Source organism: Pseudomonas sp. FBCC-B1667 (assembly GCF_059133255.1).
In genome coordinates this window covers 1,955,241-2,070,583 of the sequence record NZ_CP101437.1, presented here as the reverse complement: position 1 = coordinate 2,070,583, position 115,343 = coordinate 1,955,241, and the positions used below count along the sequence as shown (strand labels likewise).

105 protein-coding genes, 4 tRNA genes, 2 pseudogenes and 1 riboswitch (2 of these 112 cut by a window edge) are annotated in these 115,343 nt (G+C 59.0%); of the genes and pseudogenes, 44 read left to right on the top strand and 67 right to left on the bottom strand.

The features are described from left to right. Window positions 1-1,592, top strand: the 3' portion of a protein-coding gene (locus tag NL116_RS09250; RefSeq protein WP_494376905.1) for a mechanosensitive ion channel family protein. The gene continues 565 nt to the left of window position 1, outside the view; only the last 1,592 of its 2,157 coding nucleotides appear in the window; its start codon lies off the left edge, out of view; its stop codon occupies window positions 1,590-1,592. 116 nt (window positions 1,593-1,708) lie between these two features. Here the strand turns inward: NL116_RS09250 and NL116_RS09245 are convergent, their stop codons facing one another. Further along, window positions 1,709-2,422 (bottom strand): UTRA domain-containing protein, encoded by a 714-nt coding sequence (locus tag NL116_RS09245; RefSeq protein WP_494376904.1) that lies wholly within the window; start codon window positions 2,420-2,422, stop codon window positions 1,709-1,711. Between the two features lie 359 nt (window positions 2,423-2,781). On the opposite strand from NL116_RS09245, the gene NL116_RS09240 reads away from it, so the two are divergent. The 6 genes from NL116_RS09240 (at window position 2,782) to NL116_RS09215 (ending at window position 8,130) form a co-directional block, all read left to right on the top strand. Continuing rightward, window positions 2,782-3,846, top strand: coding sequence for an ABC transporter substrate-binding protein (locus NL116_RS09240; RefSeq protein WP_494376903.1), 1,065 nt, complete (start codon window positions 2,782-2,784; stop codon window positions 3,844-3,846). 174 nt (window positions 3,847-4,020) lie between these two features. Continuing rightward, a complete protein-coding gene (locus tag NL116_RS09235) occupies window positions 4,021-4,827 on the top strand; it encodes an alkaline phosphatase family protein (RefSeq protein WP_494376902.1) in 807 nt (268 codons plus the stop codon). Then, on the top strand, window positions 4,824-5,669 hold the full coding sequence (locus NL116_RS09230) for an ABC transporter permease (protein WP_494376901.1): 846 nt from the start codon (window positions 4,824-4,826) through the stop codon (window positions 5,667-5,669). Before NL116_RS09235 ends, NL116_RS09230 begins: the two co-directional genes overlap by 4 nt. Continuing rightward, the gene (locus NL116_RS09225) at window positions 5,656-6,456 is read left to right on the top strand and encodes an ABC transporter permease (RefSeq protein ID WP_494376900.1); all 801 of its coding nucleotides are present in this window, start codon (window positions 5,656-5,658) and stop codon (window positions 6,454-6,456) included. Before NL116_RS09230 ends, NL116_RS09225 begins: the two co-directional genes overlap by 14 nt. Further along, the gene (locus tag NL116_RS09220) at window positions 6,453-7,442 is read left to right on the top strand and encodes an ABC transporter ATP-binding protein (RefSeq protein WP_494376899.1); all 990 of its coding nucleotides are present in this window, start codon (window positions 6,453-6,455) and stop codon (window positions 7,440-7,442) included. The genes NL116_RS09225 and NL116_RS09220 overlap by 4 nt, the downstream gene beginning before the upstream one ends. 34 nt (window positions 7,443-7,476) lie before the next feature. Further along, window positions 7,477-8,130 (top strand): HAD family hydrolase, encoded by a 654-nt coding sequence (locus NL116_RS09215; protein ID WP_494376898.1) that lies wholly within the window; start codon window positions 7,477-7,479, stop codon window positions 8,128-8,130. Between the two features lie 110 nt (window positions 8,131-8,240). Here NL116_RS09215 and NL116_RS09210 read toward each other — a convergent pair whose 3' ends face one another. After that, entirely contained in the window at window positions 8,241-9,203 is a 963-nt protein-coding gene (locus NL116_RS09210; RefSeq protein WP_494376897.1) for a zinc-binding dehydrogenase, read from the bottom strand. A 139-nt stretch (window positions 9,204-9,342) separates the two neighbouring features. On the opposite strand from NL116_RS09210, the gene NL116_RS09205 reads away from it, so the two are divergent. Both NL116_RS09205 and NL116_RS09200 read left to right on the top strand, forming a co-directional pair. Further along, window positions 9,343-11,424, top strand: a complete 2,082-nt coding sequence (locus tag NL116_RS09205; protein ID WP_494376896.1) for a carboxy terminal-processing peptidase — start codon at window positions 9,343-9,345, stop codon at window positions 11,422-11,424. A 146-nt stretch (window positions 11,425-11,570) separates the two neighbouring features. After that, window positions 11,571-13,361, top strand: coding sequence for a bifunctional diguanylate cyclase/phosphodiesterase (locus NL116_RS09200; protein ID WP_494376895.1), 1,791 nt, complete (start codon window positions 11,571-11,573; stop codon window positions 13,359-13,361). 54 nt (window positions 13,362-13,415) lie between these two features. Here NL116_RS09200 and NL116_RS09195 read toward each other — a convergent pair whose 3' ends face one another. From NL116_RS09195 to bamJ, 10 genes and pseudogenes are all read right to left on the bottom strand, one after another. Then, entirely contained in the window at window positions 13,416-13,739 is a 324-nt protein-coding gene (locus NL116_RS09195; protein WP_494376894.1) for a hypothetical protein, read from the bottom strand. 349 nt (window positions 13,740-14,088) lie between these two features. Continuing rightward, the gene (locus NL116_RS09190; protein ID WP_494376893.1) at window positions 14,089-14,397 is read right to left on the bottom strand and encodes a contact-dependent growth inhibition system immunity protein; all 309 of its coding nucleotides are present in this window, start codon (window positions 14,395-14,397) and stop codon (window positions 14,089-14,091) included. Further along, window positions 14,394-15,010 (bottom strand): annotated as a pseudogene (locus NL116_RS09185) (RNase A-like domain-containing protein); the annotation flags it as partial. The gene NL116_RS09190 and the pseudogene NL116_RS09185, both read right to left, overlap by 4 nt. A gap of 30 nt (window positions 15,011-15,040) precedes the next feature. Further along, window positions 15,041-15,544: a DUF2247 family protein gene (locus tag NL116_RS09180; RefSeq protein WP_494376892.1), complete on the bottom strand. Its 504-nt coding sequence runs from the start codon at window positions 15,542-15,544 to the stop codon at window positions 15,041-15,043. 6 nt (window positions 15,545-15,550) lie between these two features. Then, window positions 15,551-20,230 (bottom strand): RHS repeat-associated core domain-containing protein, encoded by a 4,680-nt coding sequence (locus NL116_RS09175; protein WP_494376891.1) that lies wholly within the window; start codon window positions 20,228-20,230, stop codon window positions 15,551-15,553. Window positions 20,231-20,470: 240 nt separating this feature from the next. After that, window positions 20,471-20,878: an SEL1-like repeat protein gene (locus tag NL116_RS09170; protein WP_494376890.1), complete on the bottom strand. Its 408-nt coding sequence runs from the start codon at window positions 20,876-20,878 to the stop codon at window positions 20,471-20,473. Further along, window positions 20,879-21,250 carry a hypothetical protein gene (locus tag NL116_RS09165; RefSeq protein WP_007898892.1) on the bottom strand — a complete coding sequence of 124 codons (372 nt, stop codon included), beginning with the start codon at window positions 21,248-21,250 and terminating at the stop codon, window positions 20,879-20,881. After that, window positions 21,247-21,588: a helix-turn-helix domain-containing protein gene (locus tag NL116_RS09160; RefSeq protein WP_140667220.1), complete on the bottom strand. Its 342-nt coding sequence runs from the start codon at window positions 21,586-21,588 to the stop codon at window positions 21,247-21,249. Before NL116_RS09160 ends, NL116_RS09165 begins: the two co-directional genes overlap by 4 nt. A 104-nt stretch (window positions 21,589-21,692) precedes the next feature. Then, window positions 21,693-22,157 carry a YkvA family protein gene (locus tag NL116_RS09155; protein WP_494376889.1) on the bottom strand — a complete coding sequence of 155 codons (465 nt, stop codon included), beginning with the start codon at window positions 22,155-22,157 and terminating at the stop codon, window positions 21,693-21,695. 294 nt (window positions 22,158-22,451) lie between these two features. After that, a complete protein-coding gene (bamJ, locus tag NL116_RS09150) occupies window positions 22,452-23,165 on the bottom strand; it encodes a BamJ family beta-barrel-assembly machinery protein (protein ID WP_494376888.1) in 714 nt (237 codons plus the stop codon). A 269-nt stretch (window positions 23,166-23,434) separates the two neighbouring features. Between bamJ and NL116_RS09145 the strand changes: the two genes are divergently transcribed. Then, the gene (locus tag NL116_RS09145) at window positions 23,435-25,243 is read left to right on the top strand and encodes a di-heme-cytochrome C peroxidase (RefSeq protein ID WP_494376887.1); all 1,809 of its coding nucleotides are present in this window, start codon (window positions 23,435-23,437) and stop codon (window positions 25,241-25,243) included. After that, window positions 25,240-26,373, top strand: coding sequence for a catalase family protein (locus NL116_RS09140; protein WP_494376886.1), 1,134 nt, complete (start codon window positions 25,240-25,242; stop codon window positions 26,371-26,373). The genes NL116_RS09145 and NL116_RS09140 overlap by 4 nt, the downstream gene beginning before the upstream one ends. Before the next feature lie 91 nt (window positions 26,374-26,464). Here the strand turns inward: NL116_RS09140 and NL116_RS09135 are convergent. The 4 genes from NL116_RS09135 to NL116_RS09120 form a co-directional block, all read right to left on the bottom strand. Continuing rightward, window positions 26,465-26,541 (bottom strand) — tRNA-Asp (locus tag NL116_RS09135). Window positions 26,542-26,556: 15 nt separating this feature from the next. Further along, window positions 26,557-26,632: transfer RNA gene (locus NL116_RS09130), tRNA-Val, on the bottom strand. Window positions 26,633-26,831: 199 nt separating this feature from the next. Then, window positions 26,832-26,908 (bottom strand) — tRNA-Asp (locus NL116_RS09125). Between the two features lie 19 nt (window positions 26,909-26,927). Further along, window positions 26,928-27,003 (bottom strand) — tRNA-Val (locus NL116_RS09120). A 161-nt stretch (window positions 27,004-27,164) separates the two neighbouring features. Here NL116_RS09120 and rdgC point away from each other — a divergent pair. The 3 genes from rdgC to sugE all read left to right on the top strand — a co-directional run bounded on the left by rdgC (window position 27,165) and on the right by sugE (window position 29,636). Beyond that, complete coding sequence (gene rdgC / locus NL116_RS09115) at window positions 27,165-28,085, top strand: recombination-associated protein RdgC (protein ID WP_007945202.1); 921 nt, start codon at window positions 27,165-27,167, stop codon at window positions 28,083-28,085. Between the two features lie 151 nt (window positions 28,086-28,236). Further along, window positions 28,237-29,202 carry a bile acid:sodium symporter family protein gene (locus NL116_RS09110; protein ID WP_494376885.1) on the top strand — a complete coding sequence of 322 codons (966 nt, stop codon included), beginning with the start codon at window positions 28,237-28,239 and terminating at the stop codon, window positions 29,200-29,202. 119 nt (window positions 29,203-29,321) lie between these two features. Then, window positions 29,322-29,636, top strand: a complete 315-nt coding sequence (gene sugE / locus NL116_RS09105; protein ID WP_027922462.1) for a quaternary ammonium compound efflux SMR transporter SugE — start codon at window positions 29,322-29,324, stop codon at window positions 29,634-29,636. 49 nt (window positions 29,637-29,685) lie between these two features. On the opposite strand, the gene NL116_RS09100 is transcribed toward sugE, so the two are convergent. The 4 genes from NL116_RS09100 to NL116_RS09085 form a co-directional block, all read right to left on the bottom strand. Then, window positions 29,686-31,560, bottom strand: a complete 1,875-nt coding sequence (locus NL116_RS09100; protein WP_494376884.1) for an MFS transporter — start codon at window positions 31,558-31,560, stop codon at window positions 29,686-29,688. 98 nt (window positions 31,561-31,658) lie between these two features. After that, entirely contained in the window at window positions 31,659-32,810 is a 1,152-nt protein-coding gene (locus NL116_RS09095; RefSeq protein ID WP_494376883.1) for a TDT family transporter, read from the bottom strand. A gap of 105 nt (window positions 32,811-32,915) precedes the next feature. Then, entirely contained in the window at window positions 32,916-33,227 is a 312-nt protein-coding gene (locus NL116_RS09090; RefSeq protein WP_140667228.1) for a cupin domain-containing protein, read from the bottom strand. Window positions 33,228-33,269: 42 nt separating this feature from the next. Then, complete coding sequence (locus NL116_RS09085; protein ID WP_494376882.1) at window positions 33,270-34,463, bottom strand: MFS transporter; 1,194 nt, start codon at window positions 34,461-34,463, stop codon at window positions 33,270-33,272. A 153-nt stretch (window positions 34,464-34,616) separates the two neighbouring features. On the opposite strand from NL116_RS09085, the gene NL116_RS09080 reads away from it, so the two are divergent. Continuing rightward, complete coding sequence (locus tag NL116_RS09080; protein WP_494376881.1) at window positions 34,617-35,153, top strand: TetR/AcrR family transcriptional regulator; 537 nt, start codon at window positions 34,617-34,619, stop codon at window positions 35,151-35,153. A gap of 240 nt (window positions 35,154-35,393) precedes the next feature. Next, window positions 35,394-38,864 carry a hybrid sensor histidine kinase/response regulator gene (locus NL116_RS09075; RefSeq protein WP_494376880.1) on the top strand — a complete coding sequence of 1,157 codons (3,471 nt, stop codon included), beginning with the start codon at window positions 35,394-35,396 and terminating at the stop codon, window positions 38,862-38,864. Window positions 38,865-38,942: 78 nt separating this feature from the next. On the opposite strand, the gene NL116_RS09070 is transcribed toward NL116_RS09075, so the two are convergent. Together NL116_RS09070 and NL116_RS09065 are read right to left on the bottom strand one after the other, a co-directional pair. Beyond that, on the bottom strand, window positions 38,943-40,307 hold the full coding sequence (locus NL116_RS09070) for a DNA recombination protein RmuC (protein WP_494378026.1): 1,365 nt from the start codon (window positions 40,305-40,307) through the stop codon (window positions 38,943-38,945). Window positions 40,308-40,482: 175 nt separating this feature from the next. After that, window positions 40,483-40,806, bottom strand: a complete 324-nt coding sequence (locus NL116_RS09065) for a sel1 repeat family protein (protein WP_494376879.1) — start codon at window positions 40,804-40,806, stop codon at window positions 40,483-40,485. Window positions 40,807-41,758: 952 nt separating this feature from the next. Here NL116_RS09065 and NL116_RS09060 point away from each other — a divergent pair. The 3 genes from NL116_RS09060 (at window position 41,759) to NL116_RS09050 (ending at window position 44,158) form a co-directional block, all read left to right on the top strand. Then, window positions 41,759-41,983, top strand: coding sequence for a hypothetical protein (locus NL116_RS09060; RefSeq protein WP_019407963.1), 225 nt, complete (start codon window positions 41,759-41,761; stop codon window positions 41,981-41,983). Window positions 41,984-42,257: 274 nt separating this feature from the next. Further along, window positions 42,258-42,740 carry a hypothetical protein gene (locus NL116_RS09055; RefSeq protein WP_494376878.1) on the top strand — a complete coding sequence of 161 codons (483 nt, stop codon included), beginning with the start codon at window positions 42,258-42,260 and terminating at the stop codon, window positions 42,738-42,740. A 146-nt stretch (window positions 42,741-42,886) separates the two neighbouring features. Then, a complete protein-coding gene (locus tag NL116_RS09050; protein WP_494376877.1) occupies window positions 42,887-44,158 on the top strand; it encodes an OmpP1/FadL family transporter in 1,272 nt (423 codons plus the stop codon). Window positions 44,159-44,245: 87 nt separating this feature from the next. On the opposite strand, the gene NL116_RS09045 is transcribed toward NL116_RS09050, so the two are convergent. From NL116_RS09045 to cobO, 13 genes are all read right to left on the bottom strand, one after another. Continuing rightward, window positions 44,246-44,794, bottom strand: a complete 549-nt coding sequence (locus tag NL116_RS09045; protein WP_494376876.1) for a glutathione peroxidase — start codon at window positions 44,792-44,794, stop codon at window positions 44,246-44,248. Window positions 44,795-44,968: 174 nt separating this feature from the next. Beyond that, window positions 44,969-46,177: an MFS transporter gene (locus NL116_RS09040; protein ID WP_494376875.1), complete on the bottom strand. Its 1,209-nt coding sequence runs from the start codon at window positions 46,175-46,177 to the stop codon at window positions 44,969-44,971. 53 nt (window positions 46,178-46,230) lie between these two features. Then, a complete protein-coding gene (locus NL116_RS09035; RefSeq protein ID WP_027922449.1) occupies window positions 46,231-46,635 on the bottom strand; it encodes a MarR family winged helix-turn-helix transcriptional regulator in 405 nt (134 codons plus the stop codon). 189 nt (window positions 46,636-46,824) lie between these two features. Continuing rightward, window positions 46,825-47,556, bottom strand: coding sequence for an adenosylcobinamide-GDP ribazoletransferase (locus NL116_RS09030; RefSeq protein WP_494376874.1), 732 nt, complete (start codon window positions 47,554-47,556; stop codon window positions 46,825-46,827). A gap of 2 nt (window positions 47,557-47,558) precedes the next feature. Continuing rightward, window positions 47,559-48,134, bottom strand: a complete 576-nt coding sequence (gene cobC, locus NL116_RS09025; RefSeq protein WP_494376873.1) for an alpha-ribazole phosphatase family protein — start codon at window positions 48,132-48,134, stop codon at window positions 47,559-47,561. Beyond that, window positions 48,131-49,186: a nicotinate-nucleotide--dimethylbenzimidazole phosphoribosyltransferase gene (gene cobT / locus NL116_RS09020; protein ID WP_494376872.1), complete on the bottom strand. Its 1,056-nt coding sequence runs from the start codon at window positions 49,184-49,186 to the stop codon at window positions 48,131-48,133. The genes cobC and cobT overlap by 4 nt, the downstream gene beginning before the upstream one ends. Further along, on the bottom strand, window positions 49,183-49,704 hold the full coding sequence (gene cobU, locus NL116_RS09015; RefSeq protein WP_494376871.1) for a bifunctional adenosylcobinamide kinase/adenosylcobinamide-phosphate guanylyltransferase: 522 nt from the start codon (window positions 49,702-49,704) through the stop codon (window positions 49,183-49,185). The genes cobT and cobU overlap by 4 nt, the downstream gene beginning before the upstream one ends. Window positions 49,705-49,845: 141 nt before the next feature. Beyond that, a complete protein-coding gene (locus tag NL116_RS09010; RefSeq protein WP_494376870.1) occupies window positions 49,846-51,297 on the bottom strand; it encodes a cobyric acid synthase in 1,452 nt (483 codons plus the stop codon). Continuing rightward, window positions 51,294-52,286, bottom strand: coding sequence for a threonine-phosphate decarboxylase CobD (gene cobD, locus NL116_RS09005; protein WP_494376869.1), 993 nt, complete (start codon window positions 52,284-52,286; stop codon window positions 51,294-51,296). The genes NL116_RS09010 and cobD overlap by 4 nt, the downstream gene beginning before the upstream one ends. Next, window positions 52,279-53,187 (bottom strand): adenosylcobinamide-phosphate synthase CbiB, encoded by a 909-nt coding sequence (cbiB, locus tag NL116_RS09000; RefSeq protein ID WP_494376868.1) that lies wholly within the window; start codon window positions 53,185-53,187, stop codon window positions 52,279-52,281. The genes cobD and cbiB overlap by 8 nt, the downstream gene beginning before the upstream one ends. Continuing rightward, the gene (gene bluB, locus NL116_RS08995; RefSeq protein ID WP_494376867.1) at window positions 53,184-53,834 is read right to left on the bottom strand and encodes a 5,6-dimethylbenzimidazole synthase; all 651 of its coding nucleotides are present in this window, start codon (window positions 53,832-53,834) and stop codon (window positions 53,184-53,186) included. Before bluB ends, cbiB begins: the two co-directional genes overlap by 4 nt. Continuing rightward, window positions 53,831-55,231 (bottom strand): cobyrinic acid a,c-diamide synthase CobB, encoded by a 1,401-nt coding sequence (locus tag NL116_RS08990; RefSeq protein ID WP_494376866.1) that lies wholly within the window; start codon window positions 55,229-55,231, stop codon window positions 53,831-53,833. Before NL116_RS08990 ends, bluB begins: the two co-directional genes overlap by 4 nt. 10 nt (window positions 55,232-55,241) lie before the next feature. Beyond that, on the bottom strand, window positions 55,242-55,853 hold the full coding sequence (cobO, locus tag NL116_RS08985; RefSeq protein WP_494376865.1) for a cob(I)yrinic acid a,c-diamide adenosyltransferase: 612 nt from the start codon (window positions 55,851-55,853) through the stop codon (window positions 55,242-55,244). 81 nt (window positions 55,854-55,934) lie between these two features. Beyond that, window positions 55,935-56,168, bottom strand: a riboswitch (cobalamin riboswitch). A gap of 154 nt (window positions 56,169-56,322) precedes the next feature. Here cobO and NL116_RS08980 point away from each other — a divergent pair. Together NL116_RS08980 and NL116_RS08975 are read left to right on the top strand one after the other, a co-directional pair. Then, window positions 56,323-56,907: a hypothetical protein gene (locus tag NL116_RS08980; RefSeq protein WP_494376864.1), complete on the top strand. Its 585-nt coding sequence runs from the start codon at window positions 56,323-56,325 to the stop codon at window positions 56,905-56,907. Between the two features lie 68 nt (window positions 56,908-56,975). Continuing rightward, on the top strand, window positions 56,976-58,289 hold the full coding sequence (locus NL116_RS08975) for a PQQ-dependent sugar dehydrogenase (protein WP_494376863.1): 1,314 nt from the start codon (window positions 56,976-56,978) through the stop codon (window positions 58,287-58,289). 24 nt (window positions 58,290-58,313) lie between these two features. Here NL116_RS08975 and NL116_RS08970 read toward each other — a convergent pair whose 3' ends face one another. The 5 genes from NL116_RS08970 to NL116_RS08950 all read right to left on the bottom strand — a co-directional run bounded on the left by NL116_RS08970 (window position 58,314) and on the right by NL116_RS08950 (window position 62,963). Then, window positions 58,314-58,850: a C40 family peptidase gene (locus NL116_RS08970; protein ID WP_027922436.1), complete on the bottom strand. Its 537-nt coding sequence runs from the start codon at window positions 58,848-58,850 to the stop codon at window positions 58,314-58,316. A gap of 165 nt (window positions 58,851-59,015) precedes the next feature. After that, complete coding sequence (locus NL116_RS08965) at window positions 59,016-59,642, bottom strand: C40 family peptidase (RefSeq protein ID WP_494376862.1); 627 nt, start codon at window positions 59,640-59,642, stop codon at window positions 59,016-59,018. A 213-nt stretch (window positions 59,643-59,855) separates the two neighbouring features. Beyond that, complete coding sequence (gene hda, locus NL116_RS08960; RefSeq protein ID WP_010456804.1) at window positions 59,856-60,560, bottom strand: DnaA regulatory inactivator Hda; 705 nt, start codon at window positions 60,558-60,560, stop codon at window positions 59,856-59,858. A gap of 229 nt (window positions 60,561-60,789) precedes the next feature. Further along, window positions 60,790-61,863 carry an AI-2E family transporter gene (locus NL116_RS08955; protein WP_494376861.1) on the bottom strand — a complete coding sequence of 358 codons (1,074 nt, stop codon included), beginning with the start codon at window positions 61,861-61,863 and terminating at the stop codon, window positions 60,790-60,792. A 38-nt stretch (window positions 61,864-61,901) separates the two neighbouring features. Beyond that, window positions 61,902-62,963, bottom strand: a complete 1,062-nt coding sequence (locus tag NL116_RS08950) for a DUF2066 domain-containing protein (protein WP_494376860.1) — start codon at window positions 62,961-62,963, stop codon at window positions 61,902-61,904. A gap of 382 nt (window positions 62,964-63,345) precedes the next feature. On the opposite strand from NL116_RS08950, the gene purM reads away from it, so the two are divergent. Genes purM through NL116_RS08935 form a run of 3 tightly spaced genes read left to right on the top strand, consistent with a single transcriptional unit; the run spans window position 63,346 to window position 65,776 of the window. Further along, the gene (gene purM, locus NL116_RS08945) at window positions 63,346-64,404 is read left to right on the top strand and encodes a phosphoribosylformylglycinamidine cyclo-ligase (protein ID WP_010456810.1); all 1,059 of its coding nucleotides are present in this window, start codon (window positions 63,346-63,348) and stop codon (window positions 64,402-64,404) included. Continuing rightward, complete coding sequence (purN, locus tag NL116_RS08940) at window positions 64,404-65,054, top strand: phosphoribosylglycinamide formyltransferase (protein WP_494376859.1); 651 nt, start codon at window positions 64,404-64,406, stop codon at window positions 65,052-65,054. The genes purM and purN overlap by 1 nt, the downstream gene beginning before the upstream one ends. 8 nt (window positions 65,055-65,062) lie before the next feature. Beyond that, entirely contained in the window at window positions 65,063-65,776 is a 714-nt protein-coding gene (locus tag NL116_RS08935) for a DUF3108 domain-containing protein (protein ID WP_494376858.1), read from the top strand. A gap of 65 nt (window positions 65,777-65,841) precedes the next feature. Here the strand turns inward: NL116_RS08935 and NL116_RS08930 are convergent, their stop codons facing one another. Beyond that, window positions 65,842-67,017 carry a trans-sulfuration enzyme family protein gene (locus NL116_RS08930; RefSeq protein ID WP_494376857.1) on the bottom strand — a complete coding sequence of 392 codons (1,176 nt, stop codon included), beginning with the start codon at window positions 67,015-67,017 and terminating at the stop codon, window positions 65,842-65,844. Beyond that, window positions 67,014-68,390 carry a pyridoxal-phosphate dependent enzyme gene (locus NL116_RS08925; RefSeq protein WP_494376856.1) on the bottom strand — a complete coding sequence of 459 codons (1,377 nt, stop codon included), beginning with the start codon at window positions 68,388-68,390 and terminating at the stop codon, window positions 67,014-67,016. The genes NL116_RS08930 and NL116_RS08925 overlap by 4 nt, the downstream gene beginning before the upstream one ends. A gap of 260 nt (window positions 68,391-68,650) precedes the next feature. Here NL116_RS08925 and NL116_RS08920 point away from each other — a divergent pair, with 260 nt between their 5' ends. Both NL116_RS08920 and NL116_RS08915 read left to right on the top strand, forming a co-directional pair. Then, window positions 68,651-69,067: an OsmC family protein gene (locus tag NL116_RS08920; RefSeq protein WP_494376855.1), complete on the top strand. Its 417-nt coding sequence runs from the start codon at window positions 68,651-68,653 to the stop codon at window positions 69,065-69,067. Window positions 69,068-69,128: 61 nt separating this feature from the next. Next, on the top strand, window positions 69,129-69,989 hold the full coding sequence (locus NL116_RS08915) for a pirin family protein (protein ID WP_494376854.1): 861 nt from the start codon (window positions 69,129-69,131) through the stop codon (window positions 69,987-69,989). A gap of 46 nt (window positions 69,990-70,035) precedes the next feature. Here NL116_RS08915 and NL116_RS08910 read toward each other — a convergent pair. The 4 genes and pseudogenes from NL116_RS08910 to NL116_RS08895 form a co-directional block, all read right to left on the bottom strand. Continuing rightward, window positions 70,036-70,378: pseudogene (locus NL116_RS08910) on the bottom strand (dienelactone hydrolase family protein); the annotation flags it as partial. Window positions 70,379-70,453: 75 nt separating this feature from the next. Then, window positions 70,454-72,358 (bottom strand): molecular chaperone HtpG, encoded by a 1,905-nt coding sequence (gene htpG / locus NL116_RS08905; RefSeq protein ID WP_494376853.1) that lies wholly within the window; start codon window positions 72,356-72,358, stop codon window positions 70,454-70,456. Between the two features lie 80 nt (window positions 72,359-72,438). Further along, window positions 72,439-72,891, bottom strand: a complete 453-nt coding sequence (locus NL116_RS08900) for a PaaI family thioesterase (protein WP_494376852.1) — start codon at window positions 72,889-72,891, stop codon at window positions 72,439-72,441. Further along, complete coding sequence (locus NL116_RS08895; protein WP_494376851.1) at window positions 72,888-73,364, bottom strand: PaaI family thioesterase; 477 nt, start codon at window positions 73,362-73,364, stop codon at window positions 72,888-72,890. Before NL116_RS08895 ends, NL116_RS08900 begins: the two co-directional genes overlap by 4 nt. 156 nt (window positions 73,365-73,520) lie before the next feature. Here NL116_RS08895 and NL116_RS08890 point away from each other — a divergent pair, with 156 nt between their 5' ends. Beyond that, complete coding sequence (locus tag NL116_RS08890) at window positions 73,521-73,754, top strand: hypothetical protein (protein ID WP_123434097.1); 234 nt, start codon at window positions 73,521-73,523, stop codon at window positions 73,752-73,754. A gap of 67 nt (window positions 73,755-73,821) precedes the next feature. Here the strand turns inward: NL116_RS08890 and NL116_RS08885 are convergent, their stop codons facing one another. The 12 genes from NL116_RS08885 to sdhC all read right to left on the bottom strand — a co-directional run bounded on the left by NL116_RS08885 (window position 73,822) and on the right by sdhC (window position 88,324). Next, window positions 73,822-74,223, bottom strand: coding sequence for an MAPEG family protein (locus NL116_RS08885; protein WP_494376850.1), 402 nt, complete (start codon window positions 74,221-74,223; stop codon window positions 73,822-73,824). Further along, window positions 74,223-74,960 (bottom strand): DUF599 domain-containing protein, encoded by a 738-nt coding sequence (locus tag NL116_RS08880; protein ID WP_494376849.1) that lies wholly within the window; start codon window positions 74,958-74,960, stop codon window positions 74,223-74,225. Before NL116_RS08880 ends, NL116_RS08885 begins: the two co-directional genes overlap by 1 nt. 241 nt (window positions 74,961-75,201) lie before the next feature. Beyond that, entirely contained in the window at window positions 75,202-76,515 is a 1,314-nt protein-coding gene (gene brnQ / locus NL116_RS08875) for a branched-chain amino acid transport system II carrier protein (RefSeq protein ID WP_494376848.1), read from the bottom strand. 444 nt (window positions 76,516-76,959) lie between these two features. Continuing rightward, a complete protein-coding gene (sucD, locus tag NL116_RS08870; protein WP_027922418.1) occupies window positions 76,960-77,841 on the bottom strand; it encodes a succinate--CoA ligase subunit alpha in 882 nt (293 codons plus the stop codon). Next, window positions 77,841-79,007, bottom strand: a complete 1,167-nt coding sequence (gene sucC, locus NL116_RS08865; protein ID WP_007898980.1) for an ADP-forming succinate--CoA ligase subunit beta — start codon at window positions 79,005-79,007, stop codon at window positions 77,841-77,843. Before sucC ends, sucD begins: the two co-directional genes overlap by 1 nt. 196 nt (window positions 79,008-79,203) lie before the next feature. After that, window positions 79,204-80,640: a dihydrolipoyl dehydrogenase gene (gene lpdA / locus NL116_RS08860; RefSeq protein WP_140670637.1), complete on the bottom strand. Its 1,437-nt coding sequence runs from the start codon at window positions 80,638-80,640 to the stop codon at window positions 79,204-79,206. 96 nt (window positions 80,641-80,736) lie between these two features. After that, window positions 80,737-81,957 (bottom strand): 2-oxoglutarate dehydrogenase complex dihydrolipoyllysine-residue succinyltransferase, encoded by a 1,221-nt coding sequence (gene odhB, locus NL116_RS08855; RefSeq protein WP_033056077.1) that lies wholly within the window; start codon window positions 81,955-81,957, stop codon window positions 80,737-80,739. A gap of 42 nt (window positions 81,958-81,999) precedes the next feature. Next, a complete protein-coding gene (locus tag NL116_RS08850; protein WP_494376847.1) occupies window positions 82,000-84,831 on the bottom strand; it encodes a 2-oxoglutarate dehydrogenase E1 component in 2,832 nt (943 codons plus the stop codon). 261 nt (window positions 84,832-85,092) lie between these two features. Further along, complete coding sequence (locus tag NL116_RS08845) at window positions 85,093-85,797, bottom strand: succinate dehydrogenase iron-sulfur subunit (RefSeq protein WP_010456852.1); 705 nt, start codon at window positions 85,795-85,797, stop codon at window positions 85,093-85,095. Between the two features lie 11 nt (window positions 85,798-85,808). After that, entirely contained in the window at window positions 85,809-87,584 is a 1,776-nt protein-coding gene (gene sdhA, locus NL116_RS08840) for a succinate dehydrogenase flavoprotein subunit (RefSeq protein WP_007945135.1), read from the bottom strand. 3 nt (window positions 87,585-87,587) lie between these two features. Continuing rightward, window positions 87,588-87,956, bottom strand: a complete 369-nt coding sequence (gene sdhD, locus NL116_RS08835) for a succinate dehydrogenase, hydrophobic membrane anchor protein (RefSeq protein ID WP_008148589.1) — start codon at window positions 87,954-87,956, stop codon at window positions 87,588-87,590. Continuing rightward, entirely contained in the window at window positions 87,950-88,324 is a 375-nt protein-coding gene (gene sdhC / locus NL116_RS08830; protein ID WP_027922413.1) for a succinate dehydrogenase, cytochrome b556 subunit, read from the bottom strand. The genes sdhD and sdhC overlap by 7 nt, the downstream gene beginning before the upstream one ends. A 363-nt stretch (window positions 88,325-88,687) precedes the next feature. Between sdhC and gltA the strand changes: the two genes are divergently transcribed. Continuing rightward, entirely contained in the window at window positions 88,688-89,977 is a 1,290-nt protein-coding gene (gene gltA, locus NL116_RS08825; RefSeq protein WP_007945132.1) for a citrate synthase, read from the top strand. 313 nt (window positions 89,978-90,290) lie between these two features. On the opposite strand, the gene NL116_RS08820 is transcribed toward gltA, so the two are convergent. From NL116_RS08820 to NL116_RS08810, 3 genes are all read right to left on the bottom strand, one after another. Next, window positions 90,291-91,949, bottom strand: a complete 1,659-nt coding sequence (locus NL116_RS08820; RefSeq protein WP_494376846.1) for a cation acetate symporter — start codon at window positions 91,947-91,949, stop codon at window positions 90,291-90,293. Further along, a complete protein-coding gene (locus NL116_RS08815; protein WP_494376845.1) occupies window positions 91,946-92,257 on the bottom strand; it encodes a DUF485 domain-containing protein in 312 nt (103 codons plus the stop codon). Before NL116_RS08815 ends, NL116_RS08820 begins: the two co-directional genes overlap by 4 nt. Window positions 92,258-92,486: 229 nt before the next feature. Then, window positions 92,487-93,338 carry a glycine betaine ABC transporter substrate-binding protein gene (locus NL116_RS08810; protein ID WP_494376844.1) on the bottom strand — a complete coding sequence of 284 codons (852 nt, stop codon included), beginning with the start codon at window positions 93,336-93,338 and terminating at the stop codon, window positions 92,487-92,489. 300 nt (window positions 93,339-93,638) lie between these two features. On the opposite strand from NL116_RS08810, the gene NL116_RS08805 reads away from it, so the two are divergent. Further along, entirely contained in the window at window positions 93,639-95,234 is a 1,596-nt protein-coding gene (locus tag NL116_RS08805; protein WP_494376843.1) for a glycoside hydrolase family 17 protein, read from the top strand. 106 nt (window positions 95,235-95,340) lie between these two features. On the opposite strand, the gene NL116_RS08800 is transcribed toward NL116_RS08805, so the two are convergent. Next, the gene (locus NL116_RS08800; RefSeq protein WP_494376842.1) at window positions 95,341-95,709 is read right to left on the bottom strand and encodes a hypothetical protein; all 369 of its coding nucleotides are present in this window, start codon (window positions 95,707-95,709) and stop codon (window positions 95,341-95,343) included. A gap of 223 nt (window positions 95,710-95,932) precedes the next feature. On the opposite strand from NL116_RS08800, the gene NL116_RS08795 reads away from it, so the two are divergent. After that, window positions 95,933-97,231, top strand: coding sequence for a serine/threonine protein kinase (locus NL116_RS08795; protein WP_494376841.1), 1,299 nt, complete (start codon window positions 95,933-95,935; stop codon window positions 97,229-97,231). Next, a complete protein-coding gene (locus tag NL116_RS08790) occupies window positions 97,224-98,012 on the top strand; it encodes an MlaA family lipoprotein (RefSeq protein WP_494376840.1) in 789 nt (262 codons plus the stop codon). Before NL116_RS08795 ends, NL116_RS08790 begins: the two co-directional genes overlap by 8 nt. 174 nt (window positions 98,013-98,186) lie before the next feature. Here NL116_RS08790 and NL116_RS08785 read toward each other — a convergent pair whose 3' ends face one another. Next, window positions 98,187-99,101, bottom strand: a complete 915-nt coding sequence (locus tag NL116_RS08785; protein WP_494376839.1) for a DUF808 domain-containing protein — start codon at window positions 99,099-99,101, stop codon at window positions 98,187-98,189. Window positions 99,102-99,236: 135 nt separating this feature from the next. Between NL116_RS08785 and NL116_RS08780 the strand changes: the two genes are divergently transcribed. Further along, on the top strand, window positions 99,237-99,845 hold the full coding sequence (locus tag NL116_RS08780) for a TetR/AcrR family transcriptional regulator (RefSeq protein ID WP_494376838.1): 609 nt from the start codon (window positions 99,237-99,239) through the stop codon (window positions 99,843-99,845). A 126-nt stretch (window positions 99,846-99,971) separates the two neighbouring features. On the opposite strand, the gene NL116_RS08775 is transcribed toward NL116_RS08780, so the two are convergent. Further along, the gene (locus NL116_RS08775) at window positions 99,972-100,430 is read right to left on the bottom strand and encodes an REP-associated tyrosine transposase (protein ID WP_494376837.1); all 459 of its coding nucleotides are present in this window, start codon (window positions 100,428-100,430) and stop codon (window positions 99,972-99,974) included. 213 nt (window positions 100,431-100,643) lie between these two features. Beyond that, window positions 100,644-101,084 (bottom strand): GlcG/HbpS family heme-binding protein, encoded by a 441-nt coding sequence (locus NL116_RS08770; protein WP_494376836.1) that lies wholly within the window; start codon window positions 101,082-101,084, stop codon window positions 100,644-100,646. Between the two features lie 268 nt (window positions 101,085-101,352). Between NL116_RS08770 and gcl the strand changes: the two genes are divergently transcribed. The 8 genes from gcl to NL116_RS08730 all read left to right on the top strand — a co-directional run bounded on the left by gcl (window position 101,353) and on the right by NL116_RS08730 (window position 110,957). Continuing rightward, window positions 101,353-103,128, top strand: coding sequence for a glyoxylate carboligase (gene gcl, locus NL116_RS08765; protein ID WP_494376835.1), 1,776 nt, complete (start codon window positions 101,353-101,355; stop codon window positions 103,126-103,128). Window positions 103,129-103,265: 137 nt separating this feature from the next. Then, window positions 103,266-104,048: a hydroxypyruvate isomerase gene (gene hyi / locus NL116_RS08760; protein WP_494376834.1), complete on the top strand. Its 783-nt coding sequence runs from the start codon at window positions 103,266-103,268 to the stop codon at window positions 104,046-104,048. Between the two features lie 156 nt (window positions 104,049-104,204). Continuing rightward, complete coding sequence (locus NL116_RS08755) at window positions 104,205-105,095, top strand: 2-hydroxy-3-oxopropionate reductase (RefSeq protein WP_494376833.1); 891 nt, start codon at window positions 104,205-104,207, stop codon at window positions 105,093-105,095. 174 nt (window positions 105,096-105,269) lie between these two features. Then, window positions 105,270-106,550, top strand: a complete 1,281-nt coding sequence (locus tag NL116_RS08750) for a glycerate kinase type-2 family protein (protein WP_494376832.1) — start codon at window positions 105,270-105,272, stop codon at window positions 106,548-106,550. Next, window positions 106,540-107,955, top strand: coding sequence for a pyruvate kinase (gene pyk, locus NL116_RS08745; RefSeq protein WP_494376831.1), 1,416 nt, complete (start codon window positions 106,540-106,542; stop codon window positions 107,953-107,955). The genes NL116_RS08750 and pyk overlap by 11 nt, the downstream gene beginning before the upstream one ends. Window positions 107,956-108,104: 149 nt before the next feature. Continuing rightward, the gene (locus NL116_RS08740; protein ID WP_494376830.1) at window positions 108,105-109,019 is read left to right on the top strand and encodes an urea transporter; all 915 of its coding nucleotides are present in this window, start codon (window positions 108,105-108,107) and stop codon (window positions 109,017-109,019) included. A 21-nt stretch (window positions 109,020-109,040) separates the two neighbouring features. After that, the gene (locus tag NL116_RS08735) at window positions 109,041-109,865 is read left to right on the top strand and encodes an ion transporter (RefSeq protein ID WP_410921314.1); all 825 of its coding nucleotides are present in this window, start codon (window positions 109,041-109,043) and stop codon (window positions 109,863-109,865) included. 93 nt (window positions 109,866-109,958) lie between these two features. Then, on the top strand, window positions 109,959-110,957 hold the full coding sequence (locus NL116_RS08730; RefSeq protein ID WP_494376829.1) for a sulfate ABC transporter substrate-binding protein: 999 nt from the start codon (window positions 109,959-109,961) through the stop codon (window positions 110,955-110,957). A 65-nt stretch (window positions 110,958-111,022) separates the two neighbouring features. Here the strand turns inward: NL116_RS08730 and NL116_RS08725 are convergent, their stop codons facing one another. Continuing rightward, window positions 111,023-111,652, bottom strand: coding sequence for a hypothetical protein (locus tag NL116_RS08725; protein WP_494376828.1), 630 nt, complete (start codon window positions 111,650-111,652; stop codon window positions 111,023-111,025). A 238-nt stretch (window positions 111,653-111,890) separates the two neighbouring features. On the opposite strand from NL116_RS08725, the gene NL116_RS08720 reads away from it, so the two are divergent. The 4 genes from NL116_RS08720 (at window position 111,891) to NL116_RS08705 (ending at window position 115,160) form a co-directional block, all read left to right on the top strand. Continuing rightward, complete coding sequence (locus NL116_RS08720; RefSeq protein ID WP_494376827.1) at window positions 111,891-113,096, top strand: MFS transporter; 1,206 nt, start codon at window positions 111,891-111,893, stop codon at window positions 113,094-113,096. Window positions 113,097-113,241: 145 nt separating this feature from the next. Beyond that, window positions 113,242-113,364 carry a hypothetical protein gene (locus NL116_RS08715; RefSeq protein ID WP_494376826.1) on the top strand — a complete coding sequence of 41 codons (123 nt, stop codon included), beginning with the start codon at window positions 113,242-113,244 and terminating at the stop codon, window positions 113,362-113,364. Window positions 113,365-113,415: 51 nt separating this feature from the next. Beyond that, complete coding sequence (locus NL116_RS08710) at window positions 113,416-114,135, top strand: SDR family oxidoreductase (protein ID WP_494376825.1); 720 nt, start codon at window positions 113,416-113,418, stop codon at window positions 114,133-114,135. Window positions 114,136-114,278: 143 nt separating this feature from the next. After that, window positions 114,279-115,160, top strand: coding sequence for a LysR family transcriptional regulator (locus tag NL116_RS08705; RefSeq protein WP_494376824.1), 882 nt, complete (start codon window positions 114,279-114,281; stop codon window positions 115,158-115,160). 54 nt (window positions 115,161-115,214) lie between these two features. Here NL116_RS08705 and NL116_RS08700 read toward each other — a convergent pair whose 3' ends face one another. Then, window positions 115,215-115,343 carry the end of a hypothetical protein gene (locus NL116_RS08700; RefSeq protein ID WP_494376823.1) on the bottom strand. 276 nt of this gene lie beyond the right edge of the window, so only the last 129 of its 405 coding nucleotides appear in the window; its start codon lies off the right edge, out of view — the gene reads right to left on this strand; it ends in the stop codon at window positions 115,215-115,217.

Sequence of the window (115,343 nt, the reverse complement as noted above, 5' to 3'; positions counted from 1 at the left end):
GCAAGCTCGGGCCCTGGCTGATCGCTCTGGTAATCACCGTCTACATGAGCTACGCCCTGCCCTCGTCGCTGGGGAAAAGCCTGGCCATGGTGCTGGCTTACGCGCTGGTGGTCGGCACCTGCTTCTCGGCGATCTGCGTGATCGCGTTCTCGCTGCTCGATGGCCCACACCGCCATCGCGCCTTGTATATCCTGCGCCACCAGGCGTTTCGGCCGTTGTGGCTGATCGGCAGCTTCGCCGCGTTTGGTGAAGCGCTGAACGATCCGCGACTGGTTGCCGGGCTTGGCAGTCACCTGGCGCACACGGCGGCGACGGCGGCCAATGTGCTGGCGGCGATTTCTACCGGGTTGTTCATCTTGCGGTTCCGCCGGCCGATCGCGCATTTGATCCGCAATCAGCCGTTGTCCCGGCGCCTGACCCGCCGCGCCCTCAGCGACACCATCGAAATTCTCGGCACCTATTGGTACGTGCCGGCACTGGTGCTGGTGGGCGTCTCGCTGTTCGCCACGTTCGTTTCAGCCGGCGACACCAGCACGGCCCTGCGACAGTCGCTGATCTGCACCGTGTTGCTGGTGTTGTGCATGGTCATCAACGGACTGGTCCGCCGTCATGCGCTTAAACCGCAGCGCGGTGTGAAGCGCCATGCGCTGTACTCGGAACGCCTGAAAAACTTCTTCTACACCCTCGCCCACTTGCTGGTGTGGCTGGCGTTCATCGAGCTCGGCCTGCGGGTCTGGGGCATGTCGTTGATCACCTTCACCGAAGGCGAAGGCCACGAGGTCAGCGTCAAACTGTTCAGCCTTGCCGGCACGCTGATTTTCGCCTGGCTGATCTGGATCCTCAGCGACACCGCCGTACACCTGGCGCTCACTCGCTCACGCAAAGGCCTGGCCAACACCCGCGCGCAGACGATGATGCCGTTGATCCGCAACGTGCTGTTCGTGACGATTTTCATCATTGCGTTGATCGTCGCGCTGGCGAACATGGGCATGAACGTCACGCCACTGCTGGCCGGTGCCGGTGTGATCGGCCTGGCCATCGGTTTCGGTGCGCAGTCGCTGGTGGCGGACTTGATCACCGGGCTGTTCATCATCATCGAAGACTCCTTGGCCATCGATGACTACGTGGACGTCGGCGGCCACCTGGGCACCGTCGAAGGATTGACCATCCGCACCGTACGCCTGCGAGACATCGACGGCATCGTCCACACGATTCCGTTCAGTGAAATCAAGAGCATCAAGAACTACTCCCGGGAATTCGGCTACGCGATCTTCCGGGTGGCGGTGCCGTCCGACATGGACATTGATAGCGCGATCAAGCTGATGCGCGAGGTGGGTCAGAAAATGCGCACCGACCCGCTGCAACGTCGCAACATCTGGTCACCGCTGGAGATCCAGGGGGTTGAGAGCTTCGAGTCCGGCAACGCGATTCTGCGCGCCCGATTCAAGACCGCACCGATCAAACAGTGGGAGGTTTCACGGGCGTTCAATTTGTCGCTGAAACGGCATCTGGATGAGGCAGGGCTGGACTTGGCGATGCCGCGCATGAGTGTTCAGGTGGCGACGGCAGCGGGTGGGCAGGCGAAGGAATAGCTTCGCCTGTCAGGCCGCCATCGCGAGCAAGCTCGCTCCCATATTGGATCTGTGTCGTACATAAATCCCCTGTGGCAGCGAGCCTGCTCGCGAAGGGTCGGCGCGTATTCAGCAGGCTAAACCACATCCACCCCGACATGAATTGCATCATGCCGCCAGAACTCTAGGTCACAATCGATCAGCCGCTCATGCTGATCATAATTGACCCTGGCAATGCGCAACCCCGGACTTCCTACCGACACCCGCAGTGCCGCTGCCGCATCCACCGACAGCGACGTCGGCACAATCTCGAACCGCACCCGCCCGTAGTGCAAATCGTAATGCCGTGCGTACAACTCGGTAATCGACTGATTCAAATCAAACTCGAGAATCCCCGGAAAATACTGTGGATTCAAATAGTGCTCCACGTACAACACCAGCCGCTCATCAATGCGCCGCGTACGGCAAATCTGGATCACGCTCGACAGCGCCGGCAGTTGCAACCAGGCACACACCGCCGCCGAGGCAGGCTGCAACCGCGCCGAAATGACCTCGGTGGACGGCACTCGTCCCTGCGCGCTGACCATCGCGTGAAAGTGACTGCGCTGCATCAGGTTATAGGCCAGGCGCGGTGGCGAAACGAACCAGCCGCGACGCTCCTCACGATAAATCTGCCCCTGCGCTTCTAACTGCAACAATGCCTCGCGCACGGTAATCCGTGTGGTCCCGAACAACTCACTGAGCTTGCGCTCCGCCGGTAGCTTGCTGCCGGGCGCCAACAGACCATGGTCGAGTTGCTCCTGCAGGACCTGACCGATGGCTGTCACCGCTTTTGTTGCCTCATCACGCATCAACGTTACCTATCTGGACTAGACCAGCACTGTTTCGGGGCAGAACCGCGCTGAAAACCGGCTCATATTTCATCCTTCAAGCGTAGGCAGTGCAGATGACTGATAGATGACAAAGCTACCCAACGGTCATTTGATCGCCCCTTCAACCCTTGCAATACATCGGCCAAGTCCCTTTGTGCCGGGCCTTTGCCGATGGTCTACGCTTACCGGGCACCTGCCAATACCGGGCAAATAATTGTGCTGCCGGGCGACGACCGACATGAAAGTGTCATCGAGCCCGCCTAAATTGGCTCAGGTATTGCTGACCTAGACCAACACAACCGCAATCGCAGCGTTGAAAACGCCCAAAGGAGCTTCGGATGAAAAAGCTTTTCCTGGCATCACTGTTAGGCTCGACCATTGCCATGTGCACCGCCGCCATGGCGGCTGATGATTTGAAAACCCTCGAAGCCGCTGCGAAAGCGGAAGGCGCAGTCAACAGCGTCGGCATGCCCGATGACTGGGCCAACTGGAAAGGCACTTGGGAAGACCTGGCAAAAACCTACGGCCTCAAGCACATCGACACCGACATGAGCTCGGCTCAGGAAATCGCCAAGTTCGCCGCTGAAAAAGACAACGCCAGCGCTGACATCGGCGACGTGGGCGCAGCCTTCGGCCCGATCGCGGTCAAGCAAGGCGTGGTGCAACCGTACAAACCGACGACGTGGGCACAGGTGCCCGACTGGGCGAAAGACAAGGACGGCAACTGGGCACTGGCCTACACCGGCACCATCGCGTTTATCGTTAACAAAAAGCTGCTGCACGGTTCGGAAGCCCCGACCAAGTGGGCTGACCTCAAGGGTGGCAAATACAAGGTGTCCATCGGCGACGTGAGCACCGCGGCCCAGGCGGCCAACGGCGTACTGGCAGCGGCCCTGGCCAATGGCGGCGACGAGAAAAACCTGCAACCGGCCCTGCTGCTGTTCGCAGACATTGCCAAACAGGGTCGCCTGTCCATGGCCAACCCGACGATTGCCACCATGGAAAAGGGTGAAATCGAGGTCGGCGTGGTCTGGGACTTCAACGGTCTGAGCTACAAGGCCAAGATGGCGAACCCGGATGATTACGTGGTGCTGATCCCGTCCGACGGTTCGGTGATTTCCGGTTACACCACCATCATCAACAAATACGCGAAGAACCCGAACGCCGCCAAGCTGACTCGCGAATACATCTTCAGCGACGCCGGCCAGATCAACCTGGCAAAAGGCAACGCACGTCCGATTCGTGCAGAGCACATCAAACTGCCAGAAGACGTGAAGGCCAAGCTGCTGCCTAACGAGCAGTACAAGAAGGTCACGCCGATCAAAGACGCCGACGCATGGGAAAAGACTTCCAAGGCCCTTCCTCAGAAGTGGAACGAAGAAGTCATCGTCAATATGCAGTAATGCGGTAGAGCAAACGCTGAAAATCTAATGTGGGAGCGGGCTTGCTCGCGAAAGCGGTGTGTCAGTCAACCTGAATGTTGAATGTGAAACCGCTTTCGCGAGCAAGCCCGCTCCCACACTGGACCGTGTGAAGTCTGAGTTTTTTGAATGCCTGTTCGCGGAGTTTTTGCCCCTATGAAGCACAACGTCATCCTTGTCGTGCTCGACGGCCTCAATTACGAGGTCGCGCGCCACACCATGGGGCACCTGCAAGCCTACGTCGGCGCAGGACGCGCGGCACTCTACAAACTGGAGTGCGAACTGCCATCCCTGTCCCGCCCTTTGTACGAATGCATTCTCACCGGGGTCCCGCCCATCGAGAGCGGCATCGTTCACAACAACGTGTCGCGCCTGTCCAATCAGCGCAGCATTTATCACTACGCCACGGACGCCGGCCTTAAAACCGCGGCGGCGGCGTATCACTGGGTCAGCGAGCTGTACAACCGTTCGCCGTTCGTGGCTGCCCGGGATCGTCACACCGACGATCAAGCCCTGCCGATCCAGCACGGTCATTTCTACTGGAACGACCACTACCCGGATTCACACCTGTTCGCCGACGCCGAAAGCCTGCGCCTGCGGCATGCACCGAATTTTCTGTTGATTCACCCGATGAACATCGACGACGCCGGGCACAAACACGGCCTCGGCACCCCGCAATACCGCAACAGTGCGCGCTCGGCTGACATCATCCTCGCCGACTACCTGCGCACCTGGCTAGACGCCGGCTATCAAGTACTGGTGACCGCCGACCACGGCATGAACAACGACCGCTCGCACAATGGCCTGCTGCCGGAGGAACGCGAAGTGCCGCTGTTTGTCCTCGGTAATGCGTTCAGTTTCGACGCCAGCGCCGAACCGAAACAGACTGAAATCTGCGGCACGGTCTGCGAATTGCTGGGCGTGGCCCACGACAAACCTGTGTGCCGGGAGCTGCTCAAGTGAATGCCAATACCCGTGGCAAGTGGCTGGCAGCCTTGTGCCTGGTACCCTTCGCGCTGTTCTTTATCGTGTTTGAAATCGCCCCGCTGGTCTGGGTGATGATCAACAGCCTGCAATCGGAAGAGTTCGGTTGGGGCATCTCCAACTTCACCAAGATCTTCAATTCGAAGTTCTACTTGCAGGCGATCCAGTACAGCCTCGAGATCAGTTTCTGGTCCAGCGTATTCGGGATCATCATCGCGGTCCTGGGCGCTTACTCCTTGCGTCGGGTCGACTCGAAACTGCGCAACTTCGTCAACGCCTTCGCCAACATGACCAGCAACTTCGCCGGCGTGCCCCTGGCTTTCGCGTTCATTATCCTGCTGGGCTTCAACGGCAGCTTCACCATCATGCTCAAGCAGGCCGGGATCATTCAGGATTTCAACCTGTACTCAAAGACCGGGCTGATCATTCTCTACACCTACTTCCAGATTCCGCTCGGCGTGTTGCTGCTTTACCCGGCCTTCGACGCCTTGCGCGAAGACTGGCGCGAGTCCGCCGAATTGCTCGGCGCCAACGGCTGGCAGTTCTGGCGGCACATCGGTTTGCCGGTGCTGACGCCAGCGTTGCTCGGTACGTTCGTGATCCTGCTGGCCAACGCTCTCGGCGCTTATGCGACGGTGTATGCGTTGACCACCGGTAACTTCAACGTCCTGCCAATCCGCATCGCGGCGATGGTGTCCGGTGATATTTCCCTCGACCCGAACCTCGCCAGCGCCCTGGCAGTGGTGCTGGTGGCGTTGATGACCCTGGTGACCCTCGTGCATCAGTTGCTGTTAAAGAGGAGCTACCATGTCTCGCGCTGAACTGGGCCCCGTCGGTGTCTACCACCGCGTCGTGGTGTACCTGCTGTTTGCCATTCTGTTGCTGCCGCTGTTCGGGACGTTGATCTACTCGATCGCCAGCAGTTGGTCGGCGACCATCCTGCCCAGCGGTTTTACCTTCAAGTGGTACATCCAGCTGTGGAGCGACCCGCGTTTTCTCAACGCGTTTGGCCAGTCGCTGCTGGTCTGCGTCGGTTCATTGATTTTGTCGGTGGTGCTGATTCTGCCGCTGTTGTTCGTGGTGCATTACCACTTCCCGAAACTCGATGCACTGATGAACATCCTGATCCTGCTGCCCTTCGCGGTGCCGCCAGTGGTGTCGTCAGTGGGGCTGTTGCAGCTCTACGGTTCGGGGCCGTTCGCGATGGTGGGTACGCCGTGGATTCTGATTGGCTGCTACTTCACCATTGCGCTGCCGTTCATGTACCGGGCAATTACCAACAACCTGCAAGCGATCAACCTGCGCGACCTGATGGACGCCGCTCAACTGCTCGGCGCCAGCACCTTTCAAGCGGCGTTCCTGGTGGTGCTGCCGAACTTGCGCAAAGGTTTGATGGTGGCGCTGCTGCTGTCGTTCTCGTTCCTGTTCGGTGAGTTCGTGTTCGCCAACATCCTCGTCGGTACCCGCTACGAAACCCTGCAGGTCTACCTCAACAACATGCGTAACAGCAGCGGCCACTTCACCAGTGCGCTGGTGATTTCCTATTTCTTCTTTGTGCTGGTTCTGACCTGGGCGGCCAATATCTTGAACAAGGACAAAAGCGAATGAGCTATGTCAGCGTCCAACATCTTCAAAAGAATTACGCGGGTACGACGGTATTCAGCGACATCAACTGCGAAATCCAGAAGGGCGAATTCGTCACCCTGCTCGGTCCTTCCGGTTGCGGTAAATCCACGCTGCTGCGCTGCATTGCCGGACTGACCTCGGTCGATGGCGGCAAGATTCTGCTGGAGGGTGTCGACCTGGTGCCAATGAGCCCGCAAAAGCGCGGCATCGGCATGGTGTTCCAGAGCTACGCCCTGTTCCCCAACATGACTGTGGAGCAGAACATCGCCTTCGGTTTGCGCATGCAAAAGGTCAACGCCGACGACAGTCACAAACGTGTCGCCGAAGTGCTGAAACTGGTGGAGCTGAACGACTTCGCCTCGCGTTATCCGCATCAGCTTTCTGGCGGCCAATGCCAGCGTGTCGCCCTCGCCCGCTCACTGGTGACCCGCCCACGTTTGCTGTTGCTGGACGAACCGCTGTCGGCCCTCGACGCGCGCATTCGCAAGCACTTGCGCGAACAGATCCGTGCGATCCAGCGCGAACTGGGCCTGACCACGATCTTCGTCACACACGATCAGGAAGAAGCGCTGACCATGTCTGACCGGATTTTCCTGATGAATCAGGGAAAGATCGTACAAAGTGGCGACGCCGAAACCCTGTACACCGCGCCAATCGATGTATTTGCCGCCGGCTTTATCGGCAACTACAACCTGCTGGACGCCGACAGCGCGTCGAAGCTGCTGCAACGGCCGATCAGCCACCGCATCGCGATTCGCCCGGAAGCCATCGAGCTGAGCCTCAACGGCCAACTCGACGCGCTCATCCGCAGCCACAGCCTGTTGGGCAACGTGATTCGCTACCGGGTCGAAGCCCGCGGCGTGGAATTGGTAGTAGATGTGCTCAACCGTTCGGCGGCCGACCTGCATCCCGATGGTCAGCGTCTGGCGCTTTCCATCGATCCGACGGCCCTCTGTGAGGTAGCCTGATGCCTTTGCTGATGTTGAAGAGAGAACTGCACTGATGGCCCTGGCAATTTTTGATCTGGACGAAACCCTGATCCACGGCGACTGCGCCACCCTCTGGAGCGAGCAAATGGGCCGCTTGCGCTGGGTCGACCCTGAGTCGTTCATGCGTCAGAACAACGAACTGATGGATGCCTACAGTCACGGCAAGCTGCGGATGGAGGACTACATGACCTTCAGTCTGGAGCCGATGATCGGCAGGACACCTGAAGAGGTCGACCATTTGGTCGGGCCGTGGGTTGAAGATTTCATCGAGCCGATCATCTTCAGCGACGCCACCAAAGCCATCGCCGCCCACCGCAAGGCCGGCGACCGGATCCTGGTGATCTCTGCGTCCGGCACGCACCTGGTGCGACCGATTGCCGAACGGCTGGGCATCGACGAGATTCTCGGTATCGAACTGGAAGTGGCGCACGGGGTATACAGCGGCCACACCGTCGGCACCCTGACTTACCGCGAAGGCAAGATCACCCGCCTGCTGGAATGGCTGGATGCAGAAGAGGAAAACCTCGAAGGCGCGAGTTTTTATTCCGACTCACGTAACGATTTGCCGTTGTTGCTGAAGGTGGATTTCCCACACGTGGTAAACCCGGACCCGGTGCTGCTTGAGCACGCCGAAAAAGCCGGCTGGCCGATCCATATCTGGAAGTAACACTCCCCTTGTGGGAGCGGGATGCTCGCGAAAGCGGATTCACATTCAACTTTTATGTTGAATGACACTCCGCATTCGCGAGCGAGCCCGCTCCCACAGGTTTTGTATTCTCAGGTCAGAGTTTCGTTGATCACCAACACCAGTTTCCCCGCCACGGTATTGGTCGCCAACTCGGCAAACGCCGCTTCGGCATCCTTGATCGGGAACGTCCTGGCCAATTGCGGGCTCAGTCGTCCCTCGGCAAACAGCGGCCAGACCTGCTGGCTCAAATCACTGAACAAATCCGCCTTGAACTGATCGTCGCGACTGCGCAAGGTCGACCCCAGAAGCTGCACGCGCTTGGCCAGTACCTGCGCCAGGTCCAGCTGCGCGTCACGCCCGCCCATCAGGCCGATCAGCACCCAACGACCATCAGGGGCCAGCAACTTCAGATTCAACGCGGCGTAGTTGCCGCCCACCGGGTCGAGGATCACATCAAACGGCCCCAGGTCATTCAAACTGTCCAGGCCGCCCTTACGCACCACTCCACCTTGCGCCCCCAGTGCTTCACAGTAAGCCAGACGCTCGGCAGAACCGACGCTGACCCAGCACGGGTTACCAAACGCCTTGCACAGCTGAATGGCGGCTGAACCAATTCCACTTGCTCCGGCGTGCAGAAGAACTTTCTCACCTGGCTTGAGCGCAGCGAGTTGAAACACATTCAGCCAGACGGTCGCATACACCTCCGGCAGCGCTGCCGCTTCGATCAGCGATAAACCTTCGGGAACCGGCAACACATGCCGTCCGTCGACAACTACCTCTTCGGCCATCCCGCCCCCGGCCAGCAAGGCGCAAACCCGATCGCCAACCTGCCAGGAAGACCCCGCGCCCACCTCGCTGATCACCCCCGAACACTCAAGACCCAGTACGTGACTGGCTCCCGGCGGTGGCGGATAGAGGCCCGCTTTCTGTAATAAATCGGCGCGATTGAGACCCGCAGCCGCTACTCGGATGCGAACTTGTCCTACATCACATGTAGGACTGGGCTCTTCAAGCCACTCCACTTGACCTTCAACGCCTTGCAATGCTTTCACAGTGCCTCCATAGTGAGTCTGGACTGAGCCCGTAGCTGTAGCGCCGGGCTTTCTTGCATTATGCGACCGGCCCTCGTGGATCCGGCGACTTCAAAGACGGCCTAATATGCGTGATCAATTGTCCCCGCGTCGAATCAGCATGAAGCATTTTTTCCCTGGCACCGCCCTAGCCCTTTTCATCGGTATCGGTCTGTTACCGATATCGACCAATACGTTTGCCGCCAATAGCTGGGACAAGCTTCAGCCTGATCGTGACGAAGTAATCGCCAGTCTGAACGTCGTCGAATTGCTCAAGCGCCATCACTACAGCAAGCCGCCGCTCGATGACGCGCGCTCCGTGATCATCTACGACAGCTACCTCAAGCTGCTGGACCCGTCGCGCAGCTATTTCATGGCCAGCGACATCGCGGAATTCGACAAGTGGAAAACCCAGTTTGACGACTTCCTCAAAAGCGGCGACCTGAATGCCGGGTTCACCATCTACAAGCGCTATCTGGACCGCGTCAAGGCGCGCCTGGACTTTGCCCTTGCCGAGCTGAACAAGGGCGTCGACAAAATCGACTTCAACACCAAGGAATCCTTGCTGATCGATCGCAAGGACGCCCCTTGGCTCAAATCCACCGCTGAACTCGACGACCTGTGGCGCAAACGCGTCAAGGACGAAGTGCTGCGGCAGAAGATCGCGGGCAAGGATTCCAAGCAGATCCAGGAAACCCTGACCAAGCGCTACAAGAACCAGTTGGCGCGCCTGGACCAAACCCGTGCGGAAGATATCTTCCAGGCGTACATCAACACCTTCGCCATGTCCTACGACCCGCATACCAACTATCTGTCGCCAGATAACGCGGAAAACTTCGACATCAACATGAGCCTGTCCCTGGAGGGCATCGGCGCCGTGTTGCAGAGCGATAACGACCAGGTCAAAGTAGTGCGCCTGGTGCCGGCAGGCCCGGCCGACAAGACCAAGCAGGTTGCCCCGGCCGACAAGATCATCGGCGTTGCCCAAGGCAACAAAGAGATGGTCGACGTGGTCGGCTGGCGCCTGGACGAAGTGGTCAAGCTGATCCGCGGTCCGAAAGGCACCGTGGTGCGCCTGGAAGTGATTCCGGCCAGCAATGCGCCAAACGACCAGACCACCAAAATCGTGCCGATCACCCGCGAAGCGGTGAAGCTCGAAGATCAGGCCGTGAAGAAGTCGATCCTCAACCTGAAACAGGACGGCAAGGACTACAAGCTCGGCGTCATCGAGATTCCAGCCTTCTACCTCGACTTCAAGGCGTTCCGTGCCGGTGATCCGGACTACAAGAGCACCACGCGTGACGTCAAGAAGCTGTTGACCGAGTTGCAGAAAGACAAGGTCGACGGCGTGGTCATCGACCTGCGCAACAACGGCGGCGGCTCCTTGCAGGAAGCCACCGAGCTGACCAGTCTGTTCATCGACAAGGGCCCGACCGTTCTCGTACGTAACGCCGATGGCCGGGTCGATGTGCTGGAAGATGAAAACCCCGGCGCGTTCTACAAAGGCCCGATGGCGTTGCTGGTCAACCGCCTGTCCGCCTCGGCGTCGGAAATTTTTGCCGGCGCCATGCAGGACTACCATCGCGCGTTGATCATCGGCGGCCAGACCTTCGGTAAAGGCACCGTGCAGACCATTCAGCCGCTGAACCATGGCGAACTGAAACTGACCCTGGCCAAGTTCTACCGGGTTTCCGGCCAGAGCACCCAGCACCAGGGTGTACTGCCGGACATCGATTACCCATCGATCATCGACACCAAGGAAATCGGCGAAAGCGCCCTGCCTGAAGCCATGCCATGGGACACCATCCATGCGGCGATCAAGCCCGCGGTAGACCCGTTCAAGCCGTACCTGACGCAGCTCAAGTCCGAGCACGATGCACGCTCGGCCAAGGATGCGGAGTTCGTGTTCATCCGCGACAAGCTGGCCCTGGCGCAGAAACTGATGGAAGAAAAAACCGTCAGCCTCAATGAAGCCGACCGTCGGGCGCAGCACACCGACATCGAAGCCAAACAGCTGGTGATGGAAAACATCCGTCGCAAAGCCAAAGGCGAAGAACCGCTCAAAGAGCTGAAGAAAGAAGACGAAGACGCCATCGCGGCCGAGCCGGACAAGACCAAGCCAGAAGACGACGCTTACCTGAGCGAGACCGGTCGGATTCTGCTGGACTACCTGAAACTCAACACCGCGGTTGCCAAGCACTAAGTGGTTACACGAAACATGATGGCAATTTAATGCTGACGCTCCCCGGAGCGTCATCAAACAGTCATCATCCTGTCGTGAAATAAGGGACTGGGAGCACCTCTGACAAGAGGCTGCTCCCAGTCCTTTTTTATCGCCCCGAGATTGCCATGACCACGACAGAACAGCTGAGTGCCTTGAGTTCCATATTGGCTCAAAGCGGTCTGCACAGCCTGTTCCAGCCGATCATCAGCCTTTCTGAACGCAGAATTCTCGGCTACGAAGCCCTTAGCCGCGGCCCCTCGAACAGCCCGCTGCACTCCCCCATCGCGCTGTTCGCCGTCGCTCGACAGGCCGGTCGGTTGAGCGAACTGGAAATCGCCTGCCGAGAAAGCGCGTGCCGACGTTTCAGCGATCAGCAACTGCCCGGCAAACTGTTCCTCAACGTCTCGCCCGAATCGCTGCTCGAAGCTGACCACCAACCGGGGCGCACCCTGCAATTGTTGCAGGACTTCGGCATTCCGCCGAGTCAGGTGGTAATCGAACTCACCGAGCAAACCCCGACCGACGACTTCCAACTACTTCAGACCGCGCTGCATCACTATCGGGCCATGGGCTTTTCGATTGCGCTGGATGACTTGGGCGCGGGTTATTCGAGCCTGCGGTTGTGGTCTGAGCTGCGTCCGGACTACGTCAAAATTGACCGGCACTTCATCGACGGCATTCATCAGGACGCACTCAAACGCGAATTCGTCGGCTCAATCCTGCAAATCGCCAAGGCTTCACGGGCGCAAGTGATTGCCGAAGGTATCGAGTTGCCAGAAGAACTCGCGGTGCTGACCGAGATGGGCGTCGACCTGGTACAAGGTTACTTGCTGTGCCGCCCGCAAGAGCATCCTCCTCGCGAAGCGCGCGCCCTGATGCCCAAACACGACAGCACTGCCGTGGCGCTAAACGACGAAGGCTGCGACCTCAGTGCCCTGCTCAACGACCAACCGGCCGTACCCCGCGACACACCGACCGCCACGGTGCTGGAAGCCTTCCGCCGCCAGGCCAACCTCAACTCGCTGGCGGTACTCGACGCGCAAGGCCAGCCGTGCGGCATCGTCCACCGGCATTCGCTGTCAGACGCGCTGCTCAAGCCCTTTGCCACCGACCTGTTCGCCCGCAAACCCATCAGCCGCTTGATGAACGACGACTTTCTCGCCGTGGAAATGAGCCAGTCACTGCAACAGGTCAGCCGACTCATCACCAGCCGCGCACGGCAACGCATCGAGGAAGACTTCATCATCACCCTCAACGGCGGTTACCTGGGATTGGGCCGAGTCATTGACGTACTCAAGCTGATTACCGAACTGAAAATCCAGCAAGCCCGCTACGCCAACCCGCTTACCCTGCTACCGGGCAACGTGCCGATCCAGCAATGCCTGACGCGCCTGCTGCAACAGGAACGGGAGTCGGTGATTTGCTACGTCGACATCGACAGCTTCAAACCCTTCAACGACATCTACGGCTACGGCCGCGGAGACGAAGTCCTGCTGTGCCTCGCGCAATGCCTGAACGACCGCGTCGACCCTTCCCGCGACTTCGTCGGCCATATCGGCGGCGACGACTTCCTGCTGGTCCTCGGTCCCGACGACTGGCGCAAACGCCTGAACCAGCTACTAGAAGACTTCCAAAGCCAGTGTCGACGCTTCTACCGCAGTGAACACCTGGAAGCCGGGTGCTTTATCGCGCCGAATCGTCAGGGGGTGCGGCAGGAGTTTGCGCTGCTGTCATTGTCGATCGGCGTGGTGCATTTGCGTCCAGAGGCCTGTGGACAACTCGATGCGAGCCAGTTGGCGGAGATGGCATCGCAGGCTAAACACCATGCGAAGAATGTGCAGGGGTATAGCGTGCATGTGATTGATAGTTTGGCGGTGCCAGAGAAAGGAGATTCATTATTCGCCGGCCACCGCTAATCTTGCTTTATGGCGAGGGGGCAAGCTCCCTCGCCATAAAAATAGCGTTAGACGCTACGCCGAAGGCATTGCTTGCAACCGCCGCCCGATCACATCCAGCACATCACAGCCATCGCGCAACGGGATGGCGCACAGCAAAGCAAAATCGCAGAGGATGAAAGATTCGCACTCGACCGAACCGCGCATCGACATGTTCTCCAGCACTTGCGTGACGACGCGGATTCGATAGTTGGCGGCGTCGTATAAAACATCGAGCGGCGCGTGGGTATCGACGAACAGCGTGGGCATGTCGGTGCAGTTGCTGGTGAGGGCCATGAAGCGGTTTTTTGGGTGGGGGATTGGTTTTTCGTAGGGTGGATCAGGATGTAGTGTTGGCATTTGAGACCTTCCGATGAAAATAGGAGCTGCCAAAAGCCTTCCTACAGGCTTGGGTGGCAGCTATACGCGGGGTAGGAATACCGAGCATCGGAAACTCGACCACGCCGAAACGTGCCCGCGCACAGCCGCCGTAACAGATGTTACGGACGTACATTGACGGCCGCAAATCAAGTTTCGAACGCTTACGCGCTACCGATGCTATGAAGGGTTCCTACACCCCACCACTGAGTTTTCAGTGATCATCAAAGGCTATCGGTTGAATTCGATTCACACCAGTTCATGGAAACCGATACGAGTTGAAGGAAAATTCCGACGGGCTTGCCCGGAAATTTCGCTGAACACCAATCGATCAAAATTGACCAAGCTGCTTGGTCAACCTGCTCGCAATGTGGCGCAACCACGCCTCTCCTGACGGCCATGCATTCCAGTAGCAGTAGTAACAACTCAATTCTTTCAATAAATACTCTTTCAGTACCAGCTCATCTTTCTTCAGATTAAGCAGTGCATTGAGTTCCTTCAGGACCACGATTAAATCGTCGACATGAGACTCGGTTAAAAAGGAGTCGAGCACCTGCTCTGCAGTTTCGTGTTCAACCAACCAATCTTGATGAAAGTACGCACCAAAAAAGTCGTGCAACTCCGAAAATTCAACATTCATAGCTCTGGAAACCCTGTCAGCAAAAAATACCTCTCAGGAAGTCGAACATCCTTTATCAATACCAACAAGACCTACGAAGCCGGCACATATTCGGTACTACCATTGGGCAAGCTGATTCCAACCGGTTCATCGAATTTATGCATGATACTCGTCTTACCCTTCGCACTTTCTAAGAATTTGTCGATTCGCTTTTTATTTTCAGCCAATGCCTAGCGACAAATGATTCCGCACTAGCTCTATCCGAGAATGTTGAGGCCGCGGGGATATTGGGCTCTGCCTCAAGTCTTTGAGCTAACTGCGACTTCGTTCTCCCTACATGCTTGGCAATAAGATGTCCCCCTTGCGCCTCAGGCGCAGCTAAACCTCCGCCTGGAACAATTTCGCTAAACGGCCCTTCAGGCTCACCGGGACAAGGCAGACATGCCACCCCCAACGGATCAACCCACCCCGTCGGATTCGGCGTGTATTGATACGGGTTCAGCCCCCCCGCCAACTTGATCGGGTCCGGCGTCAGGTATCGGCCAACGTCCGGATCATAGTACCGATGCCGGTTGTAGTGCAGACCGCTCTCGGCGTCGAAGTATTGCCCCTGAAAGCGTAAATAATGGGACAGATTTATTTACATTTTCTATATTTATCGTTGTTAGGGGAGTCTATTTTGTTGTTCAAAAAAAACTTTGTAGGTGAGAATAACCTCTTTCCAATTTTCAAATAGTTGCCCTTCAGATCCCTCTAGTCCTTCAGGAGAAGGCATATACCTAATTATAGAGGAGATCTCTACTGGATAATCGAAGTCTGCGTACAGCTCCCCCACTATTTCAAGTGGATCTTCATACTCATCTTGATGCTCAAATAGAAACGAGATCAATAAAAAAATCCAAGGCTTTGCAGGTTCTTCCGTTTTGGGTGACGGCTCTTTTTTTACCAGTGATTCAAGTAGGTTGCTTACCAAATAACTTTCTTCAAGTAGCAATGAGGCCAGATCAATAGCTTCTTGTGAGGATTCAGTAGTTAAGGCTTCGCATGCGTATTCCGAAACTCCTTTTTCATCTATAAATCCGTGCTCGAACCCATAGAGAAGTTCAGCCCAGTTTAGCCACGGGGTTTTGCTGTGTATGTATTGACCATCGAGTAATAGTTTTTTCATTAGCATCTACTTAGGTAGCCTGGATGGAGTCTGATTTGGTGCTCCAGTTACTTTTCCATCCGGAATAAATCTCTGATGAGTTAACTCTAGCTTTAAATTTACAATCCATTCATAAATACCACTTTTATTATTCACCACCCCTACCAACTGTGTGAGCGTATTATATGATCCATCACCGCCCCTTAGTGAAAAGACCCTCCCCTGAGCAGGTATCTGATCAACAACGTAGCTAGGGGCTCTGTGCATTGGATCTTCTTTCAGAGCGCTTCCTACTGGTTGAGCAGCATTTATTTCTTGTGCTGCATAGCCCGCGCGTTGTCTCTCAAAAAGAGCCACATTATGAGCTGAGTTATCCCTGAGCTCTGGAAGTGTTGGCGTTCCCTCATCAACCCTAACGCCAGCCGTATCATCCGGCGCCCCACACCCAGGCTTATTCGGTGGCGGGCAATTCCCGCTCAACCCCAACGGATCAACCCACCCCGTCGGATTCGGCGTGTATTGATACGGGTTCAGCCCGCCCGCCAACTTGATCGGGTCCGGCGTCAGGTATCGGCCAACGTCCGGATCATAGTACCGATGCCGGTTGTAGTGCAGACCGCTCTCGGCGTCGAAGTATTGCCCCTGAAAGCGTAGCGGTTGCTCAAGCTGCTCGCCCCCGCCGAACGTCTGGCGCGTGACTTTGCCGTAGGCGTTGTACTTCGCTGACCAAACAATCTCGCCACCAAAATCGGTCAACTCCTGCGGCGTGCCGAGGTGGTCGAGTTGGTAGTAGAACGGGCAAGCCTTGCGCGGGCCTTTGCCGTCCAGCATGGCGAGGGGGCGGAAGCTGCCGGGTTCGTAGACGTAGCTGCGGTAGTGTTCGCGGCTGCTTTCGGCGACGAGGTGGTCGCCTTGCCAGAAGAACTCGGTGGTGTGGCCGTCGACGGTTTTGGCGATGCGGCGGCCGAAGGCGTCGTAGCGGTAGCTGGCGGTGCGACCGTCCGGGGTGGTGACGCCGATCAGGCGGTGCTGGCAGTCGTAGCGGTAATCGGTGACGAGCTTTTGCCCGGTGCCGCGGCGTTCGCGGATCAGGTTGCCGAAGGCGTCGTAGTCGTAGTGGCGGTCGCCTTGTAGGAGCAGGCGATTGCCCAGCACTTTCGCGGCGCCGGGGCGGTCTTGCATCAACAGGTTGCCGGCCGGGTCGTGGGCGAAGGATTCCGGCGGGTTTTCGCGGGTGTGGCGCACGCGGGTCAGGCGGTTGAGCGGGTCGTAGGTGTAGTTGCGTTGGCCGTGGCGGGTGTCGGCGATGCTGTCGAGATTGCCGTTGGCGCTGTAGGCATAGTCGCGGCGATACAGCGGATGTTGGTTTTGGCTGATGGCATGGGCTTGCAGACAGCCCTGATCGTCGTAGGCAAAGTCGCTGAGCAACTGGCCTTGTTGGCGTTGTTGTTCACGACCGAAGGCAAACTGGTGGCTAGTGAGCCGCGCGCCGTTGAGGTCGATGGCCGTGAGTGCGCCACCCTTGGCGTGGTGGTAATCGAGTTTGCTGCCGTCCGGCAGGCGAAGGCGATTGAGTTGGCCGCAGGCGTCGTAGCCATAACGCAGCGTGCCCCAACCCTGATGCTCGGTGATCAGGCGATCCTGTGGGTCGTACTCGAATTCCAGCGGATGGTCGTGGCCGTCGTCGACCCCGATCAGCCGGCCGAGGCTGTCGTAGCGGTATTCGACCTTGATGCCGTCGGGCAGGGTTTTGACCCGCAGTCGCCCTGAGGAATCCCGCTCGTAAGCGGTGATCAGCTGCGAGCCGTCAGCGCCGAACTCGGTTTTCTCCAGCAGATGGCCGTTGAGGTCGTAGGCATACGCCGTGCGTTGGCCGTCGAAGCCGGTTTCCTGTCGGATCAATCCGCCGGGGGTGTAGTCCAGCCGATATTGTTCGCCGGATTCGTTTTCGATTTCCGTAAGCAACAGCTGCGCGTTGTCGTAGCGATACTTCAGCTGGGTGCCGTCGGCATTGAGGCGGCGGCTGACCAGGTGCAGGTCATCGAGGTATTCGTAGCGCGTGATGCGACCGAGTTCGTCGCGTTCGGCGGTGATTTTTCCGTAGGCGTTGTAGCGGTAGGCGCGACTGGCACCGGTAGGAAGAATCGTCTGGATCAGTCGGCCAACGGCGTCCCATTGCGACTGGGTGACCGAGCCATGTTCGTCCTGACGGGTAATCTGCCGACCCAGTGCATCGTAGGAAAAGCGCCGCACCCCGCCGTCCGGCAGCGTTTCCTCGACCCGTTGCCCCAAACCGTTCCAGACGAACACATGCCGACTGGTGTCCGGGTAGCGGATCGACAGCAGCAGACCTTTTTCGTCGTAGTGATAGTGGGTGACATGGCCATCGGGATCGGTCGCTTCGGTGACATCGCCCTGGGCATTGCGCTGATACTTCCACACCGCTTTGCCGCGATAGCGTGCGTGCAGGAAACCGTTGCGATACTCGTAGGCCGTGGGCTCATCTTCTGGCGGAATCAGCGCCACCAAGCGTCCGACTTCGTCGTAGCGGTATTCGGTGACCGTGCCGAGCGGGTCCTGCTCGGCAATCAGCCGACCCTGGTCGTCGTAGGCCTTGAGGTGTTCACCGCCATCCAGTTCGACCTTGCGCACCAGCCGCGCCCGGTCGTCGTGGACGTAAACCTCTTCGCTGCCGTCGATGTTGTGGACGGTGACGCTGCCTTGGTCATCCCAGGCATATCGCGCGTCCATCTGCGCAAACGACGCCCAGTGGCGGATGCATCGGGCGGCCTTGCCGGACCTTTCCCACGCCCAGAAGAAACTCGCCCCACCGGCCAGTTGCCGCTGGAGAATGACGTGCTGATCGTCGTAGTCGTAGCGCTCGCTTTCGCCGGCGGCGTTGGTGGCCTCGATGAGTCGACCGCGTTCGTCGTAGCGGTAACCGACCAGGGTCTGCTCGGTCAGCCAAGCTTCGTCCTGGGTTTGGGCCGGGGCGAAAACCTGATAATCGACGGCGACCAAATGACTGCGCTCATAACGCAAGCGCAGGGCGCGACCGGCGCCGTTGTCGAGGCGCTGGATGCGCTCTTGGCGGTCGCGGGTGATGCGCAGGCGATTGTCGTAGGCGTCGCTGATCGCTGTGAGTCGACCGTGGTGGAAGTGATAAAACCGTGCGTCGTCGCCGGCCTGGGCGAGGATCAGTTCTTCGGGTTCAGCGCCGAGATAAATCGCCGCGCGCGACAGGCTGTTGTGGATCTCCGGGCGTTCAGCGGTCGGCAGCGGGAATGGGGTGTGACGGTTTTCGTGGTCGATCCAGATGACGCTGTCGCCGTCGATGTCCAGTCGATGGGAAAGCGAATGGCTCCAGCCGAAACCGAGGCCGCAGTCGATCTCGGCGGCGCTGGTGCGGTAGAGCCGAGTGAAGTCGAACGGCAGGACGCCGTCCAGCGAACCGTCGGTGAGGGTCAGCAGTTCTTCGCCAGTGACCATCGACACCGGGCATTTGTTGGTGGCGGTTTTGTTGGCGGAATCGGCAGCGTCGCCGTTGGGATTTTTCGCCTGATCCGGGGCGTTGTCGTGGTGTTCGTTTTGCTTGAGCGTGGTGTTGCGTTTGGCATCCCAGCGCAACAGCACTCCACCTTTTTTCAGACCCGCCGCAACGCCGCGCGCGGCGACTGTCTTGTAGCGGTCTACATACTCCATAAAGTTATCGACGATCGTGACCATCGACTTCACGAAGCCCATCGCGGCCTGAAAAATTTGCGCACTGTACTTGGCCAGTCGCACTGTCAGCCAGGCAATACCGACGCCGACCACGCTCAGCACCAAGCCAATCAACAAGTCGATGACCAGGCCAACCACGACTTTGGAAATGGCCTCGGCAGACGTACCGGCCAGTTGCGATGGCGGCAATGCTTCGAGCCATAACATTGCGGTGCGCATCAGCAAACACAGCGCCGCCTCGTCGCTGGCCAGCAACATGGCTTTTTCCATCTTGTCTGGAGCGCTGACTGCGAGCCTTGCCAGTTCTCCTGCGCTTTCACCCAGTTTCTCGGCAAAGGCTCCAGGGTCTTTCAGAATGTCAGTGAGTTCACCGATACCATCCCAAACAGCCTGAATCGCCGCCCAACCTCCTGCGAGCAACCCATTGCCCACGGCGGCCAACGATGCCGACGCCGATTGCTGCGACCACCGCGGCTTGAACCCCTCCCACTCCTTGCGCAGCCAGCCTTCCAGCTCCGTGGTCAGGCCTTTGTAAGAATCAAAAAGCTTGTCGATCTGCTTCGGCGTAACTTCACTCTGAACATGAACCCGATAGAACTTCCCGGGTACCCCTTCGAATTGCCCTTTACCGTTCTCATCGAGCTTGACCGGTGTGATCTCGCCGCCATCCCGAGCAATCACATCAACCGAAATATTCCCCAACGGAATGTCATAAACCGATTCGAACTTGCTCTCGATCTCCAGAATCCCACTGGCCGGACACTGCGCAACACCCGAGAAAAAATCATCATCGCCGCTGCTTACTGTGGTGATGGCGTTGCCGAATCGGATGACCCGCTCCATCCCCATCAACGAAGGCAAATCAGCAACGCGACTGGCCTCGTCCGCCGCCTGGTTAAACCAGCGTTTCAGCTGTTCACGGTAGAGAGACAGGGTGTCCGGAAAACTGTCGAGTTCCTGCTCGATGCGGGCGATGTGCGCCATCAACGCACCGAACGGTATGAAGTGGAGTGGAAAATCGGGTCGAACATGAGCAATCCCTCGCGCAGAAAATGGAGCGCGCGAGACTTTGCAGGGGATCAATCAGGAAAGAAGTCAGGCAAGTAGGTGATGACTGTAGGATAAATCCGTAATTAACCACCACTGAACAACGGACAAGCAGAAACGCAAACGTGGCAGGAGGTTTCCCTCACGCCACGTTTGTTTATCAGACAATGTTGGGGGTTACTGCGTAGGACCCCGAGCCGCCAACTCTTTCAGCTTAAGCTCAGCCAACGGATGCCCGGCCTTCGCAGCCATGCCCCACCAGCGCGCAGCTTCAGCCGGATCCGGCGCTTTGCTCGGCGTTCCCGCCAGACTGATCACGCCAACCTGATACGCCGCCTTGCCATCCCCCGCCAACGCCGCCAGGCGCAGCAATCGCACACCCTCCTCGCGTGCCCCAAGGCCGACACCGCGAAAGGTCAGGATGTGGCCATAGAAGCTCTGAGCGTCGACGTCACCCAGGTTTGCCATGCGGGCGAACTGGCCTTCGAGCCAGCGCCAGCCTCGCGGCTGGCGCACAAACCATGACCAATGAAACAACCGGCGGGCCAGCCAGTAACCGGCTTGGGCCTTGAGCTTTAAAAACACTCAGGCCTCGGCCGATTCGGGGTATTCGTATTCAAACACGCGCACCACTTCCGAAGCGTGCCAGGATGCAGCAGCGACACCATCGGACGGTCCGGAGAAACGCCCCAGACGCTCGACACATTCGAAGAAGCCGGTGCGTGGCAGGCGACTCGCACCCTGGCTGATCACCAGCGAGCTGCGCAGCGGTTGCTCGGCCCTGGCATCCAGCGCAGCCAGATGTTCGAGTGCCGCTGTGAGGGTTTGCATGGCCGGCGTGGGCAGTTGCAAACGCTCCAGCAACGCTCGATAGGTCAGAAGATGGCGCTGACGTCGCGCCTGATCCAGCTCACCCAGCAACCCGTCCCAATGTTGACGACTGATGCGTACGCTCACGATTCATCCCTCCACCCTGGCACCGTCAATTCCCAGGCCAGGCTGCGGCGAATCGCAGCGTCGGGTAGACGCTCGCCACTTTCGATCAAGGCCAAATAAGACGGGCTGATGCCTACCGTGCGGGCGAGCGCCTCGATGGCGATGCCCTTCCCTTCGCGCAAACTGCGTAGTTGGTCCAGACCTGGAAGAATCTGGTCCGGTGTTGCCGTGCGATGCACTGGGGCGTCTGGCGCCGGTTGCTCGTTGATGCCTGCTGCTTTCAGTAGAGCCTGGTACTGAGCCCACGGTAAAACTGCATACTCGGGCTCGCCTTCGCGTGTGATTATCTGAATATCCATGACTTCCCCGTAGGACAACGACACTTTGCGAGTCGGCACTTTTCCCTAGAAGTGTAATCCTAACAGCGGCCAAGGTCGCGTGGGGGTATCAATAAATTGGATCCTCAGTCGCCCCGTTTTTTTTGGGGCCCCTGGAGCTGAAGTTTTTCCGGGGTATCGGGCAGGCGTTCGACCACCGTCAGCATCTCCGGCACCTGACGCTTGCGCCAGGCGCGGAAGGCATTGAGTTCGTCGTCGAGGACTTTCATCAGCCAGGCCAGTACGGCGATGTCATCGAGCATGCCGAACACTGGAATGAAATCCGGGATGGCATCCACCGGGCTGAGGAAGTACATCAGGCCGGCGACCACCGAGACCAACGCCTTCGGGCTGACGGCACGATACTCCCCACGCCAGTAGGCCAGGCACAATGCCTGCAACAAGCGCAGATCATCCTTGACCTTGCCCAGGCGATTGCCCTGGCTCGCACTTTTGCTGGCGACGGCGAACAGCAGCGTCGGCAAGCGCCCCCGCGCGAGCAAGCGCCCGGCGAGGGGCAAGAATCGAGCGAAATTCCAGGGTGCTTTCATCATTTTCTCCCACTGAAATGTTATCCACACAAATTGTGGATAACCTTGTGAACAGAGCTACTTTTCACGGCTGAAAGCCCCGTTTCATAAGGGTCCTGCTCAGATCGGGCGTTTTTTACTCACATAAAAAAACCCAAGATTTCATTGACTTGGCGGGCGGGCGCGGCTAGTACGGGCATCTTCAATGGCTATGACTCCAGCGTACAGCAACCGTTCGCTTTGTTTACCTACGCCGAACCCCGGATGCAACAACGCCCCGCATAAGCGAGGCGTTGTTGTCAAAGCAGACGCTGATTACTTGGCTGCGTCTTCTTTGGCTGGATCTTTGATCCCCAGCAGTTCCAGGTCGAATACCAGCACCGAGTTGGCTGGAATGGCCGGGCTTGGGCTTTGGGCGCCGTAAGCCAGTTCGCTAGGGATGTACAGCTTGTACTTCTCGCCAACGTGCATCAGTTGCAGGCCTTCGACCCAACCCGGGATCACGCCGCTGACCGGCAGATCGATCGGGCTTCCGCGCTCGACGGAGCTGTCGAAAACGGTACCGTTGGTCAACTTGCCGGTGTAGTGAACAGTCACTACGTCGGTCGGCTTAGGCTGCGGGCCATCGGCTTTCTTTTCCACTTCGTATTGCAAGCCCGAGGCGGTGGTCACTACGCCAGCTTTCTTGGCGTTTTCTTCGAGGAATTTCTTGCCGGCAGCGGCCGACTCTTCGCTCATTTTGGCCATACGCTCTTCCGCGCGCTTCTGCAGTGCAGCGAAGGCTTCGACCAGATCCTCGTCTTTGAGCTTCTGCTCTTTCTTGCCAACGGCATCTTCGATGCCCTGGGCTACGGCTTTGGAGTCCAGGTCGTCCATGCCTTCCTGAGCCAGGCTTTTGCCCATGTTCAGGCCAATGCCGTAGGAAGCTTTTTGCGCCGGAGTTTTCAGCTCTACACTGGTCTGCGAATCACAACCCGCGAGTACCAGGCTAACCAGGGCTACCGCCGCCGCCAACCGATGCTGTTTCATGCTATTTCCTTGTTCATGCGCCAAAAGGGCAATCGAGTAAAGCCGCGAGCTTATCAGGCGGCCACGACCAATGGCTACCGGCATGAGAGCGGGAATATTCTGATTAGTTCAGGCGTTTCAACGCATTTCAGGGTTGGCATCATGAAGCATCTGTCATCCGGCACCTACAGCGGCGGATCCCGTATCCCACAACATCTGGCGTAATGGCCACTTGCCGCACCCCGACCCCTGGGGCATAAGAGAGCCACAATTCGACAAGGATGTTTATCTTGCGCCTCTTATTTCGCCTGCTGATGCTGGTGGCTGTGCTGTTGGGACTCGGTCTGGCCGTGGTTCTGTACTACGTCGCCAACCCGAAACTGCCGACCTGGTCGCCCGCGAAACAGGTGTATTACCTGGAACAATGGAGCGCTGAAGACCGCCAGATCTATTACTTCACACCTCAGGGAACCCAGGTCAAAGGCTTGCGCTATGACTGGTTCAACGCCCTCGAACTGCCCTTCTCGCACGAACGATTCGCCTCGCCCGAATATCTCGCCCGCTTTGGTTTCCTGATCGACCCCGGTCAGAAAGCCACGCCAAACAACCCGGGGAATTTGCCCGTAGGCTTTGCCCGTCATCAAAACCCCGGCAGCCAGGACGAGTTTCTCGACATCACGTGTGCCGCTTGTCACACCGGTGAGTTGCGCTTCAACGGCCAGGCGATCCGCATTGACGGCGGCTCGGCGCAGCATGTTTTGCCCTCCAGTGTTCCTACGTTGAAAGGGGGCAGTTTCGGCCAAGCGATGGTCGCCAGTCTGACCGCGACTTACTTCAACCCATGGAAATTCGAGCGCTTCGCCCGCAGCGTGCTGGGCGAGGACTACGACGCCCGGCACCAACAATTGCGTGAGGACTTCAAAGCATCTCTCGACGCGTTTGTGAAAGTCGCGTGGAACGATGCCCATCGCGGGCTCTACCCCACCGAGGAAGGACCGGGCCGGACCGACGCCTTTGGGCGTATCGCCAACGCCACGTTCGGCGATGCGATTTCGCCTGACAACTACCGCGTGGCCAATGCCCCGGTGGATTACCCGCAATTGTGGGACATGTGGATGTTCGACTGGGTGCAGTGGAGCGGTTCGGCGCAACAACCGATGGCCCGTAACATCGGCGAGTCTCTGGGTGTGGGCGCCACATTGAGTGTCTTCGATGCCAACGGCCAACCGCTCAAAGGTGACGAGCGCTATCCGTCAAGTGTGCGATTGCGCGATCTGCACCAGATCGAAGAAACCCTGCAACGGCTCAAACCACCCGCCTGGCCTGAAGAACTACTCGGCGCTGTCGACAAGCCGTTGGCGGCGAAAGGTCGCGAGTTGTTCAGCGAAAACTGCGCCGGTTGCCATTTGCCACGCACTGTCGAAAGTGACGGGCGCTGGGTGCAACATTTGAAAATGCTGCCGGTGGATATCATTGGCACAGACCCGGGCGCCGCCAACAACATTGCCGACCATCGCTTCGACCTCTCCGCCTTGCAATGGGATCTGAAGGAACTCAAGCAACTGGATGTGCACTTGCTGCCAACACCCACTGAACCGCTGGACCTGAGCAAACTGTCATCGGCCAAGGGGCTGGCCTACATCACCGCTTTCGTCGGAAACCGCGCTTACCGGGATGCGAACATTCCTGCCGCGGAACAACCCGCAATGAATGGCTTCGGCCTGCCGATTGGCGTACGCGAACTGCGCGCCTATAAGGCAAGGCCATTGGCTGGCGTCTGGGCCACGGCGCCGTTTCTGCACAACGGTTCAGTACCGAGCATTTATCAGCTGCTCTCGCCTCAAGATGAACGCGCCTCGACCTTCTATAAAGGTACGTTCGAGTACGACCCCCAACATCTTGGTTATCGCACCGATGCCTTCACCGATGGCTTCATGTTCGACACACGCATCACCGGCAATCACAACAGCGGTCACGAATTCCGCGCCGGTCAGCGTGGCAACGGCGTGATTGGCCGCTTACTGCAACCGCAGGAACGCTGGGCGCTGCTGGAATACCTGAAGGTATTGGACGGCCCGCTGGAGGCGCAGTTGCCATGAGCAGACTCTGGATGGGCTTTGGCGCGTTTCTCGGCAAGACCCTTCTGTGGATGCTCGCCCTTGGCGTGCTCGGTTATGCGCTGGCCATGGCGTGGTTCGCCTGGCAGCACAGCGGACCTGTTTCAGCGCAAGAAGTGATACCGGATGGCGAAGCCGCCATGACGCAGGACGTCATTCAGACTGCGGTGCGCATCGTCGATCAACACCGGGAAAGCACCCGCTACCTGCGCGATGCCCATGCCAAGGCCCACGGTTGCGTGAAGGCAGAGGTTCAAGTGCTGGCGGATCTTTCCGCGGAACTGCGCCAAGGCGTGTTCAGCGAACCCGGCAAAACCTGGCAAGCGACAATGCGTCTGTCCAACGGCAACGCGTATCCGCAGTTCGACAGCATTCGAGACGCCCGGGGCATGGCGATCAAACTGTTGAATGTATCTGGCAAACAGCTGCTCGCCGATCAACAGCCTCGTGGCGAACAGGACTTTGTGATGTTCAGCCACCCGAATTTCTTCGTCAGCGATGTCGCCGAGTACCGTCAGAATGTCGCGGAACAGGCTGACGGCAAAAAACTGATGGCGTTTTTACCTGGCTGGGACCCACGGAAGTGGAAGGTTCGGCACCTGTTTATCGCTCTGGCGACACTCTCTCCCGCGCCGCAAAGCCCGGCACAGTCGACGTATTTTTCGGTTGCTCCCTACAAGTTCGGAGAAGCCAATGCCAAATTCCGAGTGATGCCGGACCCTGATAGCTGCCCAACTTACACCCTGCCCCCGCAGAACCAGAAATTGCCAAACTTCCTGCGTAATGCGCTGAACCAGCAATTATCGACCGACCGGGTGCCGGCCTGCTTCGTCCTGCAAATTCAGCGTCAGGACCCAAGCCAGTACATGCCCATTGAAGACACCAGCATCGAATGGAGTGACAACGTGGCGCCGTTCCAGACCGTGGCGCGAATCAAAGTGCCTGCGCAAGATTTCGACACGCTGGCATTGAATATCCAATGCGACAACCAGTCGTTCAACCCCTGGTTTGGTCTTGAGGCTCATCGACCGATTGGCGGCATCAACCGACTTCGCAAAGCGGTGTATGAAGCTGTGAGCGACTACCGACACAGTCGTAACGCCGAGCAATAAGCGCAATTGCCAAACGCCAGACAGCAAAAAGCCCGCATTAAGCGGGCTTTCTGTGTGGTACCTGGCGTTCAGCGTTCCAGGTGACCGAATATGGCGCAGCGGACGGGACTCGAACCCGCGACCCCCGGCGTGACAGGCCGGTATTCTAACCGACTGAACTACCGCTGCGCGTAGCGTTGAAAGTGGTGGGTGATGACGGGATCGAACCGCCGACATTCTGCTTGTAAGGCAGACGCTCTCCCAGCTGAGCTAATCACCCTTTACCTTCGTTGCGGGGCACATTATGCCACAGGTTTTCGTAAAGTGTTGATTTAATTGAATAATTTTTCAAAAAAATCCGAAAACCGGTGAATCGATGCGACCTGCAGGAACAACGGACAATCTACAGACAGAAAAAAACCCGCATGAGCGGGCTTTTCCGTGGTGACCTGGCGTTCAGCGCTCCAGGTGACCGAATATGGCGCAGCGGACGGGACTCGAACCCGCGACCCCCGGCGTGACAGGCCGGTATTCTAACCGACTGAACTACCGCTGCGCGTAACACTGAATGCGAATGGTGGGTGATGACGGGATCGAACCGCCGACATTCTGCTTGTAAGGCAGACGCTCTCCCAGCTGAGCTAATCACCCTTCACGTTCGGTGTGGCGCGCATTCTACGGAGCGACCTCACCTCTGGCAAGCACTTTTTTAAATAATTTTCTCAGGCCTTCCAAAGGCTTAGCGAAGGGTTGGCCTATGACGCCGCTAAGAGAATAATGCCCCCCTTTGTATATAAGGAGAGACTTACCCCATGTGGTTCAAAAACCTGCTTATCTATCGCCTGACCCAAGATCTGCCTGTTGATGCCGAGGCGTTGGAAACTGCACTGGCCACCAAACTGGCGCGTCCATGTGCAAGCCAGGAGTTGACCACCTACGGTTTCGTCGCGCCATTCGGTAAAGGCGAAGATGCACCGCTGGTCCATGTCAGCGGCGACTTCCTGCTGATCTCGGCGCGTAAAGAAGAACGCATCCTGCCGGGCAGCGTCGTGCGTGACGCCGTGAAGGAAAAGGTCGACGAGATCGAAGCCGAGCAAATGCGCAAGGTCTATAAGAAGGAACGCGACCAGATCAAGGATGAAATCATCCAGGCGTTCCTGCCGCGCGCCTTTATTCGTCGCTCGTCGACCTTCGCCGCCATCGCGCCGAAACAAGGCCTGATCCTGGTCAACTCGGCCAGCCCGAAACGTGCCGAAGACCTGCTGTCCACCCTGCGTGAAGTGATCGGCACCCTGCCAGTACGTCCGCTGACCGTAAAAATGTCGCCAACCGCCACCATGACCGAATGGGTCACCACCCAGAAAGCCGCGGACGACTTCTTTGTGCTGGACGAATGCGAGCTGCGTGACACCCACGAAGACGGCGGCATCGTGCGTTGCAAACGTCAGGACCTGACCAGCGAAGAAATCCAGTTGCACCTGAGCACCGGCAAAGTGGTGACTCAGCTGTCACTGGCCTGGCAAGACAAGCTGTCGTTCGTCCTCGACGACAAGATGGTGGTCAAGCGCCTGAAGTTCGAAGACCTGCTGCAAGATCAGGCCGAACAGGACGGCGGCGAAGAGGCCCTGGGTCAACTGGACGCCAGCTTCACCCTGATGATGTTGACCTTCGGCGACTTCCTGCCCGCCCTGGTTGAAGCGCTGGGTGGTGAAGAGACTCCGCAGGGGATCTAAAGGCTGGTGATTACTAATGTGGGAGCGGGCTTGCTCGCGAAGGGGGAGTGCCAGTCGACATCGATATTGACTGACACACCGCTTTCGCGAGCTAGCCCGCTCTGACATTCGCCCTGTGTGATTTATCAAAACGAACAATAAGGATCAGGCCATGCGCGCACTCGCTGCATTAAGCCGCTTTGTCGGCAACACTTTCGCTTACTGGGTACTGATTTTCGCGGTCGTGGCGTTCCTGCAACCGACGTGGTTCATCGGTCTCAAAGGCGCGATCGTGCCACTGCTGGGGCTGGTGATGTTCGGCATGGGCCTGACCCTCAAACTCGAAGACTTCGCCGAAGTCGCCCGCCATCCGTGGCGCGTGGCCCTTGGGGTGGTTGCCCATTTCGTGATCATGCCCGGTGTGGCGTGGTTGCTCTGCCAGGCGTTTCACCTGCCGCCGGAAATCGCCGTCGGCGTGATTCTGGTCGGTTGCTGCCCAAGTGGCACCTCCTCGAACGTCATGACCTGGCTGGCACGCGGCGATCTGGCCCTGTCGGTGGCCATCGCCGCCGTCACCACCCTCCTCGCCCCGCTGCTCACCCCAGCACTGATCTGGCTGCTGGCCTCGGCGTGGTTGCCGGTGTCCTTCATGGAGCTGTTCTGGTCGATTCTGCAAGTGGTGCTGTTGCCGATCATCCTGGGTGTGATTGCGCAACGCGTGCTCGGCGCCAAGGTTCGCCACGCGGTAGAAGTGTTGCCACTGATTTCGGTGGTGAGCATCGTGATCATCGTCACCGCCGTGGTCGCCGCCAGCCAGGCGAAGATTGCCGAGTCCGGTCTGCTGATCATGGCCGTGGTCATGCTGCATAACAGCTTCGGTTATCTGCTGGGCTACTTCACCGGGCGCCTGTTCAAGTTGCCGCTGGCCCAACGCAAATCGCTGGCACTGGAAGTCGGCATGCAAAACTCCGGGCTGGGGGCCGCGCTGGCCAGTGCCCATTTCTCGCCACTGGCGGCGGTGCCGAGCGCTTTGTTCAGTGTGTGGCACAACATTTCCGGGGCGCTGCTGTCGACGTATTTCCGTCGAATGAGCGAGAAAGAAGACCGGAAAATCGCTGCGCGACAGGTTGCTGAATAAGCCGAAAACTTGATCCCCGGATTAATGATGGGCACTCTATGGCGCAACGCGAGGACGACCTCGCGGCTCGATCGAGTCATTAATCTGGGGACGACCCCGTCAATCGATGGAGGTCTTTCATGTCCTGGATCATCCTGTTTTTCGCCGGCCTGTTCGAAGTCGGCTGGGCCGTTGGCCTGAAGTACACCGACGGTTTCAGCCGTCCTCTACCCACCGCGTTGACCGTTGCAGCCATGGCCATCAGCCTCGGCTTGCTCGGCCTTGCCATGAAGGAATTGCCACTGGGCACGGCCTATGCGATCTGGACGGGGGTGGGTGCGGTCGGCACGGTGATTGCCGGGATCATTTTGTTTGGTGAGTCGATGGCGTTGTTTCGGCTGGCCAGTGTGGCGCTGATCATTGCCGGGTTGGTTGGGCTCAAAGTCAGCGCTTAGACCACTACCGCTTTCGCGAGCAAGTCGAAGGAGCCGGCACAGCCACCGACTATTTAACTGTGCCGCGCAACTCGCCAACCATCGCTTGCAACGCCGCCGGCGCAGCCGCTTCAACTGGCACTGCCGGCCCAGCCACCAACGTCACCCGCGACCACAACCGGCGAAACAAGCCCTTACCCGGATCGCGGCTGAAGAAACTCCCCCACAAGCCCTGCAACGCCAGCGGAATCACCGGCACCGGAGTCTCTTCCAAAATCCGCGTCAACCCGTTCTTAAACTCATTGATCTCCCCGTCAGCCGTCAATTTTCCTTCCGGGAAGATACACACCAACTCACCATCCTTCAGATACTGCGCAATCCGCTTGAAGGCGCTTTCGTAGATTTGAATGTCTTCCTGACGCCCCGCGATCGGAATCGTCCCGGCCGTGCGAAAGATAAAGTTCAACACCGGCAGGTTGTAGATTTTGTAGTACATCACAAAGCGAATCGGCCGACGCACCGCGCCGCCAATCAGCAGCGCATCGACAAAGGACACGTGATTGCACACGAGCAGCGCCGCGCCTTCATCGGGAATCAGGTCCAGATTGCGATGCTCCACGCGGTACATGGAGTGGCTGAGCAGCCAGATCATGAAGCGCATGCTGAATTCGGGGACGATCTTGAAGATGTAGGCATTGACGCCGATGTTCAGCAACGACACCACCAGGAACAGCTGCGGAATCGACAGCTTGACCAGGCTCAACAGGATGATCGAGACAATCGCCGACACCACCATGAACAAGGCATTGAGAATGTTGTTGGCGGCAATCACCCGAGCCCGCTCGTTCTCGGCGGTGCGCGACTGGATCAGCGCATACAGCGGCACAATGTAGAAACCACCGAAGACCCCCAGGCCAAGGATGTCGATCAACACCAGCCAGGCGTGACCAAAGCCGAGAATTTCAACCCAGCCATGGCCGGTCGCGCTATCCGGAATACCGCCCGAATGCCACCACAACAGCAACCCAAACACCGTCAGACCGAACGAGCCGAACGGCACCAGGCCAATCTCGACTTTGCGTCCGGAGAGCTTTTCACAGAGCATTGAGCCGAGCGCGATCCCCACCGAGAACACCGTCAGAATCAACGTCACCACCGTTTCGTCGCCGTGCATCCACTCTTTGGCATACGCCGGGATCTGCGTCAGGTAAATCGCCCCGACAAACCAGAACCACGAGTTACCGACGATCGAACGCGATACCGCGGGCGTCTGTCCAAGACCCAGCTTCAACGTGGCCCAGGACTGGCTGAAAATGTTCCAGTTCAGGCGCATTTGCGGCGAAGCGGCCGCCGCGCGCGGAATGCTGCGGCTGGCCAGGTAACCCAGCACGGCAACGCCGATGATCGCGCTGGAGACGATAGGCGCGTAGTGACTGGACGACATCATGATCCCGGCGCCGATGGTCCCGGCGAGAATCGCCAGGAAGGTGCCCATTTCCACCAGCCCATTACCGCCAACCAGCTCTTCTTCGCGCAGGGCCTGGGGCAAGATCGAGTATTTCACCGGCCCGAACAGCGCCGAGTGGGTACCCATGGCGAACAGCGCCACCAACATCAACGACAGATGATCAAAGACGAAACCCACCGCGCCGACCGTCATGATCGCGATTTCGCCAAGTTTGATCAGCCGGATCAGACGGTCCTTGGCGAACTTCTCGCCGAACTGTCCGGCCAGCGCCGAGAACAGAAAGAACGGCAGGATGAACAGCAACGCACAGAGGTTGACGTAGATCGAGCGATCACCGTCGATGGTCAGCTTGTACAGAATGGCGAGGATCAACGACTGCTTGAAGATGTTGTCGTTGAACGCCCCGAGGGACTGCGTCACGAAAAACGGCAGAAAGCGCCGGGTGCGGAGCAAGGTGAACTGCGAGGGGTGACTCATCTTCCATGTGTCCCTGATGTTAGGTAGCGAGTGGCGTGGATACGGTTATTGGAATGCCGAACGTCGATCCAGGCCACACATTACCTAATCTTTGCAGGTTATTTCTTTAATCCTGCAATGCACGGCGAGACAAACAGTTCACCGCGCCACGCGCCTTGCAAGGTGCGCCGTGCAACGATCAGCCACATGACCGCCAGCATCGCCACCAGCACACAGCCAAAGGCACTGAAGAACGTCAGGTTCAAAGTGGTGGCCAGTTTCAACGTCGTCAGCGAGTAGACGCCCAACGGAAAGGTAAATCCCCACCAGCCGAGGTTGAACGGGATGCCGGCGCGCAGGTAACGCAAGATAATCAGCACGGCGATCAACATCCACCACAAACCGAAACCCCACAGAGCAATCCCGGCCACCAGGCCCAGGCCGTTGGCGATTTCACCGATACCCGGCAGACCATTCGCGGCGAAGATGGCCGGCGCGTCCGCTCCCAGCAGCAACATGCCCAATGCCCCGGTACCAATCGGACCCAACGCGAGCCAGCTGGAGGCGGCCATGTTTTCGTGGGGCAGTTTATGCAGCGCCATGCGCAGCAACAAGATGGTCAGAATGCTGAAGGCAACCGGCAGGGAAAACGCCCACAACACGTAACTCGTTACCAGAACCACCAGTTGCGAATGGGCGTCCGCCAAGTGCGGCGCCAGCAAGCCACCGCTGGCAGCAGCGACTTCCGCGGCCACCACCGGCAACAGCCAGACGGCGGTCATCTGGTCGATGCTGTGTTCCTGACGGGTGAACATCATGTAGGGAATCAACACACCGCACGCCAGCGACAGCGCCACGTCCAGCCACCAGAGCATTTCAGCGAAAGGAATGACGCCGTCGCCCCAGCGTGGCAGGCCGAACACCAGGAAACCGTTGATGATGGTGGCGAGGCCCATCGGAATGGTTCCGAAAAACATCGAGACCGTGGAATGGCCGAAAATTCGCCGCGCTTCATCGAAGAACAACACCCAGCGCGCCGCGTAAACGGCGGCGAACATGACAAACAGGAAGATATTGAACAGCCACAACCCTTCGGCGAATGCGCGCAAACCGGGAATGGCGAGAGGCAATTGCGCGAGTGCCAACGCGAGCACCCCGGTGCCCATGGTCGCAGCGAACCAGTTGGGCGTGAATTGACGGATCACTTCACGCGGGTGCTGCAATTGGCTGAATGGTTTAATACTGGTTGTGGCGCTGTTAGGGCATGTCATGGCGAACTCCTGTCCTCTGGTGAGGTGGAGCCCATCGTAGAACCGAATCGAATATCTATATAACGGGTAATTTCTCTATAACTTATCTGTTTTGCAGATATAGGCTTAGACACTGCCTTCCGATTCGATTACCAAAATCCTCGCCGCGCCTTGGGGATGCGCCACATGCTCGGTGCCGACGGACGCATAAAAGATATCGCCGACCTCCAGCAGTGCTGCCTTCTCGATGCCCTCTTCGCGATACCGCATCTGCACCTGCCCATCCAGCACCACGAACACTTCCTGACCATCATTGACGTGCCATTTGTAAGGCTGGTCCGTCCAGTGCAAACGGGTGGTGATGCCGTTCATGTTGGCAATGTCCAGCGCTCCCCAGGCACGCTCAGCGGTGAAGGATTTGCTGCGGATGATCTTCATGGGGCAGTCCGTCGAGATGAATGGCGAAGCCAAGGCTAGCGATCAACGCACCTTAGCGCTACAGACTTTCAACGAGCGCTGACGCAGCAAGGCTAGCAAAGCACCAATGGAGAGCACGATCAACACGGCACCGTATCCGTCTGTAGTCGCAACCAGGCCGAAGCTTCGCGTCAGGTTCCCTGCCAACAAAGAAGGCAAACAGAACGCCAGGTAACTGAGCACATAAAAGGCCGACATCAGCCCGGCACGTTCATGGGGTAAAGCCAACGACACCAGACTGCGCACGGCCCCGAGAAAACCGGCGCCGAAACCACAACCGGCGACGAGCGTGCCGAGGAAAAACAATGCCAGGCTGGCGCTGTGCACCCCCAGTAAAACCAGGACGATGCCGGTGGGCAGCAGGCTTGCTCCCAATTGCAGCGCCAGGGCGGCGGGACGATTGCGCAGGGTAAAAATCATCAGCGCCCCCGTTACCGTCAGCGCGGCGACGGTCGACCCGGCAATCAGGTTCGAAGTGGAACCCGTCGCCGTGCGCACCAGCGAAGGAGCCAGAGACGCATAAAAACCGCCGAGCGCCCACGTTGCGGTGTTGAGCGGCAATACCCGCCACAAGGTGGAGCGCGCCTGAACCGGCACATGCAGGGTCGGCCGCAGTGAAGCCCAAGCCCCCGGCTGACGCGAGACACTTTCCGGCAAACGCCAGATATACAGCGCCTGCCATGCAAACAGGATGAGCAACAGCCAATAAGTCAGGTGCAACGGCGCGGGTGCAAATTCGGCGAGCAAACCACAGCCCAACCCACCCAAAGCCATGCCAAGCAACGGTGCAACGCTGTTGATCAACGGTCCTTGCTGGCGGTCCGTGTCGAGCAGCGTGGCACTGAGCACGGCAGTCGCCATGCCGGTTGCAAACCCTTGCAGCACTCGGGCACTGATCAGCCACGCAACACTGTCAGCATTGATAAACAGCAACATCGCCAGACCATTCAACGCCGCCGCGGTGAAAATCACCGGTTTGCGCCCGAGGAAATCTGAAAGCGAACCGACCGTCAGCAGCGCCGCCAGCAGGCTGAAGGCGTAGACACCGAAGATCAGGGTCAACGTCGCTGCCGAGAAGTGCAGTTGCTCCTGATACAAGCGATACAACGGCGTCGGCGCCGTGGAAGCGGCCAGAAAACTGAGTAAAGTGATCGCCAGAAACCACAGGCTTGCACGATTTGATTGAGAACTGGACATCCGCACACTCCGCAAAAGCTAACTTTTTGCTTTTGCGGAGTGTGCTACTGGCTGGCGATTAAAGCAAATTCTTTGTGTTAAGGTCCGATGCATGGCTTTAGAGCTGGGACTTTTGTCTTTACGACGTGTCTTGGCGAGAACAGGAAACAGGTTATGACAGCCCCCACTTTACGTCCCGGCGGCCGCAGTGCCCGGGTGCAGGAATCGATTCACAAAGCCGTGCGCGAATTGCTTGAAGAGCAGGACCGCGCCACCGTGACCGTGCCGCAAATCGCCACGCGTGCGGGGGTTACGCCGTCGACTATCTATCGGCGCTGGGGTGATTTGTCGGCATTGTTGGCGGACGTCGCACTCGCCCGTATGCAGCCGGAAACCGCATCGGCCGATACCGGCAGCCTGCACGGTGATGTGCAGGCCTGGGCGGACCAATATTTGGACGAGATGAGCTCCGAACCTGGCCGCAACATGCTGCGCGACGTGCAAGCGAGTCTCAAGCCGAGCTATTGCGCGACGATCATTGGCGGGCAGTTGCAGATGATTCTGGACCGTTATCCGAATGAGCCGAAACCGAGTGTCGATCGGCTGATCAACATGGTGGCGGCGCCTATCGTGTTTCGCATCCTGTTTTCCGAGACGCCGCTGGACGTTGAAGAATTGCATCGGTTGATCGGAATTGCGCTGAGTCAGTGAGGGCCCTATCGCGAGCAAGCTCGCTTCCACGGGGAATAGGTGTTTTCAGACTGTATGCATTCCAACTCTGGGAGCGAGCTTGCCCGCGACAGGGCCGGCACAGACAACCAACATCCGCCTGACACACCGCCTGCGACACCCCGCCACGCCACGACCTTGGTCGACACTGACTAACCGGGGCGGTCGTGCGAGACTGTCTGACCGGGCGGGAGTCCCGGGTGAATTTTGTCTGGAGTTCCCATGTCGCTGTCCAGCGGGCTGATCGCCGCCGTCGCCCTGGCCTATATGGCCATCATGTTCGCCATCGCCTTCTACGGTGACCGTCGCAGCACGCCGTTGCCGCCGCGCGTGCGCGCGTGGGTGTACAGCCTGTCGCTGGCAGTCTACTGCACCAGTTGGACGTTCTTTGGCGCCGTGGGCCAGGCGGCGGAACAGCTCTGGTCGTTCCTGCCCATCTACCTCGGGCCGATCCTGTTGCTGGTGGGGGCGCCGTGGGTCCTGCAAAAAATGGTGATGATCAGCAAACAGGAAAACATCACCTCCATCGCCGACTTCATCGCCGCCCGCTACGGTAAATCCCAGTCACTGGCGATTGTGGTGGCGCTGATCTGCCTGGTCGGCGTGTTGCCCTACATTGCCTTGCAGCTCAAGGGCATCGTGCTCGGGGTGAACCTGCTGATTGGTGCGGGCGCCGACGCCATGGGGGTTCGCGCCCAGGACACCGCCTTGATTGTGTCGCTGGTGCTGGCACTGTTCACCATTGTCTTCGGTACCCGCAACCTCGATGCCACCGAACACCATCGCGGCATGGTGCTGGCTATTGCGTTTGAAGCACTGGTCAAACTGTTCGCGTTTCTCGCCGTCGGCGCCTTCGTGACCTTTGGCCTGTACGACGGTTTCGACGACCTGTTCAACCAGGCCATGCTCGCTCCGCGCCTCGAAGCATACTGGAAGGAAACCATCAACTGGCCGTCGATGGTGGTGCAGACGGGCGTAGCGATGATGGCGATCATCTGCCTGCCTCGGCAGTTCCACGTGACGGTGGTGGAGAATATTGATCCTCAGGATTTGCGCCTGGCTAAATGGGTGTTCCCGGCCTACCTGGCGCTGGCAGCGTTATTTGTCGTACCGATCGCCCTCGCCGGTCAGATGCTGCTGCCCAGTTCGGTATTGCCGGACTCGTTCGTCATCAGCCTGCCGTTGGCCCAGGCGCACCCTGCTTTGGCGTTGCTGGCGTTTATCGGCGGTGCCTCGGCAGCAACCGGCATGGTGATTGTCGCCAGCGTGGCGCTGTCGACCATGGTATCCAACGACATGCTGTTGCCATGGTTGCTGCGCCGCAACAACGCCGAGCGACCGTTCGAAGTGTTTCGCCAATGGATGCTCTCGGTTCGCCGCGTGAGCATCGTGGTAATTTTGCTCCTGGCTTACGTCAGCTATCGCCTGCTGGGCTCGACCGCCAGCCTGGCAACCATCGGTCAGATCGCCTTCGCCGCCGTGACGCAGCTGGCCCCGGCCATGCTCGGCGCACTGTACTGGAAACAGGCCAACCGTCGCGGCGTATTCGCCGGCCTCGCCGCCGGCACATTCCTTTGGTTCTACACGCTGATCCTGCCGATTGCCGCCCGCAGCCTTGGCTGGCCGCTGGAGGGCTTTCCGGGCCTCGCCTGGTTGCACAGTAACCCAATGAACCTGCCGATCACCCCGCTGACCCAAGGCGTGGTGCTGTCGCTGGCCGGTAACTTCACCTTGTTTGCCTGGGTGTCGGTGTTGTCGCGCACGCGGGTGTCGGAGCACTGGCAGGCCGGTCGCTTCATCGGCCAGGAAATCAGCGCACGCCCCAGCGCACGGTCGATGCTCGCCGTGCAGATCGATGATTTGCTGCAACTGGCCGCCCGTTTCGTCGGTGAAGAACGGGCGCGTCAGAGCTTCATTCGTTTTGCCTACCGCCAGGGCAAAGGCTTCAATCCGAACCAAAACGCCGACGGTGAATGGATCGCCCACACTGAACGCTTGCTGGCGGGTGTACTCGGTGCTTCCTCGACGCGGGCGGTGGTAAAAGCGGCCATTGAAGGTCGGGAAATGCAGCTGGAAGATGTCGTGCGCATCGCCGACGAAGCGTCGGAAGTGCTGCAGTTCAACCGCGCCCTGCTGCAAGGTGCGATCGAAAACATTACCCAGGGCATCAGCGTGGTCGACCAGTCGTTGAAACTGGTGGCCTGGAACCGGCGGTATCTGGAGCTGTTCAACTACCCGGACGGCTTGATCAGCGTCGGACGACCGATTGCCGACATCATTCGCCACAACGCCGAACGCGGCCTGTGCGGCCCCGGCGAGGCCGAAGTGCATGTCGCACGTCGCCTGCACTGGATGCGCCAAGGTCGCGCCCACACTTCTGAACGACTGTTCCCCAACGGGCGGGTGATCGAGCTGATCGGTAACCCTATGCCCGGTGGTGGTTTCGTCATGAGTTTCACCGATATCACCGCGTTCCGCGAAGCCGAACAAGCGCTGACTGAAGCCAACGAAGGCCTGGAGCAGCGGGTGGCTGAGCGCACCCACGAATTGTCGCAACTTAACGTTGCGCTCACCGAGGCCAAGGGTACCGCTGAGTCCGCCAACCAGTCGAAAACCCGGTTTCTGGCCGCCGTCAGCCATGACTTGATGCAGCCACTGAACGCCGCGCGCCTGTTCTCCGCGGCCCTCTCCCACCAGGACGATGGCTTGTCCGGTGAAGCGCAAAAGCTGGTCCATCACCTGGACAGCTCGCTTCGCTCGGCAGAGGACTTGATCAGCGACCTGCTGGACATTTCCCGCCTGGAAAACGGCAAGATCAACCCCGACCCGAAGCCCTTCGCGCTCAACGAATTGTTCGACACCCTCGGCGCCGAATTCAAGGCGCAGGCTCAGGAACAAGGGCTGGCCTTCCGGGTTCGCAGCAGCACGTTGCGGGTCGACAGCGACATCAAACTGCTGCGACGGATCCTGCAAAATTTCCTGACCAATGCGTTCCGCTACGCCAAAGGGCCGGTGTTACTGGGCGTGCGGCGGCGCAAGGATGAACTGTGCCTTGAGGTCTGGGACCGCGGGCCGGGCATTGAGCAAGACAAACTGCAGGTCATTTTCGAAGAGTTCAAACGCCTGGACAGTCACCAGACCCGCGCAGAGAAAGGCCTGGGACTGGGCCTCGCGATTGCCGATGGGCTGTGTCGCGTGTTGGGGCACACGCTGCAAGTTCGCTCCTGGCCGGGGCGCGGCAGTGTGTTCAGCGTCAGTGTGCCGCTGGCTCGAGCACAAACCGTGCTGGCACCGCAGACTGCCGAACTCAACGGACAGGTGTTGAGTGGCGCGCAGGTGCTGTGCATCGACAATGAAGACAGCATTCTGATCGGCATGAACAGCCTGCTGACGCGCTGGGGTTGCCACGTCTGGACAGCGCGTAACCGAGAGGAATGTGCCGCGCTGCTCAACGACGGTGTTCGTCCGCAACTGGCGCTGGTGGATTACCACCTGGACCATGGCGAAACCGGAACCGAGCTGATGGCGTGGTTGCGCACTCAACTGGGGGAACCGGTGCCGGGGGTGGTGATCAGCGCCGATGGCCGGCCCGAAACGGTGGCGCAGGTGCATGCGGCGGGGCTGGATTATCTGGCCAAACCGGTGAAACCGGCGGCGTTGCGGGCATTGTTGAGCCGGCATTTGCCGTTGTAGCGCGATCCTCCTGCCAGTACCAAATCTGTGGTGAGGGAGCTTGTTCCCTCGCCACAAAAGCAGTGCAGTGCTGAAAGGTTACTCCGGCAACTCGGCCAAGCCATCCACATCGGTCATCGCCCGCTCCAGCAAATCCGCTGGCAAGCTCTTGCTGGCTCGCGCGCCGAGCAACTTGAGCTGTTCGCTGCGACTGACCAGATTGCCACGGCCTTCTGTCAGCTTGTTGCGCGCAGAGCTGTAGGCTTTGTCCAGTTGCTGCAAGCGATTGCCGACTTCATCCAGGTCCTGGATGAACAATACAAACTTGTCGTACAGCCACCCGGCACGCTCGGCGATTTCCCGGGCGTTCTGGCTCTGACGCTCCTGCTTCCACAGGCTGTCGATCACCCGCAGAGTCGCCAGCAACGTGGTGGGGCTGACGATCACGATGTTGCGGTCGAACGCTTCCTGGAACAACGTCGGTTCTGCTTGCAACGCTGCGGAAAATGCCGCTTCGATTGGCACGAAAAGCAAGACGAAATCCAGGCTGTGCAAGCCGTCGAGCCGTTTGTAATCCTTGCCGGACAGGCCTTTGACGTGATTGCGCAGCGACAGCACGTGCTGCTTGATAGCGATCTGGCCGATGGCATCGTCTTCGGCCGCCACGTATTGCTGATAGGCCGTCAGGCTGACCTTCGAGTCGACCACCACCTGCTTGTCGCCCGGCAGGTAAATAATCACATCCGGCTGAAAGCGTTCACCGTCCGGACCTTTGAGCGTGACCTGGGTCTGGTACTCGCGGCCCTTCTCCAGGCCCGCGTGTTCAAGCACTCGCTCAAGAATCAGCTCGCCCCAGTTGCCTTGGGTTTTCTGCCCTTTCAAGGCGCGCGTAAGGTTGGTGGCTTCGTCGCTCAAGCGCAGGTTCAGCTGTTGCAGGCGCTCCAATTCCTTGGCCAGCGAAAAACGCTCGCGGGCTTCAGCCTGATAACTTTCCTCGACGCGTTTTTCAAAGGACTGAATGCGCTCCTTCAACGGATCGAGTAGTTGGCCCAAGCGCTGTTGGCTGGTTTCGGCGAAGCGCTGCTCACGCTCGTCGAAAATCTTGCCCGCCAGTTCGGCGAACTGAGCTCGCAGCTCGTCTCGCGAACCCTGCAGGTCACTGAGGCGTTGCTGATGGCTTTCCTGTTGCTCACGCAGCTCGGCGTTGAGTGAGGCCGCCAAAATATCCAGGCGACGCAGCTCAGCCTCTTTACCGGCGCGCTCGATGTTCCAGGCATGAGACGCATCGCGAGCGTCGTCGCGCTCGACTTGCAGCAGTTCGACTTCACGGCGCGTAGCCGCGAGGTCTGCTTGCTTGGCGGCATTGGCCTGGCTCAGGTCACCGATTTCATCGCGACAGGCGTCGAGTTGGGCATTCAGGCCGTCCTGCGCCAGCTGGGCCATGGCCAGACGTTCTTCCATCAGAGCGGCCTCGGCCTGCAAACCGCTCGCACGGCGCTGAATTTGCCAGGCCAGTATCAGCAATGGCAGGCCCGCGCCGGCCAGACCGAGTAATAGGCTGGTCAAGTCCATAACCATAGAAATACCTGTCAATGAGATAAAGCTTGAAGGTTAACCAAGGCCACCTGACTTGGACAGCTCAGTCTTCGATCAGACCCAGTTCCTGCTGGGCGCGCGCGTCCCCTGCCCGGGCGGCCTGACGCAGCAAGTCCTGACCAATGCGGCGATCACGGGCATTCCCGCATTCACGGCACATCAGTTGCCCCAGGCGACTTTGCGCAGCCACCACGCCTTCACGAGCAGGCTGTTTGAGCAAGCGCCCGGCGAAGTGCTTGATGTTGGGATTATCCCCAAGCCGCGGATTGTCCAGCAGCCATTCGGCTACACGCATCGAAAAACGCTTGGGTGGGGTAACACGTGGAGGTGTGGAGGTAGCAGAGATTGATACTGAGCGAAACTTCATAAAGCACTGCGGGACAGATCGGAAGGCGCGCAACTTTACTCTTTTTTTCTGACAGGTAAAGCCTAAAAAAACCCGGCACGCCCGTGCTAGAGCAAGCGCTCGGGACAATCCACAGAAGCTGTGGATAACTCAGTGGACAACCGCCCTTGAACTCGCGCAAAGCCCTGTGGAATGGGGCTCGCAGTCAAACTGACGATTTTTTCACCAGTAAAAAAAAGCGATGTTTTTCATTGACTTAAATTTTCAATACAGGCACCCACTGCGACCTAGGTCTGGATGACAGTGGGGTGACAGTCTGCGCAACTTATGTGCACAAGTACCTCAGTGGCGGTTATATGGGTGCCCTTTTTCGGCGCGTTTTGGCATGGCCCTCTGGGGATAAACCGGCATAACCCTTGACCCAGGCAGATCGCGCGCCGATGAGTGACAGCCACCACTGGTCGGAATGTGAGCGATTGCGGAGCGTCTTGCCCAGACTCATCGATCTTTTTTGCTAACACACTTCCATTCTCAAATTCAATCCGTTAGTATCCGCGGCGTTAGTACCAAGCTGAAAGTCAATTCTGGTCGAACAAATCCTCGCGGTCAGCCTTCCCTCAAGAGAAGCCTCCACCGACAAAACAGGATCGACCACCTCGATGGTTTCCAGGTAAACGTTGCGCCAACACTGCCTTCGAACAAAGCGAAGGGTGTTGCGAAGCTCAATTACTCTGACCGAACCAGCCTGCAAATTGATCAGGATCTTCACCCCGGGCCCAGAACCTTTGCCCTTGATGTGTTGCCTGCCCTCCTAAGTACCTACCTGCCAGCCCAAGCGCGCCATTTTTCAGCGCTTCAAACTGGCTGCTTTGTTCCAGTCGGGTTCTTCGTTCGATCAATGGTGGTCGTCGTCACTGGAACGTTTTAATTTTGCACGGTTCTTATCCGTGTCGCTTGTAGGAACACCAACACTATGTCTACTCAAATCCACACTCAGGATGCCATTCGCACCCTAACCAACGCTTTTGCACCAATGAACTGCCTGATCATGGCTGCTCGCAAAGGCTGCTTCAGTTTCACTCTGGTCAACGAACACGGCATCGCTCGTCACAGCGAACGCTTGTACCCCGATCAATACTCCAGCGCCGAGCCGCTGCAGGCCGTGATCGAGCGTACCCGCCAGGCACTGATTGCCTGAGACGCCAGCAAGACTGAAAAACCAAAAGCCCTGCTCTAACAGCAGGGCTTTTTATTACCCGATATTTCCCGTTGCGCTGCCAGTCGCTAAGCACCAACCGATATAACGGTTATAACTCGAAGCTGGAAATATTTTAAAAACAGTCCTTTACAGCGCGAATATGACACTACACTTCAACTCAAGCGGCTTGATCCGCTTCCGGCGAGCCTGATTCGATCCACCGCTGCCAAAGCCCCTTCAGGTATCGCCGCCCACTTCAGGTTTCGAGGGCTTTATGGGTATCGCTGCCAGCGAACTGTGCCGTTATGTGATTCGTCCGACCTTGATTTACCTCGGACGCCATAGCGCAACTGCCGAATCCTTGCTGCTGGGCATCGCCGCCAGTCAGTCAGCCCTTGGTTCCGCCCTGCATGACCGCCGTGGACACGGCCTGTACCGAATCGCCGAACCCCGCCACCAGGCACTCTGGGATCACTACCTGGCCCTCGACCCGGAACGGGCAAGTCTCGTCCGCGGCCTGGCCAGCCAACATGCCTTCCTCAGCGGACCGCACCTGGAATTAACCGTCAACCTGCGCTACGCCACCGCCATTGCCTGGCTGCTGATCGAAGAACAGAACACCCCCCTCCCCGCCGCCGATGATTTGTTGGGCATGGCCCGAATCTGGCGTCAGACTTTTCAGCCTCAAGGACGCCTGCGCGACTTCACCTGTGCCTGGCAAACCTGTGTTTCACCGCTGAATCAAGTCGCCTGCTGACCCACCGGTTTTACAAGATCGTGTATCTGGGCGCGAATTTGGTCGGATTGTCCTACAAAACCCCTCTAACTCAAGCCATACAGCCTATAGCGCTGGGACGAAAATGTTGGTAATTTTCGCCCCGGTGATCACCAGGAGTTCTAATAATGAAAAAAGTAATGCTCAAAACCACCCTTAGCCTCGCCGTTACCCTGGCATCCACCCAGCTCTTTGCAAGTGGCTTTGCCCTCAACGAACAAAGCATCAGCGGGATGGGGACAGGTTTTGCCGGGCGATCTTCTTCTGCCGACGACGCATCCACCATTGTTGGCAACCCTGCCGGCATGTCCCGCATCAAGCGCGAACAAGTGACCGGCGGCGTTGCATTCATCGACGCACACACTGACATCAGCAACGCCAGCTCCAGCCCGAATGGCGGTACCAATAAAGGTGACATGGTCCCTTTCATGGGCGTGCCGATGGGCTACTACGTCAAGCCAATCGACGACCACTGGGCATTCGGTATCGGTGTGTACGCACCATTCGGCCTGGTAACCGACTACGAAAACGGCTTTGCCGGTCGTTATTTCGGCAGCAAGAGCGAAGTTAAGATCGTCACCCTGCAACCGACTGTCAGCTACGCCTTCAACGACAAGGTGTCCATCGGTTTCGGCCCGACCATCAACCGCATCGACGGCACCCTGGAATCGAACCTGTCCATCACCCAGGCCGCGCCAGACGGCAAGGTCAAGATCAAGGGTGACGACACTGCGCTGGGCTACAACATCGGCGTGCTGGTTCAAGCCACCGACAGCACTCGCGTAGGCCTGACCTACCACTCGAAAGTGAAGTACAAGCTCGACGGTGACACCAAGGTCAATTACAACGTGCTGGGCCTGATCGGCCAGAACCCAAGCCAGAAATACGACGCGTCGCTGGACCTGACCACTCCTGAATCGGTGGACTTCTCGGTCACTCACCAGCTCGACGACAAGTGGACTCTTTACGCAGGCAGCACCTGGACTCGCTGGAGCCGCCTGAAAGAAATCACCGTCGAAAGCAAAGGTGTTCCAGCCGTGCTGAACGGTCAGTTCGGTACCATCACCGAAGAACAGAACTGGCACGACACCTGGGCTCACGCCATCGGCGCGTCCTACCAGCTGAACAAGGAATGGGTGCTGCGTACCGGCCTGTCCGTTGACCAGGCGCCGACCAACAACACCGACCGTTCCCCACGCATCCCGACTGGCGATCGCAAGATTTTCAGCCTGGGCGCTGGCTGGAGCCCGACCGACGACCTGACCATCGACGTAGCGTACTCGTACCTGCGCGAAGAGTCGGTCAAGGTCAACAACACCAACGACCGTGGCCAGACCTACAACGCAAAGTATGAAAACTGGGCGAACGGTTTCGGTGTCGGCGCGACCTACCGCTTCTGATATTCAAAGCGAGGCTCAACCCCTCGCCTGCTGAATAAAAAAGCCCCGCTCTCTTGTACAGAGGCGGGGCTTTTTAATGGACGCTGATCAGGGTTGGGAAGCCAGGGCTTTCTGCACCGCGGCAATAAACTCGGGATCATCGGGTTTGGTCAGACTGGAGAAATTGGCGATTACCTGGCCTTTGCGATCGACCACGTATTTATAGAAATTCCACTTCGGCGCGCTGCTCTGCGCAGCCAGGACCTTGAACAGGTGCGTGGCGTCTTCGCCTCGCACTGCCTGCGGTTCGGTCATGGTGAACGTCACGCCGTAATTCACGTAACAGACCTTGGCGGTTTCGGCGGTGTCCTTGGATTCTTGCTTGAAATCGTTGGATGGAACGCCAATCACCTCCAATCCCTGCCCTTTGAATTGCTGATTGAGCGCCTCAAGGCTCTTGAACTGAGGGGCAAAACCGCAGTGGCTCGCGGTATTGACCACCACCAGCGGTTTACCCTCAAAGCGTTGACACAGATCGATCGATTCCTTGGCCCGCAGTTTTTGCAACGAACCTTGTAGCAGTTCAGGGCACTCGGCCTGAGCCAGCCCGGTCATTGCCATCAGCAACGCGGGGGCTGCAATCCAGCGCATCAGCATGTCGGTGCATCCTTGATAAGTCGTCAAAAACGAAGTTACTCGCCCTCACCGCTCGCTAGCAAGCACCCATGCCCAACTGCATCAGCGCCAGCCCGCCCTGTTGCCAGCCCCACCACGATAATGCGAGTAGCGAGGCGCAGAGAGCCGCTACAGCGATTCGCGGCCAAAGACTGTTCATATCGCACTCATCTGTGTTTGCAGGCGCGCTACCGGCCGCTCACGCACCGGCCAGTTCAGGGCAGCGGCCAACAGGCTCAAAAGAATTGCCACTTGCCAGATCAAGTCATAGCTCCCGGTTCGGTCATACACTACCCCGCCCAACCAGCCGCCAAGAAACGAACCGAGCTGGTGAAACAGAAACACAATCCCGCCGAGCATGGACAGGTTGCGCACACCGAACAAGGTCGCCACGGTGCCGTTGGTCAGCGGCACGGTCGACAGCCACAAGAACCCCATGGCCATGCCGAACAGGTACGCGGTGGTCGTCGTGACCGGCGCCCACAGGAACAGCGTGATCACCACCGCGCGCAACAGGTATAAACAAGTGAGCAAACGCGGTTTTGACATGCGCCCGCCGAGCCAGCCGGCAGTGTAGGTACCAAAGATGTTGAACAACCCGATCAGCGCCAGCACCGTGGTGCCCACCGTTGCCGGAAGGTGCTGATCCACCAGATAAGCCGGCAAATGCACGCCGATGAACACCACCTGGAAACCGCACACGAAAAAGCCGAACGCCAACAGCCAGAACCCCGAATGGGAACAGGCTTCGCGTAGCGCTTCGGAGAGCGTTTGCTCATGGCCGAATGTCGGCAGTGGTTTGTCCTTGAGCATGCTTACCAGCGGCACGATCAACGCCACCAACAGGCCCAGCACCAACAGCGCGGCGGACCAGCCGAGCCAGCCGATCAGCCCCAACGTGCCCGGCAACATCGCGAACTGACCGAACGAACCGGCAGCACTGGCGATGCCCATGCCCATGCTGCGCTTCTCGGGCGGCACCGCTCGGCCCACAACGCCGAGGATCACCGAGAACGAAGTACCGGACAGGCCGATGCCGATCAACAGGCCGGCGCTCAGGGACAGTGTCACAGCCGAATCGGACATCCCCATGAACACCAGGCCCAGCGCATAAAAAACGCCACCGACCAGCACCACTTTCGCCGCCCCGAAGCGGTCGGCCAGTGCGCCGGTGAAGGGTTGCGCCAGGCCCCAGATCAGATTCTGCAAGGCGATGGCAAACGCAAAGGTCTCACGCCCCCAGCCGAACTCGGCACTCATCGGTGCCAGAAACAGCCCGAAGCCGTGGCGCACGCCCAATGACAATGCAAGGATCAGCGCACTCCCCACCAATACCCAACCGCACGTACGCCACATCGATGTCATTTCTTATTCTCCGGTAGCGGGTATATACCCGCTTAAGATCGGAAAAACCGGCATCAGGCCAGTTCGTCCAGCAGTCTCAACAAGGTTTCGCGTTTCTCTGCACCCAGTCGGTCAATCAATCGTTGTTGAGCCGCTTCCCAGGCCGGCAAGGCTGCTGCCAAGCGTTCAGCCCCCGCCTCGGTCAGTCGGACGATGCGATTGCGCATGTCCTCGCCCTCGACCAGCTTCACCAGCCCTTCGCCCTCCAGCACACGCAAATTGCGCCCGAGGGTGCTGCGGTCCAGGCCCATGGCTTCGGCCAGCGTTGAAATACTCGGTTGATCCAGACGCTGTAAATTACACAGCAAAGAATACTGGGCAACGTTAATCCCGAAGCCGTCGAGAGCGCCGTCGTAATGCCTGCTGACGCCACGCGCGGCGCGACGCAGATTGATGCATAAACATTGGGAGTCGAGCATGGTGCGTGTATATACCCGCGGTCGTGTTTAATCAAGTTACAGGTGGTTTTAATCAGCGGTTTGGAGTGTCAGGCAGACCGCCTTCGCGAGCAAGCCCGCTCCCTCATTTAACTGAGCGCCTCGAGGAAGAATGCGATCGAATGTGGGAGCGAGCTCGCGAAGAGGCCAGCACATCCTGCACTCAAACCATCAGGTCAACGCCAATCCTGCCAGCACCACCATCTCCAGCAACTCCAGCATCGCCCCGGCCGTATCGCCCGTCGTCCCGCCCAATCGACGCATCATCAACTGCCGCAACCACACAAAAACCACTGCCGTCAGCACCAGCGCCCAAACACCGCTGAGCCCCGCAATCAGCACACACGCCACCGCACTGATCGCCAACACCTGCTGACCCGCCATACGTGGCAGATGATCTGCCAGCGCCTGCCCCAACCCGCCCGCGCGCACATACGGCGTAGTCAGGAACAAGCCCAGCATCGCGCTGCGGCCGGTCAGCGGAACGATGATCAGGAAAAGACTGTGCTGCTGCTCGACCAACGCCAGCAACGCGGCGAATTTCAATAGCAGCACCAACACCAGCGTCACCACGGCAATCGGCCCACTGCGTGGGTCTTTCATGATCGTCAGCGTGCGCTCACGGTCGCCAAATCCGCCCAGCCACGCGTCGGCGCTATCGGCCAGACCGTCCAGGTGCAACGCGCCGCTAAGCAAGACCCAAGCGGTCAGCAGCAACGCCGCATGCAGCAACACCGGCGTGCCCAGTAATAGCCAGTTCAGTGTCCACAGAATCGCGCCGAACAGCAGCCCCACCAGCGGATAAAACAGCAGCGACCGACCCAGCTCCTGAGGCGTCGGCATGCCCGACAGACGAATCGGCAGACTGCTCAGAAATTGCAGGGCGATCCAGAACGCCAGCATGGTCAGATCGCTTCCTTGAGAATGACGCCGGGTTCGACGCGCAACCCAAACAATGAACCATGAGCGACGTCGACATTGAGCAACTGCTCACGCGGCAATCCTCGCGCTTGAGCCAGCAATAAACGCATGACGCCACCATGACTGATCAACAGAACCCGCTCGCCAGCGTGGGCAACTGACAGCCGTTCGATGGCCGCCAGTACCCGAACAGAGAAGTCCGCCACCGGTTCACCGTCCGGCGGCGTAAACGAATAGGGATCAGCCCAGAACAGCCCTAGCGCGTCGGCATCGGTGTCCATCAACGCCGCAGCGCTCTGCCCTTCCCAGGCCCCGAAGTGCAGCTCTTGCAGATCCTTGTCCAACTGCACCGGCAACCCCAGTTGCGCGCCGAGTTCTTCAGCAAACCGCGCACAACGCTGCAACGGCGAACTGACCAATCGATCCCACGGCCCCTGCTCGATCACCGCTGCGCGCATCTGCGCCCAGCCTTTTTCCGTCAGCGCATCATCGAGACTGCCACGCAACCCGCCACCGAGCTCGGTCTCGCCATGTCGCAACAGGTCCAGACGCAACGTCATGCCGGGCGGTCCGCAACCGCGGCTTCGGCGAAGGTCGCCATCTGCCCGTGAAGGTCGCAGGCCAGGCGCAACAACGGCACAGCCAACGCGGCACCGCTGCCCTCGCCCAGACGCAACCCGAGGTCCAGCAGCGGCTCAGCGCCAAGGGTTTCCAGCACATGTCGATGTCCCGGCTCAGCACCGCGATGTCCGAATAGCAGCCACGCGCGACATTCGGGATTCAAACGCACCGCCACCACTGCCGCGACGCTGCAAATGAACCCGTCGACCAGCACCGCCACGCCTTCCTGCGCACACGCCAGATAGGCACCCACCAGCGCAGCAATTTCAAAACCGCCCAGATTGAACAATGTCTGCAACGCGTCCCCGCGCTGACCACCGTGCAGCGTCAACGCGCGCTCGATGACCTGAGCCTTGTGGCTGACACCCGCTGCATCCAGGCCGGTGCCCGGGCCAGCCAGATGCACCACCGGACAATCGAGCAAGGCACAGGCCAATGCACTGGCGGCGGTGGTGTTGCCGATGCCCATTTCACCGCCGATAAATAACTGCGCCCCGACTGCGATGGCGCGCTGCACGCTGTCGCGACCGGCCTGCAGGGCAAGCTCACCCTGGACCGCCGTCATGGCCGGGCCTTTGATGAAATTCGCCGTACCAGGGCCAACGTTCACGTGACGGACACCGGGCAGATTCAAGGTCGGGGTCACCGTGCCCAGATCCACCACTTCCAGGGATGCGCCCAACTGCCGCGCCAACACGCTGATCGCCGCGCCGCCGGTGACGAAGTTGTGCAGCATTTGCCCGGTGACTTCCTGAGGAAATGCCGAAACCCCTTCAGCCACGACACCATGGTCACCGGCAAAAATCGCAATCCACAGCTGATCCAGGTTCGGCTTGACCCGCCCCTGCAACCCGGCCAATTGCACCGCCACCGACTCCAGTCGCCCGAGGGAGCCGGCCGGCTTAGTCAATTGCTGTTGACGCGCCTGCGCCTGTTCGACGGCTTGCGCATCGATCGGCTTGCACGGGTTTAGCCACCAGGATTGAGTCATAACGCAGTTCCTTTCAGAGTCAGGGGCAGGCCGGCGACGGTCAGGACGACACGTTGGCAGCGTTCGGCCAGGGCTTGATGCAGCCAACCGGCTTCATCGACATAGCGGCGAGTCAATTCGCCCAGCGGCACGACACCCATACCGGTCTCGTTGCTGACAAAAATGATTTCACCTGGCAACGAGGCCAGGCAATCCAGCAGGGCTTCGCGCTCAGTGTTGAGGCGCTCAGCGTCGTCGAGCATCAGCAGATTGGTCATCCACAGCGTCAGGCAATCCACCAGCAGGCACCGGTCGGCGCTGGCGGTTTCACGCAGGACGCGGGCGAGTTCGACCGGTTCTTCAATCAAGGCCCATTCAGCCGGACGGCGGGCGCGGTGATGGGTGACGCGGTCGTTCATTTCGCCGTCCAGCGGTTGGCTGGTGGCGATGTAGGTCACGGCCCGTTGACTGTCGATGGCAAGTTTTTCAGCCAGTCGACTTTTGCCGGAGCGGGCGCCGCCGAGGATCAGTTGGAGCATGGTCATTTACCTTTAAATGGCGGCGTTGCGACTGGCCTCATCGCGAGCAGGCTCACTCCTACAGTGGGTCGATGGCGAACAAAAAGTGTATGTTCGCTGGCGATCCACTGTAGGAGTGAGCCTGTTCGCGATGAACTCACCTCAAATCCCGCAGAGTTCACGCAGCAGCCCGGTGTCCAGATGTTTCTCCACCAGATCCGCCAACCGTTCGATATCGCGCTCGCGCAATGCGTGGTAATCGACCTCCTGCACATCCTGCAACCCCGCCCAGCGCAGCAACGCGCTGCACGCCGCCGGCGATTCAAACAAACCATGCAAATATGTGCCGAAAATCTGCCCATCGACACTTTGCGCGCCATCGCAGCGACCATCGTCCAACTGCACGGCGGCGTTTTCCAGCGCTGGCCCGGTGGTCACGCCGGCATGAATTTCGTAGCCGCTGACCGCCGCGTCTTCCAGCGCCAGACGACCGCGCACATTGCGCAACTGCTTCTCTTCTTCGAGCTGCGTTTCAAACGCCAGAACCCCTAGGCCAGCGCTAGAGCCCGGTGCGCCCTCCAGGCCCAACGGGTCGTGCACGTGCTCGCCGAGCATTTGCAAACCACCGCAAATCCCGAGCACTTTGCCGCCGTAGCGCAGATGACGACTGATCGCTGAATCCCAGCCATTGGCCCGCAGGTACGCGAGGTCGCTGCGCACGCTTTTCGAGCCTGGAAGAATTATCAGATCAGCCGGCGGGATCGCCTGGCCGGGGCCGATGAATTGCAGGTCGACTTGCGGATGCAGACGCAGCGGATCGAAATCTGTGTGGTTGCTGATGCGCGGCAGCACCGGCACCACGACTTTCAGTACCTGGTCGGCCTTGTCGGTCTGGCGCTGATCAATGCCATCCTCAGCCTCCAGATGCAGGTCCATCACGTACGGCAGGACACCGATCACTGGTTTGCCGGTGCGCTCTTCGAGCCAGTCGAGACCGGGCTGCAGCAAGGCGATGTCGCCACGAAAACGATTGATGATGAAGCCTTTGACTCGCGCCTGTTCGGTCGGCGACAGCAGCTCCAGCGTGCCCACCAGATGCGCGAAAACACCGCCGCGATTGATGTCGGCGATCAACACCACCGGGCAATCCACCGCTTCGGCAAAGCCCATGTTGGCGATGTCGCCGGCGCGCAGATTGATTTCGGCCGGCGAGCCCGCGCCTTCGACCATCACCACCGGATACGCCGCGCTCAAGCGTTCGTGAGACGCCAGCACCGCTTGCATGGCGATGGTTTTGTAGTCGTGATAGGCAACGGCGTTCATGGTCGTGACCGCGCGCCCGTGAATGATCACCTGGGCGCCGGTGTCGCTGTTGGGTTTGAGCAGCACCGGGTTCATGTCGGTGTGCGGTTCAAGGTTGGCGGCCTGGGCCTGCACGGCTTGCGCGCGACCAATCTCACCACCGTCCGCGGTCACTGCGCTGTTGAGCGCCATGTTCTGCGGCTTGAACGGCACGACGCGCACACCCTGGCGCACCACCCAGCGACACAGCGCCGTCACCAGCGTGCTTTTGCCGGCATCGGACGTGGTGCCCTGCACCATCAATGTGCTCATTGGGCTTCCTTGGCATAGGTTTCAAAGGCTTGCGTCAGGCGTGTCCAGTCGGCTTCATCGGCGGGCAGGCCAAATCGCAGGCTGCTGTTGTGGGGGAACAAGCGCAGCAAAATGCCTTGTTGGGCCATGAATTCGTGCAGTTGCTCGGCTTGATCAATGATGAGCCACTGGAACAAGGCGCATCCACCCAAAGGCTTGAACCCGAACTGCTCAAGCAGTCGCGCCAGCCGTTCGCTGGCTTCTTCACTGCGCCGGCGTTGGCGGACGTGACCTTCGGTGTCCCGAAGACAGGCCTGGCCAATTACTCGGGTCGGCCCGCTGACCGCCCACGGTCCGACTTGCTCGGCGAGCAGTTTGAGCAGCTTGCGTTCCGCCAGCACAAAGCCCAGCCGTACACCGGCCAGACCAAAAAATTTGCCGAACGAACGCAGCACGATCAAGCCGACCAGATGGGTAAACGGCGCCACACTCAACTGCGGCGTGTTATCCATGAACGCCTCGTCCACCACCAGCCATCCACCGCGCGAGGCCAGGCGCGTGTGCCAGTCGAGCAGCCGACTCGGGGTCAGGCTCAGGCCGGTCGGGTTGTTCGGGTTGACCACCACCAGCACGTCGAGGCTGTCGATAAAGAAGTCGACTTCCTGCTCCAGCACTTCGCGCACGATGTAGCCACAGCGCCGCCAGGCTTCGGCGTGCTCGGCATAACACGGCGACAGCACGCCAACCTTGCCGGCGCGGCGCAACCGCGGCAGCAACTGGATGGCCATTTGCGAACCGGCCACGGGCAGCGCTTGTGCTGCACCGTAATAGTCGCAGGCCGCCTGCTCCAGACCGTCATCGGTTTCCGGCAAGCGTGCCCAGGCGCGCAACGGGATGTCCGGGACCGGAAATGGCCAGGGCGCCAGGCCACTGGACAGGTCGAGCCAATCAGCTTCCGCGATGCCGTATTCGAGCGCCGCCTTGCGCAATCGACCACCATGCTCAAGCATAGAATTCAGCCCCCACGCAGAGAATCAGCAACCATAACCATACCCCGCGCTGAACCAATTGCCAGCCACGGTCAATAGAGTCCGCATCCGCCGGCACACCTTCACCCAATTGCGGACGCTGATGAAGTTCACCGTGATAAATAGCCGCACCGCCCAACTCCACGCCCAATGCGCCGGCACCCGCCGCCATCACCGGGCCGGCATTCGGACTGTCCCAGGTCGGGCCTTGGGTACGCCAGCATTTCAACGCCAGGCGGGTGTTACCCAGCAGCGCGTAGGTCAACGCCACCAAGCGTGCGGGAATGTAGTTAAGGACGTCATCGATCTTCGCCGCGGCCCAGCCGAAACGTTCGAAGCGTTCATTGCGATAACCCCACATCGCATCCAGCGTGTTGCTCAATCGGTAGAGCACCACACCGGGCGCGCCGGCCACCGCAAACCAGAACAGCGCGGCGAACACCGCATCGCTGCCATTCTCCAGCACCGATTCTGTAGCTGCACGGGCTACTTCGGTTTTATCCAGTTCGCTGGTCTGGCGGCTGACCAGATACCCGACACGCGTACGGGCCTCTTCCAGGTCATCACTGCGCAGCGCCTTGGCCACCGGCTCGACATGTTCACCGAGGCTGCGCATGCCGAGTGCGCAATACAACGCGAGAATCTCGACCACCCAACCGACATAAGGCGCCCAGGACAATGCCGTGGCGAGCAAGGTCAGCGGCACGACCGCAATGACCCACGCGGTAACGCCATGACTGCGCCAGCCGCGTCCACCGCCGTTGAAACGTTGCTCGATTCGCTCGGCAAAACCACCGAACGCCACCAGCGGATGCCAGCGTTTGGGTTCACCCAGCAGCGCGTCCAGCGCTACCGCGGCGACACTCAATAACGCCACGCTCATTGACTCACTCCCCAATAATTTTCATACAGCAATTCGCTAAGCGGACGCGCTTGCGCCCAGCCTTCGAGTACCAGCATCGGCGCCGGATAGAATTCCTTGACCGGCCCCAGACAAAGAACCGCCAACGGTTTGGCCCCGGCCGGCAAACCCAGCAGGTCCGCCAGCGCTTGCGGTTCGAACAGCGACACCCAGCCCATGCCAAGGCCTTCGGCGCGGGAGGCCAGCCACAGGTTCTGGATCGCGCAGGACAACGAGGCCATGTCCATTTCCGGCAAGGTGCGACGGCCGAAGATGTGGCGCTCGCGATCATCCATCAGCGCGGCGACCAGCACCTCGGCGCAGTCGTTGATGCCTTCGACCTTGAGCTTCATGAATTCGTCCGTGCGCTCGCCGAGGGCGTCGGCGGTGCGGATGCGTTCTTCTTCGACCAGTTGCTGGATCTTCCCGCGAAGGGCTCGGTCGCTGATGCGGATGAAGCGCCAGGGCTGCATCAGGCCGACACTGGGTGCCTGGTGTGCGGCTTCGAGCAGACGGCGCAACAGTTCGGGCTCGACCGTGCCGCCGCTGAAGTGACGCATGTCGCGGCGTTCGGCGATGGCGCGGTAGACCGCTGCGCGTTCGGCTTCAGAGAATGCGTTGTCGCTCATGGCCTCTTCGCGAGCAGGCTCGCTCCCACAGTGGACCGCATTTCTTCAGACAATCCACTTTCTAATGCAGGAGTGAGCCTGCTCGCGATGGCGTCCTCAAGGTCAGGCACAAACAGCGCGGCAACCGCCGATGGATTGGACGGAAAATAAAAGTGCACATAAGAAGCCGTCATCCGCCCCTCGCGATAAACCGCCTCCGCTCCCCGCCCGCCATTCGGGCTCAGGCCACGCGCAATCGGCTCAAGCTCGGTACTGGTCAGGGAATGGTGATACGTGTGGCCACGCAACGAACCTTCCGGCAATTCCACCGCTTGCAACGCCAACGCGGCCAGACGCTTTTGCATCACCGCGTCGCCCTTCAGCAGCCCCACCAGTTCGGCGCGAGTGCCTTCGACATCCGTTAATGAATCAAGCAAATACAACATGCCGCCACACTCGGCCAACAGCGGTTTACCGGCCGCATGATGCACACGGATCGCGTCGAGCATCGTGGTGTTCTGCGACAGTGCAACATGGTGCAATTCGGGATAACCACCCGGCAGATACAAACTGTCTGCCTCTGGTAATTGGCTGTCACGGATCGGTGAGAAAAACCGCAACTCGGCGCCCATGGCTCGCAATAAATCCAGACTCGCGCCATAAGTGAACGCGAACGCCTCATCACGGGCCACGGCAATTCGCACACCCGCGAGCAACGGCTCGGCAGGGATCACATCCGGGGCGGCAAATTCCACCGCTGGCGGCAGCGCCACCTCGCAACTGCTGGCCAACGCATCGGCCGCCGCATCAAGGCGTAGATCGAGGTCGTTCAACTCGCTGGCTTGAACCAGGCCCAAATGACGGCTCGGCAATTCGATCCCGGTTTCCCGGGACAACGCGCCGTACCAACGCAAGCCTTCGGTCAGGCTGCCTTCGAGCAGTTGCGCATGACGCAATGTGCCGACGCGGTTGGCCAAGACGCCGGCAAACGGCAAGTCCGGCTGATACTTCGCCAGGCCCAACGCCAACGCACCAAAGGTCTGTGCCATGGCGGTGCCGTCAATTACGGCGAGCACCGGCACCCCAAAGTGCCGCGCCAGGTCGGCGCTGGACGGCGTGCCGTCGAACAAGCCCATGACGCCTTCGATGAGGATCAAGTCGGCTTCAGCGGCGGCTTCCCACAACAGTCGACGACTTTCCTGCTCGCCGACCATCCACATGTCCAGTTGATACACCGGCGCACCGCTGGCGCGCTCGAGAATCATCGGGTCAAGAAAGTCCGGGCCGCATTTGAACACGCGAACGTTGCGCCCCTGATTGCGATGCAAACGGGCCAGCGCGGCGGTGACGGTAGTCTTGCCCTGACCGGAGGCCGGCGCGGCAATCAGTACTGCCGGGCAGTGACGACTGTTTTTCATAACGTAGTATTCACAGCTCGACGCCTTTTTGCGCTTTGATCCCGGCCTGGAATGCGTGCTTGATCACGCCCATGTCGGTGACAGTGTCGGCGAGTTCGATCATTTCCGGCCTGGCGCCGCGACCGGTCACTACCACGTGCTGCATCGGCGGACGCGCCTGCAAATCACTGAGCACCTGATCGAGGTCGAGGTAGCCGTGCTTGAGTGCGATGTTCAGTTCATCCAGCACCACCAGACCGATGGACGGATCGCTGAGCAATTCACGGGACACCGCCCAAGCGGCTTCGGCGGCGGCAATGTCACGCTGGCGGTCCTGGGTTTCCCAGGTGAAGCCCTCGCCCATGACGTGGAAACGCACTTGCTCCGGGAAGCGACGGAAGAACAGCTCTTCGCCGGTGCTGTTACGGCCCTTGATGAACTGCACCACACCGCACTGCATGCCGTGGCCCATTGAGCGGGCGAGCATGCCGAACGCCGAACTGCTTTTGCCTTTGCCGTTGCCGGTCAGCACCAGCAACAAGCCGCACTCGTTCGGGGAATTGGCAATGCGTTCGTCGATCACGGCTTTTTTGCGCAGCATGCGCGCCAAATGGCGTTCGTCACGATCTGGGGTATCGGTCATAGGGAGCTCTCCGTTGAGGCTGGATAACGGCGGGCGGGGCACAAGAATAGACGGCAAGAAGCCTGGCATCGCCCACCGTGATGCCGTTGGATGAATCAGGCCGGTCTCCGGGCTCATGAGCGGCGTTGGCCGGACTGCGCGCCTTCCCATGTCGACAACAGACACAGTGGCTCAAGGCGCAGTTTTCACTCATTTACCGTTGCGGGGGCAGCGCCGGGATCGTGACGCTTCGTCGCTTGACGATGGTCACTCACCGGCTTCCCTGTTTCACTCTGTCGGCCACTGCCACAGAGCACCTGAAACAAGCCGCGAAGGTTAGAGGGTTGGGGGTGGAGCGTCAAATAAAGACAAAGCCCCGGCGAGCGATATACTGCCGCCGCTCGATTTACTGACGCCAACTTGCACCGCACGGCCAGCAGTGATATCAAAGAGCCACAAACCCAACAACACAATTACAAGGGTGAGCAACATGCAAGGCATGATTATCAGCAATCCGAAGCTGGAATTCCTGCGACCGGTGCTGGAACGCTGGTTTGACTGTATCGACCGCTACAACTCGGTTCGCGGCGATAACGAAGCGCCTTACTGGCATGACGAAAAGGCTAACCTCGGCCTGCTCAATGCCGCTGCGTGGATGGCGGAAATGGTCACACTGCAAGCCACAACGACACGCAAACAGCACGAAGAAGGCGAGCGCAACGCCCGCGCTGACCTGTTTATCGCCACCGCCGAAGAGCGTGCTTATTTTCAGGCCACTCAACGCTGGCCCAAGGTCAACAGCCTGAACCTGACGCAGGCACTGCAAGACATCACCAGCGACGCCAAACGCATCAGCTACGCCAGCGACCTGAAACTCGGCTGCCTGTTCGTGGCTCCGCAAAAAGCCCAGCAGAGCGCTACCCCTGAAGAACTTCAGGACATGGTCGACGACCTGCAAAAGGAACACTGCTGCGCCGTCGCCTGGTATTTCCCTTACGCCTACCGCAAGTTGCGCAATGAAGCCGGCAACTATCACCCCGGTATCGCGGTGTTGCTCAAGGAAGCTCGCGGCTGATCCATTGAACCATCGCTGCGTATATCTTCTCTATGATTTAAGACACCGCCTTCATAGGGAAGACCCGCATGCGCAAGCCCCCGCTCATACTCGTCATCGTGCTCGCCGGAGGGCTTGCCGCCTGTGGTGAAACCTCCAGCCTGCAAGTCTCCGACGGCACCGGTCCGTCACCCAAGCTGCCCGAACCGAATAAAACCCTGATCCCTACGGTGAACATCGCCCCGGCGATCGGCTGGCCGGCCGGCGCGAAACCCACCGCGGCTGCCGGCACCCAAGTGGCGGCCTTCGCTGAAGGCCTTGATCACCCTCGCTGGCTCTACGTACTGCCCAACGGTGATTTGCTGGTGGCCGAAACCAACGCGCCGCCCAAGCCCGATGACGCCAAAGGCATTCGTGGCTGGGTTATGAAGAAAACCATGAGCCGCGCCGGCGCCGGCGTGCCCAGCCCGAATCGCATCACACTACTGCGAGACAAGGACCACGACGGCATCGCCGAAACCCGTACGGTGTTCCTGGAAAATCTCAATTCGCCGTTCGGCATGACGCTGGTCGGCAATGACCTGTACGTGGCCGACACCGACCGCTTGCTGCGTTTTCACTATGAAAACGGTGATACCGCGATCAAATCGCCACCGATCAAAGTGGTCGATCTGCCGGGGGGCACGCTGAATCATCACTGGACCAAAAACGTCATCGCCAGCAAGGACGGCAGCAAGCTGTACGTCACAGTGGGCTCAAACAGCAACGCCGGTGAAAACGGTCTGGACAAGGAAGAAGGCCGCGCGGCGATCTGGGAAGTGGACCGCGCCACCGGTAATCACCGGATATTTGCCTCAGGGATTCGCAATCCCAACGGCCTGGCTTGGGAGCCTCAAAGCGGCGCGCTGTGGACGGCTGTCAATGAGCGGGACGAAATCGGCAGCGACCTGGTGCCGGACTACATCACGTCGGTCAAGGACGGGGCGTTCTACGGTTGGCCCTTCAGCTATTACGGCCAGCACGTCGACATTCGGGTTGAACCGCAAAACCCGGATCTGGTGGCCAAGGCCATTGCGCCGGACTATGCGGTCGGCCCGCACACCGCTTCGTTGGGCCTCACGTTCGCTGAAGGCAACACCTTGCCCGCGCAGTTCAAGGAAGGGGCGTTCATCGGCCAGCACGGCTCATGGAACCGAAACCCGCACAGCGGTTACAAAGTGATTTTCGTACCCTTCACGGGCGGCAAACCGACCGGGCAACCGGTGGATGTGCTGACTGGATTCCTCAATAAAGACGAGGACGCCATGGGCCGGCCGGTGGGCGTGGTGATCGATCAGCAAGGTGGCTTGCTGGTGGCGGATGATGTCGGCAATAAAGTCTGGCGCGTGTCCGCAACCAAATAACCGCAACCCCCTGTAGAAGTGTGACTAGGGATTGCGCGCCAGGTGCTCAGGCTGCAGAACGCGCTTGGCGCTCAGGTACGCTTTCTGCCAGTACGCCTTGGACAGGCTGTCGAGCTTCACCGTGCCGCCCGTGGCGGGCGCGTGAACGAAGCGTCCTTCGCCGACGTAAATCCCGGCATGGCTGACTTGCGAGCCGCCATTGGTGGCGAAGAAAATCAGGTCACCGGTCTGCAAACCTTCCTTGCCTACATTGGCCGCTTGCATGCTGATCATTTCGCGTGTGGTGCGCGGCAGGGAAATGCCGGCAGCATCCCGGTAGACGTAGCCGATCAGGCCACTGCAATCGAACCCTGAGTCAGGTGTATTGCCGCCCCAGCGGTAAGGCGTGCCCACAAGCCCCAACGCACGAAACAGCACCTCTTCGGCCTCGGGGGAGAATGCTTGAGAAGAACCAAAGACGATGGGAGCACGAACAACCGGCGCAGGAGGCGGTGTGCGGCTGGCGCAGGCGCTGAGCAGCGCTGCGAAGAACATAAGTGCGAGGCGGGCCGACATCGTCATAAGCAGAACATCCTGATCTGGCTGCGGCTATTTCTGCCGGGGAGACAGAAAAGAAAACCGCCTGCGTTGGACGCAGGCGGTTTGCCATCAATATTAGATCAGGATTCTAGCGGCTACGCGGCAAACTTCAAGTAAGACTTTAACTTCGCCTTACAAACTGTACGTTTACTTGCGAGCGGTGACCACGGTCGGGGCCATCGCGAGGGCGCGCTTGGCCTCGATGAAGGTCTTGTTCCAGTAGCTATCGCCCAGGCTATCGACCCGGACACCACCACTTTTGCGGCTACTGGAGTGGATGAACTGGTTGTCACCCAGGTAGATCCCGGCGTGACTGACGCGACCGCGACGACCGTTGGTGGCGAAGAACAGCAGATCACCGGGCTTCAGCGCGCTGCGAGCGACCAGAGGTGCGTTCACGTTGATCATTTCGCGAGTGGAGCGCGGCAGGTTCATGCCCGCTTCTTCACGGAACAGGTAGCCGATGAAACCACTGCAATCGAAACCGGCTTCAGAGGTGCCGCCGAACCGGTAACGGGTACCGATCAGGGACATGCCACGTTCGAGAATGCTGTCGGCCAGAACCGGAAGCTGGTACGACTTGCCGTCGGCAAAGTCAGCCAGTTCTTTATCGGTGGCCAGCTCTTCCTGGAAAAGAACGGAAGAGGATTGCGCGGTAACTGAATTTTTAACCTGCTGCTGTTGCTCTTGCTGGGACACTGGAGAGTGAGCAGCGCAACCGAACAACAGGGTGACGAGTGCGAGAGGCACGAGGGGTGCGAAGCGCTTTAGCATGGGCACGACCGTGGCTGATAGTTGTAAAGAAGTAGAGACTATGCCCGCTATCATCCTCATTTGCAAATTCAATCGAACTTTATGTGACTTATCGGTTTCTCGTTAACATCTAAGCGCTTAAGCCCCTTTTAAACGCTTACGCAGCCTGCAACCTTGTAGGAAAGCGCAGTTTCTGGCGCCTGAAATACGCCGAAACCCCGCCAGGCCTTGGCTTCACCAGCCTAGCGTTTCTTTCAGGAAGGGGATGGTCAGCTTGCGCTGAGCTTGAAGAGAGGCCTGATCGAGACGTTCCAGCAGCTCAAACAGCGCGCTCATACTGCGAGTACCGCGAGTCAAAATAAAATGCCCGACTTCATCGGTCAGGTGCAGACCACGACGCGAAGCACGCAATTGCAAGGCACGCAATTTGTCTTCGTCGGAGAGCGGACGCATTTGAAAGATCAGGGCCAGGGTCAAGCGCGACTTCAAGTCCGCCAGCTTCACCGGCAGTTCGCGCGGCGAGGTCGACGCGGCGATCAGCAGGCGCCGCCCGCTATCGCGCAGGCGATTGAACAGATGGAACAGCGCCTCTTCCCAATCCGCCCGGCCGGCAACCGCCTGCAAATCATCCAGGCAGACCAGTTCGTATTGTTCGAGGTTATCAAGAATCGAGATACCGCGATCCAGCAGTTCGGCCAATGGCAGATACACTGCTGGCTCCCCCAACTGCTCGAAGCGCAGGCAGGCCGCCTGCAATAAGTGCGTACGCCCTACCCCGTCCTTGCCCCAGAGATAAATCAGGCTTTCAGTCCACCCAGCGTCGGCTTCGCATAGCCGCTCGACATAGCCGAGTGCAGCGGCATTGGCGCCTGGGTAGTAATTGATAAAGGTAGCGTCATCACGCAGACGCACACCTAGGGGCAGCTGAATCGGTTTCATGCTGACTGAACAGTTCCAAAGGAACCGTTAGTGGCCTCTGTGTAAAGTTTGCGAAGTTTATACCCGTGACGCTGGCCGCACAATGCGACAGACCACAAGCAAATCAAAGGTTTGCGTTAACGCACTGGTTTTATGACAGTTTTGTTGGCGGTGCATGTGACAGCCACGCGAGGAACGCCAGCCAACCCGGCGATGATCCGGGTTGGCCGCGACGACCGCTCAACAGCCCTTACAGCTGCGGCTCGTCCTCGCCGCTGTACATCTCAGAATCTTTATACAAATCATGTACATGGCGCACCAGCACCATAATCACCGCCGCCACTGGCAACGCCAGCAAAATACCGGTGAAACCGAACAGCTCGCCGCCCGCCAGAATGGCGAAAATCACTGCCACCGGGTGCAGACCGATTCGGTCCCCGACCAACAATGGCGTCAACACCATACCTTCCAGTGCCTGCCCGACCATGAACACCGCGACAATGCCCAACATCGGATAAAGGTCACCATGGAACTGGAACAGACCGGCGATCAACGCCGCACCAATCCCGATGACAAAACCCATGTACGGCACGATCGCGGCCAAACCGGCGATCAGACCGATCAATAGCCCCAACTCCAGCCCCACCAGCATCAGGCCAGACGCGTAGATCACGCCCAGCGCCACCATCACCAGCAATTGACCACGCACAAACGCACCGAGCACTTCATGACATTCACCGGCGAGCTCGACCACGCGCTCTTCGCGATCACGTGGCAGCAGGCTGCGAATCTTCGCCACCATCAGGTCCCAGTCCCGCAGCAGGTAAAAACTCACCACCGGGATCAACACCAGATTGGCCAGCCAGCCAATCAACGCAAGACCGGACGCCGTGGCCTGACTTAACACTACACCGACAATGTCGGTGGTCTGGCCCACGTGCTCGCTGATCGCGGCCTTGAGCTTGTCGAACTTCCAGAAGCCCTCCGACAAACCGAATTTTGACTGCGCCCACGGCAATGCCGTGTGCTGTAACCAGTCGAGCATTTGCGGTGCCAGCTCATACAAGCGAAACAACTGCCGGGCCAACAACGGCACCAACACCAGCAGCAGCGTGGTGAAAATCAGGGTGAACAACGCGAACACCGCCACCACGCCCCATGTCCTTGAAAGCCCGAGTTTCTCCAGCCGATCCACCAGAGGATCGAACAGATAGGCCAGCAGCAGCGCCACCAGAAATGGCGTCAGGATAGGATGCAGCAGCCAGACAAACGCGCAGAGCAGAACCACTCCACCCAACCAGAACCAACGGCGCGTATCGGCCATGTACCACTCCATATGCATCTATATAAAGAAAGAAAACCTTACCAGCGGAATCGCAACTGCGGCGTCGGTGCCGCGGCCGGTGCTGCAGCAGGCGCCGAACCTTGCCCAACCGGCTGAACCGGGGCGACGGGCGCCGTGCCTTCACCGGCCGGCACTTCCTGCAACCTGGCCAGGGACAACTGCGAGCGCAGCTGCTCGGCGCTCCCATTCACCCTGTAAAGGATGCGATCACCGTCAACACGTTGCAGGCGCGCGCCAAACGGGTCGAGCAAGCGCCCCAGCGCCGCGTAGCGTTCCAGGTTCATGCCCTGCACTTCCAGCAATTGCTCGCCCGAAGCCCCTGCCTTGACGACAAACCGCGGCGCCAGTCGCTCGCTGACCGCGAGCATCACCGCATCGGCCACCGCAGCCTGATCCGCGCCTTGCACGCTGCCGGCTTCCTTCTTGTCGCCCAGCCACAAATTCCACTTCGCCTGCCACTGGCCACCCTCCTCCTTGGCATGCACCGCGAGCAAGGCGTCAGCGTTGTAACGTTCCGAGGCATTGTGCAGTGGCGTCGCATCCACACCTTCAAGCGTCGGCGCTGTCGCCACCAACTGCTCACTCAAATCCGCCAGCGGCAAACGCAACGGCAAACCACGATGCTGCGCCGCACGCCGCAATGGCGCAGCACTGGCCTGGCCATCGCCCACCAGGTTCGAACCTTCGGTGGAGTCGTTCAGCCACCAGCCGAGGATCGAAGGCCGATTCGCGCCCCACAACGACAGCCCCGCACGGCGCAACGTCTGCTCGGTGGTGGCCGGATCGAAATCGACCTTCAACACTTCCGGCGGCCCGGCATCAAAGCCGTATTGACTGATGATCTGCTGGGGATCCTTGCGCAACGCCGCCAATCCCGGGCTCTGCGCTGCCTTTGGATCGCCGGTCAGGCGCAGCACCAGCGTGTCCAGCGCGCGCTGGGTCGCCTGGTCACGCTCCTCGGTCGACTGACTGGTGACAGGCTCGCGCACCTGATAAAGACCTTTGACGTTCTCGGCATGGCTCGCGAGGCTGAAAAGGGAAAAACAGCTCAGATACAAAAATTTAGAAAGAAAACGCATGGAAGATTCCTGACGACAAGAGCGGCTGGAACAGACCGCATGAAGACGCTCGAACAGGGCTGTGACCACATCCCTGTGCAAAACATTCACACGGCCGCGATAAGTTTTCGCGCTGTCATAACGATAGACGGTTAATCGGGATACCTTATACAGCCATGCCACACGGCGCTAACACGCTCAATCTCAATTTTTTTTATAGGATATGCCCCTGCTGTCGGCCTGAGGATGGCCGCTGCCCCTCAAGCCTGATAAAATCGCGCGCCTTCGCAGACCGGCAACAGCCGGGCGGCTCGAATTTCGCGTGAGGCAATCGCCCGCGTCGAATTCGGCGTCCCCGCTGGACTCGGTCGTTACCCCTGAATCCCCCCTAAAGGCCTGGATCATGAGCAAGCAACCCTCCCTGAGCTACAAGGACGCCGGTGTAGACATCGACGCCGGTGAAGCATTGGTCGAACGCATCAAGAGCGTCGCCAAGCGCACTGCGCGCCCGGAAGTCATGGGCGGCCTGGGCGGTTTCGGCGCCCTCTGCGAAATCCCGGCTGGCTACAAGCAGCCTGTGCTGGTTTCCGGCACCGACGGCGTGGGCACCAAGCTGCGCCTGGCGCTGAACCTGAACAAGCACGACAGCATCGGCATCGACCTGGTGGCCATGTGCGTGAATGACCTGGTGGTCTGCGGTGCCGAGCCGCTGTTCTTCCTCGACTACTACGCCACCGGCAAACTCAACGTCGAAACCGCGACCCAGGTCGTGACCGGCATCGGTGCAGGCTGCGAACTGTCCGGCTGCTCCCTGGTCGGCGGCGAAACCGCTGAAATGCCTGGCATGTACGAAGGCGAAGACTACGACCTGGCCGGCTTCTGCGTCGGCGTCGTGGAAAAATCCGAAATCATCGACGGTTCGAAAGTCGCTGCCGGCGATGCCCTGCTCGCCCTGCCGTCTTCCGGCCCGCACTCAAACGGCTACTCGCTGATCCGCAAGATCATCGAAGTGTCCGGTGCCGACATCGAAAACATCCAGCTCGACGGCAAACCACTGACCGACCTGCTGATGGCCCCGACCCGCATCTACGTGAAGCCGCTGCTCAAGCTGATCAAGGACACCGGCGCGGTCAAGGCCATGGCCCACATCACCGGTGGTGGCCTGCTGGACAACATCCCGCGCGTTCTGCCAAAAGGCGCTCAAGCGGTGGTTGACGTGGCAAGCTGGACTCGCCCGGCCGTATTCGACTGGCTGCAAGAGAAAGGCAACGTCGACGAAAACGAAATGCACCGTGTGCTGAACTGCGGCGTCGGCATGGTTATCTGCGTGGCTCAAGAGCATGTTGAAACCGCTCTGAACGTTCTGCGTGAAGCCGGCGAGCAGCCTTGGGTCATCGGTCAGATCGCCACCGCTGCCGAAGGCGCGGCTCAGGTTGAACTGAAGAACCTCAAGGCTCATTAATGTCCGCTCCCTGTGATGTCGTGGTGCTGCTCTCCGGCACCGGCAGTAACTTGCAGGCCTTGATCGACAGCACGCGGACCGGCAACAGCCCGGTCCGTATCGCTGCGGTGATTTCCAACCGCGCCGACGCCTACGGCCTGCAACGCGCCAGGGAGGCGGGTATCGACACCCGATCCCTGGATCACAAGGCTTTCGAAGGCCGCGAGGCCTTTGATGCTGCGCTGATCGAGCTGATCGACGCCTTCAACCCCAAACTCGTGGTACTGGCCGGTTTCATGCGCATTCTCAGCGCTGACTTCGTGCGCCACTACGCGGGTCGCCTGCTGAATATCCATCCTTCGCTGCTACCCAAATACAAAGGGTTACACACTCATCAGCGCGCGCTGGAGGCCGGTGACACCGAGCACGGCTGCTCCGTCCACTTCGTCACCGAGGAACTCGATGGCGGACCACTGGTCGTACAGGCAGTAATACCGGTAGAGTTGCACGATTCGCCGCAGAGTCTGGCGCAGCGAGTCCATGCCCAGGAACACCTGATCTACCCGCTGGCTGTTCGCTGGTTTGCCGAAGGTCGTTTATCCCTCGGTGAACAAGGTGCTTTACTGGATGGGAAGTTACTCGCGGCCAGCGGCCACTTGATTCGAAACTAGGAGATATTATGCGTCGCGCCCTGCTCTTCGCTTGCGCTCTGTTTGCCCTGCCCTTTGCGCAGGCAGCGGACCTTCAACCCTTCTCCGCCAGCTACACCGCCGACTGGAAACAACTGCCCATGAGCGGCACGGCTGAACGCAGCCTGAGCCAACAAGCCAATGGCGTCTGGAAGCTCAGCTTCAAGGCGTCGATGATGATCGCCAGCCTGACTGAAGAAAGCACCCTGACGCTGGACAAGAACACCCTGTTGCCTCAGTCCTACCTCTTTGAACGTAGCGGCCTGGGCAAAGCCAAGAAGTCGAATCTGGATTTCGACTGGACCACCAAGATGGTCACTGGCATGGATCGCGGTGACCCGGTCAAGGTCCCGCTAAACACCGGCATGGTCGACAAATCCACTTATCAACTGGCTTTGCAGCGCGACGTCGCCGCCGGCAAAAAAAGCATGAGCTATCAGGTAGTCGACGGCAATGACGTCGATACCTACGATTTCCGCGTGCTGGCCTCGGAAAAGGTCGAGACCAAGGCGGGCAACATCGATGCGATCAAGGTCGAGCGCGTGCGTGACCCGACACAAAACAAGCGCACCACCGTCCTGTGGTTCGCCAAGGACTGGGATTACCTGCTGGTCCGTCTGCAACAGGTTGAAACCGACGGCAAGGAGTACAACATCATGCTCCTCGACGGTACGGTCAACGGTAAATCTGTCAAAGGCAGCTGATACGCGATCGACAGAAAAATCCGGAATCCGCCAAGGGTTCCGGATTTTTTTTGCCTGCCTGAAAGTCAGATCCGCGCCAGCGCCTGCGCCAGATCGGCGCGCAGGTCAGCAACATCCTCAACCCCCACCGACAATCGCACCAGCGCATCGCCAATGCCGAGCTCGGCACGGGTATCGGCGGGGATCGTGGCATGGGTCATGATCGCCGGGTGCTCGATCAGGCTTTCCACCCCGCCCAGACTCTCCGCCAGCGCAAAGATCCGCACCCCCTCCAGAAAGCGCTTGGCGCCTGCCAGGTCGGTGTTCAGATCGAGAGAAATCATCCCGCCAAAACCGCGCATCTGCTGCCGCGCCAGTTCGTGCTGCGGATGTGACGGCAATCCCGGGTAGTAGACCCGCGAGACCTGCGGCTGCTGTTCCAGCCATTGCGCCAGCGCCAATGCGTTGCTGCAGTGACGCTCCATGCGCAATGCCAGGGTCTTCACACCGCGCAGGGTGAGGAAGGCGTCAAACGGCCCGGCGATGGCGCCTACCGCGTTTTGCAGAAAGCCCAGCCGTTCGGCCAACGCCGCATTCTGCCCAACCACCGCGATACCGCCAATCACGTCGGAGTGACCGTTCAAATACTTGGTGCTCGAGTGCACCACGACATCGAAGCCCAGCTCCAGCGGACGCTGGATCCACGGGCTGGCGAAGGTGTTGTCGGCCACGCAAATGATCCCGCGCTGACGGCAAATGCGCGCGATGGCAGCGAGGTCCGTGAGGCGCAGCAACGGATTGCTCGGCGTCTCGACGCAGACCATGCGGGTGTCGTCTTGCAGCGCCGCCTCGAAGGCCGACAGGTCCGTCAGGTCAACGAAACTGAAGCGATGCCCGGCGCTGCGCCGACGCACCTTGTCGAACAGACGGAACGTGCCTCCATATAAATCATTGCCCGAGACGATATGCGAATCGGCATCAAGCAGCTCAAGCACCGTGGAAATAGCCGCCAGCCCGGACGCAAACGCGAACGCCTGGGTGCCGCCTTCAAGATCCGCCACGCAACGCTCCAGCGCAAAGCGCGTCGGGTTATGCGAGCGCCCGTAGTCGAGGCCTTTGTGCACGCCCGGACTTTGCTGCAAATAGGTGGAGTTGGCGTAAATCGGCGGCATCAACGCGCCGGTGGAAGGGTCCGGCACCTGCCCGGCATGGATCACGCGAGTGGCAAAGCCATGGGGCGCAGCATCTGTATCGTGACTCATGTCAGGGATCTCCGTAAATGATTGAGTAGGTCGACGCGGGTAATCAGGCCATGGAAGCCTGAGGCATCGGCAATGATCGCCACCAGACCACGATCGAGTTCTGCCTGCAGCTCAGCCAGGCTGGCAGCGGCCGGCAGGGTTTGCAGTTTGTCGGTCATCGCGCTGGCCACGGTCAAGCGAAAATGCGACGCGTCCTGGTGCACCCGCAGCAGTATGTCGGACTCATCGATCACCCCGACCAGCCGCTGGCCGTCTACCAGCACCGGCAGTTGCGACACGTCAGTCAGACGCATGCGCTGGAACGCAGTCAGCAGCGTGTCGTCCGGACCGACGCTGATCACCCGGCCATCCTCGAAACGGCGCGAGATCAGGTCGCGAAGATCACCGTAGCGCTTGTATTGCAGCAGGCCCTGATCCTTCATCCACTGATCGTTGTAGACCTTCGACAGGTAGCGGGTGCCGGTATCGCAGACAAAACTCACGACCCGTTTCGGCTCGGTTTGCTCGCGACAATAACGCAGCGCCGCCGCCAACAAGGTGCCGGTCGACGAACCGCCGAGGATGCCCTCGGCGCGCAGCAGCTGGCGGGCATGATCGAAGCTTTCTTCGTCGCTGATCGAATACGCGTGGCGCACGCTGGACAGGTCGGCAATTGAGGGAATGAAGTCCTCGCCAATGCCTTCCACCGCCCATGAACCGGGCGTTCCGAGGGTGCCACTGCGGCTGTATTCGGCCATTACCGAGCCGACCGGGTCGGCCAGCACCATCGCCAGGTTCGGCTGCACGCGCTTGAAAAACCGGGTCAAACCGGTCAGCGTCCCGGCCGAACCGACACCGACGACGATGGCATCGACATCATGCTGGGTTTGCGCCCAGATCTCCGGCGCCGTGCTGCATTCGTGGGCCAGCGGGTTGGCCGGATTGTTGAATTGATCAGCAAAAAAGGCGTCGGGAATTTCCTTGGCCAGCCGCGCGGCGACGTCCTGGTAGTACTCGGGATGCCCCTTGCCGACATCGGAGCGGGTGATGTGTACCTCGGCGCCCATCGCCTTGAGGTGCAGGACTTTCTCGGTGGACATCTTGTCGGGCACCACCAACACCACGCGATACCCCTTGGCCCGGCCGACCAGCGCAAGGCCCAGACCGGTGTTGCCGGCCGTGGCCTCAACGATGGTGCCGCCGGGTTGCAGGCGACCGTCGCGCTCGGCGGCGTCGATCATCGCCAGACCGATGCGGTCCTTGATCGAACCGCCGGGGTTTTGTGATTCAAGCTTGAGGAACAGTGTGCACGGGCCGGTATCGAAGCGGCTGACACGCACCAGTGGCGTGTTGCCGATGAGTTCGAGTACGGCGGGGCGGGAGTCGTTTGGCATGTCTTCACCTTGCTATGGTTTTCGCACTGGATGGACACAAGCCTGTGGCGCGTCATTATGTGATGGTCGCAGGCAATACCTCGCTTGGACCATAGGCCGCGATTGCGTCATTCGCAACCGCGCACGGCCGGCCGGTAACCCGGTCTCCAACCCGCGACCGAGGATGACCCGCAAGAAAGTGGAACGCGCCCGCAGAGGAATGCTCTATAACTTCAAGGTCTTTTTTGACCCAACGACTTTTCCAGCCTGGGAGGCTTTCCATGACCGTTACCGTCAATACCGTTTCCGCCGAAGGTTTTCGCCACAGCGTTCAAATCGATGAACACGAACTGTTTGCCGACGTGACGACCGCTTCCGGCGGCGAAGGCTCGGCGCCAGAACCCCACGATTATTTCGATGCGGCCCTGGGGGCGTGCAAAGCCTTGACCTTGAAGATGTACGCCAAGAAAAAGGACATCCCGCTGACCGGTGTCACCGTCGAGGTCAAACGCGACAACAGCGAAGAGCAAAAAGGCAAATACGCCCTGCACGTCAAACTGACCCTCAAGGGTGTACTGACCGATGCGCAGCGCGATGAATTGCACCGTGTCGCTGACCGCTGCCCGGTTCACAAACTGATGACCACCACCGACGTCAGCATCGAAACCCACCTGTCCGAAGGCGCGTTCAGCCAATAGCGGCAACGGCAGCGCAAGCGGGTTATGCTCCCTGCATCACCCGCTCAGCCTGGAATGCAACATGAACACTCCGCTCGTGATCCGCCCCCGCGCCGAAGAGGTTGAAGGCCAGCCGATTCTTCGCCCGTTGCCGTCCGCCAAGTGCCGCAGTGTCGGGCCCTTCGTGTTTTTCGACCACATGCTGCCAACCCGTTATCCGGCGGGCAAAGGCATGAACATTCGTCAGCATCCGCACATCGGCCTGTCGACCCTCACCTATCTGTTTGAAGGGCAAATCCAGCACAAGGACAGCCTCGGTTCCGATCAGGTGGTCAATGCCGGTGATGTCAGCTGGATGACCGCCGGCAGGGCGATTGCCCACGTCGAGCGCACACCCGAGGCGTTGAAAGACAGCGGCTTTACGATGCACGGCTTGCAGATCTGGCTGGCCTCGCCCAAAGAGCATGAACAGGGGCCTGGGTCCTACAGCCATCATCCGGCGAGCACCTTGCCGGTCAGCGATAACCTTGGGGTGAAGATCCGGATGATTGCCGGGTCAGGCTTTTGCCTGGAATCGCCGGTGCCGGTGCTTTCTCCTACGTTGTACGCCGAATTGAACCTGCAAACGGCGACCACGCTGCTGATCCCCACCGAGCATGAAGAACGTGCCCTGTATGTCTTGAGTGGTGAAGCGCAGCTGGATGGCGAGGCGCTGGAATTGAATTCGCTGGTGGTGTTGCCGGCGGGAGAAGAGATGACGCTTTTTGCCGAGAGCGACTGTCACGCCGTGTTGTTTGGCGGCGCACCTATGGACGGGCCTCGGCGGATCAACTGGAATTTTGTCGCGAGTGATCCGGCGGTTATCGATGACGCCCGGCGGCGCTGGGCGGCCGGGGATTGGCCGACGGTGCCAGGGGAAAGTGAGCGGATTGAATTGCCTTGAGCTCTCCTGATCGTTCCCACTCCGCGTGGGAACGATCGTGTGTCGATCAGCCTTTAAACACCTCATCCAGCAAATTGTGCATCGACGTAAACGCCCGCGCCGCAATCTTCGCGTCATCCATCATCATGCCTGGCACATTGGCTTGGATCGTTGAAGGAATGCACCGCCTTGCCGTAGCTCAGCAATTGCCAGCCCACGCCCGCCGCGTTCATTTCCGCTTCGAAAGCCGGCAGTTGCTCTTTAGGTACCAACGGATCCGCCGCACCGTGCAGAACCAACACCGAGCCCTTGATGTGTTTGGCGTCCGCCTGATCAGGTGAATCCAGCGGGCCGTGGAACGACACTGCCGCTTTCAACGGCGCACCCGTGCGGGCCAAGTCCAGTGCGCAGGCTCATGATTCACTCCTGCTTAAAAACACCAGAATGAAAAAAACCCGCCGAAGCGGGTTTTTTTTACAACGCAGTTAAACCGACAGTTCAACCAGCAGCTTGTTCAGACGGCGCACATACGCCGCCGGGTCCTTCAAGCTGTCACCGGCAGCCAGTGCCGCCTGATCGAAGAGAATGTGCGACAGGTCGCCGAAGCGCTCTTCGCTCTGCTCGTTGTCGAGCTTCTCGATCAGCGGGTGAGCCGGGTTGAATTCGAAGATCGGCTTCGACTCCGGAACCTTCTGACCGCTGGCTTCGAGGATCTGACGCATCTGCAGGCCCAGGTCCTGCTCGCCGATCGCCAGAATCGCCGGGGAGTCGGTCAGACGGTGGGAAACCCGTACTTCAGCCACCGAGTCGCCCAGTGCAGTTTTCAGACGCTCAACCAGACCTTCTTTGGACTTGGCGACTTCTTCCGCAGCTTTCTTGTCCTCTTCCGAGTCCAGATTGCCCAGGTCCAGGTCACCGCGTGCCACGTCGACAAAGCTCTTGCCGTCGAAGTCGTTGAGGTAGCTCATCAGCCACTCGTCGATGCGATCGGTCAGCAGCAGCACTTCGATGCCTTTCTTGCGGAAGACTTCCAGGTGCGGGCTGTTTTTGACTTGTGCGTAGGTTTCGCCGGTCAGGTAGTAAATCTTGTCCTGACCTTCCTTCGCGCGAGCCAGGTATTCAGCCAGGCCAACCACCTGCTCGCCTTCCTCACCGTTGGTCGATGCGAAACGCAGCAGGCCAGCGATTTTCTCTTTGTTCGCGAAGTCTTCTGCCGGGCCTTCTTTCATGACCTGACCGAAGTTCTTCCAGAAGCTCTTGTATTGCTCAGGCTCGTTCTTCGCCAGTTTCTCCAGCATGTCCAGAACGCGCTTGGTCAGTGCCGACTTCATCGAATCGATGATCGGGTCTTTCTGCAGGATTTCTCGCGACACGTTCAGCGACAGGTCGTTGGAATCGACCACGCCTTTGATGAAGCGCAGGTACAGCGGCAGGAACGACTCGGCCTGGTCCATCACAAACACACGCTGGACGTACAGCTTCAGGCCTTTCGGCGCTTCACGCTGGTACAGGTCGAACGGAGCACGGGCCGGCACGTACAGCAGCGAGCTGTATTCGAGCTTACCTTCGACCTTGTTGTGACTCCAGCTCAGCGGGTTCTCGAAATCGTGGGCAACGTGTTTGTAGAACTCCTGGTATTCCTCGTCCTTCACTTCGGTGCGAGGACGGGTCCACAGGGCACTGGCGCGGTTGACGGTTTCCCATTCGGCGGCAGGCTGCTCTTCACCTTCGGCAGCGGCCACTTCTTTTGGCAACTCGATCGGCAGGGCGATGTGGTCGGAGTACTTCTTGATGATGTTGCGCAGACGCCAGCCATCGGCGAATTCGTCTTCACCGGACTTCAGATGCAGAACAATGCGGGTTCCGCGCTCGGCTTTTTCGACGGTGGCAACTTCGAAATCGCCTTCGCCCTTGGACGACCAATGCACGCCTTCGCTCGCCGAATCACCGGCACGACGGCTGAACACGTCGACTTTGTCGGCGACGATGAAGGCAGAGTAGAAACCCACACCAAACTGACCGATCAGGTGCGAATCTTTCTTCTGATCGCCAGACAGGTGTTTCATGAAATCGGCAGTGCCGGATTTGGCGATGGTACCCAGGTGGGTGATCGCTTCTTCACGGTTCATGCCGATGCCGTTGTCTTCGAGGGTGACGGTTTTAGCGTCCTTGTCGAAGCTCACACGGATTTTCAGTTCGGCGCCACCTTCCAGCAACTCAGGCTTGGACAGGGCTTCGAAACGTAGTTTGTCGACAGCGTCAGAGGCGTTCGAGATCAATTCGCGAAGGAATATTTCCTTGTTGGAATACAGCGAATGGATCATGAGGTGCAGCAGTTGCTTCACCTCGGTCTGGAAGCCCAGGGTTTCCTTTTGAGTTTCCACACTCATGGTCATCAAACTCCAATCAGATGGCTAAGCCGCTACCTTGAGGGTCAGCGGCGGGTTGTCATCAAAGTTGGGGGCTGTGTTCAGGATTTCAAGGGCTCTTCGATTTTGAAATGGGCGCGGGCTGTCGCAATAGGTTCGGATTCGGTGCTTTGCCAGGCGGTAACGGCCACGTTGGCGACCCGGCGCCCCTGTCGGCACACCTGACATTTGGCCCAGGTATCGCGAAACTGCCCGGCGCGCAGGTAGTCGAGGGAGAAGTCGATAATTTTCGGCACGCCCGGTGAACCGGTGAAAATCAGCAGGTGCAGCGCCGCCGAGAGCTCCATGAACCCGGCGATCACACCGCCATGAATCGCCGGCAATAAAGGATTACCAATGTTGTCCTTGTTGGCCGGCAGGCGAAACAACAGATCGTCCCCGACCCGCGAACAGTCGACGCCAATCAACTTTGCATAAGGAATCAGGTGCAGCAGCGAGGCGTAATCGCCCTGCTCATGGGCCTGTTGCAGCTGTTCCTTGAGTGAGTCGGTCATTGCGTGCCTCCGGCGATGGCGCCGCCAAAGCCTCTGGTGCCCTTGATGGCTTTACCCATGCGCATAAAGGTGCCGACGACGTGGGCGATGGGGTGCTCTGGATCATCCTGATAGGCAAAACCGCGGGCGAAGATCACGTCAGTGGTCACTCGATAGCATTGGGCGAAACCGTAGACGTCCTTGTGCGGCTCTGCTGCATGCATGTAATCGATGCGCAAATCGAGGGTCGGGCAGACCTCGAATTCGGGCAGCACGCACAGGGTCGACATGCCGCAGGCGGTATCCATCAACGATGTCAGGGCACCGCCGTGAATGACGCCGGTTTGCGGATTACCGACGATTTGCGGGCTGTAGGGCAAGATGACCGTTAGTCCGTCATTACTGGCGCTGTGGACCCTTAGCCCGAGGACCTGGCAATGACGCAACGCGGACAGGAAGCGTGTCGCACGCTCAAAAACGGGGTTTTCGGCCATTTCTTGAAACTCTTCTTAGTGTTTGATCAAAGCAGTTCGCCTGCGAGCAAAAGTTCCATCGCAGCACAAACTTATATATCTGAACGAATTGAGGAACTTAACGCTGTGGGCTGTGCTCGAAAGGCCAGTAGTTATTTCCATAAGGAGAAACACCCCATGCGTAAGACTTTAGCTATTGCCTTGATGTTGACCGCTTCCCTCGGTCTCGCTGCTTGCGATAAAAAATCCGAGGACAAAGCTCAAGATGCTACCAAACATGCTGAGCAAGCTCAGCAGGACATGAACAAAGCTCAGGATAAAGTGAACGACGCTGCGAAAGAAAACGCCGAAGCTGCCAAAGCTCAGGCTGAATCGAACGAAGCTGCGGCAAAAGAAGCACCTAAGAACTAAATCAGTTTTTAGCGTGATAAAGAAAACCCGCCAAGTGCGGGTTTTCTTTTGCCTGCGATTGGCACCGTTAGAGCAAAACGGTTCTAAAAGTCGGACTAATCATCAGTAACAATGAACAGACGAAACCAACAATCCAGACCAGGCTGCGCTGCCAGGCCAGATCCCCCCAATAACACAGCAAGTAAATAATCCGCGAGATCACAAAGATGATCGCCAGCAGGTCGATCAACCACCCCGCCGTTTGCGTGGTGTGCGCCATCAACACCCCCACTGCAAACAATATGAAGGCCTCGAAACAGTTCTGATGCGCGGCCACGGCACGGGCGCCGAAGCCAGTAAGGTGCGCCTGTTGCTCGCGGGGCGCGTGATTGTTGTAACCGCCCTGCTCTTTCATCGCCTTGGCCACCGGCATGCGGGCCACGTAAATCAACAACGCGCTGATCAATACACACCAAAACGGAATACTCATCAAACAGTCTCTTTGTTCGCCTCGGGCAAGGGTGCCTCTGTAGGGGTATAGACCATCACGTCGAGAACGTCGGAATGAAACTCCCGGCGATACAACACCAGCACCACGCCCGCGCTCATCAGCATGAACAGCCACGGGCTGACGAACCAGGCCAGCATGGTCATGCCAAAGTAATAGGAACGCAGGCCGAAGTTGAACTGGTTGGCCGCCATGGAGATCACCCGAGCCGCACGAGCCGCGAAAGCTTTGCGCTCTTGCTCGGATACATGGCGCTCACCCACCATCGGCGCCGAGCCAATCAGAATCGCCGCAAAGTTGTATTGACGCATGCACCAGCTGAACGTGAAGAAGGCGTAGACAAACACCAGCGCCAGGCACAGTAACTTGATCTCCGACATGCCTTGGGACGCCTGTTGCACCATCGGAATATCTGCCAGCAACGACACCGCCCTTTCCGACGCACCGAGCACGGTAAGAATGCCAGCGAGGATAATCAAGGTGCTGGAGGCGAAGAACGAGGCGTTGCGCTCCAGATTGCCGACCACGCTGGCGTCGGCGATGCGGTTGTCGCGCAGCAACATGCGACGCATCCAGTCTTCGCGATACAGGTGCAACACGCTGGCCAGGCACGCGGTGTCGCGGCCCTTCCACGAGGCATACCGGGTGTAACCGCCCCAGCAGATGACAAACCAGAGCGCGGCGAGGATGTGGATCAGGTTGGCGTGGATGAACGACATGCAGGTCCTTGTGATGTATGTGCGGAGTACATAAATCCCGTGGGAGCGGGCTTGCTCGCGAAGGCGATGGATCAGTCGAGATCAATGTTCAATGATAAACCGTCTTCGCGAGCAAGCCCGCTCCCACATTCGATTTTCGCATGGCGTCAAAATCCGGCCATAAAAAAATGCCCCGTATCGATGGATACGGGGCATTTCCGTTTCGGCTTGATGGCCCGCTTGTGGCGGGCCGTTCAGCGACTCAAGCCAGCGCTTCTTCGCGCTTGCCCAGCAGACGATCGCAGACCACCGCAACCACCAGGGTCATGACCGACGGCACCAGCCACGCCAGGCCCTGCTCGCTTAGCGGCAGGTGCGACAGCTGAACCGGCATCCAGTCCGCCAGACCTGCACCCTTGAGCGCGTCGATCATGCCGAAGATGAACGACACCAGCATCACCGGGCCGACGATGCGGCCCTGCTCATGCCAGAAGTCCTTGCAGAAGCTCAGGGCTACCAAGGCGATGCACGGCGGGTAAATCGCGGTCAATACCGGGATGGAGAACGCAATCAGCTTGGTCAGGCCCAGGTTGGACACAAACAAAGAGAACACCGCCAGGATGATCACCAAGGTCTTGTAGGACAGTGGCAGCACCCGGCTGAAGTACTCGGCGCAGGCACAGGTCAGGCCGACCGCTGTCACCAGGCAGGCCAGCGAGATCAGCACTGCGAGGAAACCGCTGCCCAACGACCCGAAGGTGTGTTGAACGTAGGCGTGTAAAACCGCCGCGCCGTTGGTTGCTCCAGCGGCCACTTCATGGCTGCCCGAACCGAGGCGGAACAGGCTGATATAAACCAGCGCCAGACCCACGCCGGCAATCAGCCCGGCAATGATCGCGTAACGAGTGATCAGCACCGGCGATTCAACGCCACGGGAGCGGATGGCGTTGACGATGACGATGCCGAACACCAAGGCGCCCAGGGTATCCATGGTCAGGTAACCATTGATGAAGCCTTGGGAAAATGGCGCCGCAACGTATTCCGGCGTGGCTACGCCGATATCACCGGCCGGCAAGGCAAACGCGGCGATGCCGAGCGCTGCCAGGGCGATGATTTTCATCGGTGCGAGGAAACGGCCTACGGTATCCAGCAAACGGCCCGGATACAGCGAGATGAAGAACACCAGCAGGAAGTACACCGAACTGTAGAGGAACAACGCCAACGGGCTCTCGCCGGTCAGCGGCGCCAGGCCGACTTCGAACGACACGGTCGCAGTACGCGGGGTGGCGAACAGCGGGCCAACCGTAAGGTAGCACGCAGCGGCCAGCAGGCCACCTGCGATCTTGCCGATCGGGCTGCTCAAGGCATCCATCGTGCCACCCACTTTCGCCAGCGCCACAACGGTGATCACCGGCAAACCGACCGCGGTGATCAAAAAGCCCAGCGCTGCCATCCAGACATTAGGCCCGGACTGCAAACCGACGATAGGCGGGAAGATGATATTGCCAGCCCCGACAAACAGGGCAAACGTCATAAAACCAAGTGCCAGAATGTCCTGGCCTTTCAACACTTTCATTAAGGAAATACCACACTACTGAATCGGAATTTAGAGAGGGATTTCCCTGTGGGGTGAGGGAAATGCTGTCGGTCCGTATAGGACTGACCCTTTAGCGCGCAGCAACCTTGTGGGTCGCGGACGCAAAAATGGCGGCTAGCCTAACGAATTTGGCTTGAAAACGCACTGTTACAGGGCGAACTATCCGATACGCGACGTTTCAGTGTCGCGTTTACATATCTAATTTACCTCGGCAGAACCCTGTGGCGAGGGGTTGCCCCCGTTGGGTCGAGAAGCGGCCCCAAAAACCGGTAATCGCTTTACGTCAGACAGATCGCGTTTGTCAGATTTGCGACTGCTTCGCAGTCGAACGGGGGCAAGCCCCCTCGCCACAAAAGCCCCGGAAACGACAAAGGCCACCCGAAGGTGGCCTTTGTTTGATGAAGCGTGAATTAAGCGCGAGGCTTACTTCATCGCCCAACCGGTCAGCTCGGACAACGCCTTGCCGATGTCTGCCAGCGAACGCACGGTTTTAACGCCTGCGTCTTCCAGGGCAGCAAACTTCTCGTCTGCAGTGCCCTTGCCGCCAGAGATGATTGCGCCAGCATGGCCCATGCGCTTGCCCGCAGGGGCAGTCACACCAGCGATGTAGGAAACAACCGGCTTGGTCACGTGTGCCTTGATGTAGGCAGCCGCTTCTTCTTCAGCCGAACCGCCAATCTCACCGATCATGACGATCGCTTCGGTCTTCGGGTCTTCCTGGAACAGCTTCAGGATGTCGATGAAGTTCGAACCCGGGATCGGGTCACCGCCGATGCCGACGCAAGTCGACTGACCGAAACCTGCGTCAGTGGTTTGCTTCACAGCTTCGTAGGTCAGGGTGCCGGAACGGGAAACGATACCGACCTTGCCTGGCAAGTGAATGTGACCTGGCATGATGCCGATCTTGCATTCGCCTGGAGTGATCACGCCTGGGCAGTTAGGGCCAATCAGGACAACGCCCAGCTCGTCGCACTTAACTTTAGCGTCCAGCATGTCCAGGGTAGGAATGCCTTCAGTGATGCAGACGATCAGCTTGATGCCGCCGAAAGCTGCTTCCAGGATGGAGTCCTTGCAGAAAGGAGCTGGAACGTAGATCACGCTGGCGGTGGCGCCAGTGGCAGCTACAGCGTCTTTCACGGTGTTGAACACTGGCAGACCCAGGTGCTCGGTGCCGCCTTTGCCCGGCGTTACGCCGCCAACCATCTTGGTGCCGTATTCGAGAGCTTGCTGGGTGTGGAAACTACCTTGCGAACCGGTAATACCCTGGCAGATAACTTTGGTGTCTTTATTGATCAGGACGCTCATTATTTGCCCTCCGCAGCTTTAACGACTTGTTGAGCAGCGTCGGTCAGGCTGGTAGCAGCGATGATGTTCAAACCGCTTTCTGCCAGTACTTTAGCGCCCAGCTCAGCGTTGTTGCCTTCAAGGCGAACAACAACCGGGATTTTCACGCCGACTTCTTTCACTGCGCCGATGATGCCTTCGGCAATCATGTCGCAACGAACGATGCCGCCGAAGATGTTAACCAATACTGCAGCGACGTTAGTGTCGGACAGGATGATCTTGAACGCTTCGGTAACGCGTTCTTTGGTAGCACCGCCGCCCACGTCGAGGAAGTTGGCTGGTTTGCCGCCATGCAGGTTGACGATGTCCATGGTGCCCATGGCCAGGCCAGCACCGTTGACCATGCAACCGATGTTGCCTTCCAGTGCTACGTAGTTCAGTTCGAACTTGGCAGCGTGCGCTTCGCGCGGATCGTCTTGCGACGGATCGTGGAAAGTCTTCAGCTTAGGCTGACGGTACATGGCGTTGGCGTCGATGTTGATCTTGGCGTCGAGGCAATGCAGATCGCCGTCAGCCTTGATTACCAGCGGGTTCACTTCCAGCAGAGCCAGGTCGTGATCCTTGAACAGTTTGGCCAGACCTACAAAGATCTTGGCGAACTGAGCAACCTGCTTGCCTTCCAGACCCAGCTGGAATGCCAGCTCGCGACCCTGGAATGGCTGAGCGCCAACCAGTGGATCGATAGTGGCTTTCAGAATTTTTTCTGGAGTGTCGTGAGCGATTTTCTCGATGTCCACGCCACCTTCGGTGGAAGCCATGAACACGATACGACGGCTCGAACGGTCAACGACAGCGCCCAGGTACAGCTCTTTAGCGATATCAGTGCACGATTCAACCAGGATCTTGGTGACTGGCTGACCATTGGCGTCAGTCTGGTAAGTCACCAGACGCTTGCCCAGCCACTGCTGTGCGAATGCCTTAGCGTCTTCTTTGCTGCGAACCAGCTTTACGCCGCCCGCTTTACCGCGACCACCAGCGTGGACCTGGGCTTTGACAACCCACTCGGTGCCGCCGATTTTGTCGCAAGCTTCTGCTGCTGCTTCCGGGGTGTCTACTGCGTAACCGGTGGAAACTGGCAGGCCGTATTCAGCGAACAGCTGCTTACCCTGATACTCGTGAAGATTCATGCTTATTACCGTCTTCGTTAGGTACTGCGCATTCGGTGCTGCACTTGTTCAAGTGCCGCACCACCTGTGACTGCTGCTTGCGTAGCCTTTCCGGACAACCGGTGCAGCTACGCAAGACTGCGTCCAGCGGATATTCCGCGGTGAGTCTTGCATGCAAGGCTCACGACGGGCCATACCGCCGTGGTTTCTTATTGTCTTAACGCTTCTTGCGGTTGGCGATGTGAATGGCGCCGCCATTCACTGCCAGAGCAGCTTCGTGCAAGGCTTCAGACAGGGTCGGATGGGAGAAAACCATCATGCCCAGGTCTTCAGCGCTGGTGCCGAATTCCATGCCGATCGCGCCTTGCTGAACCAGTTCTGCAGCGCTCGGGCCAATCACATGGACGCCCAATACGCGGTCAGTCTTGGCATCGGCGATGACTTTGACGAAACCGCCGGTGTCGTTGGCTGCCATGGCACGGCCGCTGGCTGCGAACGGGAAGGTGCCAACGTTAACTTCAACGCCTTCTGCCTTCAAGGCCTGCTCGGTTTTACCCACCCACGCGATTTCCGGGTGAGTATAAATAACCGAAGGGATCAAATCATAGTTCATCTGGGCTTTGTGGCCCTTGATGCGTTCGACGACCATGATGCCCTCTTCCGAGGCCTTGTGCGCCAGCATCATGCCGCGAACCACGTCGCCGATGGCGTAGACGCCCGGTACGGTGGTGGCGCAGTGATCATCAACGTGCACGAAACCGCGCTCGTCCAGGGTCACGCCGCAATCAGCGGACAGCAGATCAGTGGTCACCGGACGGCGACCAACGGCTACGATCAGCTTGTCGAAGGTGATGTTCTGTTCGCCGTTGGCATCGGTGTAGTTCACAACGACTTCGTCGCCGTTCACTTTGGAACCGGTCACACGAGCGCCCAGCTTGATGTCCAGACCCTGTTTGGTCAGGGTTTTCAGCGCTTCCTTGGAAACGGCAGCGTCAGCGGCCATCAGGAAGGTGTCCAGCGCTTCAAGAACGGTCACTTCTGCACCCAGACGGGACCAGACCGAACCCAGTTCCAGACCGATCACACCAGCGCCGATCACGCCCAGACGCTTAGGCACGGATTGGAATTCCAGCGCGCCAGTCGAATCGACGATCACATTCTGATCAACCGGAGCCGGTGGAATGTCGATCGGACGTGAACCTGGAGCCAGAATCACGTTCTCGGCTTCGATGATTTCTACCGAACCGTCAGGCTTGGTGACTTCGACTTTCTTGCCGGCCAGCAGCTTGCCATGACCCTCGATGGAGGTCACACCGTTGGCTTTGAACAGGGTGGCAACCCCCGAGGTCAGGCCTTTTACGATGTTGGCTTTACGGCCAACCATTGCCGCCACGTCCATGGTCACGCCAGCGTGATTGATACCGTGGATCGCGAAGCCTTCTTTGGCTTCCTTGTATTTCCAGGAGCTGTCCAGCAGCGCCTTGGATGGAATGCAGCCGACGTTCAGGCAAGTACCACCAAGGGCCAGTTTGCCCTCTTTGTCGGTGTACTTCTCGATGCAGGCGGTGGTGAGACCCAGCTGGGCTGCTTTGATGGCAGCTACGTAGCCGCCAGGGCCCGCGCCGATCACTACTACGTCAAATTTCTGCGACATTCAAAAAATCCTCTTTTTTGCAAGCTTGAAGCCGCAAGCCTCAAGCCAGACTGCCCTTTCATGCAGACTGGAGCCTGAAACCTGCGGCCGCTTCTATCAGATATCCAGCAACAAACGAGCCGGGTCTTCCAGCAGGTTCTTGATGGTAACCAGGAAGGTCACAGCTTCTTTGCCATCGATCAGACGGTGATCGTAAGACAGAGCCAGGTACATCATCGGACGGATAACGACCTGACCGTTGATCGCCATCGGACGCTGCAGAATGTTGTGCATGCCCAGGATAGCCGCTTGCGGCGGGTTGACGATCGGGGTCGACATCATCGAACCGAAGGTACCACCGTTGGTGATGGTGAACGTGCCGCCGGTCATTTCGTCCATCGACAGTTTGCCGTCACGGGCTTTCTTGCCGAAGGTAGCGATGCCGCCTTCGATTTCAGCCAGGCTCATCAGTTCGGCGTTACGCAGAACCGGTACAACCAGACCACGGTCGCTGGAAACAGCCACACCGACGTCGGCGTAGCCGTGGTAAACGATGTCAGCACCGTCGATCGACGCGTTGACAGCCGGGAAGCGTTTCAGCGCCTCGGTGGCCGCTTTCACGAAGAACGACATGAAGCCCAGGCGTACGCCGTTGTGGGACTTCTCGAACAGGTCCTTGTACTTCGAACGCAGGGCCATGACTTCGGTCATGTCGACTTCGTTGAAAGTGGTCAGCATCGCCATGTTCGACTGAGCTTCTACCAGACGCTTGGCCACGGTAGCGCGAACGCGGGTCATCGGAACGCGCTTCTCGATGCGGTCGCCAGCGGCGAACACAGGAGCGGCGGCAGCAGGAGCAGCAGCCTTGGCAGGCGCGGCAGCCGGAGCGGCTTTCTTGGCAGCAACAGCAGCAACCACGTCTTCCTTGGTCACACGACCGCCTTTGCCAGTACCGGCAACGGAAGCGATGTTGATGCCGTTTTCTTCAGCCAGCTTGCGAGCAGCCGGTGCAGCAACAGGATCGTCTTCACCTTCAGCGGCTGGGGCAGCAGCTTGTGCAGCGGCCGGAGCAGCAGCGGCAGCCGGGGCAGCAGCAGCGCCGCCCGCTTCGATGGAGCCCAGGACTTCGTCGGACAGAACGGTGTCGCCTTCGTTCTTGACGATAGCGCCCAGTACGCCGTCAGCAGTCGCCAACACTTCCAGCACAACCTTGTCGGTTTCGATATCGACGATCAGGTCGTCACGCTTTACAGCGTCGCCCGGTTGTTTGTGCCAGGTGGCAACGGTGCCATCGGCAACCGATTCCGGGAAGGTGGGGGCTTTGATTTCGATAGCCATTATCTGTGGGTCCTTAAATTCGGTTTCAGGTGCGCGAAGGCGTTAAACAGTAAAGGCGTCTTGCAGCAGTTTTTCCTGCTGCTCAGCGTGCATCGATGCATAACCACAAGCAGGTGCAGCAGAAGCCTCACGGCCCGCGTACTCGAGTACGAGAGACTTGTTGAGATTGCTGATGCTACGACGCAAGTGGTGTTGGCTGCAGTACCAGGCACCCTGGTTCATTGGCTCTTCCTGACACCAGACGGCATGTTTGGCGTTGGTGTAAGGAGCCAGGACTTCTTTCAAGTCGTCCTCAGGGAATGGGTACAGCTGCTCGATACGCACGATGGCGATGTCATCACGACCTTCGGCACGGCGTTTTTCCAGCAGGTCGTAGTAGACCTTGCCGCTACACAGAACAATGCGCTCGACCTTTAACGGGTCTTGAGCATCGATTTCCGGGATCACGGTCTGGAACGAACCTTCGGCCAGATCTTCCAGGGTCGAAATAGCCAGTTTGTGACGCAGCAGCGACTTCGGAGTCAGAACGATCAATGGCTTGCGCAGCGGGCGAATCACCTGACGGCGCAGCAAGTGGTAGATCTGAGCCGGGGTGGTCGGTACGGCTACCTGAATGTTGTGCTCGGCGCACAGTTGCAGGTAACGCTCCAGGCGAGCCGACGAGTGCTCCGGCCCCTGACCTTCATAACCGTGCGGCAGCAGCATGGTCAGACCGCAGAGACGGCCCCACTTGTGCTCGCCACTGGTGATGAACTGGTCGATAACCACCTGGGCACCGTTGGCGAAGTCGCCGAACTGGGCTTCCCAGATCACCAGCGCCTCAGGCGTGGTGGTCGAGTAACCGTATTCGAACGCCAGCACGGCTTCTTCGGACAGGAACGAATCGTACAGGTCGAAACGTGGCTGGCCCTTGTACAGGTTTTGCAGCGGGACGTAGGTGCCCGCGTCTTTCTGGTTGTGCAAGACCGCGTGACGGTGCGAGAACGTACCGCGACCGATGTCCTGACCCGTCATGCGAATCGGGTGACCTTCGAACGCCAGGGTCGCGTACGCCATGGTTTCGGCGTAACCCCAGTTGATCGGCAGGCCGCCGGCTTGCATTTTCTGGCGGTCTTCGTAAATTTTCGCGACCTGGCGCTGTACCACGAAGCCTTCCGGAATTTCCAGCAGCTTGGCGGACAGTTCCTGCAAGGTTTTCAGATCGAAACGAGTGTCGTGACGTGCGGTCCAGGCGTGGCCCAGATACGGACGCCAGTCCACGAACAACTCTTTGTTCGGCTCTTTGACCAGGCTTTTTACAACATGCAGACCGTTGTCCAGCGCATTGCGGTATTCGTCGACTTTCGCCTGAACACGCTCTGCGTCCAGCACGCCGCCCTGAGTCAGACGATCGGCATACAACTCACGGGTGGTGCGCTGTTTGGTGATCTGCTGATACATGATTGGCTGGGTGCCGCTTGGCTCGTCGGCTTCGTTGTGGCCGCGACGACGGTAGCAGACCAGATCGATCACCACGTCACGCTTGAACTGCATGCGGTAGTCGATGGCCAGCTGGGTCACGAACAATACGGCTTCCGGATCATCACCATTCACATGGAGGATCGGCGCCTGGATCATTTTCGCAACGTCGGTCGCGTACTCGGTGGAGCGCGAGTCCAGCGGGTTGCTGATGGTGAAACCCACCTGGTTGTTGATCACGATGTGAACAGTACCGCCGGTCTTGAAACCGCGGGTCTGCGACATCTGGAAGGTTTCCATGACCACGCCCTGACCGGCGAATGCCGCGTCACCGTGGATGGAGATCGGCAGAACCTTCTCACCGGTCGGGTCGTTACGACGATCCTGACGGGCGCGGACCGAACCTTCTACCACCGGGGAAACGATTTCCAGGTGGGACGGGTTGAACGCCATGGCCAAGTGAACTTCACCGCCGGCGGTCATCACGTTGGACGAGAAGCCCTGGTGGTATTTAACGTCACCGGAACCCAGCTCGACCTTCTTCTTGCCTTCGAACTCATCGAACAGCTCGCGCGGGTTCTTGCCGAAGGTGTTGACCAATACGTTCAGACGACCACGGTGGGCCATGCCGATGACGATTTCCTTGGTGCCGTAGGAACCGGAACGCTGGATCAATTCGTCGAGCATAGGAATCAGGCTCTCGCCGCCTTCCAGACCGAAACGCTTGGTGCCCGGGTATTTAGTGCCCAGGTATTTTTCCAGACCTTCGCCGGCGGTGACGCGCTCGAGCAGGTGGCTCTTGATGTCGGCGGAGTAGGTCGGACGGCCGCGTACGCTTTCCAGACGTTGCTGGAACCACTGGCGCTGCTCGGAATCGGTGATATGCGTAAATTCAGCGCCGATGGTGCGGCAATATGTCTGCTGCAACGCTTCGTGAATTTCGCGTAGGCTCGCCTCCTCTTTGCCGATGAACAAGTCGCCGGCACGGTAGGTCGTATCAAGATCGGCATTGGTCAAGCCGTAATGATTGATTGACAGGTCTGCAGGTGCAGGACGCTGCCACAGCCCCAGCGGATCAAGCTGGGCTGCCTGGTGGCCACGCATACGGTAGGCCTGGATCAATCGCAGCACTTCAACTTGCTTCTTTTCGTGCTCACTGCTCACGCTGCCGGCGGAAACCGGTTGTGCGCGGCGCTGGTTCTTTGCCAGCAAGACGAAATGATCGCGAATTGTGGAGTGCGAAACATCGGTGGCAGTGTTGCCGTCAGCCGGCAACTTCTGGAAGTAGGTGCGCCACTCTTCTGGCACAGCGTTAGGGTCGTGCAGGTAGAGCTCGTAGAGCTCTTCCACATAGGCAGCGTTACTACCGGATAGGTAGGCGCTGTTCCACATGCGCTGCATCACGCTTTCTTGCATGCTTGGTCACCCTCGGTTAGGGGAACACCACCGGCGTCGACACCGAGCACACTTGCAGAAGTCCGAATGCAGCGACCAAAACAAGCCACTTAGGATCACGCTGATAGTCCGGGTACCAGCCCGGATGCCCCTGCTTGTCTCATTTCTTCAAAATAAGAGCCGCAGCTTTATGAGCTGCTGCTCAGGTTAAGACTACGGCGCCGGTTGAAGCCTGCGCCGTAGCATCTTCGGTACAGCGATCTTGCAGTTACAACAGCTGAATCACACGCCGCTTTGCAGCAGCATGTTACGTACGTGACCAATGGCCTTAGTCGGGTTCAGGCCTTTCGGACAGACGTTGACGCAGTTCATGATCCCGCGGCAGCGGAATACGCTGAACGGATCATCCAGCGAAGCCAGACGCTCGGCAGTCTTGGTGTCGCGGCTGTCTGCCAGGAAGCGATACGCTTGCAGCAGAGCAGCTGGACCCAGGAACTTGTCCGGGTTCCACCAGAAGGACGGGCAAGAAGTCGAGCAGCAAGCGCACAGGATGCACTCGTACAGACCGTCAAGCTTTTCACGCTCTTCAGGGGTCTGCAGACGTTCGATGGCCGGAGCCGGCGTGTCGTTCTGCAGGTATGGCTTAACTTTCTCGTATTGCTTGTAGAAGATGCTCATATCGACGACCAGGTCACGGATAACCGGCAAACCTGGCAGCGGACGAACGATCAGCTTGTTACCTTTTACGACAGAAGACAGCGGCGTGACGCAGGCCAGACCGTTTTTGCCGTTGATGTTCATGCCGTCGGAACCGCAAACACCTTCACGGCAAGAGCGACGATAGGAGAAACCTTCGTCCTGCTCTTTGATCAGGGCCAGCACGTCCAGCACCATCAGGTCTTTACCACCGGTATCGACCTGGAATTCCTGCATGAACGGCGCGGCGTCCTGATCAGGGTTGTAGCGATAAACACTGACTTGCAACATGGCGGCCACCCTTAATAAGTCCGAATCTTAGGTTCAAAAGTCGGAACAGTCTTCGGCGAGAAGTTCACAGCACGCTTGGTCACGCGTTTGTCACCCGGGAAGTACAGGGTGTGGCACAGCCAGTTTTCGTCGTCGCGGTCTTCGTAGTCTTCACGGGCGTGAGCGCCGCGGGACTCTTTGCGGATCTCTGCAGCGATGGCGGTGGCTTCGGCCACTTCCAGCAGGTTCTGCAGTTCCAGCGCTTCGATACGAGCGGTGTTGAACGCCTGGCTCTTGTCGTTGATCTTGACGTTGGCGATACGGCCACGCAGGTCAGCGAGCTGGGCGATACCCTTCTGCATGTATTCGCCGGTACGGAACACACCGAAGTAGTTCTGCATGCAGCTTTGCAGTTCTTTACGCAGAGTGGCGACGTCTTCACCTTCGGTACGCGAGTTCAGGCCATCAAGACGAGCCAGGGCTGCGTCGATGTCGGACTGGCGAGGGCGAGCGTAGTCGACGCCTTCTTTCAGGGTCTGCTCCAGGAACAGACCGGCGGCACGGCCGAATACCACCAGGTCGAGCAGCGAGTTACCGCCCAGACGGTTGGCACCGTGAACCGATACGCACGCCACTTCGCCTACAGCGAACAGGCCAGGAATGATCTGGTCAACGCCTTCGGCGTCCTGAGTGATTGCCTGGCCATGAATGTTGGTGGCAACGCCGCCCATCATATAGTGGCAGGTTGGAACGACCGGAATCGGCGCCACGGCTGGATCGACGTGAGCGAAGGTCTTGGACAGTTCCATGATGCCTGGCAGACGGCTGTGCAGAACTTCTTCACCAAGGTGATCGAGTTTCAGCATTACGTGGTCGCCATCCGGACCGCAACCGTTGCCGGCGATGATTTCTTTAACCATCGAACGGGCAACTACGTCACGACCAGCAAGGTCTTTGGCGTTCGGAGCATAACGCTCCATGAAACGCTCGCCGTGCTTGTTGATCAGGTAACCGCCTTCACCGCGGCAGCCTTCAGTAACCAGTACACCGGCACCGGCGATGCCGGTTGGGTGGAACTGCCACATTTCGATGTCTTGTACCGGCACGCCAGCACGCAGAGCCATGCCGACGCCGTCACCGGTGTTGATCAGGGCGTTGGTGGTGGACGAGTAGATACGACCTGCACCGCCAGTCGCCAGAACCGTGGCGTTAGCGCGGACGTAGGAGGTCTCGCCGGTTTCGATGCAAATGACGATCATGCCGACAAAGGCACCGTCTTCGTTCTTCACGAGGTCGACGCCGTAGTATTCGTTGAGGAATACAGTGCCGGCCTTCAGGTTGGCCTGGTACAGGGTGTGCAGCAGCGCGTGACCGGTACGGTCGGCAGCGGCGCACGTACGGGCAGCCTGGCCACCTTTACCGAAGTCTTTCGACTGACCGCCGAACGGGCGCTGGTAGATGCGACCCTGTTCGGTACGGGAGAACGGCAAGCCCATGTGCTCGAGTTCGAAGACCGCTTCCGGGCCTACGGAACACATGTATTCGATAGCGTCCTGGTCACCGATGTAGTCGGAACCCTTGACGGTATCGTACATGTGCCAGCGCCAGTCATCGTTCGGATCTGCCGAGGCGATGGCGCAGGTGATGCCACCCTGAGCGGATACGGTGTGCGAGCGAGTCGGGAAAACCTTGGTTACCACGGCAGTCTTGTGACCACCTTGTGCCAGTTGCAGCGCAGCGCGCATGCCAGCACCGCCGCCGCCAATAATAATGGCGTCGAACGAAAGCGTATTAACTGTAGTAGACATGAATCAGATACCCCAAAGAATCTGCACACCCCAGACGAAGTAGGCGAACATCGCGACGCCGCATACTGCCTGGAAGAGGAAACGTACTGCAGTCGCGGACTTGCCGAACGCCATTGGCGTCAGGTAGTCGGTCGCGATGGTCCACATGCCGACCCAGGCGTGAGCGCCGAGGGCAACGAGAGCCAGGAGACTGAAAATACGCATCCAGTTGCTTGCGAACAGTTCATGCCATTGGGCGTAGCCGATGCCAGGATGGGCAACGACGTATCCGATCAGGAAAATGAAATAAGCCGCGAGAACGACCGCAGACACACGTTGTGCCATCCAGTCATAGAGGCCCGAACGCGACAGGTTCGTGACGTTAGTTACCATATCCAAACTCCTGCCAGAACGATTACCACCACGGAAACGGCGATAACGATTTTCGAGCCCAGTTTGCCGCCTTCAAGCGACTCGCCGATGCCCATGTCCATGATCAAATGGCGCACACCGGCTACCAGGTGATACAGCAAGGCGGACAGGATTCCCCAAATCACTAGCTTGGCTAGCGGACTGGTCAGACACGCTTTCACCTGGCCGAAACCTTCTTCCGAGCTCAGCGACTTGTCCAATGCGTAAAGCATGATGGCCAGGCTGACAAAGAGAATGACTCCGGAGATTCGGTGAAGAATGGACGTGTAAGCAGTGACTGGGAGTTTGATGGTCCTTAGGTCTAGGTTTACAGGTCGTTGGCTATTCACGGCTTTTTTTCACACTGAAGAGCCCCTAACAATCAGGGCAAAGTTGTTGGGGAGTGCACTGGTCAGGTACCCACCACCCAGGGAGTGCGACCCCCAATAAAGCAGGCCCAAAAGCCCCTGGCGGTCGGAGGCCGAGTATAGACAGTTAGGCTACTAATGACAACGCGTTCACCTTCCCCTAATAGCTGATTGCACAAGTTGGATAAAAGGCGTAAATGGCAGTCAATTTCGAGGAAAAAGTCCGGTTAAAGCCTTCTGGAGCAAGACTTTAGGCAAATTGACATTCGAATTTATCTCACTATAGTGGTGCGGGCCCTGCGTGGGGGGTCTGTCTGATGATTTCAAGCATAAATAGGAGGCCACATGGCTGACAAAAAAGCGCAGTTGATCATCGAGGGCGCAGCCCCCGTCGAGCTGCCCATTTTAACCGGCACCGTTGGTCCCGATGTTATCGATGTTCGGGGCCTGACGGCCACGGGCCGTTTCACCTTTGACCCTGGTTTCATGTCGACAGCTTCCTGCGAGTCGAAGATCACCTATATCGACGGCGACAACGGCATCCTGCTGCACCGCGGCTACCCGATCGAACAGCTGGCTGAAAAGTCGGACTACCTGGAAACCTGCTATCTGCTGCTCAACGGCGAACTGCCGACCGCAGAACAGAAGGCCCAGTTCGTCAGCACCGTGAAGAACCACACCATGGTTCACGAGCAGCTGAAGACCTTCTTCAACGGCTTCCGTCGCGACGCCCACCCGATGGCCGTCATGTGCGGCGTAGTCGGCGCCCTCTCGGCCTTCTACCACGACTCCCTCGACATCAATAACCCGCAGCATCGCGAAATCTCCGCGATCCGCCTGGTTGCCAAGATGCCGACCCTGGCAGCGATGGTTTACAAGTACTCCATGGGCCAACCCATGATGTACCCGCGCAACGACCTGACGTACGCGGAAAATTTCCTGCACATGATGTTCAACACCCCGTGTGAGATCAAACCGATCAGCCCGGTACTCGCCAAGGCCATGGACCGGATCTTCATCCTCCATGCCGACCACGAGCAAAACGCATCGACCTCTACCGTTCGTCTGGCCGGCTCTTCGGGTGCCAACCCGTTCGCCTGTATCGCCGCCGGCATCGCTGCACTGTGGGGCCCTGCCCACGGCGGTGCGAACGAAGCCGTTCTGACCATGCTCGATGAAATTGGCGATGTCTCGAACATCGACAAATACATCGCCAAGGCCAAGGACAAGAACGATCCGTTCAAACTGATGGGCTTCGGTCACCGGGTTTACAAAAACCGCGACCCACGCGCTACCGTCATGAAGCAGACCTGCGACGAAGTGTTGAAGGAACTGGGCATCAAGAACGACAAACAACTCGAACTGGCCATGCGCCTGGAAGAGATCGCCCTGACCGACCCGTACTTCATCGAACGCTCGCTGTACCCGAACGTCGACTTCTACTCGGGGATCATCCTCAAGGCGATCGGCATTCCAACCAGCATGTTCACCGTGATCTTCGCCCTGGCGCGGACTGTCGGCTGGATCTCCCACTGGAAAGAAATGCTCTCCAGCCCGTACAAGATTGGCCGCCCGCGCCAGCTGTACACCGGCTACGAGTCGCGTGACATCACCAAGCTGGAAGACCGCAAATAAGACCTGTCTTGCGATAACGTCTTAAGTTGTACCGGGAACGGCCTCTATTTATATAGAGGCCGTTTTTGTTTGTGTGCTTTTCCCGCCCTCTTCAAGTATTGCAGAGCCCGCACTACCGCCTTCGCGAGCAAGGCCGCTACCACACTTGACCGCATTCCAACGGGAGGAACCCGGTTAAATGGGAGAGCAGGCTTGCTCGCGAAGGCGTCCGCTCTGACACCACACTTCCCAACCTGCGAACAAACAAAAATGCCCCGATCTCTCGACCGGGGCATTTCTGTTTAACACCGCTTACATAACCAAACCTGAAGCCTTAGTGAGCAACCGCTCCACTCGCCCCCAACCCCGTTTGCGAACGCACAAACTGCGGGAAGAACAGCGCGCGCTCGTTGGCACCCGCGGTCGACTTGTCAGTGATCGAGAAGAACCAGATACCGACAAAGGCAATCGCCATCGAGAACAACGCCGGGTACTCATACGGGAAGATCGCCTTCTCGTGATGCAGGATCTGCACCCAGATGGTTGGCCCAAGGACCATCAAGCCAACAGCACTCACCAGGCCCAGCCAGCCGCCGATCATCGCACCGCGTGTGGTCAACTTCTTCCAGTACATGGAAAGCAGCAGTACCGGAAAGTTACAGCTCGCCGCGATGGAGAACGCCAGGCCCACCATGAACGCGATGTTCTGGCTTTCGAACAGAATGCCCAGGCCAATCGCCAGCACCGCCAAGGCGATCGTGGTGATTTTCGACACGCGGATCTCATCTTTGTCGTTAGCTTTGCCCTTCTTGATCACGCTGGCATACAGATCGTGAGACACCGCCGAAGCACCGGCCAATGTCAGACCCGCCACAACTGCCAGGATGGTCGCGAACGCTACCGCCGAGATGAAGCCCAGGAAGATACTGCCACCGACCGCGTTGGCCAGGTGCACCGCCGCCATGTTGTTGCCGCCCAACAGCGCGCCAGCCGCATCTTTAAAGGCCGGGTTGGTGCTGACCAGCAGGATCGCGCCGAAGCCAATGATGAAAGTCAGGATGTAGAAGTAACCGATGAAGCCGGTTGCATACAGCACGCTCTTGCGCGCTTCTTTTGCGTCACTCACGGTGAAGAAGCGCATCAGAATGTGCGGCAGGCCAGCGGTACCGAACATCAGCGCAAGCCCTAAGGAGAACGCCGAGATAGGGTCTTTCACCAGTCCGCCGGGGCTCATGATCGCTTCACCTTTAGGGTGAACCTTGATCGCCTCCGAAAACAGCACGTTGAAGTCGAAGTTGACGTGTTTCATCACCATCAGCGCCATGAACGAGGCACCGGACAGCAACAAGACAGCCTTGATGATCTGCACCCATGTGGTTGCCAGCATGCCGCCGAACAACACGTACATGCACATCAGGATACCAACCAGGATCACCGCAACGTAGTAGTCGAGGCCGAACAGCAACTGGATCAGCTTGCCGGCACCGACCATTTGCGCGATCAGGTAGAAGGCCACCACCACCAGCGAACCGCAAGCGGACAACGTGCGGATCTGGGTTTGCCCAAGGCGGTAGGACGCCACGTCGGCAAACGTGTATTTGCCCAGGTTGCGCAGGCGTTCGGCGATCAGGAACAGAATGATCGGCCAGCCCACCAGGAAACCGATCGAGTAGATCAGGCCGTCGTAGCCAGAGGCGAATACCAGGGCGGAAATCCCCAGAAAGGACGCCGCGGACATGTAGTCACCGGCAATCGCCAGACCGTTCTGGAAACCGGTGATCTTGCCGCCCGCCGCATAGTAGTCGGCGGCCGAGTTATTGCGCTTGGAAGCCCAGTAAGTGATGCACAGGGTCAAACCGACAAACGCCACGAACATCAGGATCGCGGAAACGTTGAGTGGTTGTTTATGCACTTCACCCGTCAGGGCTTCAGCCGCCCACGCACCCGGCGCAAAAGCCGCAATGCTCAATAGAGCCATTAGACGCCGGATCATTGCTGAGCCTCCTTGAGAATCGCATTGTTCAGGTCGTCGAATTCGCCATTGGCGCGTCGTACGTAGATTGCAGTCAGGACAAAGGCCGAGACAATCAGCCCGACACCAATCGGTATCCCCCAGGTAATCGAAGACTCAGGGCTGATTTTTGCCCCCAGTACATGCGGCCCGTAAGCAATCAAAAGGATGAATCCGGCGTAAAGCCCAAGCATGATCGCAGAAAGAATCCAGGCGAACTTTTCTCGCTTGCTAACCAGCTCCTTGAAGCGCGGGCTGTTTTGAATCGAGAGGTAAATGCTGTCGTTCATTGTTTTTATCCTCGCAGCACAGATTAAAGTTGGAACGTTATCCACTCTATGCGGCTGCGGAACAGGTTCCAGACGACCTTAGTATTAGAACGACATGACAGAATCGCCATTTTTCAGCAGACATTAAATAATGTGGGAGCTGCCCTGCTCCCCCAAGGGAAAGCAAAAGGCCGCTTGGCGGTTATGCCAAGCGGCCTTCAAAGGTGCTGACCAGACGCCTCAGCTCAAATCACTTGGTCCACTCGGCAACACGCTCCGGGTGTTTGGCCACCCAATCTTTCGCTGCGGCTTCCGGCTTGGCGCCATCCTGGATCGCCAACATGACTTCGCCGATTTCGTCTTTCGACGCCCACTGGAAGTTTTTCAGGAACTTGGCCACTTCCGGTGCTTTGGTGGCGAGTTCTTTGCTGCCGATGTTGTTTACAGTTTCAGCAGCGCCATAAACGCCTTTCGGGTCCTCAAGGAAACGCAGTTTCCACTTCGCGAACATCCAGTGCGGCACCCAACCAGTCACTGCGATGGATTCGTTTTTCTTCTCGGCACGGGTCAGCTCGGCAATCATGCCGGCGCCGGAACTGGCCTTGAGTTGATACCCGGTCAGGTCGTAGTCCTTGATGGCCTGTTCGGTCTTGAGCATCACGCCTGAACCGGCGTCAATGCCGACGATGCGGTTTTTGAAGCTGTCATCCGTTTTCAGATCGCCGATGGTTTTGGCTTTGACGTACTCCGGCACGATCAAACCGATTTTTGCATCTTTGAAGTTCGGACCGTAATCGACGACCTGATCCTTGTTTTTCGCCCAGTAATCACCATGCGTTACTGGCAGCCAGGCTGACAGCATGGCGTCGAGTTTGCCGGTGGCCACACCCTGCCACATAATCCCGGTGGCGACGGCTTGCAGCTTCACGTCATAACCGAGTTTCTGTTTGATCACTTCGGCCGCTACGTGAGTGGTCGCGACGCTGTCGGACCAACCGTCAACGTAACCGATGCTCAGGGTCTTGCTCTCGGCGCTGGCCATGGTGGAGCCAATCGCAAGCACCAGAGCGGCACCTGCACCTAAAAGTCGTCGCATCTTCATCGTTACTTCCCCGAAAGTGCTGCGCTCGACGGATGCCGAGTCGCGTCAACGTATTGTTATGGTGCACAGCGCCCCCATCACGCCCACCGCAAACTCGTCCGACCATCAGCGTGATTTATCTATGAGAGCACTGATGCGTCGATAATCAACCTGACGACAACCGCGACCTGCTCTGTCAGCGACCTCAAGGCATCGAGAAACGACATCAGAACGCCATTAATTTCGAGCGGCGAAAACGCCTCGACCCGCCCGCTCGAACTTTGCATGTCAAAATCATGCAGGCCACCAAGCCGGCGATAAATGCAGGTAACATGCGCGGCTTTGCTCTCAGACGGCCTGATCATGCCCGCGACATCACGCTTTCCTTTTTTTGCTTATCTATTCGCCTGCCTGTTGGGGCTGTTTGCCTTCGGCGGCTTCTGGTACGGCCTTGGCAAACCGGTGATTCTGCCCGACGTGGCCAGCGCGACGCACAAGCTGCAATGCGCCTCCTACACCCCGTTCGACAAGGACCAGTCGCCGTTCGATCAGCCGTTCAAATTGCGCCCCGAGCGCATGGACGCCGACCTCGCGCTGCTGGCCAAAAACTTCCAGTGCATCCGCACCTACTCCATGACCGGCCTGGAGGCGCTGCCTGATCTGGCGCGCAAGCATGGCCTGAAGTTGATGATCGGTGCCTGGGTCAACAGCAACCCGGTGGACACCGAGAAAGAGGTCGACCTGCTGATAGCCTCGGCGAATGCCAACGCCGACGTGGTGACCGCAGTCATCGTCGGCAACGAGACCTTGCTGCGTAAAGAGGTCACCGGCGCACAACTCGCCAAGCTTATTAACAAGGTCAAAAACCAGGTCAAACAGCCAGTCACTTATGCCGACGTCTGGGAGTTCTGGCTCAAGCACCCGGAAATCGCCCCGGCAGTGGATTTCCTGACCATCCACTTGCTGCCGTACTGGGAAGATGACCCCTCCAACATCGACGCAGCCCTGCAACATGTGGCGGAAGTACGTCAGGTGTTCGGCAACAAATTCGCGCCCAAAGACGTGATGATCGGCGAAACCGGCTGGCCGAGCGAAGGCCGTCAACGTGAAACAGCCCTGCCGAGCCGGGTCAATGAAGCCAAGTTCATTCGCTCCTTCGTCATCATGGCCGAACAACAAGGCTGGCATTACAACTTGATCGAAGCATTCGACCAACCGTGGAAACGCGCGAGTGAAGGTGCGGTCGGTGGTTATTGGGGGCTGTTTGACGCAGATCGTCAGGACAAAGGCGTGCTGGCAGGACCGGTATCGAACGTGCCGTACTGGTCGCAATGGCTGGCCGTGGGCGGTGTGATCTTTCTCGTGACGCTGATGCTCGGCGGCCGCGTTCGCAGCACTCGCGCGGCGCTGGTACTGCCATTGCTCGGTGCCTTGGCGGCGTGCTCGATTGGTGCGTGGGGTGATCTGGCTCGCATCACCACGCGGTTTGCCAGCGAATGGGTGTGGGTGGCATCGCTGACAGCGTTGAATCTGCTGGTGCTGGCCCACGCCGCGCTGACGCTGAGCGCTCGCACCGGTTGGCGTGAGCAGGCATTCAATGTGTTGGAACGTCGGGCTGGCTGGTTACCCGCGACCGCGGGGTTTGCCGCGGCAGTGATGATGCTGGAGCTGGTGTTCGATCCGCGTTATCGCAGCTTTCCGAGCGTCGCATTCATCCTGCCGGCACTGGTTTATCTGTGCCGTCCAGTGAGCGTGCCACGTCGGGAGATTGCGTTGCTGACCTTCATTATTGGTGCAGGCATCGCGCCGCAACTGTTCCGTGAAGGTTTACAGAACCAGCAGGCCTGGGGCTGGGCGCTGGTGAGCGTGCTGATGGTTGCGGCGTTGTGGCGCTGTTTGCGGGTTCGCAAGGCGTAAATTTTCAGCGTTCTTGCCGGCCTCTTCGCGAGCAAGCCGCCCACATTCGACCGAGCTCTTTCAGGATGCGGTTAAATGTGTGGGGCTTGTTCGTGAAGACGATTTATCAGGCGCTACGAGACGCCCTGACCAACCGCAACCCGGCAATCACCACCGCAAAAACAGCCAGCGTCGTGTTGTACAACGCCAACGCCGGAAACCCGAACACCAGCGCCAGCACCGCCAGCCACCACCCTGCCCGGCCCGGCAGTACGAAGCCGATCACCGCCGCTGCTATCGCCGCCCAGCCCAACACGCCGAAGTGGATCATCAGGCCCAGGCTGGAGCGAACTCCACATTCCCAACGGCTCGCCTCGTCCACGCAGATGCCGACCCACTGCGCATCCTCCATGAAGCCATAACGTGCGCCGTAACTGGCGGCCAGCCATAAAGGCAGCAAAACGAGCAGCAAAACCACGGGCAGACGGCGGGACATGAAACACTCCAATAGGCGAAAACGGCGGCCAGCTTAATACCCCGCCAGCGGGATGCAAACGCGGGCAACAGAAAACTGGTCAGGAAATCACTGCAAAGTGTATCGTCCAGCTACCATTACCCGAAAATATGCCTCTTGGGTGCCGATGCGTGGCACTTTGGCGCAACACCGATGGTCATAGCCTGCGAACTTCATTCGGCACCTTCCTCTAAGGGATCTAGTCATGCTCCGCTTCTTGCGCTTCGCCGCCCTCTTTGGCGGCCTTATATTGAGTGCGTCCGCACTGGCGGTCGATATCGACGCGGCCAGTTATGGCTACCCCTTGACCAATCCGTTCGAGGCGACCATCGCCACGACACCTCCAGATTTGCGTCCGGAGTTGCCACTGGACGAAGACATCAATCAGAAGGATCGCAGCCTCACGCTGCGCCCGGAGCGTGAATTCCAACTACCGGACAACTTCTGGGCAGTGAAGAAGCTCACTTACCGAATCGCCACACAAGATAAACCGGCCCCCCTGATTTTCTTGATCGCCGGCACGGGCGCACGTTATGACAGCAGCCTGAACGAATACCTGAAAAAGCTCTACTACAAGGCCGGTTACAACGTAGTGCAGCTGTCGTCGCCGACCAGTTTCGACTTCATCAGCGCCGCCTCTCGCTTCGCCACCCCCGGCGTGACCAAGGAAGACGCTGAAGACCTGTATCGGGTGATGCAGGCCGTGCGGGCACAAAACCCGAGATTGCCGGTGACCGATTACTACCTCACCGGTTACAGCCTGGGCGCACTGGATGCCGCATTCGTCGCTCACCTGGACGAGACCCGTCGCAGCTTCAACTTCAAGAAAGTCTTGCTGCTCAACCCACCGGTCAACCTGTACACCTCAATTACCAACCTGGACAAGCTGGTCCAGACCGAGGTCAAGGGCATTAACAGCAGCACCACGTTTTATGAACTGGTACTGGGCAAACTGACGCGCTACTTCCAACAGAAAGGCTACATCGACCTCAACGATGCCCTGCTCTATGACATCCAGCAGTCCAAGCAACACCTGACCAACGAACAGATGGCCATGCTGATTGGCACCTCGTTCCGCTTCTCGGCGGCCGACATTGCCTTCACCTCGGACCTGATCAACCGTCGCGGCCTGATCACCCCACCGAAGTTCCCGATCACCGAAGGCACCAGCCTCACGCCGTTCCTCAAGCGTGCGCTGCAGTGCGACTTCGACTGCTACATCACTGAACAGGTCATCCCGATGTGGCGCGCCCGCACTGACGGAGGCAGCCTGCTGCAACTGATCGACCAGGTCAGCCTGTATGCCCTTAAGGACTACCTGCACGACAGCCCGAAAATCGCTGTGATGCACAACGCCGACGACGTGATCCTGGGCCCTGGCGACCTCGGTTTCCTGCGCAAGACTTTCGGCGAGCGCTTGACCGTTTATCCACTCGGCGGCCATTGCGGCAACCTTAATTACCGCGTCAACAGCGACGCCATGCTGGAGTTCTTCCGTGGCTAAATATCTCCTGCTAATCGCGGCGTTACTCTGTGCAGGCGTCGCCCATGCCGACAACAGCAAAGCCAATGCCCCCGTCGTGATCGACAATGACGGCTTCAAGGAACCGCTGAGCAAACTCAAGTTCAACCCGGGGCTGGACCAGCGAGAATTCGAACGCTCGACGCTCAACGCCCTGGCTGTCTACGACCCGCTGGAAGAATGGAACCGCCGGGTTTATCACTTCAACTACCGCTTTGACCAATGGGTGTTCCTGCCCGTGGTCGACGGCTATCGCTATATCACGCCAAGCTTCCTGCGCACCGGCGTGAGCAACTTCTTCAACAACCTCGGCGATGTGCCAAACCTGGTGAACAGCCTGCTGCAGCTCAAGGGCAAGCGCTCGGTGGACACCACTGCGCGCCTGCTGCTCAACACCACCCTCGGCATCGCCGGCTTGTGGGACCCGGCCACCGCCATGGGCCTGCCTCGCCAGAATGAAGACTTCGGTCAGACCCTGGGCTTCTACGGTGTACCGGGCGGCGCCTACTTCGTCCTGCCCATCCTCGGGCCATCGAACATCCGCGACACCAGTGGCCTGGCGGTCGATTTCACCGTCGAGTCGGCAATCAACTACCTGAACGTCGCCGAAGTCAGCTCCAACCATCCGGAAGTCTGGATCCTGCGTGGCATCGACAAACGCAACCAGACCAACTTCCGTTACGGCCAGCTGAACTCGCCGTTCGAGTACGAGAAAGTGCGCTTCGTGTACACCGAAGCGCGCAAGTTGCAGATCGCCGAGTAAATCCGGCGGCAATAAAAAAGGCCATTCGATGCGAGTCGAATGGCCTTTTTTACATTCCCGCCACCCCACAACCACCTGTAGGAGTGAGCCTGCTGGCGATGAGGTCAGCACAGTCAAAATTCATTGACTGACCCACCGCTATCGCCAGCAGGCGCCCCCTACAGCTGGACAATATCAGCCTTTGATCGAGCGCCAGATTTTGCTGGCAACCATCACGCCCGCCAGCACCACCGCCCCGGCGACAATCCCCGCCACTGCGTTCAGCAACGTCGGCACGATAAACCTGGCGCCACCGGCCGCTGCGCCGACGCCTTCAATCCAGTGATGGACCACCGGCACGCCGTGGGTGAGGATCCCACCGCCGACCAGGAACATCGCCGCCGTACCGATCACCGACAGGCTTTTCATCATGTAAGGCGCGGCTCGCAAAATGCCGCCGCCGATGCTTTTGGCCATCTGCCCGGGTTTTTGGGTCAACCACAAACCGAGGTCATCGAGTTTGACGATGCCCGCCACCAGGCCATAGACGCCGATGGTCATGACGATGGCAATGCCCGACAGTACGATCACTTGCTGGGTCAGCGAGGCTTCTGCCACGGTGCCAAGGGTGATGGCGATGATTTCTGCCGAGAGGATGAAGTCGGTGCGTACCGCGCCTTTGATCTTGTCCTGTTCGAAAGCCACCAGATCCACCGCTGGATCGGCGACCGCCTCGACCAGTTCCGCATGTTCGGCCTGATCTTCAGCCTTGCTGTGTAGGAATTTGTGCGCGAGTTTCTCGAAGCCTTCAAAGCACAGGTAAGCGCCGCCGATCATCAACAACGGCGTGACCAGCCATGGAATGAACGCGCTGATGGCCAAGGCCGATGGCACTAGGATCAGTTTGTTGCGAAACGAGCCCTTGGCCACGGCCCAGACGACCGGGATTTCCCGCTCGGCCCGCACGCCGCTGACTTGCTGGGCATTGAGCGCCAGATCGTCGCCGAGCACGCCGGCGGTCTTCTTGGCAGCCATTTTCGTCATCAATGCCACATCGTCGAGTACCGCGGCGATGTCATCGATCAGCACCAGCAAACTGCTTCCTGCCATGAATCAGGTTTCCTTCTTGAATGAATGCTGCGCAGCATAGCGCGGCCGAGTGCCACACGGGGGCATTCTTGAGCGCCGCGCGAGCCCGGTGATACCATGCGCAACCGCCAGAACAGGCAAGGAACCCCTTGGTTTATGAGCACTATCCGCGAGCGCAACAAAGAACTCATCCTGCGTGCCGCCAGTGAAGAATTTGCCGACAAGGGCTTCGCTGCGACCAAAACCAGTGACATCGCAGCCAAGGCGGGATTGCCCAAGCCCAACGTCTACTACTACTTCAAATCCAAGGAAAACCTCTACCGCGAGGTCCTGGAAAGTATCATCGAGCCGATTCTGCAGGCTTCGACGCCGTTCAACGCCGAAGGCGTGCCCAGCGAAGTGCTGAGCGGCTACATCCGCTCCAAGATCCGCATTTCCCGGGATTTGCCCTTCGCCTCCAAGGTGTTCGCCAGCGAAATCATGCACGGCGCCCCACACCTGAGCGCCGACCTGGTCGAACGCCTCAATGGCCAGGCCAAACACAACATCGACTGCATCCAGACTTGGATCGACCGTGGCCAGATCGCCGCCATCGACCCCAACCACCTGATGTTCAGCATCTGGGCCGCGACCCAGACCTACGCAGACTTCGACTGGCAGATTTCTGCGGTGACAGGGAAAGCGAAGCTGGATGAAGCGGATTACGAAGCGGCAGCGCAGACGATTATTCGGTTGGTGCTGAAGGGGTGTGAGCCGGATCGTTAGACCGCGGCGCTGCTATCGCGAGCTTGCTCGCTCCCACAGGAATTGTTGGTGTTCATCTATTTTGTATTCACCCCAAATCCCCTGTGGGAGCGAACTTGCTCGCGATGAAGGCACCTCGGTGCCTGCTCAAACCCAGATCGCATCCCACAGCGGATAGTCGCCATATCTTTCAACCAGTCCCGCCCGCAAAGGGTTGGTGACCACATAACGCGCTAACGCCACCAAATCCTCTTCTCGCCTTAATGCCCGGTCATGGTATCCCTGCTGCCAAAGACCGCCCTTTCGACCGGCGGCCATATTGACGGCTCTTGTACTCAGTGATTTGGTTTTTTGCATCAGTTCACTTAATGACCCCTGCTGCAACTCGACCAACCAATGAAAATGGTCTGGCATGACAACCCATGCCAGTGAGTTAGCCCACCCCAGATTCTGTGCATGACGAAATTGCTCCACAACCAATCGCCCCAAGGCAAAATCCCTGAAGACAGGCTTTCGGTCAATGCTATTGGTGGTCAGCAGGTAGATGCGGTTTCGTTCGGCGTAGCGGCCAAGGCGAAGTCGATGTGACGCGGGGAAATCAGGCATTCCGTTGCCTCTCTCATGATTTAAGTCATGGAAAGGCTAGACCTGTGGATGCTCAGGTCCAGGGCAGATTTTTAGCTGGATGTTTCCTGTCGATAGCTATCGCGAGCAAGCTCGCTCCCACAGTGGATTTAGGACGAACACAAATTACGTGATCGCCCTCTATCCCTGTGGGAGCGAGCTTGCTCGCGATAGCAATTGCTCAAACGCTGAAGATCAAGCAGCAACCCCCGCATCCGCCCGCAACCCCTGCGCTTCAATCGCGCTGATCGCACACTGCTCATCCACATCCGACAGATCGCCGCTGATCCCCACCGCTCCCAGCACATTCCCGTCCTGATCCCGAATCAACACACCGCCCGGTGCCGGCACGACGCTGCCCTGCCCCAAGCTATTAAGTGCGGCGATAAACGCCGGTCGTTGCTGAGCGTCCAGTGCCAGCAGGCGGGAGCCTTTGCCCAGGGCAATCGCGCCCCAGGCTTTACCGATGGCGATTTGCGGGCGCAGCAGGCTGGCGCCGTCTTCGCGTTGTAGAGAAAGCAGGTGCCCGCCGGCATCCAGAACCGCGATGGTCAGTGGTGCTGCGGAGATTGCACGCCCTGCGGCGATGGCCTGACTGGTCAGGCTGACTGCGACTTTCAAGGTTAAAGCGCTCATGGTGCCGTCCTCATTTTGTTTTTTGGAAAGCCGTTGGACTGCTTCGTTATGCCGCAGTCCGATGCAACAAATAGAACACAATAGATTATTTTTTTGTATACAATAATTCTCGAAAAGCGCCACATGCGACGAAAAGCCACAGTAGAACGGGCTTCCGACGAATGAAACAGACGCTTGAGAAAATGAATTGACCTGCGCCGTCCGCCGTGAATACACTCTGCGCAAAGCCACTTGTATACAATTACAAAACGTAAGAGGCACCAAAACCATGAGCAAAATGAGAGCAATCGAAGCCGCCGTTCTGGTGATGCGCCGTGAAGGGGTTGATACCGCTTTTGGCATCCCGGGCGCCGCGATCAACCCGCTGTACTCCGCCCTGCAGAAGGTCGGTGGCATCGATCACGTCCTCGCACGCCATGTTGAAGGCGCTTCGCACATGGCCGAGGGTTACACCCGCACCAAGGCTGGCAACATCGGCGTGTGCATCGGTACGTCCGGCCCTGCCGGTACGGACATGGTCACCGGGCTCTACAGCGCCTCGGCGGACTCGATCCCGATCCTCTGCATTACCGGCCAGGCCCCCCGCGCCCGTATGCATAAAGAAGATTTCCAGGCGGTCGACATCACTACCATCGTCAAGCCAGTGACTAAGTGGGCAACCACCGTCATGGAACCGGGCCAGGTGCCATACGCGTTCCAAAAAGCCTTCTACGAAATGCGCTCCGGCCGTCCCGGCCCGGTGCTGATCGACCTGCCGTTCGACGTACAGATGGCGGAAATCGAATTCGACATCGATGCTTACCAACCGCTGCCGCTGGCCAAGCCCACCGCGAACCGCGTGCAAATCGAGAAGGCCCTGACCATGCTCGATCAGGCGGAGCGTCCTCTGTTGGTGGCCGGTGGCGGCATCATCAATGCTGACGCCAGCGACTTGCTGGTGGAGTTCGCCGAACTGACCGGCATTCCCGTCATCCCGACCCTGATGGGCTGGGGCACCATTCCGGACGATCACCCGTTGATGGTCGGCATGGTCGGCCTGCAAACCTCGCATCGCTACGGCAACGCGACGATGCTCAAATCCGACGTAGTGTTGGGCGTGGGTAACCGTTGGGCCAACCGCCACACTGGCTCGATCGACGTGTACACCGAAGGCCGCAAGTTCATTCACGTCGACATCGAACCGACCCAGATCGGCCGCGTGTTCAACCCGGATCTGGGCATCGTGTCCGACGCCGCTGCCGCACTGACCGTGTTCATCGAAGTCGCTCGCGAATGGCAAGCTGCCGGCAAGCTGAAAAACCGCAGCGCCTGGCTGCAAGACTGCCAGCAACGTAAAGCCAGCCTGCAACGCAAGACGCACTTCGACAACGTGCCGGTCAAGCCGCAACGCGTGTACGAAGAGATGAACCAGGTGTTCGGCAAAGACACCTGCTACGTCAGCACCATTGGTCTGTCGCAGATTGCCGGCGCGCAGTTCCTGCACGTCTACAAGCCGCGTCACTGGATCAACTGCGGCCAGGCCGGCCCGTTGGGCTGGACCATTCCGGCGGCACTGGGCGTGGTCAAGGCAGATCCGACCCGCAAAGTCGTGGCGTTGTCGGGCGACTATGATTTCCAGTTCATGATCGAAGAATTGGCGGTGGGCGCGCAGTTCAAGCTGCCGTACATCCACGTTGTGGTAAACAATTCGTACCTGGGACTGATCCGTCAGGCTCAGCGCGGCTTCGACATGGACTACTGCGTGCAACTGTCCTTCGATAACCTGAACGCTCCGGAACTCAACGGTTACGGTGTCGATCACGTCGCGGTCGCCGAAGGCCTCGGCTGCAAGGCACTGCGGGTGTTCGAGCCAAGTCAGATCCAGCCTGCCCTGCGCAGGGCTCAAGAGCTGATCGAGGAGTTCAAGGTGCCGGTGATCGTCGAGATTATTCTGGAGCGTGTGACCAACATTTCCATGGGTACCGAGATCAACGCGGTCAACGAATTCGAAGACCTGGCGCTGGTCGGCAACGATGCGCCGACCGCAATTTCGATGCTTGATTAACTGCTGATCGTTCCCACTGCGGGAGCAGGCTTGGTCACGAAGACGGCTTCACATCCAACAAAGATGTTGACTGACCCACCGCTTTCGGGAGTAAGCCCGCTCCCACAGGGGACCTCATACACATTCAGGAGACCACCATGCCGCGTTTCGCAGCCAACCTGTCCATGCTGTTCACTGAGCAGGATTTTCTTGCCCGTTTTGAAGCGGCCGCCAAGGCCGGTTTCAGTGGTGTCGAGTACCTGTTCCCTTATGACTTCAGCTCCGCCGAAATCAAGGCCAAGCTCGATGCCAACGGTCTGACCCAGGTGCTGTTCAACCTGCCGGCCGGTGACTGGGCCAAGGGCGAACGCGGTATCGCGTGCCTGCCGGACCGGGTTGAAGAATTTCGCGCCGGTGTCACCTTGGCCATCGCCTATGCACAAGTGCTGGGCAACACCCAGATCAACTGCCTGGCCGGTATTCGTCCACAAGGCGTCGATGATGCCACCGTGGAAAAAACTTTCGTCGACAACCTGAAGTACGCGGCCGACAAGCTGCAAGCAGCGGGCATCAAGCTGGTGATGGAAGCGATCAACACCCGCGATATCCCGGGCTTCTACCTGAACAACACGGCGCAGGCCCTGTCGATTCGCGAGCAGGTCGGCAGCGCCAACCTGTTCCTGCAATACGACATCTACCACATGCAAATCATGGAGGGCGACCTGGCCCGCACCATGGCTGCGCACCTGGGCGAGATCAACCACATCCAGTTGGCCGACAACCCAGGACGCAACGAACCGGGCACCGGTGAAATCAACTACCGCTTCCTGTTCGAACACCTGGACCGGATTGGTTATCAGGGTTGGGTCGGCTGTGAGTACAAGCCGCTGACCACCACCGAAGCGGGCCTGGGCTGGCTGAAAACCCACAACGCGATCTGACACAGATCCCTTGTGGAAGCGAGCTTGCTCGCGATAGCGGTGGGACAGTCAACATAGATGCTGAATGTCAGGACGCCATCGCGAGCAAGCTCGCTCCCACAGAAAAGCAGTGCTCCCCTATTTGCTTGAGCAACACAAAAACAAGAGGATTTTCTCATGGCTAAAATCGGATTTATCGGCACCGGCATCATGGGCCACCCAATGGCGTTGAACCTGCAGAAAGCCGGTCACAGCCTGTTCCTGTCGGCGCACCACGACGCCGCACCTGCCGACCTGATTGCCGGCGGCGCCATCGCCCTGGCCAACCCGAAAGAAGTCGCGCAAGAAGCTGAATTCATCATCGTCATGGTGCCGGATACCCCACAGGTAGACGACGTGCTGTTCCGCGCAGACGGCGTCGCGGCCGGTGTCGGCAAAGGCAAAATAGTCATCGACATGAGCTCGATCTCGCCGACCGCCACCAAAGCGTTCGCGGCCAAGATCAACGAAAAAGGCGCTCAGTACCTCGACGCGCCAGTGTCTGGTGGTGAAGTCGGCGCCAAGGCGGCGAGCCTGAGCATCATGGTCGGCGGCGATGCCGACGCCTTCGAACGCGCACTGCCGCTGTTTCAGGCGATGGGCAAGAACATCACCCTGGTCGGTGGTAACGGCGACGGTCAAACCGCGAAAGTGGCGAACCAGATCATTGTTGCGCTGAACATCCAGGCGGTCGCAGAAGCCCTGCTGTTCGCCTCGAAAAACGGCGCCGATCCCGCCAAGGTTCGTGAAGCACTGATGGGCGGTTTCGCTTCGTCGAAGATTCTCGAAGTACACGGCGAGCGCATGATCAAAGGCACCTTCGACCCGGGCTTCCGCATCAGCCTGCACCAGAAGGACCTGAACCTGGCCCTGCAAGGTGCCAAGGAACTTGGCATCAACCTGCCGAACACCGCCAACACCCAGCAAGTGTTCAGCACCTGCGCGGCCATCGGTGGCAGCAACTGGGACCACTCGGCGCTGATCAAGGGCCTGGAACACATGGCGAATTTCTCGATTCGCGATAAGTAAGCCCTGCCTGAAGCTGGCTCGGTCCCCTGTGGGAGCGAGCTTGCTCGCGATGGCATCGCCTCGGTCTACTTGAAAGACCGCGTCGCCTGATCGCAGGCAAGCCAGCTCCCACAGGACCGCGTCGCAACGCCTGCTGTCGTTTTATCCCAACAACAAGAATTCCGGGAGCCCGCCATGTCGGTCGATCCGCAACAATTCCTGCGCGAGCTGTTCGCCACAGCCATCGACGCCGCCCATCCGCAGCAAGTCCTCGAAGCTCATTTGCCCAAAGATCGCAGCGGTCGGGTGATCGTCATCGGCGCCGGCAAAGCCGCGGCCGCCATGGCCCAGGTGGTCGAGCGTTGCTGGCAGGGTGAAGTGTCCGGTCTGGTGGTGACGCGTTACGGTCACGGCGCCCCGTGCGAAAAAATCGAAGTGGTCGAAGCGGCGCATCCGGTGCCGGACGCTGCCGGCCAAGCTGTCGCCAAGCGGGTCTTCGACCTGGTCAGCAACCTGAGCGAAGACGACCGCGTGATCTTCCTGCTGTCGGGCGGCGGCTCTGCCCTGCTCGCCTTGCCGGCGGCCGGCATCACCCTCGCCGACAAGCAATCGATCAACAAAGCCCTGCTTAAATCCGGCGCGACCATCGGCGAGATGAACTGTGTGCGCAAGCACCTCTCGGCGATCAAGGGCGGCCGTCTCGGCAAGGCCTGCTGGCCAGCCACTGTGTATACCTATGCGATTTCCGATGTGCCGGGCGACCTCGCCACGGTCATCGCTTCCGGCCCGACCGTGGCCGACCCAAGCACCTGCGCCGAAGCGCTGGCGATCCTCAAGCGCTACGGCATCGACATCCCGGCCTCCGTGCGCAACTGGCTGCAAAGCCCGGAATCGGAGACAGTCAAACCCGGCGATCCGAGCCTCGCACGTAGCCATTTCCAGTTGATCGCCCGTCCCCAGCAGTCGCTTGAAGCGGCCGCCGTGAAAGCGCGGCAGGCCGGTTTCAGCCCGCTGATCCTCGGCGATCTGGAAGGCGAATCCCGGGAAGTGGCCAAGGTTCACGCCGGCATCGCCCGTCAGGTGGTGCTGCACGGTCAGCCACTGGCCGCGCCTTGCGTGATTCTGTCAGGCGGTGAAACCACCGTGACCGTGCGCGGCAATGGCCGTGGCGGACGCAACGCCGAGTTCCTGTTGAGCCTGACCGACAACCTCAAAGGCCTGCCCGGCGTCTATGCCCTGGCCGGGGACACCGATGGCATCGACGGCTCCGAAGACAACGCCGGCGCGATCATGACCCCGGACAGCTACGCCCGCGCCGCCGCCCTCGGTTTGAGCGCCAGCGACGAACTCGACAACAACAATGGCTACGGCTATTTCGAGGCGCTGGACGCACTGATCATCACCGAGCCGACCCGCACTAACGTCAACGACTTCCGCGCCATCCTGATTCTCGAGAGCCCTAAACATGACGCCTGACAAGAAGGTTAAGATCCTCGCCACCCTCGGCCCCGCCATCGACGGGATCGACGACATCCGCGAGCTGGTGCAGGCAGGGGTCAACATTTTCCGCCTGAACTTCAGCCACGGCGATCACGCCGACCACGCTCAGCGCTATCAGTGGATTCGTGAAGTCGAGCGCCAGCTGAATTACCCGCTGGGCATTCTGATGGACCTGCAAGGCCCGAAACTGCGGGTCGGCAAGTTCGCCGAAGGCAAGGTGCAACTGCATCGCGGTCAAGCCTTGCGCCTGGACCTGGACCCGACGCCGGGCGACGAGCGCCGCGTCAACCTGCCCCATCCGGAAATCATCGCCGCGCTCGAGCCAGGCATGGACCTGCTGCTGGACGACGGCAAGCTGCGTCTGCGCGTGGTAACCAAGTACGCCGACGCCATTGACACCACCGTGCTCAATGGCGGCGAACTGTCGGACCGCAAAGGCGTGAACGTGCCGCAAGCGGTGCTGGAACTGAGCCCGCTGACCGCCAAGGATCGCCGTGATTTGAGCTTCGGTCTGGAGCTGGGCGTGGACTGGGTCGCGCTGTCGTTTGTGCAACGTCCGGAAGACATTCGCGAGGCCCGCGAACTGATCGGCGACAAAGCGTTTTTGATGGCCAAGATCGAGAAGCCATCGGCGGTGACTCATCTGCGGGAAATCGCTGAATTGAGCGACGCGATCATGGTGGCTCGCGGTGATCTGGGCGTGGAAGTGCCGGCCGAAAGCGTGCCGCAGATTCAGAAAAACATCATCACCCTCTGCCGTGAGCTCGGCAAACCGGTGGTGGTGGCGACACAGATGCTCGAGTCGATGCGCTTCTCCCCGGCCCCGACCCGCGCCGAGGTCACCGACGTGGCCAACGCCGTGGCCGAAGGGGCTGACGCGGTGATGTTGTCAGCGGAAACCGCCTCTGGCGAATACCCGCTGGAAGCCGTACAGATGATGAGCAAGATCATCCGCCAGGTGGAAAACGGCCCGGACTATCAGACGCAACTGGACGTGAGCCGGCCGAAAGCCGAGGCCACGGTTTCTGACGCGATCAGCTGTGCGATTCGGCGTATCAGCAATGTGCTGCCGGTGGCGGTGCTGGTGAATTACAGCGAGTCCGGCACATCGAGTCTGCGTGCGGCGCGGGAACGGCCGACGGTGCCAATTCTCAACCTGACACCGAACCTGCAGACCGCTCGCCGCCTGACCGTGGCGTGGGGCGTGCACTCGGTGGTCAATGATCGGCTGCGGCAGGTGGATGAAGTGTGTTCGACGGCGCTGGAGATTGCCCAGGCCCAAGGCATGGCTCAGCGTGGCGACACATTATTGATCACCGCGGGTGTGCCGTTTGGGCAGCCGGGGTCGACTAACTCATTGCGCATCGAGACGTTGATTTAGCGCCTGTACTGGCCGCTTCGCGAGCAACCTCGCTCCCACATTAGAGTTGTGTCGATCACACATTTAAAACTGAACGCAGATTCAGTGTGGGAGCGGGCTTGCTCGCGAAGCAGGCAACTCGGTCCTTCAGACACACCACAGACTCCTTCATGCCTGCCAATCACTTCAACACCCACTGCCCCGACTGGGCGACTGCCCTGCTCAACGGTTTCAGTCAGATCTTCCTCCAGCGAAATCCGCTGTGCGGCCTGCTGTGCCTGTTGGCGATTCTGTTTACCGCGCCCACCCTGCTCGGCGGCGCACTGCTGGGCGGTGTCGCCGGATTGCTCACCGCGCAACGTCGCAACTACGCCAAGGAGGATCGCCAGGCCGGACTGTTCAGCTACAACGGCGTCTTGCTCGGCTTGCTGCTGAGCCTCTATTTCCCCTGGTCCGCCCTGCTGCCGCTGATGATCATCGCCTGCGGTGGCTTGAGCGCGATGCTGACTCAACAGTGGCTCAAACGCTCCCGGTTGAGCCAATACCTGCCCGCTTACACCGCGCCCTTCGTGGGGTTGGGCTGGTTGCTGCTGTGCTTTGCCACGCCGTCGACCCAGGCGCACTTGATCGAAATCAGCACCTTGAACATGCTCGCCGCCCCCTTCAAGGGCCTCGGTCAGGTGATGTTCCTCGGTCACCCGCTGGCCGGCGCGCTGATTGCCGCGGGATTGCTGATTGCTGACCGCCGCGCCTTTTGCTGGGCGATGTTCGCGTCTGTCGCGGGCATGGGCTGGAGTCTGCTGAACCATGACTTCTACACCGCCCTCATCGGCCTCGGTGGCTATAACGCGGTGCTGGCCGCCCTTGCCTTCAGCGCGCAGCGCCAGCAGCCGTGGCTGCCACCAGCGGCTGTTGCACTCGCACTGCTGCTGACGCCCTTGTTTTCCGCTATTGGCCTACCCACGCTGACTGCGCCGTTCATCCTCGGTTGCTGGCTGATCCGTACGACCGTTCAAGTGCTCGGCAAAGCCAAGGGTGGCACTGCGCCTTGCGCTTCTGGGGAGAATCAACCTAGGCTGCGCTGATCATTGGTTCAGGCGGTATCCATGGACAGCAGCAAAAACTGGCGTGAAGAACTTTACGTCATGGTATTCCAGAGCGACACCAAGGCAGGAAGACGTTTCGACGGCATCCTGTTGTTGATCATCCTCGCCAGCATCGTCATCGTGATGCTCGACAGCATCGACGCGGTTCACCAGAACTACGCCGATCTGCTGGCGTATATCGAGTGGGGCTTCACCTTCGTTTTCGCCGTCGAATACATCCTGCGGTTGTACTGCTCACCGAAGCCGTTGCGCTACGCGTTCAGCTTTTATGGGCTGGTGGATTTGCTGGCCATCGTGCCCGGCATCCTCGCGCTGTATTACGCCGATGCGCAATACCTGCTGATTATCCGGATCATTCGGATGCTGCGGATTTTCCGCGTACTCAAGCTCAGCCCGTACCTCAAGCAAGCCAATTATCTGATGTCGGCGCTGCGCGGCAGCAAGCAGAAAATCGTGGTGTTTCTGGTCAGTGTCTGCACGCTGGTCACGGTGTTTGGCACGCTGATGTACGTGATCGAGGGCCCGGAGCACGGCTTCACCAGCATCCCCAAAGGCATCTACTGGGCAATTGTCACGCTGACCACCGTGGGCTTCGGCGACATCGTGCCGAAGACACCGTTGGGCCAGGTGATTTCGTCACTGGTGATGATCACCGGTTACTCGATCATCGCCGTGCCTACAGGGATTTTCACCGCCGAACTGGCCAACGCCATGCGCGGCGAACAGCTGCAACATGACTGCCCGGTGTGCAAGAAAAACAGCCACGAACACGGCGCGGCATTCTGCTCGCGATGCGGCAACGCACTGTTTAAGAAACTGGAATAAGCAAAGAGCTTTTTAATCTTTAAAGGCCTATGCGAGCCCGGCTATAGTCGCTGGCAAATTGCCTCACTTTTAAATTAGAACAAGGACTGCGCAGTGAAAAAACTCTTTGGCGCCTCACTTCTGGCCGCTGGCCTGGCATTGACCAGCGTGGCTCAGGCCGCCCCGACCCTGCTCAACGTTTCCTACGACGTGATGCGCGATTTCTACAAGGACTACAACACTGCCTTCCAGAAACACTGGCAAGCCGAGCACAACGAAAACATCACCCTGCAGATGTCCTTCGGCGGCTCCAGCAAACAGGCGCGTTCGGTGATCGACGGCCTGCCGGCTGACGTCATCACCATGAACATGGCGACCGACATCAACGCCCTGGCGGACAATGGCAAACTGGTGCCGGAGAACTGGGTCACGCGCCTGCCGAATAACAGCGCACCGTTTACTTCCGCCACCGTATTCATCGTCCGTAAAGGCAACCCGAAAGCCCTTAAAGACTGGCCGGATCTGCTCAAGGACGGCGTTCAGGTGATCGTGCCGAACCCGAAGACCTCGGGCAACGGTCGCTACACCTACCTGTCGGCCTGGGGCTATGTGCTGAAGAATGGCGGTGACGAGAACAAAGCCAAGGAGTTCGTTGGCAAGCTGTTCAAACAAGCGCCTGTGCTGGACACCGGCGGCCGTGCAGCCACCACGACGTTCATGACCAACCAGATCGGCGACGTGCTGGTGACCTTCGAAAACGAAGCCGAAATGATTGCCCGCGAGTTTGGTCGTGACCAGTTTGAAGTGATCTATCCAAGCGTTTCCGCCGAAGCTGAACCGCCGGTGACGGTGGTCGACAAAGTCGTCGACAAGAAAGGCACTCGCGCAGCGGCCGAGGAATACTTGAAATACCTGTGGTCGCCGGAAGGTCAGGAGATTGCGGCGGCGAACTACCTGCGTCCGCGTGACCCGGCGGTGCTGGCGAAGTACACTGATCGCTTCCCGAAAGTGGACTTCCTGTCGGTAGAGAAAACCTTTGGTGACTGGCGGACGGTGCAGAAGACTCACTTCAATGATGGCGGGATTTTTGATCAGATTTACACCGATCAGTAATTCCCGAGTGCTGTGAAAAAGGCGACCTGAACAGGTCGCCTTTTTTTGTGGCCGCTGACCGATCATTACATCGGCGGTGTCACGCCGTCTTTGCCCGCCGAGATCGATTGCGCCGTCAGCGTCCCGTCCGCACTCTGCGTCACAAACGTCACGATCTTCACCCCCACCTTCAGCAAACTGCGATCACCCGGCACCAGGTTCACAATGGGTACGTCCATCGGCACCAGAATCTTCTGCTGCCCGCCCTTGTAATTGACCGTCAACACCCGACCATTGCTGACCACCAGATCGCCGACGCTGCCATTGGTCATGCTGCTGCCCTTGACCAGATCAAACGGTCGATGCCCGTCGCCACTGCCGGCCAGTTCCGGCGGGAAGACGTGGACTTCCAGCGCCTTGAGGGTGCCATCGTCCTGAGGAATGGCCGCCGAGCCGATGTAGCTGCCGGGTTTTATGTCTTCGATGTTGGCCAGGGTGACGGCGCGGATTTTGGTGTCATTGGTCAGGTTGATGACCACGTTTTCTCCGCTGTTGGCATGGAGTTTCAACGCGTCGGGGCTGACCCCGGTGATCTCGCCGCGAACACCCATGCGCAAGCCCGGCGCGTCGGCGGCCTGGGCCAGGCCAGTGGTCAACAAGGTCATCAGAGTCAGGGCTGAAGCGCCGCGAACCAGGTGGCGAATCATCGCATTCATGGCAGTGCCTTCCGGTTATGAAACGTGAGAGAGAACATAAGCACGCTATCGAACAGGATGTAAGTGAATGTATCATCAGACTTCACATTTTTTGGACGCAAGGTGCATCAGCAAAACAGCACATGACCGGCATCACTCATTCCGCAATGGAATGATTACTATCACTTCAACCTCTCTTCCGCCGTTTGGGCTTGCCGCTTAGCCTTCGCGCATTCCCTTCCGTTCAGCGAGACCCGTTATGAATCCATCGACCCAGGCGCCCCCCGTCGCCGCGACAATGACCAAAGGCATGGTGTTGCTTTTCGCCTTCTGCTGCGGCGCCATCGTGGCCAATATTTACTATGCCCAGCCGATCATTGGCCTGATCGCGCCGGACATCGGCCTGACCAGCACCATGGCCAGCCTGATCGTTTCGCTGACGCAGATTGGCTATGCGCTGGGGTTGTTCTTTCTGGTGCCGCTGGGCGATCTGCTGGAAAACCGTCGATTGATGATCATCACCACCGTGGTGGCAATTGCCAGTTTGCTGGGCGCTGCGTTCACCGATCAGCCCAATGTGTTTTTGCTGATCTCGTTGTTGGTGGGCTTCAGCTCGGTGTCGGTGCAGATCCTGATTCCACTGGCCGCGCACCTCGCACCGGAAGAATCACGCGGCCGCGTGGTCGGCGGGATCATGGGCGGTTTGCTGCTGGGCATTCTGCTGGCTCGACCGGTGTCCAGCGTGGTGGCTGACCACTTCGGCTGGCGCGCGATGTTCATGATTGCGGCAGCGTTGATGGCGGCGATCAGCATCGTGCTCGCGCTGACCATCCCCAAGCGCCAGCCTGATCACAGTGCGTCTTATGGGCAATTGCTGGGCTCGCTGTGGACGCTGCTGCGCCAGCAACCGGTCTTGCGTCAGCGCGCGTTTTATCAGGGTTGCATGTTCGCCACCTTCAGCCTGTTCTGGACCGCTGTGCCGCTGGAACTCGCCCGCAATCATGGCCTGTCGCAAACCCAGATTGCGATCTTCGCCCTGGTCGGTGCCATCGGCGCCATCGCCGCCCCCATCGCCGGTCGCCTGGCCGATGCCGGCCACACGCGCATCGCGTCTTTGCTGGCCCTGATATTTGCCAGCCTGAGCTTTCTGCCGGCGTTCATCCATCCGGTGTACAGCGTCATTGGCCTGGCCGTGACCGGCGTGGTGCTCGACTTTTGCGTACAGATGAACATGGTCCTCGGCCAGCGCGCGGTCTACGCCCTCGACGCCAAAAGCCGCAGCCGCCTGAATGCGCTGTACATGACCAGCATCTTCATCGGTGGAGCGTTTGGTTCGTCGGTGGCCAGTGCGGTGTATGAACACGGCGGCTGGTTGTGGATCGTAATTGTCGGCAGTGCATTTCCGCTGTTAGCGTTGCTGCGGTTTTTGAGTGCTTCGCAGAAGGCTTCGTTGGCGACGGCTTAAGCCTTTAAAACATCGTCGGAACACCACTCAGAGCCCAGTTCCCACCTGTTATTCACCTGACCTGTGGGAGCGAGCCTGCTCGCGATGCGATATGACGGCAACCGCCTGAATCAAACTTTCAACATTCCCCATCCTTTGCCTGCGAATGCCGGTTTATCCCGATGCGTGCTCACTGGTCAGTGATGGCGTGATTCGTTACGCCGAGGTCAACCCGGATTACACTCAGCGTCCTGAGCCTGAAGCGATGCTTGATGCGATTCGCGGCTGACCCATTCAATTGCCGCCCGCCCCGGCGGCAGGTTCTTTCAAGGAGTGTGAAATGACCCGTCGTACTTTTCTCATCACTGGCGCCAGCAAAGGCATTGGTCGCGCGGTGGCTGAGCATCTGGATCGTGCCGGGCACCGGGTGGTCGGGATCGCCCGGACGCCTGACTTGAGTTTCCCCGGCATTCTGTTTCCGCTGGATTTGAGCGATCGGGCGCTGACGCAGGAAGTCCTGGCGGATCTGGCCAGGACGTACGAGTTTGACGGGCTGGTGAATAACGTCGGTCTGGTACGCCCGCAAGTGTTGGGCGAGATAGATCTGGATACGTTCGACGATGTGATGCGGGTCAACCTTCATTCGGCGTTGCAGGCCACCCAGGCACTGTTGCCGAACATGCGCGCCAAAGGCTGGGGTCGGGTGGTGAATATTTCCAGTTTGACGGTGCTCGGAATCACCCAACGCACGGCGTATGCGGCGGCCAAAGCGGCGCTGATCAGCTTCACGCGATCGTGGGCGCTGGAGTTGGCGCAAACCGGGGTGACCGTGAATGCCGTGGCACCGGGGCCAACCGAAACCGAATTATTCCGCGCTAACAATCCACCCGGCAGTGAGGGTGAAGCGCGGTATCTGGCGGGCGTGCCGATGGGGCGATTGGGGCAACCGCAAGAGATTGCGGCGGCGATTGCATTTTTGCTGTCCGAACAGAGCGGGTTTATCACCGGGCAAACATTGTTCGTCGACGGCGGCGCGTCCATCGGCAAAGCCGCGTTCTAACCAACATCCCCCCTGCAGGAATGAGCCTGCTCGCGATGGCTGCCTGACATCCAACGACGATGTTGGCTGTCTGGACCTCATCGCGAGCAGGCGCATTCCTGCAGAGGACTTCCTAAAGGCATCAGACCGCACAAGGGCTTCAAATGGACCGCCTCGCCGCAATGGAAACCTTCGTCTACGTCGTGGAAACCGGTTCGTTTTCCGCCGCCGCCCGGCGCCTGAATATCGGCCAACCCGCTGTGTCGAAGGCCATTTTGCAACTCGAATCACGCCTGGCCGTGCGACTGCTATTGCGCTCGACCCGAGGCCTGACGCCCACCGAGGCCGGCCTGGCGTTTTTTGAACGCGCCAAACGTGCCATCGAAGAAGCCGACGAGGCCGACAACGCCGCGCGCGGTGCCGCCAGCAGGCTCACCGGCAACCTGCGCATTTGCGCCGCCGTGACCTTCGGCCGAATACATATCGTGCCGCACCTCGGACCTTTCCTCGATCAGAACCCGGACCTGAACATCGACCTGCTGCTCGACGACCGCAACCTCAATCTGGTCGAAGAAGGTGTCGACGTCGCCCTGCGCATGGGCGCCCTGAACGATTCCGGACTCACCGCCCGCAAGATCGCCGAATGCCGACGTGTTGTACTCGGCACACCGGCCTACTTCGAAAAACACGGCAAGCCCGCCTGCCCGGCTGACCTGTGCAAACACCAGGCGGTGGTCTACGCCCTGGGCGGCGGCGCCAACTGGCAATTTCGCAAGGCGAGCGAAGAGCAGTCCGTGATCATCAACGGCCGAATTCGCGCTAGCGCGGCAGAGGGCTTGCGTGAAGCGGTCCTCGCCGATCTGGGGCTGACCATGGCCTCCGAATGGATGTTTGCCCCGGAACTGGCCAGTGGTGCCGTCAGGGAAGTGATGACGGATTGGACCCTGCCGAACCAGGACTTGTGGGCGGTGTTTCCAACCGGAAGAATGGCGAGCGCGAAGGCTCGGGCGTTTGTGGAGTATGTGCAGGGGTTGTTAGTGAAATAGAACCTGAACAGGACTCAAGCGGCAAAACGGCGATCCTCAGATCGCCGTTTTCATTTACTGGCCGAATTGCCGTCCCAACCCGCCCGGCACACCATGGATATCCGTGTCTTCCCACGGCCCGTCGGGGCTGACCGAACGGCTCCAGCCGTTGTTCCAGCGGTAGTAGGTGCGCTGGCGGTAGAA

Coding starts and splice junctions, on each gene's coding strand:
- NL116_RS09225 (WP_494376900.1), top strand. CDS start 5,656: ATGTCTCGCGCTGAACTGGGCCCCGTCGGTGTCTACCACCGCGTCGTG.
- hda (WP_010456804.1), bottom strand. CDS start 60,560: ATGAAACCGATTCAGCTGCCCCTAGGTGTGCGTCTGCGTGATGACGCT.
- NL116_RS08920 (WP_494376855.1), top strand. CDS start 68,651: ATGACCGTTACCGTCAATACCGTTTCCGCCGAAGGTTTTCGCCACAGC.
- NL116_RS08950 (WP_494376860.1), bottom strand. CDS start 62,963: ATGCGTTTTCTTTCTAAATTTTTGTATCTGAGCTGTTTTTCCCTTTTC.
- NL116_RS09040 (WP_494376875.1), bottom strand. CDS start 46,177: ATGACATCGATGTGGCGTACGTGCGGTTGGGTATTGGTGGGGAGTGCG.
- NL116_RS09110 (WP_494376885.1), top strand. CDS start 28,237: ATGCGCGCACTCGCTGCATTAAGCCGCTTTGTCGGCAACACTTTCGCT.
- NL116_RS08880 (WP_494376849.1), bottom strand. CDS start 74,960: ATGTCGTTCATCCACGCCAACCTGATCCACATCCTCGCCGCGCTCTGG.
- NL116_RS09075 (WP_494376880.1), top strand. CDS start 35,394: ATGTCGCTGTCCAGCGGGCTGATCGCCGCCGTCGCCCTGGCCTATATG.
- NL116_RS09030 (WP_494376874.1), bottom strand. CDS start 47,556: ATGCTGGCGTTCTGGATCGCCCTGCAATTTCTGAGCAGTCTGCCGATT.
- NL116_RS09010 (WP_494376870.1), bottom strand. CDS start 51,297: ATGAGCACATTGATGGTGCAGGGCACCACGTCCGATGCCGGCAAAAGC.
- NL116_RS08805 (WP_494376843.1), top strand. CDS start 93,639: ATGCAGGTAACATGCGCGGCTTTGCTCTCAGACGGCCTGATCATGCCC.
- NL116_RS09035 (WP_027922449.1), bottom strand. CDS start 46,635: ATGCTCGACTCCCAATGTTTATGCATCAATCTGCGTCGCGCCGCGCGT.
- NL116_RS08720 (WP_494376827.1), top strand. CDS start 111,891: ATGAATCCATCGACCCAGGCGCCCCCCGTCGCCGCGACAATGACCAAA.
- NL116_RS09065 (WP_494376879.1), bottom strand. CDS start 40,806: ATGAAGTTTCGCTCAGTATCAATCTCTGCTACCTCCACACCTCCACGT.
- bluB (WP_494376867.1), bottom strand. CDS start 53,834: ATGAGCGACAACGCATTCTCTGAAGCCGAACGCGCAGCGGTCTACCGC.
- NL116_RS08820 (WP_494376846.1), bottom strand. CDS start 91,949: ATGATCCGGCGTCTAATGGCTCTATTGAGCATTGCGGCTTTTGCGCCG.
- NL116_RS09140 (WP_494376886.1), top strand. CDS start 25,240: ATGAGCAGACTCTGGATGGGCTTTGGCGCGTTTCTCGGCAAGACCCTT.
- NL116_RS09085 (WP_494376882.1), bottom strand. CDS start 34,463: ATGTCCAGTTCTCAATCAAATCGTGCAAGCCTGTGGTTTCTGGCGATC.
- NL116_RS09180 (WP_494376892.1), bottom strand. CDS start 15,544: ATGAAAAAACTATTACTCGATGGTCAATACATACACAGCAAAACCCCG.
- NL116_RS09100 (WP_494376884.1), bottom strand. CDS start 31,560: ATGAGTCACCCCTCGCAGTTCACCTTGCTCCGCACCCGGCGCTTTCTG.
- gcl (WP_494376835.1), top strand. CDS start 101,353: ATGAGCAAAATGAGAGCAATCGAAGCCGCCGTTCTGGTGATGCGCCGT.
- NL116_RS08845 (WP_010456852.1), bottom strand. CDS start 85,797: ATGTTGCAAGTCAGTGTTTATCGCTACAACCCTGATCAGGACGCCGCG.
- NL116_RS09055 (WP_494376878.1), top strand. CDS start 42,258: ATGGGTATCGCTGCCAGCGAACTGTGCCGTTATGTGATTCGTCCGACC.
- NL116_RS09200 (WP_494376895.1), top strand. CDS start 11,571: ATGACCACGACAGAACAGCTGAGTGCCTTGAGTTCCATATTGGCTCAA.
- NL116_RS09050 (WP_494376877.1), top strand. CDS start 42,887: ATGAAAAAAGTAATGCTCAAAACCACCCTTAGCCTCGCCGTTACCCTG.
- cobU (WP_494376871.1), bottom strand. CDS start 49,704: ATGCTCCAACTGATCCTCGGCGGCGCCCGCTCCGGCAAAAGTCGACTG.
- NL116_RS08970 (WP_027922436.1), bottom strand. CDS start 58,850: ATGACGATGTCGGCCCGCCTCGCACTTATGTTCTTCGCAGCGCTGCTC.
- sucD (WP_027922418.1), bottom strand. CDS start 77,841: ATGAGCGTCCTGATCAATAAAGACACCAAAGTTATCTGCCAGGGTATT.
- rdgC (WP_007945202.1), top strand. CDS start 27,165: ATGTGGTTCAAAAACCTGCTTATCTATCGCCTGACCCAAGATCTGCCT.
- NL116_RS09205 (WP_494376896.1), top strand. CDS start 9,343: ATGAAGCATTTTTTCCCTGGCACCGCCCTAGCCCTTTTCATCGGTATC.
- NL116_RS08710 (WP_494376825.1), top strand. CDS start 113,416: ATGACCCGTCGTACTTTTCTCATCACTGGCGCCAGCAAAGGCATTGGT.
- NL116_RS09080 (WP_494376881.1), top strand. CDS start 34,617: ATGACAGCCCCCACTTTACGTCCCGGCGGCCGCAGTGCCCGGGTGCAG.
- NL116_RS09245 (WP_494376904.1), bottom strand. CDS start 2,422: ATGCGTGATGAGGCAACAAAAGCGGTGACAGCCATCGGTCAGGTCCTG.
- NL116_RS08915 (WP_494376854.1), top strand. CDS start 69,129: ATGAACACTCCGCTCGTGATCCGCCCCCGCGCCGAAGAGGTTGAAGGC.
- NL116_RS09220 (WP_494376899.1), top strand. CDS start 6,453: ATGAGCTATGTCAGCGTCCAACATCTTCAAAAGAATTACGCGGGTACG.
- NL116_RS09235 (WP_494376902.1), top strand. CDS start 4,021: ATGAAGCACAACGTCATCCTTGTCGTGCTCGACGGCCTCAATTACGAG.
- NL116_RS09240 (WP_494376903.1), top strand. CDS start 2,782: ATGAAAAAGCTTTTCCTGGCATCACTGTTAGGCTCGACCATTGCCATG.
- NL116_RS09045 (WP_494376876.1), bottom strand. CDS start 44,794: ATGCTGATGCGCTGGATTGCAGCCCCCGCGTTGCTGATGGCAATGACC.
- purM (WP_010456810.1), top strand. CDS start 63,346: ATGAGCAAGCAACCCTCCCTGAGCTACAAGGACGCCGGTGTAGACATC.
- NL116_RS09190 (WP_494376893.1), bottom strand. CDS start 14,397: ATGAATGTTGAATTTTCGGAGTTGCACGACTTTTTTGGTGCGTACTTT.
- NL116_RS08850 (WP_494376847.1), bottom strand. CDS start 84,831: ATGCAAGAAAGCGTGATGCAGCGCATGTGGAACAGCGCCTACCTATCC.
- sugE (WP_027922462.1), top strand. CDS start 29,322: ATGTCCTGGATCATCCTGTTTTTCGCCGGCCTGTTCGAAGTCGGCTGG.
- sdhD (WP_008148589.1), bottom strand. CDS start 87,956: ATGGTAACTAACGTCACGAACCTGTCGCGTTCGGGCCTCTATGACTGG.
- NL116_RS09155 (WP_494376889.1), bottom strand. CDS start 22,157: ATGAAAGCACCCTGGAATTTCGCTCGATTCTTGCCCCTCGCCGGGCGC.
- cobT (WP_494376872.1), bottom strand. CDS start 49,186: ATGACTCAATCCTGGTGGCTAAACCCGTGCAAGCCGATCGATGCGCAA.
- NL116_RS08780 (WP_494376838.1), top strand. CDS start 99,237: ATGAGCACTATCCGCGAGCGCAACAAAGAACTCATCCTGCGTGCCGCC.
- NL116_RS08885 (WP_494376850.1), bottom strand. CDS start 74,223: ATGAGTATTCCGTTTTGGTGTGTATTGATCAGCGCGTTGTTGATTTAC.
- NL116_RS08990 (WP_494376866.1), bottom strand. CDS start 55,231: ATGAAAAACAGTCGTCACTGCCCGGCAGTACTGATTGCCGCGCCGGCC.
- NL116_RS08755 (WP_494376833.1), top strand. CDS start 104,205: ATGGCTAAAATCGGATTTATCGGCACCGGCATCATGGGCCACCCAATG.
- NL116_RS08935 (WP_494376858.1), top strand. CDS start 65,063: ATGCGTCGCGCCCTGCTCTTCGCTTGCGCTCTGTTTGCCCTGCCCTTT.
- purN (WP_494376859.1), top strand. CDS start 64,404: ATGTCCGCTCCCTGTGATGTCGTGGTGCTGCTCTCCGGCACCGGCAGT.
- NL116_RS08735 (WP_410921314.1), top strand. CDS start 109,041: ATGGACAGCAGCAAAAACTGGCGTGAAGAACTTTACGTCATGGTATTC.
- pyk (WP_494376831.1), top strand. CDS start 106,540: ATGACGCCTGACAAGAAGGTTAAGATCCTCGCCACCCTCGGCCCCGCC.
- NL116_RS08775 (WP_494376837.1), bottom strand. CDS start 100,430: ATGCCTGATTTCCCCGCGTCACATCGACTTCGCCTTGGCCGCTACGCC.
- NL116_RS08955 (WP_494376861.1), bottom strand. CDS start 61,863: ATGGCCGATACGCGCCGTTGGTTCTGGTTGGGTGGAGTGGTTCTGCTC.
- cobC (WP_494376873.1), bottom strand. CDS start 48,134: ATGACGTTGCGTCTGGACCTGTTGCGACATGGCGAGACCGAGCTCGGT.
- brnQ (WP_494376848.1), bottom strand. CDS start 76,515: ATGAAAGTGTTGAAAGGCCAGGACATTCTGGCACTTGGTTTTATGACG.
- NL116_RS09175 (WP_494376891.1), bottom strand. CDS start 20,230: ATGGCGCACATCGCCCGCATCGAGCAGGAACTCGACAGTTTTCCGGAC.
- hyi (WP_494376834.1), top strand. CDS start 103,266: ATGCCGCGTTTCGCAGCCAACCTGTCCATGCTGTTCACTGAGCAGGAT.
- NL116_RS09160 (WP_140667220.1), bottom strand. CDS start 21,588: ATGGATATTCAGATAATCACACGCGAAGGCGAGCCCGAGTATGCAGTT.
- NL116_RS09090 (WP_140667228.1), bottom strand. CDS start 33,227: ATGAAGATCATCCGCAGCAAATCCTTCACCGCTGAGCGTGCCTGGGGA.
- NL116_RS08815 (WP_494376845.1), bottom strand. CDS start 92,257: ATGAACGACAGCATTTACCTCTCGATTCAAAACAGCCCGCGCTTCAAG.
- NL116_RS08895 (WP_494376851.1), bottom strand. CDS start 73,364: ATGGCCGAAAACCCCGTTTTTGAGCGTGCGACACGCTTCCTGTCCGCG.
- cobD (WP_494376869.1), bottom strand. CDS start 52,286: ATGCTTGAGCATGGTGGTCGATTGCGCAAGGCGGCGCTCGAATACGGC.
- NL116_RS09060 (WP_019407963.1), top strand. CDS start 41,759: ATGTCTACTCAAATCCACACTCAGGATGCCATTCGCACCCTAACCAAC.
- bamJ (WP_494376888.1), bottom strand. CDS start 23,165: ATGAAACAGCATCGGTTGGCGGCGGCGGTAGCCCTGGTTAGCCTGGTA.
- htpG (WP_494376853.1), bottom strand. CDS start 72,358: ATGAGTGTGGAAACTCAAAAGGAAACCCTGGGCTTCCAGACCGAGGTG.
- NL116_RS08725 (WP_494376828.1), bottom strand. CDS start 111,652: ATGAATGCGATGATTCGCCACCTGGTTCGCGGCGCTTCAGCCCTGACT.
- NL116_RS09095 (WP_494376883.1), bottom strand. CDS start 32,810: ATGACATGCCCTAACAGCGCCACAACCAGTATTAAACCATTCAGCCAA.
- NL116_RS09195 (WP_494376894.1), bottom strand. CDS start 13,739: ATGCCAACACTACATCCTGATCCACCCTACGAAAAACCAATCCCCCAC.
- NL116_RS08810 (WP_494376844.1), bottom strand. CDS start 93,338: ATGAAGATGCGACGACTTTTAGGTGCAGGTGCCGCTCTGGTGCTTGCG.
- cobO (WP_494376865.1), bottom strand. CDS start 55,853: ATGACCGATACCCCAGATCGTGACGAACGCCATTTGGCGCGCATGCTG.
- gltA (WP_007945132.1), top strand. CDS start 88,688: ATGGCTGACAAAAAAGCGCAGTTGATCATCGAGGGCGCAGCCCCCGTC.
- NL116_RS08740 (WP_494376830.1), top strand. CDS start 108,105: ATGCCTGCCAATCACTTCAACACCCACTGCCCCGACTGGGCGACTGCC.
- NL116_RS08930 (WP_494376857.1), bottom strand. CDS start 67,017: ATGAGTCACGATACAGATGCTGCGCCCCATGGCTTTGCCACTCGCGTG.
- NL116_RS08750 (WP_494376832.1), top strand. CDS start 105,270: ATGTCGGTCGATCCGCAACAATTCCTGCGCGAGCTGTTCGCCACAGCC.
- NL116_RS08795 (WP_494376841.1), top strand. CDS start 95,933: ATGCTCCGCTTCTTGCGCTTCGCCGCCCTCTTTGGCGGCCTTATATTG.
- NL116_RS08785 (WP_494376839.1), bottom strand. CDS start 99,101: ATGGCAGGAAGCAGTTTGCTGGTGCTGATCGATGACATCGCCGCGGTA.
- NL116_RS08900 (WP_494376852.1), bottom strand. CDS start 72,891: ATGACCGACTCACTCAAGGAACAGCTGCAACAGGCCCATGAGCAGGGC.
- odhB (WP_033056077.1), bottom strand. CDS start 81,957: ATGGCTATCGAAATCAAAGCCCCCACCTTCCCGGAATCGGTTGCCGAT.
- NL116_RS08800 (WP_494376842.1), bottom strand. CDS start 95,709: ATGTCCCGCCGTCTGCCCGTGGTTTTGCTGCTCGTTTTGCTGCCTTTA.
- NL116_RS08705 (WP_494376824.1), top strand. CDS start 114,279: ATGGACCGCCTCGCCGCAATGGAAACCTTCGTCTACGTCGTGGAAACC.
- NL116_RS08965 (WP_494376862.1), bottom strand. CDS start 59,642: ATGCTAAAGCGCTTCGCACCCCTCGTGCCTCTCGCACTCGTCACCCTG.
- sucC (WP_007898980.1), bottom strand. CDS start 79,007: ATGAATCTTCACGAGTATCAGGGTAAGCAGCTGTTCGCTGAATACGGC.
- lpdA (WP_140670637.1), bottom strand. CDS start 80,640: ATGTCGCAGAAATTTGACGTAGTAGTGATCGGCGCGGGCCCTGGCGGC.
- NL116_RS08925 (WP_494376856.1), bottom strand. CDS start 68,390: ATGCCAAACGACTCCCGCCCCGCCGTACTCGAACTCATCGGCAACACG.
- NL116_RS08980 (WP_494376864.1), top strand. CDS start 56,323: ATGCAAGGCATGATTATCAGCAATCCGAAGCTGGAATTCCTGCGACCG.
- NL116_RS09215 (WP_494376898.1), top strand. CDS start 7,477: ATGGCCCTGGCAATTTTTGATCTGGACGAAACCCTGATCCACGGCGAC.
- NL116_RS08715 (WP_494376826.1), top strand. CDS start 113,242: ATGCCGGTTTATCCCGATGCGTGCTCACTGGTCAGTGATGGCGTGATT.
- NL116_RS08890 (WP_123434097.1), top strand. CDS start 73,521: ATGCGTAAGACTTTAGCTATTGCCTTGATGTTGACCGCTTCCCTCGGT.
- cbiB (WP_494376868.1), bottom strand. CDS start 53,187: ATGAGCGTGGCGTTATTGAGTGTCGCCGCGGTAGCGCTGGACGCGCTG.
- sdhA (WP_007945135.1), bottom strand. CDS start 87,584: ATGTCTACTACAGTTAATACGCTTTCGTTCGACGCCATTATTATTGGC.
- NL116_RS08975 (WP_494376863.1), top strand. CDS start 56,976: ATGCGCAAGCCCCCGCTCATACTCGTCATCGTGCTCGCCGGAGGGCTT.
- NL116_RS08770 (WP_494376836.1), bottom strand. CDS start 101,084: ATGAGCGCTTTAACCTTGAAAGTCGCAGTCAGCCTGACCAGTCAGGCC.